82 protein-coding genes are annotated in these 82,463 nt (G+C 40.5%); 25 read left to right on the plus strand and 57 right to left on the minus strand.

Translation table 11 applies throughout. The annotated features are described in order from the left end of the window. The 3 genes from A8F95_RS06580 to nagB all read right to left on the minus strand — a co-directional run. Nucleotides 1–223 (minus strand): aldehyde dehydrogenase family protein (locus tag A8F95_RS06580; protein ID WP_141676236.1); only part of this gene is annotated, 223 nt, incomplete at its 3' end. A 30-nt stretch (nt 224–253) separates the two neighbouring features. Next, entirely contained in the window at nt 254–1,264 is a 1,011-nt protein-coding gene (gene adhP, locus A8F95_RS06585; RefSeq protein WP_065409891.1) for an alcohol dehydrogenase AdhP, read from the minus strand. Between the two features lie 353 nt (nt 1,265–1,617). After that, nucleotides 1,618–2,361 carry a glucosamine-6-phosphate deaminase gene (gene nagB / locus A8F95_RS06590; protein WP_065409829.1) on the minus strand — a complete coding sequence of 248 codons (744 nt, stop codon included), beginning with the start codon at nt 2,359–2,361 and terminating at the stop codon, nt 1,618–1,620. Between the two features lie 265 nt (nt 2,362–2,626). Here nagB and A8F95_RS06595 point away from each other — a divergent pair, with 265 nt between their 5' ends. After that, entirely contained in the window at nt 2,627–3,151 is a 525-nt protein-coding gene (locus A8F95_RS06595) for a methylated-DNA--[protein]-cysteine S-methyltransferase (RefSeq protein WP_065409830.1), read from the plus strand. 59 nt (nt 3,152–3,210) lie between these two features. On the opposite strand, the gene A8F95_RS06600 is transcribed toward A8F95_RS06595, so the two are convergent. From A8F95_RS06600 to A8F95_RS21630, 4 genes are all read right to left on the minus strand, one after another. Continuing rightward, entirely contained in the window at nt 3,211–4,188 is a 978-nt protein-coding gene (locus A8F95_RS06600; RefSeq protein WP_065409831.1) for a S66 peptidase family protein, read from the minus strand. 24 nt (nt 4,189–4,212) lie between these two features. After that, nucleotides 4,213–4,629: a GlcG/HbpS family heme-binding protein gene (locus A8F95_RS06605; RefSeq protein ID WP_425414977.1), complete on the minus strand. Its 417-nt coding sequence runs from the start codon at nt 4,627–4,629 to the stop codon at nt 4,213–4,215. Between the two features lie 68 nt (nt 4,630–4,697). Then, nucleotides 4,698–4,868 (minus strand): hypothetical protein, encoded by a 171-nt coding sequence (locus A8F95_RS22375; protein ID WP_156187066.1) that lies wholly within the window; start codon nt 4,866–4,868, stop codon nt 4,698–4,700. A 258-nt stretch (nt 4,869–5,126) separates the two neighbouring features. Beyond that, complete coding sequence (locus tag A8F95_RS21630; RefSeq protein ID WP_077247251.1) at nt 5,127–6,170, minus strand: S-layer homology domain-containing protein; 1,044 nt, start codon at nt 6,168–6,170, stop codon at nt 5,127–5,129. A gap of 249 nt (nt 6,171–6,419) precedes the next feature. On the opposite strand from A8F95_RS21630, the gene A8F95_RS06615 reads away from it, so the two are divergent. From A8F95_RS06615 to A8F95_RS06625, 3 genes are all read left to right on the plus strand, one after another. Then, nucleotides 6,420–6,782, plus strand: coding sequence for a hypothetical protein (locus tag A8F95_RS06615; protein ID WP_065409833.1), 363 nt, complete (start codon nt 6,420–6,422; stop codon nt 6,780–6,782). Between the two features lie 118 nt (nt 6,783–6,900). Continuing rightward, nucleotides 6,901–7,593: a response regulator transcription factor gene (locus tag A8F95_RS06620; RefSeq protein WP_065409834.1), complete on the plus strand. Its 693-nt coding sequence runs from the start codon at nt 6,901–6,903 to the stop codon at nt 7,591–7,593. Continuing rightward, nucleotides 7,580–9,016: a HAMP domain-containing sensor histidine kinase gene (locus A8F95_RS06625; RefSeq protein WP_065409893.1), complete on the plus strand. Its 1,437-nt coding sequence runs from the start codon at nt 7,580–7,582 to the stop codon at nt 9,014–9,016. Before A8F95_RS06620 ends, A8F95_RS06625 begins: the two co-directional genes overlap by 14 nt. Before the next feature lie 109 nt (nt 9,017–9,125). On the opposite strand, the gene A8F95_RS06630 is transcribed toward A8F95_RS06625, so the two are convergent. The 9 genes from A8F95_RS06630 to A8F95_RS06670 all read right to left on the minus strand — a co-directional run bounded on the left by A8F95_RS06630 (nt 9,126) and on the right by A8F95_RS06670 (nt 15,618). Next, on the minus strand, nt 9,126–9,284 hold the full coding sequence (locus A8F95_RS06630; RefSeq protein ID WP_065409835.1) for a DUF1540 domain-containing protein: 159 nt from the start codon (nt 9,282–9,284) through the stop codon (nt 9,126–9,128). A 141-nt stretch (nt 9,285–9,425) separates the two neighbouring features. Continuing rightward, entirely contained in the window at nt 9,426–9,590 is a 165-nt protein-coding gene (locus A8F95_RS06635; protein WP_065409836.1) for a DUF1540 domain-containing protein, read from the minus strand. 17 nt (nt 9,591–9,607) lie between these two features. Further along, a complete protein-coding gene (locus tag A8F95_RS06640) occupies nt 9,608–10,432 on the minus strand; it encodes a manganese catalase (protein ID WP_065409837.1) in 825 nt (274 codons plus the stop codon). 132 nt (nt 10,433–10,564) lie between these two features. Then, complete coding sequence (locus tag A8F95_RS06645; RefSeq protein WP_065409838.1) at nt 10,565–11,527, minus strand: siderophore ABC transporter substrate-binding protein; 963 nt, start codon at nt 11,525–11,527, stop codon at nt 10,565–10,567. Nucleotides 11,528–11,549: 22 nt separating this feature from the next. Further along, a complete protein-coding gene (locus tag A8F95_RS06650) occupies nt 11,550–12,308 on the minus strand; it encodes an iron ABC transporter ATP-binding protein (RefSeq protein WP_065409839.1) in 759 nt (252 codons plus the stop codon). After that, the gene (locus tag A8F95_RS06655; protein WP_065409840.1) at nt 12,302–13,252 is read right to left on the minus strand and encodes an iron chelate uptake ABC transporter family permease subunit; all 951 of its coding nucleotides are present in this window, start codon (nt 13,250–13,252) and stop codon (nt 12,302–12,304) included. Before A8F95_RS06655 ends, A8F95_RS06650 begins: the two co-directional genes overlap by 7 nt. Beyond that, on the minus strand, nt 13,245–14,195 hold the full coding sequence (locus A8F95_RS06660) for an ABC transporter permease (RefSeq protein WP_065409841.1): 951 nt from the start codon (nt 14,193–14,195) through the stop codon (nt 13,245–13,247). Before A8F95_RS06660 ends, A8F95_RS06655 begins: the two co-directional genes overlap by 8 nt. Nucleotides 14,196–14,374: 179 nt before the next feature. Then, on the minus strand, nt 14,375–14,812 hold the full coding sequence (locus A8F95_RS06665) for a MarR family winged helix-turn-helix transcriptional regulator (RefSeq protein WP_049664552.1): 438 nt from the start codon (nt 14,810–14,812) through the stop codon (nt 14,375–14,377). A gap of 290 nt (nt 14,813–15,102) precedes the next feature. After that, on the minus strand, nt 15,103–15,618 hold the full coding sequence (locus tag A8F95_RS06670) for a DUF3231 family protein (protein WP_065409842.1): 516 nt from the start codon (nt 15,616–15,618) through the stop codon (nt 15,103–15,105). A 142-nt stretch (nt 15,619–15,760) separates the two neighbouring features. On the opposite strand from A8F95_RS06670, the gene A8F95_RS06675 reads away from it, so the two are divergent. Further along, entirely contained in the window at nt 15,761–17,917 is a 2,157-nt protein-coding gene (locus A8F95_RS06675) for an MMPL family transporter (RefSeq protein WP_065409843.1), read from the plus strand. 120 nt (nt 17,918–18,037) lie between these two features. Here the strand turns inward: A8F95_RS06675 and A8F95_RS06680 are convergent, their stop codons facing one another. Next, on the minus strand, nt 18,038–19,267 hold the full coding sequence (locus A8F95_RS06680; protein WP_095407454.1) for a DEAD/DEAH box helicase: 1,230 nt from the start codon (nt 19,265–19,267) through the stop codon (nt 18,038–18,040). Between the two features lie 60 nt (nt 19,268–19,327). After that, entirely contained in the window at nt 19,328–19,957 is a 630-nt protein-coding gene (locus A8F95_RS06685; RefSeq protein WP_077247252.1) for a spore coat protein, read from the minus strand. Nucleotides 19,958–20,088: 131 nt separating this feature from the next. Here A8F95_RS06685 and A8F95_RS06690 point away from each other — a divergent pair, with 131 nt between their 5' ends. From A8F95_RS06690 to A8F95_RS06710, 5 genes are all read left to right on the plus strand, one after another. Next, nucleotides 20,089–20,577: a spore coat protein gene (locus A8F95_RS06690; RefSeq protein ID WP_065409846.1), complete on the plus strand. Its 489-nt coding sequence runs from the start codon at nt 20,089–20,091 to the stop codon at nt 20,575–20,577. Nucleotides 20,578–20,705: 128 nt separating this feature from the next. Further along, nucleotides 20,706–21,161 (plus strand): YndM family protein, encoded by a 456-nt coding sequence (locus tag A8F95_RS06695; RefSeq protein ID WP_065409847.1) that lies wholly within the window; start codon nt 20,706–20,708, stop codon nt 21,159–21,161. Between the two features lie 252 nt (nt 21,162–21,413). Further along, nucleotides 21,414–22,163, plus strand: a complete 750-nt coding sequence (locus A8F95_RS06700; RefSeq protein ID WP_065409848.1) for an SDR family NAD(P)-dependent oxidoreductase — start codon at nt 21,414–21,416, stop codon at nt 22,161–22,163. Between the two features lie 14 nt (nt 22,164–22,177). Beyond that, the gene (locus A8F95_RS06705) at nt 22,178–22,912 is read left to right on the plus strand and encodes an SDR family NAD(P)-dependent oxidoreductase (RefSeq protein ID WP_065409849.1); all 735 of its coding nucleotides are present in this window, start codon (nt 22,178–22,180) and stop codon (nt 22,910–22,912) included. An 81-nt stretch (nt 22,913–22,993) separates the two neighbouring features. After that, nucleotides 22,994–23,407, plus strand: coding sequence for a MarR family winged helix-turn-helix transcriptional regulator (locus A8F95_RS06710; RefSeq protein ID WP_065409850.1), 414 nt, complete (start codon nt 22,994–22,996; stop codon nt 23,405–23,407). Between the two features lie 71 nt (nt 23,408–23,478). On the opposite strand, the gene A8F95_RS06715 is transcribed toward A8F95_RS06710, so the two are convergent. From A8F95_RS06715 to A8F95_RS06735, 5 genes are all read right to left on the minus strand, one after another. Then, nucleotides 23,479–24,186: an ABC transporter ATP-binding protein gene (locus tag A8F95_RS06715; RefSeq protein ID WP_049664574.1), complete on the minus strand. Its 708-nt coding sequence runs from the start codon at nt 24,184–24,186 to the stop codon at nt 23,479–23,481. Next, entirely contained in the window at nt 24,179–24,967 is a 789-nt protein-coding gene (locus A8F95_RS06720) for an ABC transporter ATP-binding protein (RefSeq protein WP_049664577.1), read from the minus strand. The genes A8F95_RS06715 and A8F95_RS06720 overlap by 8 nt, the downstream gene beginning before the upstream one ends. Next, the gene (locus A8F95_RS06725) at nt 24,957–25,907 is read right to left on the minus strand and encodes a branched-chain amino acid ABC transporter permease (protein ID WP_049664580.1); all 951 of its coding nucleotides are present in this window, start codon (nt 25,905–25,907) and stop codon (nt 24,957–24,959) included. Before A8F95_RS06725 ends, A8F95_RS06720 begins: the two co-directional genes overlap by 11 nt. 13 nt (nt 25,908–25,920) lie before the next feature. After that, nucleotides 25,921–26,796 (minus strand): branched-chain amino acid ABC transporter permease, encoded by an 876-nt coding sequence (locus tag A8F95_RS06730; protein ID WP_049664583.1) that lies wholly within the window; start codon nt 26,794–26,796, stop codon nt 25,921–25,923. A gap of 116 nt (nt 26,797–26,912) precedes the next feature. Then, complete coding sequence (locus A8F95_RS06735) at nt 26,913–28,112, minus strand: ABC transporter substrate-binding protein (RefSeq protein WP_425414976.1); 1,200 nt, start codon at nt 28,110–28,112, stop codon at nt 26,913–26,915. 502 nt (nt 28,113–28,614) lie between these two features. Between A8F95_RS06735 and A8F95_RS06740 the strand changes: the two genes are divergently transcribed. Continuing rightward, nucleotides 28,615–29,220, plus strand: a complete 606-nt coding sequence (locus A8F95_RS06740; RefSeq protein ID WP_065409851.1) for a DedA family protein — start codon at nt 28,615–28,617, stop codon at nt 29,218–29,220. Nucleotides 29,221–29,338: 118 nt separating this feature from the next. Here A8F95_RS06740 and A8F95_RS06745 read toward each other — a convergent pair whose 3' ends face one another. The 9 genes from A8F95_RS06745 to A8F95_RS06785 form a co-directional block, all read right to left on the minus strand. Beyond that, complete coding sequence (locus A8F95_RS06745; RefSeq protein ID WP_065409852.1) at nt 29,339–31,222, minus strand: XylR N-terminal domain-containing protein; 1,884 nt, start codon at nt 31,220–31,222, stop codon at nt 29,339–29,341. Between the two features lie 20 nt (nt 31,223–31,242). Next, a complete protein-coding gene (locus A8F95_RS06750) occupies nt 31,243–32,754 on the minus strand; it encodes a 4-hydroxyphenylacetate 3-hydroxylase family protein (protein ID WP_065409853.1) in 1,512 nt (503 codons plus the stop codon). A 242-nt stretch (nt 32,755–32,996) separates the two neighbouring features. Continuing rightward, entirely contained in the window at nt 32,997–33,689 is a 693-nt protein-coding gene (locus A8F95_RS06755; protein ID WP_065409854.1) for an ABC transporter ATP-binding protein, read from the minus strand. Beyond that, nucleotides 33,683–34,453 carry an ABC transporter ATP-binding protein gene (locus tag A8F95_RS06760; protein ID WP_065409855.1) on the minus strand — a complete coding sequence of 257 codons (771 nt, stop codon included), beginning with the start codon at nt 34,451–34,453 and terminating at the stop codon, nt 33,683–33,685. The genes A8F95_RS06755 and A8F95_RS06760 overlap by 7 nt, the downstream gene beginning before the upstream one ends. A gap of 19 nt (nt 34,454–34,472) precedes the next feature. Then, a complete protein-coding gene (locus A8F95_RS06765; protein WP_065409856.1) occupies nt 34,473–35,444 on the minus strand; it encodes a branched-chain amino acid ABC transporter permease in 972 nt (323 codons plus the stop codon). Next, entirely contained in the window at nt 35,441–36,313 is an 873-nt protein-coding gene (locus tag A8F95_RS06770) for a branched-chain amino acid ABC transporter permease (protein WP_065409857.1), read from the minus strand. The genes A8F95_RS06765 and A8F95_RS06770 overlap by 4 nt, the downstream gene beginning before the upstream one ends. 23 nt (nt 36,314–36,336) lie before the next feature. Beyond that, nucleotides 36,337–37,566, minus strand: coding sequence for an ABC transporter substrate-binding protein (locus A8F95_RS06775; protein ID WP_049664605.1), 1,230 nt, complete (start codon nt 37,564–37,566; stop codon nt 36,337–36,339). A 473-nt stretch (nt 37,567–38,039) separates the two neighbouring features. Continuing rightward, entirely contained in the window at nt 38,040–38,396 is a 357-nt protein-coding gene (locus A8F95_RS06780) for a GIY-YIG nuclease family protein (RefSeq protein ID WP_049664608.1), read from the minus strand. A 21-nt stretch (nt 38,397–38,417) separates the two neighbouring features. Beyond that, nucleotides 38,418–39,164 carry a DUF2087 domain-containing protein gene (locus A8F95_RS06785; protein WP_065409858.1) on the minus strand — a complete coding sequence of 249 codons (747 nt, stop codon included), beginning with the start codon at nt 39,162–39,164 and terminating at the stop codon, nt 38,418–38,420. A gap of 461 nt (nt 39,165–39,625) precedes the next feature. On the opposite strand from A8F95_RS06785, the gene mprF reads away from it, so the two are divergent. Further along, the gene (gene mprF / locus A8F95_RS06790) at nt 39,626–42,163 is read left to right on the plus strand and encodes a bifunctional lysylphosphatidylglycerol flippase/synthetase MprF (protein WP_065409859.1); all 2,538 of its coding nucleotides are present in this window, start codon (nt 39,626–39,628) and stop codon (nt 42,161–42,163) included. A gap of 209 nt (nt 42,164–42,372) precedes the next feature. Here mprF and A8F95_RS06795 read toward each other — a convergent pair whose 3' ends face one another. The 3 genes from A8F95_RS06795 to A8F95_RS06805 are packed head-to-tail and all read right to left on the minus strand — an operon-like array spanning nt 42,373 to nt 44,741. Next, nucleotides 42,373–43,035 (minus strand): TetR/AcrR family transcriptional regulator, encoded by a 663-nt coding sequence (locus A8F95_RS06795; protein WP_245671167.1) that lies wholly within the window; start codon nt 43,033–43,035, stop codon nt 42,373–42,375. An 18-nt stretch (nt 43,036–43,053) separates the two neighbouring features. Beyond that, nucleotides 43,054–43,851, minus strand: coding sequence for an ABC transporter permease subunit (locus A8F95_RS06800; protein ID WP_065409861.1), 798 nt, complete (start codon nt 43,849–43,851; stop codon nt 43,054–43,056). A 14-nt stretch (nt 43,852–43,865) separates the two neighbouring features. After that, nucleotides 43,866–44,741, minus strand: a complete 876-nt coding sequence (locus A8F95_RS06805) for an ABC transporter ATP-binding protein (protein WP_065409862.1) — start codon at nt 44,739–44,741, stop codon at nt 43,866–43,868. 207 nt (nt 44,742–44,948) lie between these two features. Between A8F95_RS06805 and A8F95_RS06810 the strand changes: the two genes are divergently transcribed. The 4 genes from A8F95_RS06810 to A8F95_RS06825 all read left to right on the plus strand — a co-directional run bounded on the left by A8F95_RS06810 (nt 44,949) and on the right by A8F95_RS06825 (nt 48,545). After that, the gene (locus tag A8F95_RS06810) at nt 44,949–45,626 is read left to right on the plus strand and encodes a response regulator transcription factor (RefSeq protein WP_065409863.1); all 678 of its coding nucleotides are present in this window, start codon (nt 44,949–44,951) and stop codon (nt 45,624–45,626) included. Beyond that, complete coding sequence (locus tag A8F95_RS06815) at nt 45,626–47,035, plus strand: sensor histidine kinase (protein WP_065409864.1); 1,410 nt, start codon at nt 45,626–45,628, stop codon at nt 47,033–47,035. The genes A8F95_RS06810 and A8F95_RS06815 overlap by 1 nt, the downstream gene beginning before the upstream one ends. Nucleotides 47,036–47,142: 107 nt before the next feature. Further along, nucleotides 47,143–47,712: an SCO family protein gene (locus tag A8F95_RS06820; RefSeq protein WP_065409865.1), complete on the plus strand. Its 570-nt coding sequence runs from the start codon at nt 47,143–47,145 to the stop codon at nt 47,710–47,712. A gap of 44 nt (nt 47,713–47,756) precedes the next feature. Beyond that, complete coding sequence (locus A8F95_RS06825; RefSeq protein WP_065409866.1) at nt 47,757–48,545, plus strand: FixH family protein; 789 nt, start codon at nt 47,757–47,759, stop codon at nt 48,543–48,545. Between the two features lie 58 nt (nt 48,546–48,603). On the opposite strand, the gene A8F95_RS06830 is transcribed toward A8F95_RS06825, so the two are convergent. The 4 genes from A8F95_RS06830 to A8F95_RS06845 form a co-directional block, all read right to left on the minus strand. Further along, a complete protein-coding gene (locus A8F95_RS06830; RefSeq protein WP_065409867.1) occupies nt 48,604–49,260 on the minus strand; it encodes an ABC transporter ATP-binding protein in 657 nt (218 codons plus the stop codon). Further along, nucleotides 49,257–50,903 carry an ABC transporter permease gene (locus A8F95_RS06835; protein WP_245671169.1) on the minus strand — a complete coding sequence of 549 codons (1,647 nt, stop codon included), beginning with the start codon at nt 50,901–50,903 and terminating at the stop codon, nt 49,257–49,259. Before A8F95_RS06835 ends, A8F95_RS06830 begins: the two co-directional genes overlap by 4 nt. Before the next feature lie 2 nt (nt 50,904–50,905). Next, the gene (locus A8F95_RS06840) at nt 50,906–51,988 is read right to left on the minus strand and encodes a Fe(3+) ABC transporter substrate-binding protein (RefSeq protein WP_065409869.1); all 1,083 of its coding nucleotides are present in this window, start codon (nt 51,986–51,988) and stop codon (nt 50,906–50,908) included. Nucleotides 51,989–52,214: 226 nt separating this feature from the next. Further along, nucleotides 52,215–52,829: a PH domain-containing protein gene (locus A8F95_RS06845; RefSeq protein ID WP_049664639.1), complete on the minus strand. Its 615-nt coding sequence runs from the start codon at nt 52,827–52,829 to the stop codon at nt 52,215–52,217. A 143-nt stretch (nt 52,830–52,972) separates the two neighbouring features. Between A8F95_RS06845 and A8F95_RS21635 the strand changes: the two genes are divergently transcribed. Beyond that, nucleotides 52,973–53,161: a monooxygenase family protein gene (locus A8F95_RS21635; RefSeq protein ID WP_281181745.1), complete on the plus strand. Its 189-nt coding sequence runs from the start codon at nt 52,973–52,975 to the stop codon at nt 53,159–53,161. Nucleotides 53,162–53,315: 154 nt separating this feature from the next. Here the strand turns inward: A8F95_RS21635 and A8F95_RS06850 are convergent, their stop codons facing one another. Then, on the minus strand, nt 53,316–53,537 hold the full coding sequence (locus tag A8F95_RS06850) for a DUF4407 domain-containing protein (RefSeq protein WP_245671171.1): 222 nt from the start codon (nt 53,535–53,537) through the stop codon (nt 53,316–53,318). Nucleotides 53,538–53,802: 265 nt separating this feature from the next. Between A8F95_RS06850 and A8F95_RS06855 the strand changes: the two genes are divergently transcribed. Then, on the plus strand, nt 53,803–54,465 hold the full coding sequence (locus tag A8F95_RS06855; protein WP_065409871.1) for a GntR family transcriptional regulator: 663 nt from the start codon (nt 53,803–53,805) through the stop codon (nt 54,463–54,465). Nucleotides 54,466–54,621: 156 nt separating this feature from the next. Here A8F95_RS06855 and brnQ read toward each other — a convergent pair whose 3' ends face one another. From brnQ to A8F95_RS06910, 12 genes are all read right to left on the minus strand, one after another. Next, nucleotides 54,622–55,977 (minus strand): branched-chain amino acid transport system II carrier protein, encoded by a 1,356-nt coding sequence (brnQ, locus tag A8F95_RS06860; protein WP_065409872.1) that lies wholly within the window; start codon nt 55,975–55,977, stop codon nt 54,622–54,624. A gap of 382 nt (nt 55,978–56,359) precedes the next feature. Beyond that, nucleotides 56,360–56,848 carry a CarD family transcriptional regulator gene (locus tag A8F95_RS06865; protein WP_095407455.1) on the minus strand — a complete coding sequence of 163 codons (489 nt, stop codon included), beginning with the start codon at nt 56,846–56,848 and terminating at the stop codon, nt 56,360–56,362. A gap of 338 nt (nt 56,849–57,186) precedes the next feature. Beyond that, the gene (sda, locus tag A8F95_RS21640; protein WP_077247254.1) at nt 57,187–57,330 is read right to left on the minus strand and encodes a sporulation histidine kinase inhibitor Sda; all 144 of its coding nucleotides are present in this window, start codon (nt 57,328–57,330) and stop codon (nt 57,187–57,189) included. Nucleotides 57,331–57,372: 42 nt separating this feature from the next. After that, a complete protein-coding gene (gene adh / locus A8F95_RS06870; protein ID WP_065409874.1) occupies nt 57,373–58,893 on the minus strand; it encodes an aldehyde dehydrogenase in 1,521 nt (506 codons plus the stop codon). 288 nt (nt 58,894–59,181) lie between these two features. Next, nucleotides 59,182–59,451, minus strand: coding sequence for a EutN/CcmL family microcompartment protein (locus tag A8F95_RS06875; RefSeq protein WP_065409875.1), 270 nt, complete (start codon nt 59,449–59,451; stop codon nt 59,182–59,184). A gap of 2 nt (nt 59,452–59,453) precedes the next feature. After that, complete coding sequence (locus A8F95_RS06880; protein ID WP_342669942.1) at nt 59,454–60,293, minus strand: hypothetical protein; 840 nt, start codon at nt 60,291–60,293, stop codon at nt 59,454–59,456. Next, entirely contained in the window at nt 60,290–61,075 is a 786-nt protein-coding gene (pduL, locus tag A8F95_RS06885; RefSeq protein ID WP_065409876.1) for a phosphate propanoyltransferase, read from the minus strand. The genes A8F95_RS06880 and pduL overlap by 4 nt, the downstream gene beginning before the upstream one ends. 11 nt (nt 61,076–61,086) lie before the next feature. Continuing rightward, complete coding sequence (locus A8F95_RS06890) at nt 61,087–61,374, minus strand: BMC domain-containing protein (RefSeq protein WP_065409877.1); 288 nt, start codon at nt 61,372–61,374, stop codon at nt 61,087–61,089. 19 nt (nt 61,375–61,393) lie between these two features. Then, a complete protein-coding gene (locus A8F95_RS06895) occupies nt 61,394–62,866 on the minus strand; it encodes an acetaldehyde dehydrogenase (acetylating) (RefSeq protein ID WP_065409878.1) in 1,473 nt (490 codons plus the stop codon). After that, nucleotides 62,863–63,411 (minus strand): BMC domain-containing protein, encoded by a 549-nt coding sequence (locus tag A8F95_RS06900; RefSeq protein WP_065409879.1) that lies wholly within the window; start codon nt 63,409–63,411, stop codon nt 62,863–62,865. The genes A8F95_RS06895 and A8F95_RS06900 overlap by 4 nt, the downstream gene beginning before the upstream one ends. Before the next feature lie 81 nt (nt 63,412–63,492). Further along, entirely contained in the window at nt 63,493–64,302 is an 810-nt protein-coding gene (gene phnX / locus A8F95_RS06905) for a phosphonoacetaldehyde hydrolase (RefSeq protein ID WP_065409880.1), read from the minus strand. Nucleotides 64,303–64,464: 162 nt separating this feature from the next. Further along, nucleotides 64,465–65,661, minus strand: coding sequence for a saccharopine dehydrogenase family protein (locus A8F95_RS06910; protein ID WP_065409881.1), 1,197 nt, complete (start codon nt 65,659–65,661; stop codon nt 64,465–64,467). A gap of 1,006 nt (nt 65,662–66,667) precedes the next feature. On the opposite strand from A8F95_RS06910, the gene A8F95_RS06915 reads away from it, so the two are divergent. From A8F95_RS06915 to A8F95_RS06940, 6 genes are all read left to right on the plus strand, one after another. After that, entirely contained in the window at nt 66,668–67,951 is a 1,284-nt protein-coding gene (locus A8F95_RS06915) for an MFS transporter (RefSeq protein WP_245671173.1), read from the plus strand. Nucleotides 67,952–68,060: 109 nt separating this feature from the next. Beyond that, the gene (phnW, locus tag A8F95_RS06920; RefSeq protein ID WP_065409882.1) at nt 68,061–69,194 is read left to right on the plus strand and encodes a 2-aminoethylphosphonate--pyruvate transaminase; all 1,134 of its coding nucleotides are present in this window, start codon (nt 68,061–68,063) and stop codon (nt 69,192–69,194) included. A gap of 115 nt (nt 69,195–69,309) precedes the next feature. Continuing rightward, the gene (locus A8F95_RS06925) at nt 69,310–70,113 is read left to right on the plus strand and encodes a DeoR/GlpR family DNA-binding transcription regulator (protein WP_065409883.1); all 804 of its coding nucleotides are present in this window, start codon (nt 69,310–69,312) and stop codon (nt 70,111–70,113) included. Nucleotides 70,114–70,168: 55 nt separating this feature from the next. Continuing rightward, complete coding sequence (locus A8F95_RS06930) at nt 70,169–70,708, plus strand: MgtC/SapB family protein (RefSeq protein ID WP_065409884.1); 540 nt, start codon at nt 70,169–70,171, stop codon at nt 70,706–70,708. 188 nt (nt 70,709–70,896) lie between these two features. Then, entirely contained in the window at nt 70,897–71,508 is a 612-nt protein-coding gene (locus tag A8F95_RS06935; RefSeq protein ID WP_245671175.1) for a YitT family protein, read from the plus strand. 211 nt (nt 71,509–71,719) lie between these two features. Further along, nucleotides 71,720–72,277, plus strand: coding sequence for a cysteine hydrolase family protein (locus tag A8F95_RS06940; RefSeq protein ID WP_065409885.1), 558 nt, complete (start codon nt 71,720–71,722; stop codon nt 72,275–72,277). 273 nt (nt 72,278–72,550) lie between these two features. Here the strand turns inward: A8F95_RS06940 and A8F95_RS06945 are convergent, their stop codons facing one another. From A8F95_RS06945 to A8F95_RS06960, 5 genes are all read right to left on the minus strand, one after another. Continuing rightward, nucleotides 72,551–73,654 carry a GerAB/ArcD/ProY family transporter gene (locus A8F95_RS06945; protein WP_065409886.1) on the minus strand — a complete coding sequence of 368 codons (1,104 nt, stop codon included), beginning with the start codon at nt 73,652–73,654 and terminating at the stop codon, nt 72,551–72,553. A gap of 518 nt (nt 73,655–74,172) precedes the next feature. After that, a complete protein-coding gene (locus tag A8F95_RS23185; RefSeq protein WP_342669943.1) occupies nt 74,173–74,379 on the minus strand; it encodes an aspartyl-phosphate phosphatase Spo0E family protein in 207 nt (68 codons plus the stop codon). Nucleotides 74,380–74,943: 564 nt separating this feature from the next. Continuing rightward, the gene (locus A8F95_RS06950) at nt 74,944–76,530 is read right to left on the minus strand and encodes a zinc-binding metallopeptidase family protein (RefSeq protein WP_218060665.1); all 1,587 of its coding nucleotides are present in this window, start codon (nt 76,528–76,530) and stop codon (nt 74,944–74,946) included. Between the two features lie 45 nt (nt 76,531–76,575). Then, nucleotides 76,576–78,156 carry a BCCT family transporter gene (locus A8F95_RS06955; protein ID WP_065409888.1) on the minus strand — a complete coding sequence of 527 codons (1,581 nt, stop codon included), beginning with the start codon at nt 78,154–78,156 and terminating at the stop codon, nt 76,576–76,578. Nucleotides 78,157–78,339: 183 nt separating this feature from the next. Beyond that, complete coding sequence (locus A8F95_RS06960) at nt 78,340–79,977, minus strand: amidohydrolase (protein WP_065409889.1); 1,638 nt, start codon at nt 79,975–79,977, stop codon at nt 78,340–78,342. A 291-nt stretch (nt 79,978–80,268) separates the two neighbouring features. Between A8F95_RS06960 and A8F95_RS06965 the strand changes: the two genes are divergently transcribed. Continuing rightward, nucleotides 80,269–81,648 (plus strand): sigma-54 interaction domain-containing protein, encoded by a 1,380-nt coding sequence (locus tag A8F95_RS06965; protein ID WP_065409890.1) that lies wholly within the window; start codon nt 80,269–80,271, stop codon nt 81,646–81,648. Nucleotides 81,649–82,463 lie beyond the last annotated feature (815 nt).

An 82,463-nucleotide genomic window follows, 5' to 3' on the forward strand; every position in this document is an offset into this window, starting at 1 on the left:
CCGATGTCCGTCCCCAGGCATCTTTAGCCGCGTGAGCGGCATCTAACGCCAGTTCAATGTCCTCTGCCTGTGAACGGGCCACCTCGCAAAAGACTTCTCCTGTCACCGGCGAAATATTTTCGAAATATTGTCCACCGACCGGTGCCTGCCATTCTCCATTAATAAAATTTTCATATCGTTTCTTAAAGGTTACTTTTGACCCTTCCNTTTCACTGTTCACCATTCCCTATTTGGCTATCACTTTTTTCTGCTTTTACATTGTTAAGACGATCCGGCCATTAATTTTTCCTTGTACCATTTTCTCGAAAACTTCATTAATTTCATCAAGCGGGGCTGTTTCAATTTGAGCTCTTACTTTTCCTCTTGCAGCAAAGTCAAGGGCTTCTTTCATATCCATGCGAGTACCAACGATGGAGCCTTTCACGGTTACACCATTTAATACCGTGTCAAAAATCGGGATTGGCAGTTCATCATTTGGAAGACCCACTACAACAAGTGTACCGCCGCGTTTAACCGATTGATAAGCTTGTTCAAACGCTTTTTTTGTTACGGCTACGCTCACCGCTGCTTGTACGCCGCCTACACGATTTTGAATAGCTTCCACTGGATTTTCTTTAAGGCCATTGACCGTGTCATCTGCGCCTAGATTTTTGGCAAGCTCCAGCTTTTCATCTGCGATATCTACGGCCACAACGTTAAAGCCCATCGCTTTCGCATATTGAAGAGCAATATGCCCCAGCCCGCCAATGCCGTAAATCGCTACCCAATCTCCTGGCTTGGCTCCTGAAACTTTAAGTGCTTTGTATGTGGTCACTCCTGCACACAAAATGGGAGCAGCTGCAACTGAATCTAACTCATCTGGAATTTTTGCTGCATAATCCGCTGCTGCAATGCAATATTCTGCATAGCCCCCATCAACAGAATAACCGCCATTTTCCTGGTTTGGACAAAGCGTCTCTTGCCCTTTCAAGCAATATTCACATTCCCCACAAGCAGAATAAAGCCAAGGAATCCCTACACGATCCCCTACTTTTAAAGCTGTAACTCCTGCACCGATCTCCTCGACTACCCCGACTCCTTCATGACCAGGGATCAGCGGCAATTTTGGTTGTACTGGCCAGTCGCCATGGGCAGCGTGTAAATCTGTATGACATACGCCGCATGCCTCGATTCTTACAAGCGCTTCTCCCGGACCTGGTTTTGGCTTTGACACATTTTTCACTTCTAAGTCTTGTTTAAATTCATTAACAACGGCTGCTTTCATAACCTCTGTCTCTTTGCTCGCTTTTTGGACGTCCTTTACAATTGCCTCTTTCATGATAAATCCTCCTTTTTCGGATTATTCAGTTTATTATTTGCAAGGAACATGCCAAGTTAAAAATCCTCTTTTGGTCGCTTATTTTAAGAAAAGAAGCCGCCTTTTCGGCTGATTGAGCCGTTTTTACGGCTGGTCTCTGACAAAAAAACGGCTATTTCTCCTATCCCGACTATGCAAAAAAACAGTTCTACCCGGTGGCAGAACTGTTTAGTCTTTTATGGTCTAATTAATCAAAATAATTATCGGAGCTTGAGTTTGTAGTATCGATCGGCGTCTCCGAGTGTCTTCTTTGATTATCTCTAGTTTGTTTTTATTTGGTCTACTTTTTTCAACGCCTCTTCATCTACAATCAAGGTTACATTCGGATGTGTAAGTAAAGCTGAAGCCGGAAAGCTCTCGTTCGCTTCTTCTGTCAATAGCCGAACGATGGCATCTGCTTTTGATTCTCCTGAAACGAGCAGCACAATTTCTTTAGCGCGCATGATGGTTTGAATGCCCATTGTAACCGCGTGTGTCGGCACTTCATCTAGGCTAGAAAAATAACGGGCATTTGCTTCTCTTGTTGATTCATCAAGCGTCACCACATGAGTAACTGAATCAAAAGAAGTTCCTGGCTCATTAAAGCCAATGTGACCATTTCCTCCGATACCGAGTATCTGAAGATCAACATCCCCTGCTTCTTTAATTAGCTGTTCATAGTGACGGCATTCTGCTTGTAAATCCTCCGTTTCTCCATTCGGTAAATGAACATTTTCTTCTGGGATATCAATATGGTCAAACAACTGCTGTCTCATGTATGTATAATAACTATTCCGATCTTCCCGCGGCAGGCCGGCGTATTCATCGAGGTTGAATGTCGTTATCTGTTGATAACTTGTACCTGCTGTTCGATGATCCGTTACTAACTGTTCATACATTCCTTCAGGTGTTCCCCCTGTAGCAAGCCCTAGCACAAGCTGAGGGTTTGCCCTTACTTTTTCTAAGATGAGCCTCGCAGCGGTTTCACTTAATTCTTTGTAATCTTTTACTTTTATTATCTTCATGCTTTTATACTCCTTTGAACATATGAAAATAACGATGACTGGATAAATCGTTTTATTTATTTTTACCATACACTTGGCAAATAAGCTATGAGAGACCCCTATTTTATCGCCATATATTTCGTCTTTTTCCGTTGATTATCTTACTTTTTTATCGGGAAAGCATATGCTTTTTGATAGAATCATGTAGAATAAAGACAAAGAAGAACGTTTAAATTTACTCCAACGACTGACCGAAAAAACTTAATATAAGAAAAGAGGGATTCCGATGAATCAGAAAGAGACAGTGATTGACTGGATGATCTTCACACACGATGAATGGCAGTTTTATATAGCGAAAACCCGAAGCGGGCTTTGTTACGTAAGTTCTCCTAATCAACCGCACGAAGAGTTTGAGAGCTGGATACGAAAGCATTTTCCTGCGGCAGTGCTCGTGGAAAACACGGAAGCTTTGAAGCCCTATGCCATTGAGCTGCAAGAATATTTTGAAGGAACACGGCACTCCTTCTCACTGCCTGTCGATGTGAAAGGAACCGCTTTTCAGGAAGAGATTTGGGAAGCATTAAAAACCATACCGTATGGTAAGACTCTTTCCTATTCTGATATTGCCCAGCTTATTGAAAAACCGAAAGCTGTTCGTGCCGTTGGGTCAGCCATTGGTGCGAACCCAGTGCTGATTACGGTACCGTGCCACCGTGTCATTGGCAAAAATGGAGCAATTACTGGTTATCGCGGAGGGACAGATATGAAGCAATATTTGCTTCAATTAGAAGTACAGAAAGACATAAAATGATAGAATCATTTTAACTTTTAAAAAAGCCTGATTTATAGTTCTAAATCAGGCTCGCTTATTCAATTTCCATAAATAAGGATTTCCGTCTTTTCGTTTTCCGCCGTTATTTCTGCTTGTCCACCAATTGGCAAAGTCGCAATTGGATCGGTATGCCCAAAGCTCACATTAGCCATCACCGGAATGTCACGAAGCTCTAGCTTATTTTTGAGCAATGAGACGAGTGCCGACTCGGTAATATCGGACTCTTTTTGGAAACGGCCGATTAAAACCGCTTTTAATTCTTTGGCATCCGGTAAATGAAGAACGGACTGTATATCACGATCAAACTTCATTAAATGCGTTTCATTGTCATCTTCAATAAACAATACCGCTCCTTTTAAAGAAGGCATGTATTCTGTTCCCTGCAGCAAATTTAACGTACTGAGATTGCCGCCGACAAGCCTTCCTTCTGCTCGTCCTTCCGTTATAATGATAGGCCCTTCATTTGGATAGTACGTACGATCTTCCTGATCTAAATACCATTTATCATCGCTCCACGTCTCAGGAGCTTCTAATTCAAACGGAGCGTCATTTGTCAAAGCAGCGAGCATTCCTTGTATCGTATAATCGGCCATCTGTTTCATTCCAAATGTAGAAAAATGGGGACCCGAGTACGTAATCAATCCCGTCTTTCGATAAATAGCTAATTGAAGTGCGGTAATATCGCTGTAGCCAATAAGAATTTTTGGGTTATTTTGAATCAAATCATAATCGATATGAGCGAGCAGCTGATTCACATTGTATCCGCCAATCGCTGTAAAAATAGCTTTTACATTAGGATCACGAAACGCCTCGTGTAAATCCTCTAGTCTATTTTCGACAGAGGTAGAAAACACAAGATCATGCTCCTCGACATGACGTCCGAACGTCACACGAAATCCTAGCCCTTCTAACCGCTCCTGTGCGATCTCTACCTGTTTTCCTTTTACAATAGCCATGCTCATGGATGGGGCAATGACTCGAATTTCATCCCCTGGCTGCAAACGTGGTGGCTGCATTTTCCCTTCCTCCAAAATTCTGTTTTATTCGTTTATTAAGCTGAGTGCCGCTTCACAGCAGGCTTGGTCCTGATCGGTCGAACCGCCGCTTACTCCGATTCCGCCCGCTAGGTCATTTCCGCAGCGTATCGGATAACCGCCGCCAAATACCGTCAGCCGTTTCGTATGCACGATGCCGGTTTTTAATGCCGGCTTATCTTTAATTACATCATACCATTCATGGGTAGGCCGTCCAAATGCAGCTGCCGTATAAGCTTTATCCTGAGCAATATCGATGCTTAACAATGGAGCTTGATCCATTCTTGAAAAAGCAAGCAGGTTACCGCCTGCATCCATAATCGCTACGTTAATCGCAATCCCCAGCTCTGCTGCTCTCTCCTTAGCCGCCTGGATCATCCGCTCAGCTAAATCACTAGAAACCGTCTTTTTTTCAATAAACATGGTCATGTTTATTCTCTCCTTTCTATAATTAAAGGGAAATTAAGAAAAGACGGCACACCGGCCGCCTTTTACCTGCTATGTACGTTCTCTTTGTACATTTCCTGCATTCTTTCTTTAATTATGTGCATAACTTTTTCAACCTTACTGTCATCCCGATAAGCTTCTTCATAAGCTTCTTGCATCAGCAACAATAACTGTTTCTGTTCTTGCACTTTCATTCCTTTACCTCGATTATCCACTAGATTTCTTTCTCAATGAAACAAGTTTATCATACTATAAAATTGCGAATCTTCCAAGATAAAAGCAAATTATTCCCTTTTATGTCACCTTCCTATAAAGAAAGCCGAATAGTGACGGCATCCGGCTTTCTTTGTCTAATCTTTGCATGATTATCCGTTATCGTACGTTTTTGTTCATGCTTACCGGATGTTGTCCATCATTCTATAAGCTTTATCGATGCTCACTGGATGTGGTTCACCCTTCAAAGCTAGCGGCCTTTATCGTTTTACGAACATCTGTGTATAATAAATACCGTAATCGCCGCCCTCGGCAATCCCAATTCCCATTTCTGCATAGTTTGCACTTAAAATGTTAGCACGATGGCCTGGACTGTTCATCCATCCTCTCATAACAGCCTCTGCTGTACTGTAACCAGCAGCGATATTTTCACCGGCATATGTAAAGCCAATGCCATACCGATCCATCATATCAAATGGACTGCCATACGTTGGAGAAGTATGATCAAAGTAATTCTTCTTCGCCATATCTTCCGATTTCAGCTGTGCCACCTTCGCTACATCATCAGCATACTTTAGCGGCTTCACTCCGGCTTTTGACCGCTCTTGGTTAACAAGGCTCAGAATTTGCTGCGCTACCTCTGCATGGGCATCGGACAGCGTATCTTTAGCAGGTGGCTGAGGCGTTGTTACTTCCTGATCATGCTTAAGAATATTGCTAATAAAGACAGCAAGCTGTCCTCTCGTTACCTTTCCATTTGGTGAAAAGGTCGTTGCCGTTGTACCCGATGTGATACCGGCGCCAGCCAGTGTTCCAATATATTCAGCTGCCCAATGATTTTCCGGTACATCCGTAAAGCTTGGTCCTTTCGCTCTCGGCAAGTTAAAGGCCGTTACCATGATTTTAGCTAATTCTGCTCTCGTAAGCGGGCGGTTCGGATGAAAATAATCCGCCTTTGAGAATATTCCCTGCTCTGTGAGCGCCACAATGTACGAATAGCCAGCTGTGCCAGAAGCTGAAACATCCTGAAACTTCATTGTACTTGTCTGTTTAGGATTGATCTTTAATGCCCGTCCAATAAAAATGGCGCTCTGTGCCCTAGTCACAGGTTCCTGCGCTCGAAATGTCCCGTCTTTAAAGCCTGTGATAATTCCTTGACTTGCCATTTTCTCAATTTGCGGATATGCCCAGTATTTATCAGAAATATCATGGAACGAAGTGGCTGCATCCGCTGGAGAAGCCCAGATACCGCCTGAAAGAATGAATGCTGCGGCTGCTGTTCCCATTTTTTTTGATAGTTTCATAGATTTCCACCTCTGCTAAATAAATGATTACTTGTAACCTGCCTCATTATATCAATTACCCAAACCAATCTCATCGCCTGATTGACCTATATGAATAGAGAAAAATGCCTTTATAAAACTACTTTTCTCTTATTTAAATAAAATAAACCTAGAAATTTCCCATTTGACATGTTGTTGACACATTCCTCCTTTATATTAGAACTATCAAATCGTTATTGAAGTCTTTCTGTACATAGGAGGAATAGATAGATGAAGAAAAAAACGATGTCGTATGTGATGAGCGGTGCGCTCTCCATCAGCATTTTAGGATCAACTCCTTCACTAACAGCAGCGGGCCCAGCTACAACGAAGGCTGAAACCGCTTCTTATAAATACCGGGACGGACAACAAATAAAGGGAATCAGAGATTTTTCTGATGTCATCCGTGAACAAGCTGCATCCTTTGGAATTGATCCTGCCAACAAAGATATTGAAACACTTGCCAGAGAAGTGCGGGAAGCAAAAGTACAACAGCAGGCAGCATCCTTTGGGATCAACACATCGAATAAAGATTTCCAAACTCTGAAACAAGAAATCCGTAACGCCCAGCAATCATTGAATGCTAAGCGTTAATTCGGTTTCTTCTCTTTTAAGCTGTCAATTGGCAGCTTATTTGTTTTTTTCTTATAATGAAGAAAAAATAGATCGAACTGTATGAAAACGGGATGATTAGAAAATGAGGTGAAGTAGGGTGACAGCTGCTATACTGCTCGCAGAGGATGAACTAGCCATTAGCCAGGTGTTAAAAGCTTATTTAACGAAAGCTGGCTTTCACGTTATGCAAGCCTTTGATGGACAACAAGCAATCAATTTATTCCATTCTGAACCGACTGACCTTGTACTGCTCGACGTTATGATGCCTAAAGCAGATGGTTGGACTGTTTTAAAAGAAATTCGGCAAACAAGCTCATGCCCGGTCATTATGCTCACAGCACTGGGGGACGTGAACTATCGGTTGGAAGGGTTAAATAATGGAGCAGATGATTATATTACGAAGCCATTTAACGGCGAAGAAGTCGTAGCGCGAGTACGGGCTGTCCTTAGACGTTCAGGCAATGAAGCTCCGTCTTCAGCCATTAAACAATATGGAAGCTTAGCCATTGATAGCTCCGCGCATCGAGTGACATTAAAAGGAATTAACCTGGCTTTAACACCACGCGATTTATCGGTGTTATTATTTCTCGCTTCCCAGCCAAATAGAACATTCACACGTGAACAGCTGATCGAACATGTCTGGGGCCATGATTACGATGGCAGCGACCGTGCCGTTGATTTATCCATTAAACGGCTGCGTAAATCGTTAAAAAATTGGCCAGAAACAGAAGGTGAAATCAAAACATTACGGGGATTGGGGTATCAATTTTGTGTTTATGAAAACAACTAGAAGAATCTCTTTGCTGCGCTATTGGACAACGCGTTACGTTGCGGCTCTTTGCCTTGGTCTCTTCATCGCTGCCATTCTGACTGTTATTTGGCTGCAGCATACGATGCTGAACAATCGACTGGAAGTATCAGAATTTATCGCAGAAGAACTAGCTAATCGGATTGCTGGCAGCCAAGAAGAAAAAAATGTCTCTCCAACGATTGATGAAGATATGCTGAAAAGCCGTGAGCTCTTTTTACAGTCAGAACATCCTCCTGCTATCTTTATTACAGATCCAAAAGGGCGAGTTCTTTCAGCTAATCAGTCGACTTCTGGTATCGAAACGAGTTCCTTCGCTCCTTCTCTTTTACAGAAAAAAGGAGATGTATTAAAGCTTTCTCCTGAAATGGCGAACGGATCACGCACATGGATGATTAAAAAGCCTATTAAGGTGGATGATATTATATTTGGCTGGGTCGTTATGCTGCAGCCAGAAAACGAACTGGAAAATGTAACAGAGGAATATCGCCTGCTGACTGGGCTCATTATTAGTCTGGGCTTATTTGGCTGGGCAGCGATTTATATTTTATCACGCCGGCTTGCTACTCCGATTAGCCAAGTAGCAAAAGCTGCAAAACAAATTCAAGAAGGCAATTATCAAGTTCGCCTGCCGGAACAGATTAAAGAACAAGAAGTGTATGATCTCGTTCATTCCTTTAAAGAAATGGCTCAGAAGCTGCAACAGCTAGAATCTTTACGAGCTGAGCTATTGGCCGGGGTTACTCATGAATTAAAAACACCGGTCACTTCTATTAGCGGTCTTTTACAAGCGGTAAGAGACGGTGTGGTAACAGGAGAAGAAGCCCATAACTTTATTGATATCTCTTTGAAAGAGACAACAAAGATGCAAAAAATGGTGAACGATTTACTGGAATTTAATTCTTTTTCGGCGAACGCTTTGCCTGTAGCCGTGGAAAAACATTCAGTGAATGAACTCCTTTCTGAAATTGTCCATCAGTGGCATTTGGGACAAGAGACAGAAGAGATTACGATTTCCTTCTCTCCTTTACCAACTAATCGCTCTATAACGACCGATGCTGTGCGTCTGCAGCAAATCATTGTCAATTTATTAAATAATGCCCGCCATGCCGTTGATTCAGACGGTAAAATTGAGATTTCTCTATCAGAACAAGAATCCGGGTTTCTGTCTATCGAAGTAAAAGACAACGGCAGTGGCATTCCACCGGCTGAGCAGGCACTCATTTTTGAACGTTTTTACCGCGGAGAACAGAAAAAATACAAAGTCCGCGGCCTGGGACTCGGCTTGCCTTATAGTAAGCTGCTCGCTCAGGCATTAAATGGAGAGCTTCTATTGAAAGACAGTTCCTCATTCGGCACAATTTTTCAAATTTTGCTGCCGCTGGCAGAAGAGCGAATAAAATAAGGAGTTCGGATCATATAAAGGGGAATTCGGCTAATATACTGCCAATTCCGCTAGTAAAGCAGCGAATTCAGAGAATAAGGCTGACTCTTTCGAGAGTCAGCCTTATTATTTAGTATCCTTCCGGCTCAAATGTCTTACAGTCCGTCTCTTTCGTGTTAGCGGCCTGATTTCCTTTGTGGCTGACCACGTAAATCTGGTCGGCTGAACACTTGTTTCCTTGCGCCCAATAAGTACAGTTGTTTACTTCACACAATACGTCTTTCGCCAAGATCCACACCCCCTCCTTTTTATAGTTCACAAAAAAGGAGGAGCCATGCACTCCTTATTTTGGACGGAAGGCTGACGTTTCCACGGTAGTTAACAGCACGCACAACTAAAAAGGCTTGCCGCGATCGACAAGCCTTCTTTTTTATTCCCGCTTGAATGTCTGACAGTCGGTTTCTTCTACGCTGGATGCCTTATGACCTTGTTGGCTGACGACGAGGATTTCATTAGCAGAGCATCTGTTGCCTTTTTCCCAATAGACACAGTTGTTCACTTCACATAATACACCATCTAAAATGTGTTTTCCCATGATAATTCCTCCTTTTATTATTGTGGGTCATGTGGCGGTGTGCTGTGCATGTATGGAGGGGCAGGTTCTAGCACCGGCTTTTCGCCATAGATAACCGGCATTTCCTCATATTCAAACTTTTTGCCATCCGGTGCTGTTCCTTCTGCCCACATTCCTTTAGCACTGTCTTCACCTTCCGAGAAATTGTAGAGCTTATGAGAGAACTCAGTTGCCTCATATTCGGCAGGTACGGTAGAAGGAACGATGACACCTTCTTTTTCCTCCAATTCTTTAATCGCAGCGATCCATTGATTTTGATGCATCGTGTCGCGTGCTAACAAGAAAGATAACATGTCTTTGACACCGCGGTCGTCTGTCATCTCATAAAGACGCGCCACTTGCAGTCTTCCTTGTGATTCAGCATTTAAATTGGCGCGAAAATCAGCTAAAAGGTTGCCGCTCGCTACGATATAACCAGCATTCCAAGGTACGCCTGTACTGCTTTCTGGCATAGCGCCAAGACCAGATACGATAGCGTGATGTGGGTTCATGCCTCCCATAATGGCGCCGATGACTGGATCCTTTGCTGCATTTTCCTGCTCATTCACTGGTGCTTTATCAAGCAGACGCGCAATCATCGTCGCAATCATTTCAACATGTCCAATCTCTTCTGTTCCAGTATCTAAAATTAAATCTTTATATTTCTCATTGCCTCTTGTGTTCCAGCCTTGAAATAAATACTGCATAGCAACTGAAATTTCACCAAACTGCCCGCCAAGAATTTCTTGCAGCTGCTTCGCGTAAACAGGATCTGGCTTGTCTGGTTTTGCGTGGAATTGAAGTTCTTTCTTATGGAAAAACATACATTACCACCTTTGCTGTTTTAGTTAATGAACCGGGTTAATCCAGTTTTAGTGAAGATAGTATGTTATTCCACGTTTGCCTTTTTTTAAACAAAAAGACCCCTGACAGTTTCATGCCAGGGGGAAATAAGTTTACTTCAATGCTGCTTGTACTTCTTTTACCATGGCAGAAACAGATTCTAATCCGCCGCCTGATAAGTACCAGTAGCCAGGATCAAGATAAACGATTTGGCCGTCTTTATAAGCCTTTGTATTTTTCACTAAATCATTTTCAATCACTTGCTTAGCAGATGAACCGCCGCCCTCTGCTACAACAGCACCGCGGTCAATGACAAATAAGTAGTCAGGGTCTTTTTCCACGATGTATTCAAAAGAAATGCTTTGACCGTGAGTAGAGACTTCAATGTCCTTATCAACCGGCGTAATACCAAATACGTCATGAATGATACCAAAACGAGAACCTGGGCCATAAGCGCTGACTTTTCCATCGTTCGCTAATACGACTAGGGCTGTTTTGTTTTCTTTCGAAGCTTGCTTTTTTAGCTTGCCGATTTCATCTTCTACGTTTGCTAATTCTGTTTGCACTTCATCTTCTTTGCCGAAGATTTCACCTAACATCTTCGTATTCTTTTCAAATGAATTCATAAAGTCAGCTGGATCAACACCTAAATAAATAGTTGGAGCAATTTCAGCAAATTGGTCATACAACTCAGCTTGGCGGCCAGAAATAATGATTAAGTCAGGAGACAGTTCATTTACTTTTTCGAAATCAGGCTCTTTTAAGCTGCCAACGTTCTCGTACTTGTCCTCTTCATACTTAGACAAATATTTAGGAATGTTTTGCTTTGGAAGACCCGTTACTTCAACTCCCAGCTTATCAAGTGTGTCTAGTGAACCAAAATCAAATACAACGACTTTCTCTGGATTTTTCTTTACTTTCGTTTCCCCTAAATCATGTTTAACCGTCACTTCTTCTGCTTCTTTTTTCGGCTCACTGCTTGTTTTACTCTCTTCTTTTTCAACGTTTGAACCGCAAGCCGCCATAACGATAGCCAGCAGCGCTGTAATCATTAACAACGATAATTTTTTCCACATCTTTTCTCTTCTCCTCTTTCCTTCACTTAAAATAGACACAAATTTTTTCATTATTGACTGTTTCAATCTTCATATCAATTTCATAAATATCCCGTAAAACACTTCGCTCCATCATCTCATCCACGGTACCTTCTTTGGCTACTTTGCCATCTTTTAAAGCTACGATATAATCCGAATAGCACGATGCAAAGTTAATGTCATGAATGACGATGACAACTGTTTTGCCAAGCTCATTTGTCAGCCGGCGCAACACCTTCATAATCTGGACGGAATGCTTCATGTCCAGATTATTAAGCGGCTCATCCAATAACACATATTCCGTGTCCTGAGCAATGACCATTGCAATAAATGCCCGCTGGCGCTGTCCCCCACTCAGCTGGTCGATGTATTTGTTTTGAATTTCTTCCAGCTCCATATAGCGAATCGCTTCGTCTACATGCTTCCAGTCTTCTCTTGTCAATTTCCCCTGTGAATAAGGAAACCGCCCAAACGAAACGAGTTCACGAATGGTCAATCGGAGATTTAAATGATTCGTTTGTTTTAAAATGGCCACTTTTTTTGCCAGTTCTTTGCTTTTAGCCTGGTTTACATTTTGCCCGTCAATTAGAATCTCGCCCTCATCCTTCGTAATGAGGCGGCTGATCATCGACAACAGTGTACTCTTTCCTGCACCGTTTGGTCCGATAAAAGAAGTAATTTTCCCTTTTGGAATCGAGACGGAGACATGATCAATGACAGCTTTGCTTCCATATCGTTTTGATACATTGTTCACTTCTACCATTTTTTATTCTCCTTTAACAGTAAGTAAATAAAGTACACACCGCCGACAAAATTAATAATCACGCTTAATGTCGTGCTAAAGGTGAATACCCGTTCTACGATCAACTGACCGCCAACAAGCGCGATAATACTCATGAGGATGGAACCTGCCAGCAAGTATGAATGCCGGAACGTCCGAAACATCTGATAGGTGACATTCACAACGAGCAGTCCAAGAAATGTAATCGGACCAACAAGCGCTGTCGATACTGAAATCAAGATGGCCACCACAATTAGCAATCGCTTTACCGTATAGTCATAATCCACGCCGAGATTAATGGCGTGTTCTTTTCCAAGTGACAAAACGTCCAAATACTTCATAAATCGGATAAAGTATAGCGATGTTAAAACGAGCACAATAACCGCAAGCGTCAGGACATCTGTCTGAACGTTATTAAAGCTTGCGAACATCCGGTCTTGAACTACTTGGAATTCGTTCGGATCAATCAGCACCTGCATAAAGGAAGTGAAGCTTTGAAAGAACGTCCCAAAAATTAAGCCCACTAGCAAAAGAAAATAAATGTTTTCGCCTTCACGTTTAAATAGGATTTTGTATAGAATGCCAGCGAAAACCACCATTAAGGCAACCGAAACGACAAAATTCAATTGCTTGTTCATCCACGTTAAATTCGTGGAGCCGAAAGCGAAGATTAACACTGTCTGTATGAGCATGTAAAGTGAATCCAGCCCTAAAATACTTGGTGTTAAAATCCGGTTATTCGTGATCGTCTGGAAAACCAATGTAGAAAACGCAATAGCCGCTCCTGTTAACACAATCGCAAAGATTTTCATCCCTCTTCTTGGCAAAGCGTAATCCCAATTGTTTCCGAGACCAATGAATAGAAACGCCACGATTAATAAAACAGCAGCCGCCGATAGGATCAGTAACTTTTTCTTATCACTCATAAGCTCTTCTCCTCATCAGCAAGTATAGAAAAATGCCGCTCCCAATGACACCAACAGTCAGTCCAATCGGGATTTCATACGGATAAATAATCACTCGCCCAAGAATATCGCAAAATAGGACGAACACAGCTCCAAGAAGCGCCGTATGTGACAAACTCTTTTTTAAATGGTCTCCCTGGTAAATCGAAACGATATTAGGAATAATCAAGCCTAAAAAAGGAATCATCCCTACCGTTAATACAACTAACGTTGCCGATAGAGCAACAATCACAAGACCAATGTTGACGACCCGCTTATAATTCAAGCCGAGGTTTACAGCAAAATCTTCTCCCATACCGGCCAGTGTAAAGCGTTCCGCATATATGTAAGCAACAACTAAGAGCGGGAGACTAATGTAAAGCAGTTCATATCTTCCCGAGATGATCATGGAAAAATCACCTTGCAGCCAGGCAGCCATATTTTGAATCAAATCATACTTATAAGCGAAAAAAGTAGAAATAGATGTCAAAATATTTCCGAACATCAAACCGACAAGCGGGATAAAGATCGTATCTTTAAATTTGATTTTGTCCAAAATCTTCATAAACAGAAATGTGCCTGCCAATGCAAATACAAAGGCAACGACCATTTTTTCAATTGGGCTGGCGGCTGTAAACAAAATAAGTGAAACTAATATTCCAAGCCGTGCAGAGTCCAATGTACCTGCCGTAGTCGGTGAAACAAATTTATTTCTGCTCAGCTGCTGCATGATTAACCCACTAATACTTAAGCTGACTCCAGCAATGATAATACTGACGAGCCGCGGAATCCGGCTTTTCCAAACAATTTGTGTTTGATCATCTGTCAAATTAAACAATTCCAGCGGAGAAATATGCGTGACTCCAATGAATAAAGACAGGATAGATAAGATGATCAATGCGATGACTAAGTATCTTTTTTTCATGACCATGTCCCTTACTTTACTGTCGCAACAGTAATTTTTAAACTGTTCATCAGAAAAATTCCGATAATGAAATTCATTATCAATAAAGGTTAAAAAAATAATCTTCATTGGTTGAAGAAACTTGTTTAAACAAGTATATAATTGGAAACATCATTTTATCATTTCGCCTATTTAAAAAATTATTTTAGATTGACTCGGATTCGATCCAGCACTTGTAGGCAAATCTCTAATTCTTTTTCATCTATCTCGAACGCAGCTTCCTGAATCGTTTGTATAGCTAAGGCCGTATACTCCTCTTCCATTTGCTTGCTGCATTCGGTTAGATAAATCAAATTGATTCGTTTGTCGCTCGGATGGGCTTTACGAACAATCAAGCCGCGCTTAATCATATTATCAATTAGACGTGACACACTAGGCTGGTCTTTCTCATTTATCCGGGCTAATTCATGCTGCGTTTGTCCATCTTTTTCATATAAACGGCTCAGGATTTGCCATTGTTCATGGGTCAATAGAAAACCCTGCTCTTTAAAATGACGGTTGAGCGTGTTTGTCATCAAACGCGAAGCTTGGAACAACTTATAGCCTAATGATTCCTCTAGAAGATATTTATTCTTCATCCGACAGACTCCTTTGACAGCTTTTCGTCTCATAATTTTACAAGTATCTACTTGTTTACACAAGAAGTCCTTGAAAACGAAAGGCTGCTTTCAGGAAAATTAGTCATTTTACGAACACTCGATTGATCTCCCAATAAAAATGATGGTTTCCCTTTCCAATGATATTGATTATCATTAACAATGATAAGTGATAATGCTTCTCATTGTCAATAGCGAATTGCCTATTTTCCAAAAAAGGAAAAGGCTATCCTATAGTGAATAAACAATCACTTATAAGATAGCCTCTTTTTCTATTCTCCTGTAACAGGTGCACTTTGGTGAAGCGGCGGCGGCATCAGCCAGCCATTGTTTTTATTTAATTGAAGAAAACGTCCGCCAAGAGCCGCTTTCTGATTATGAAATTGCAAAAACATAGCGCCAATGTCTTCACGAATGCACTGGCTAGCCATTTGACTGCAAGCAGCTAGACTAGCAGCGATGCTGCCAGACATGATCATAGAAATTTCCTGGTCTTGAAAGCGAGCGCCTGGAGGAATGCTGTTTACGTCAGCTTGCGGGCGCTCCATCGGTCCTGGAGGCAGACCAACACCATTCTCTTTCAGCAATGGCTCAAGTTGTGCCGCTTCTGACTGAGCTTGCCGAATAGCCTCTTCTATCAGATCTCTCAGCTGCTTATCACCCGCATGGTTTAATAACGTTTGATGAGTGCCGATTGCCCCATTCGCTGCAAGCAGCGCTGTCCATACACCGTATACTTCTCCGTAATGCATTGGTTCATTTTTTGGATTTCCGCTTAAAATTCCCATAATAACCTCCCTGGCTATATCTTTGATTCGTGTAACTCCTGCACACATTTATAGTGTTGTCCCTGTTTCTCTTTTTCATTCCAAAACAAAGCACGGTGTCGTATGATTATAGATGTGAAAGACAAAAAGGAGGACATTCGTTATGAGGAACATCCCTTCCTTCCTCGTCCGTTTTCATAAACCCCTTTTAATTTTGTGGCTTGCTGCTGCGGTTATTATGGGGGCCTTCGCTCTGAAGCTTCCTTCCATGCTTGAAGGCGATGGATTTCGGATGGATGGGGAATATGAACAAGTTCAAAAAGAATTAACTGACACCTTCAACTTCCCTGAATCGACTATTATGGTGTTGTTTGAAAAAGGAAAAAACGAGTCACAAGCAGCCTTTAAAGACAAAATCGGCAAAACACTCAATGAAATAGAAGAATTAGACGTCTCATCAGCCATTGAATCACCATTGAATGATCCGTCACTTTTGAGAAAAAATGACGCTTATGCGATGGTACATATCGATAACAAAGTGGAAGAGATGTCCGGTGTTATTAACGATATTAAAAATCAAATTAAAGACAAAGAAGGTATTACGTTAACTGGTGCACCTATTATTTCCGAAGACATTAATAAAGCAAGCCAAGATGACTTGAAACGAGCAGAGCTTATTGGTCTTCCGGTCGCCCTGCTCGTTCTTTTATTTGCATTTGGTACTGTCACGGCTTCTTTGCTGCCGCTTATCGTTGGCGGCATTACGATTGTCATTGGTTTCGGATTGCTGACCTTTATCGGCAAAGAGATAGACTTGGCGATCTTTATTTTAAATATCGCCCCGATGGTTGGGCTGGCCCTTTCTATTGATTTTTCGCTTTTATTCATCAATCGGTATAAAGAAGAGTTTCAAAAACAGCCAAAAGCGGCTGCTCTTATTACGACGATTAACACAGCCGGGCATTCTATTCTCTTCTCAGCCGTTTGTGTCTTCATTGGTCTAGGCTCTATGATGCTCATTGATGTTGATATTTTCAAAAATGTCGCAATTGGCGGCATGGTCGTGATTGCCATTGCAGTACTCGGATCACTTACACTGCTCCCGGCTCTCTTATATGTGCTTGATGAGCGAATTTATAAATGGCGTATCCTGCGTACAGACAAAGACAACAGCAGCCGATGGCGGGCTTTTGCTTCTGCGGTCATGAAGCGTCCGATCTTCATTACCATTGTAGCAATGGCTATTTTAATCGCCGGGGTCATTCCAGTGCAAAATATGAAATTATCCATCCCGACCGCTAATTCTCTTCCTAAAGACTTTGATTCGCGTGTAGCTTATGAAAAGATTGAGAAGGAATTTATGGGAGAAAACAAAAGCACCATTTACGCGATTGCTGAACGGAAGGATGGCTGGCTCAACGAAGCAGGCTTGAAGCGAATGAGGGAATTAGAAGACTCTTTCCGCTCTGAAAAGCACGTGAACAAGGTCGATACCCTCTTTTCCGTTACCAATATAGCCGAGCCCCAACAACTAGCGGCGGCTCTTCAGCAGCCACAAATGAAAAAGCAATTAAAGCCGGCTGTTGATCCGTTTGTCCAAGGAAATAAGCTGATGATCCCCATTTACTTAAACGTAGATGCTAACTCAGATGCGGCCCAAACGTTAGCTCGCGATTGGAGCGAGAAACATTGGCCGGTTGAGATTCAATTTGGCGGCCACCCGAAGTTCAATCAGGAAATTTATGATGAGATCTTTGATAAAATCGGGATCATTCTTGCGATTATTTTACTATCAACCTTTTTTATTCTCATGCTGGCCTTCCGCTCCATTATTATTCCGTTAAAAGCCATTTTAATGAACGTACTCGGACTCACTTCTACGTTCGGGATTCTCGTATGGCTGTTCCAAGGAGGGCATCTCGGACTGCAAGAAATGGACATTTCCTTAATCCTGCCTGTACTCGTATTTAGTCTCGTATTTGGACTAAGCATGGATTATGAAGTATTCTTAATTTCTCGGATTCGGGAGTATTATTTGGTAACAGGAGATAATACAAATGCCACTGCTGAAGGACTGGCCAATACAAGCAAGGTGATTACAGCAGCGGCGTTAATTATGATTGCCATCACAGGCGCTTTTGCTTTTACCGGTGTTGTTCCCGTGAAACAAATCGGTATCGGCATTGCCCTCGCCATTGCCATTGACGCGACAATTATTCGCCTGCTGCTCGTACCAAGCTTAATGAAACTCCTCGGCGACTGGAACTGGTGGTACCCGTTTCGCTCTAAGGCGGCGAAGAAAGCACAAAATCATCAATAAAGCAGAGTTAAAATCCGTTTTTATACTATTAAGCTGGTGAAAGAGGTTTGCCTTCCCTAGCAAAGCGAGCATTCGTCAACAGACTAAAAGGGTGTCCAGCTTGTTGGACACCCTTACTTTTTATTTTCGTCTGCTTTTTCTCTTTTGCTGCTGTCTTGCTGATGGCCGGCCTGTTTTCGGACGTTCACTTGGCTTTCGTCTTTTGTTATGTTCAGTGTCTAGAGGAGCCTCTTCAACCACTTTTCGTTCAAGCGGACGGCCAAGTCCTTTTTCAATCATTTGCAGAAAATCTTTGTCTTTTAAGGCAGCAAATGTATAGGCTTCTCCCTCTTCTCCGGCTCTGCCTGTACGCCCAATCCGGTGGATATAGCTTTCCATATCATGAGGGATGTCATAGTTAAAGACATGAGTTACCCCTTCGACATCCAGTCCTCTGGCTGCCACATCCGTCGCTACAAGTAAATGCAATTCGGCTTCACGGAACCTTTTCATCACACGCTCTCTTTTAGCCTGCGATAAATCCCCGTGCAATTCATCGATATTATAGCCCTTTGCCTTCAGTTCATCACACAGCTTGCTGACACGGCGTTTTGTCCGGCAGAAAATAATGCCTAAAAAAGGCTGAACTTCATTTATCACTGTGCACAGCGCCTGTTGTTTGCGGCGATCAGTTGTTTCAATAACGAACTGTTTCGTCTGCTCCACTGTTACTTCCTCGCTCTTTATATGTACAGAGCGTGGATTTCTCATGTACCTTTTGGCAAGCTGGCGGACATCTTTTGGCATCGTTGCTGAAAATAAAGCGGTCTGTCTCGTGAAAGGCGTTTCCCTTATAATGGCTTCCACTTCATCTAAAAAGCCAATATGCAGCATTTGATCTGCTTCATCTAATACGAGCATAGAGACATCGGTCAAGTCCACTGTTCCGCGACGAATATGATCAAGCAGTCTTCCCGGAGTGGCAATCACTACATGCACTTGTTCGTGAAGCCGTCGGATTTGCTGTTCCACATCTTGGCCGCCATAAGCCGCTAATATATGTATGCTGCTCTCCTCCGTCAGCAATTCACGCAATTCTGCTGTTATTTGCAAAGCTAACTCTCTCGTTGGCGTGACGATTAGTCCTTGAATTTCATTTTTTTCAATGTCTATCTTTTCAAGCAGCGGCAATAGAAACGCAAATGTCTTACCTGTTCCTGTTTTAGCCTGAGCGATGACATCTTCCCCGTCTAATAAAAGTGGAATGGCTTCTTTTTGTACAGGAGTAGGAGACTCAATCCCCTTTTCCTTTAGTTTTTCTCCCCACGCGGCGCTAATTCCTAATTCTATAAATTGATTCAAACTGTTCACCTCTTTTTTCCATTATACATGAAAGAAGCGCCGTCCTCGTAAAAAGGACAGCGCTCTTTATTAATGAGTGGACATATTGCCCGGTGTACCCGTCGCTGGGGCATATGACTGCATCATTTGCATCATGTCCTGCTGCGCGAATTGCGGCACTTGATAGTAATGATTCTTATTTTGGTAAATAGAAAGCTCGTACGCCATCTCAATACAGTTCGGGATCGAATCAGCCAGCACGCGGCGTACAACCGGATTTGTTGATTCAAGAGCGGCCATTGTTTTCATGGAAGCTGCCGACTTCAATGATCCAAGCATAGCACCTGAAATAAATGCGTCATTAATTTCCGATGTAGACTGCATTGGTTTTTTTGGCGCAGTTGATGTCAAACCGTAAACGAAGTCGTTGTCTTGTGTCATATTATAGACTTGCGTCGGCACAGCCGGGTCTTTACCGGACTGGAAACAATCCAATGTTGTGTTATATTCCTGCTGCATGAACTGATATTGACGGTCAAGAATATTGAGCAGCTCCTGATCTTTCACGTGAGAACGAAGCATCATGTATTCATTCATCGTACCTACCGCACCGGATAAGACTTCATGAACATCAAGCACCTCGTGTGCTCCGTGATTCATTTTTGGCGAAACAGCACCTGTATGCATGTTCGTATGAGTCTGTTCATTTTGATTCATCAAAGTAAATCCCTCCTGTAGTTGAGTGGTACGCCGTTAGTATGCGGCTGCCGATTTTTATTTATACAGACAAATTCCAAAATCGATATAGGTGAATATACTAGCAGGACTGCACAAACAGGAGGAGATATTTTATGAATGAACAACGGCATCTAGCCTGGCATGAAACGATGGAGCTGCATGAATTAACAGCGTTTCAATCAATTGGACTCATGAAGTTAAAAAAAGCCTTTCCTAGAATTACTGAACCTGAATTAAGAGCCATTTATCAACAGAATATTAACAGCCTGACTGGCAATCTTCGCGAATTACTCCAGTTTTACCGAATGACACCGCACGTAGGTCGTGAGGAAGAAATGCGAGAGGATGAAACGCCTTTTTATGCTGGAGATCTTCTTGTTTTTCTAAAAACAGCGGTCCGCAATTTGGCGATCGCTATTACCGAAACGGCTACACCAGCTTTAAGAGACGTACTCGTCAAGCAACTGAACAGTGCGATCCAAGCTCACACTACTATTTTTAATTACATGTATAAAAAGGGCTATTATCCTGCCTACGACTTAAATAGGCTGCTGCAAAACGATGTAGCCCTGGCAAATAAAGCGATCTCTATGAGGATGTAGGTTAGCCTCACCTGGACTGCCCTTTAGAGGTAGTCTTTTTTATTTTCACCTTCATAATGAACGGTTTTTTTAGCGGAGAATAATTTTTCGCCTACGAATTAAACTACTTTTATAAGGAGGGTAAGTATATGGAACATGTGAAAGCATTGTTGATCAAATTTGTGATGGTAACAGCGGCCGTATGGGTCATTCTCGGTTTGTTTTACGGCGTTGATTTAGGTGAAATCTTAACGATCAGTACTCTTTTAACTATCGCCGCTTATATTATTGGCGATTTATTTGTCTTGCCGCGTTATGGCAACATGACCGCAGCCGTCGCTGATTTTGGTTTGGCTTATATCGGCATATGGATGATCGGAAGTGTCGTCATTAATGAAAACATTTCGCTTGGATGGGCAAGCTTTTCTACAGCATTGGTGATCGCCTCTGCAGAAGTGCTCTTCCACTTTTATATGATGCGTCGTGTGCTTACGCAAGACCAAAACAGAAGTCAAATTCAGCAGAACCCTGCTTTTTCCACTGAGATGGCAGAAGAAACAGATATCCATAGAGAAGATCATGACCAGCCGCCGCCAAGGCCTTAGCTTTCGTCTATGGGACTAATCCCTCGTGATTACTCTGTTCCTCGCTAGTCTTAGCATCTTGCCAGATCTATGTTTTCATTAGCTTGAGGGATGAAAAATAAAATTTATCTCCATTCTCAAACCAGGCCGCTGTAACGAGCCCTGGTTTTCTCTTGTTCATAAGCAATTATCTTGCTTCTATTTTCTTTTTGATATATTATTTAACCGTAAAATATTTAGTCATCTAAATAAATTTCGAAATGAGGGAAAACGATGAGACTCGAAGGAAAAGTGGCGATTGTAACCGGCGGTGCAGGTGGTATAGGCCGTGGAATTGCACTAGCAATGGCCAAAGAAGGCGCTCACGTGGCCATTGTCGATGTGAATGAAGAAAACGGCAAAAAGACTTTGGAAGAAGTCAATCAATTTACGGAGGGAATGCTCTTTATTAAAGATATTTCCGTAAAAGAGAACATTGAAACCATGGTAAGTGAAATTGTCAGCCGCTTCGGTAAAATCGATGTGTTGGTAAACAATGCACACGCTTCCAAAAATGTTCCGTTTACGGAAACAACAATGGAACATTTTGATCTTTCTTTCGGTACAGGGTTTTATCCAACCTTCCATTTTATGAAAGCCTGTTATCCTGAATTAAAGAAAACAAAAGGTAAAGTCATCAACTTCGCCTCAGGAGCAGGTCTTGAAGGACAAGTTACACAAGCTTCCTATGCAGCAGCGAAAGAAGCGATCCGCGCTATTTCACGTGTAGCAGCTAATGAGTGGGGACCGGATGGCATTAACGTCAACCTGATCTCGCCAATTGCCTTAACTCCAGGAGTGGAATATTGGCGTGACCACAATAAAGAAGCTTACGATGCGATGGTTCAAAAAATTCCGCTTCGCCGACTCGGTGATCCTGAGCAGGATATTGGCCGGACAGCCGTATTTTTGGCAAGCGATGACGCAAATTATATGACAGGACAAACGATTATGGTGGACGGCGGCAGCGTTAAATTACGTTAATGGAGGAATAAACAATGAAAAGATTAGAAAATAAAGTAGCTATTATTACAGGCGGCGCTTCCGGTATGGGAGAACGTATGGCGCATCTTTTTAGCCAAGAAGGCGCAACCGTAATTGCTGCCGATATTAATGAAGCGGCACTAGAGAAAATCAGCCAATTTGACAACATTCACGGCATGAAGCTGAACGTTGCTTCTGAAGAGGATTGGCAGCATTTACTAAAAGAAGTCAAAGAGCGCTTCGGTAAAATTGATATCCTTGTGAACAACGCCGGCATTTCTTCGGAAAAGCCTGTTGAAGAGGTAAACATTGATGATTGGCAAAAAATGCTGACCATTAATGGATTTGGTCCTTTCCTCGGTATTAAACATGTTGTGCCTTACATGAAGGAACAAAGGAAAGGGGCTATTGTGAACATTTCCTCTTTCACAGCACAAATTGGCATGGGCTTTAATCCGTATTCCGCCTCTAAAGGTTCTGTCCGGGCCATGTCAAGAGCGGCAGCTACTCAATATGGCAGAGCAGGCATTCGCGTGAACGCTGTATTCCCAGGAATTATTGAAACACCGATGACGAAGAACCTGGAAGCAACAAAAGGCTATGTTGAGCAAATGGTAGCGGCTACTCCGCTGCAGCGCTTAGGACAACCTGAAGACATTGCTAATGCTGTTCTATTCCTCGCTTCTGACGAATCTTCTTACATTACTGGAGCAGAACTCGTTATCGATGGCGGCTTTTCCGCTCAATAACCACCTTCGCCCCTTTTTTCAAAGGGGCTTTTTCTTTTAATGTGATATGATAGGAATAGTATGATAGAAAGCAGGGATTTTATGGAGCATGAGACAATTTTTGATCTGTTGCATACGATGGATCAAGTGACAAATAAACTGATTATTCACTGGAATAAAACCTTTAAAGAAAATCTTGGTATCTCTCATATTCTCGTGCTTAGCCACTTGAATGAGCATGGAAAAAGCCGTCCTTCTGACATCGCCAAAGCGCTCGGCTTAACACCTCCTTCTTTAACCCATTTATCTGAAAAGCTCATTCAAAAGAAACTAGCCGTCCGGCTCGCTGATGAAAACGACCGCCGTATCCTTTACCTTGATATTACGGATACGGGCCGCAGCGTTTTAAAGAAAGCCCATCTAGAAGGGCAATACCTGAGAAGAAAGCTATTTGAGAAATTAACAGCTGAAGAGCGAAAACAGCTCCTAGCTATTTATGAAAAGCTGAACAGTTGAATAAGGCAATGATAAGCTGCAAAGAGCCCCTAGCCAAAATAGCCGGGGGCTTAAACGATTCTGATTCTATTTTAATGGCCGCCAAGATAGGCCATTTTCACTTCTTCACTTGCCTGTAATTCTTCCGCTGTTCCAGAAATAACGATTTTTCCTGTTTCTACTACATATGCCCGGTTAGCAATAGATAACGCCATGTGGGCATTTTGCTCAACAAGTAAAATGGTCGTTCCGTCACGATTAATTTCTTCAATAATTCGGAAGATCGTTTGGACGAGCAGTGGAGCAAGCCCCATGGAAGGCTCATCTAATAAGAGAAGCTTCGGACGAGCCATCAGTGCCCGCCCCATGGCGAGCATTTGCTGTTCTCCACCGGAAAGTGTGCCAGATAACTGCTTTTTCCGTTCTTCTAGGCGAGGAAAAAGTTCATATACCTTAGCGAAGTCCTGACGAATCCCAGCGGAATCATTTCTTAAATAAGCACCGAGCTCTAAGTTTTCTTCTACTGTCATATTCGCAAATACACGGCGTCCTTCAGGAACATGAGAAATGCCAGCTTTCACGATAGTTTGTGCAGGCTTTCCGGCAATCGACTTGCCAAGGTACTCAATCGTACCTTCCTTTGGTTTTAGCAAACCGGACAACGTTTTAAGCAGTGTACTCTTTCCTGCTCCGTTGGCTCCGATTAGCGTCACAATTTCTCCTTCGTTTACATCAAGAGAAACTCCTTTTAGCGCTCGGATATTTCCATAATTCACGTTAATTTCATTAACTTTAAGCATTGGCACTTTCCACCTCCTCACCTAAATAGGCTTCGATTACCTTCGGATGGTTTTGAATGAAATCTGGTTCTCCGTCAGCAATTAACTGACCATGGTCCAATACGTAAATCCGTTCACATATCCCCATTACTAGCTTCATATCATGTTCAATCAACAGAATCGTTAAATTAAACTCTTTACGGATAAAGGCAATCAAGTCCATCAGCTCTGCCGTCTCTTGCGGATTCATACCAGCGGCCGGCTCGTCAAGCAATAACAGCTTCGGTCCGGCTGCGAGCGCTCTCGCAATTTCTAATCTTCTTTGTTGACCATAAGGAAGATTCTTAGCTACTTCGTCTCTTAAATGGTCTAGTTTAAAAATTTTGAGAAACTGAATGGCTTTCTCTTCCATTTCCTCTTCCCCTTTAAAATAAGAAGGAAGGCGCAAAATAGAGCTTAAGATCGAATGCTTAGCCAGTGAATGATAGGCTACTTTAACGTTATCAAGCACGGAAAGTTCATTAAACAGCCGGATATTTTGGAAGGTCCGGCTGATTCCCCCACGCGTAATTTGATAAGGAAGCAACCCATTAAGGCGTTTTCCATCAAACCATATATCTCCCTCTGTCGGAACGTATACGCCTGTCAGCAAGTTGAAAGTAGTTGTTTTCCCAGCGCCATTTGGTCCAATTAGCCCAATCAATTCCCCTTGATGAATTTCAATATTAATGCCTGATACGGCCTTCAAGCCGCCAAATTGAATACCGGCGCCTTGAACATGAAGCAATGGCTTACTTGCCATATGAGTTTCCTCCTTTCGCATTCGTCCATTTGCCGAAATAATCCGTGATTTCTTTTGTTCCCATTAATCCTTGTGGACGGTACAGCATAACAATTACAAGCACAAGGCTATAAATAATCATACGCGTTTCTGGATAATCCTGAAGGAATGTTGATACAATCGTCAGCAAGATCGCCGAGATTACAGCTCCAGATAAGCTTCCGAGACCACCTAAAACGACAAAGATCAAGATATCAAAAGACTTCAAAAAACCGAAGTTTGTCGGTTGAATGATGTAGAAGTTATGAGCATACAATCCACCGGCAATTCCAGCAAAAAAGGAACCGAGTGCAAAAGCAGCAACCTTATAATAAGTTGTATTGATTCCCATTGCATCCGCCGCGATTTCATTTTCCCTGATCGCAATACAGGCACGTCCATGACGAGAGTTTGTAAAGTTCACAATTACGAGAATCGTAATCAATAGGCAAATAAAAGCATAGGTCCAATCTGTCAAATGCGAAACTTGCATACCTGCAGCGCCGCCAACGTAATCAATATTTAGAAAGACAATCCGGATAATTTCGGCAAATCCCAATGTAGCAATCGCTAAATAATCACCTTTTAAACGCAAGCTCGGAATGCCAACCATTAAGCCAGCCACAGCAGCGACAACTCCCCCTACAATTAAGGCAGCTATAAAAGGAAATTCCAGCTTCATCGTGCAAATAGCTGAAATGTAAGCGCCTACAGCTAAGAAGCCAGCATGACCGATGGAGAACTGACCGGTAATCCCAATAACTAAATGCAGACTAACAGCTAAAATAATATTAATGGCAATGAATATTAACGTATTCGCATAGAACGGATTCAATGATCCGGAATTAATCAGAAATTGAACGACTCCATAAACAACTAACGAGAGAATAATAGATAACCAAAACCCTTTAGCTTTTTTCATCTGTCTGTCCCACCTACACTTTCTCTCTAGTATTTTTGCCAAAGAGGCCAGACGGTTTGAAAATAAGAATTAATATCAAAATGATAAAGGCTGCAGCGTCTCTCCATAAAGAATAACCGAAAGCACTAACCACCGTTTCGACTACTCCCAGTACGAGACCACCAACCATCGCTCCTGGAATAATGCCAATCCCGCCTAATACGGCAGCAACGAAAGCTTTTAAGCCGGGAATAACTCCCATCAATGGGTCAATCTTTGTGTAGTAAGTTCCAAAAATAACTCCTGCTGCCCCCGCTAATGCAGATCCAATTGCAAATGTAAAAGAAATCGTTCTATCTACATTGATCCCCATTAAACGAGCTGCTTCCGCATCGAAAGAAACCGCCCGCATTGCTTTACCCATTTTCGTACGATGAACGATGAATTGTAAGATAATCATAAGAATAATAGAAACAGAAAGAATTAATAAAGACTGGCTGCTGATATTGACGCCAAAAATCTCAAATGTTTTGCTTGGCAATACGTTTGGATAAGCTTCCGGCTGGGCTCCTCGAATATAAATGACCCCATATTGAATAAAAAGCGATACCCCGATCGCTGTAATTAAAGCAGCAATTCTCGTCGCATTACGGAGCCGCTTATAGGCCACCCGCTCAATGACGACTCCAATGATCGCACAAACTGCCATTGCCAATAAAAGTGCTGGAACAAAGCTTAATCCCCAGCCTCCAATGGCATAAAATCCGATAAATGCCCCAATCATGAAGACTTCTCCATGGGCAAAGTTGATCAACTTAATGATCCCGTAAACCATCGTATAGCCAAGGGCTATTAATGCATAGATACTGCCGAGTGATATGCCATTAACCAGCTGCTGTATCCATTCCATGATTTTCACTCCTCTTAAAACTTTTTTCACCCTATTATTTTTGCCGATGAAAAAACCGAAATGGGAGGATGCTCCTCCCATTTCTCACATACTAGCATGATGGACAATTGTTCATATTAAGGATTGATTTTTGTTTTAAAGACTTGCTTTCCGCCTTTGTATTCTAAAACAGTTGCGCTCTTAATAGGATTGTGGTTTTCATCAATCGTAAAGTTACCTGAAACAAGTGCTAGATTGTTTGTTTCTGCTAAAGCATCTTTAATTTTTGTAGAGTCAGTGCTTCCTGCACGCTTAATTGCATCAGCTAACAAGTAAACAGAGTCATAGCCAAGAGCATTAAAGGCATCTGGTGCTTGATCTTTATTTTTCGCTTTAAATGCTGCTACAAATTTTTGGATCTTTTCATCTGGATCTTCAGAAGAGTAATGGTTTGTGATAAACGTATTGTTTAAGGCATCCGCACCCGCTAATTCTACAAGTTTCGGTGAATCCCAGCCATCGCCGCCCATGAATGGTGCAGTGATTCCCATTTCACGTGCTTGCTTGATGATCAAGCCTACTTCTTCATAGTATCCAGGAATGAAAACAAACTCCGGATTTGCTGCTTTAATACGTGTTAAGGTAGAACGGAAATCTGTATCCTTCGCTACATATGCTTCTTGTGCAACAACTTTTCCGCCTGCTTTTTCAAATGTTTCTTTAAAGGAAGCTGCTAGTCCTTTTGCGTAATCACTGGCGCTATCTGCAAAAATGGCCGCATTTTTCACTTTTAATTCTTTAGCTGCAAAGTTGGCTGCCACTGTGCCTTGGAACGGGTCAATAAAGCATGTACGGAAAATAAACTCATTTACTTTATTATTCGTTCCCACAGTTACGTTCGGGCTTGTTCCAGAAGGAGTAAGAAGAACCGTTTTGTTATCATCAGCTATCTGAACCTGTGCCACGGAGTTACCGCTTGTAGCCGCTCCGATGATAGCTGTCACTTTTTCTTGGCTTGTCAACTTGATAGCCGCGTTCGTTGCCTCAGCTGCGTCGGATTTGTTATCTATTTTAACGACTTCGATCTTTTTACCGTCAATCCCGCCATCTTTATTGATTTCTTCAACTGCAAGGTCTACCCCCTTGCCGATGGATTGTCCATAAGAAGCTACTGGACCTGACAATTCCAGGTTAGCTCCGATTTTTATGACGTCTCCATCTCCGGAACCGCCATTACCTGATTCGCTGCCGCCTGCACATCCAGACAGTATGCCCGCTACCAAAGTCGCAGACAAAAGCATGTGTGGAAGCTTCTTTTTAAATATCTTTCGCATCATAATCCCCCTATTTTCTGATTTTTCTAACAAATGAGAGCCTAAGCATGTAAACCAGCTACACTATGATTATTAGAAAAAATCAAATATTTAGTATTACACAATAGTATTTTAATTCAAACTTATTATTTAGTCTATACCTAATTTTCTTTTAATTGATATATTTCTGAATGTTTACTAATATAAGATTTTTCTTTTTTCATGTAACGCTATTGTCCTAGTGAAATTCCTTAAAAACCCATAGGCATTCCTCCATAATCCAAAAGTAATCTTCTTACTTCCAGTAATCTATTTTATGAGCATTCACCACATAATAAAACTAGCTATTTTCCACTTGTTATTTTATTTTTTTATACTATCCTTTGCTTTACTAAAACATTATTCATTTTTAATGCTTTTCTGTCGTCCTAAGATGAAATTAATCTTCTAAAGCAGACTTTCCTAACCCGCTCTCTCATATCATAGTAAAACATTAGCAAAAAATTCTATTGGAGTGGGTGTTTATATGCAAAACTGGATGATCGAGATGATGGAGCAGTACGGTTATGTTGGGGTTTTTCTTTTAATTGCCTTTGAAAACATTTTTCCACCGATTCCTTCAGAGGTCATCTTGACTTTCGGAGGAACGATGACGACCTTCTCTTCTTTGACAGTAACAGGGGTTGTATTGGCCGCAACGGGAGGATCTCTGAGTGGAGCCATTATTTTATATAAAGTCGGCAACTTGCTTGACGTGGAAAGGCTTGAGAAGGTGATTGACCGCTGGGGGCATATTCTGCGGCTGAATAAGAAGGACATTTACAAGGCTGATCGTTGGTTTAATGATTATGGCTACTGGACGGTTCTCGTCTGTCGGGTTATCCCGCTTGTCCGCAGTCTTATTTCGATTCCAGCCGGCATGGCACGAATGAGGTTTTCGCTTTTTCTGCTTTTTACGGGGATTGGCACATTTATTTGGAACCTTCTTCTTGTCTCGGCTGGAGCGATGTTTGGAGAGTCTTGGGAGCAAATTGTTCTTTTTATGGACATGTACTCTACTATTATTTATTCATTGATCGGCTCCATGTTAACTTTTTCAATCTTTATGTTTCTATGGAAAAAAAGAAAATAAAAAAAGTGCCCTCTTTGAGACACTCCCAGGCTGTTGACAAACGTTCGCTTTCAATCAGCCTGATGGTATATAAAATAGAATTTCTCTACAACTTTAGAGTGTCCTCTTTGAAAGAATCCTAGATGGTAATTTCTCCAGCGACAATCAATGCCTTTAATGTTAACAGCAATTCATAGCTTACTTGCGGATCGCGTAAATCTTTACCAAGCAAGGACTCTATTTTTTCCACCCTGTATCGTAAGCCGCTCATGGAGAGAGCTAGATCTTGCATCGTTTTCTCAAGATTGCCGCCATTCATTAGAAAGATATACAGTGTTTTCATCAGCTCGTTCTTTTTAGCTCCCTCACTTTCAAAAAGTGGACCTAACAAGTAGCAGGCTTTTTGCTTGATAGCCTCTGTATCTTGTGAACTTAATAAGATTCCTGTTACGCCAAGCTCCTCAAAAAAGGTAATAGGCTCTTTATAAGCACCGATCTTTAAGGACATGGCAGCTTCCTTGTAAAAAGTAGCTGCCTGCTCGATTTGCCGGCCCTTTGTGCTGACGCCTATTCGGAATAAGCAAGCTGGATACGAACCGTTCAGATGATCAATGAGCCGGCTGCACAATTCTTGCAGCTTATCCTCTGCTGTTGAAGCGTCCATTTGAACGAGCAGAATAATATCCCCTCCGCGCTGACCGGTTATAAGCTGGAGCTTTTGGTGTTTAAAATAATGCAGGATGGTTTCCGTTAATTGTTCATAAAAAAATAATTCGTTGGCCATGTCGTTTTGCTTGCTCTGATGGGTTAATACTATTATTCGAAAAGGCAAGTTTAAATCCATGTTCATATAACGGCCCCGTTTTAGAATCTCTTGTTTCGACGAGAAATAACCGTTCAATACTTGCTCAAGAAAATAACCTTTCATTCTCTCCATCGCTTCAAAACTCGTCTTTTCATTTAATAGATAGAGAGAGCAGACGGCAGCTGCCCTCTCTAAAATCATGGAATCAACTTTAGGAAATTCACTGATGCTGCTTTCATAAATAAATGAACAATAACCAAATACCTTTTTTTGCAGTCTAATAGGTGTAACCAGGCGTTGATGCTGTCCAGCTGTCAGTTTCTTCGTCTTTTTAATCTTCCCTTCAGCCTCACTGTGCTGCAGAATCTCCTTAAAGTCCGCCTCAATTTTCTCGTATTCCTCATCTGTTAAACCGGCACAAGCAAGCTTCTCAAATTGAGGATTTTCAATAACGAGAGGGCATCCTGTTGTTTCATATACTGCTGCTGCGATCGATTGCAAATCTTTTCCGTTGATAATTTCTTCTGTCAGCCTTTCATGAATCATCGCCGTCTTTTCTAAGTTATTGCGTTCTTCAAGCAACAGATTATACGTAACTTCCAATTCTTTTACAATCGTTTTATTTTCGTAGTAATGTAATTCCTCATCCACTTCCCCCTGCCAGCGATGAAGGGATTTTCCGATATAACGGCATACCGGGTCCCCCATTCCTTGGCAGGCTACTTCTTTAAAAATAATAGTGTGGCCACAAACCGTTGAATAGTACCCGCTTGCATACCCGATCAGCGTATGGCAAACAGGCAGCTTTTCCCTCCCAAACTGACGGATATTCTCTTCAGCTTCATAGGAGCTGAACCACGTTCCTTCTACGTGGACATCCTTGACCTGTTCATTAGGTCGAAGGTGAATTTGAAACTTCGTTGTCTTTGCTTTTGTGTAGCCTTTTAATGCATGGAAGATGGAGCCTTGTTTTAAGACTTCTTGTATAGAAGAAAAATCTTTCTTCAGCGCCCGTTTTGCATCGTTTACCCCAAGATTCCAGCCGTAACGAATGAGGAAACCTTTCATTCGTTCAGTCCCGATATTTTCTGCAAGATCTTTACGAAGCGTGCCGAAAACAGCTGCAGATGTCAATACGATTCTTTCATCATCCAACTGTATAACACCCTCTCGTTCTGACAAATGGAGAGAAGTCTCCGAAAAGATCTGATTACTCATGCATCATCACCTGCTTACTATTATTCTGTAACAACCGGTCTCTTGTGCGCGTTAACCCACGTGTCAGTCGTCCAGCCAGAAAGATCGTATTCACTCATTGCTTGATCAACAAAGGCTTTATATTTTGCCGTTTGACCTGACAGCTCTGCATTTCTAAGTGTCTCTAACCGAATATTTTCATGGTTGCCAGCGTAATTGAGTTCGTACAATTCGTTGCGGCCGCCAAACTCTGTGCCGAGGGCATCCCAAATCAATTTCATCAGCTTTACCCGTTCTAACGCATCAATCCCTGATCCTTTATAATATTGGTCGAGATACTGGCGGAGCTCTGGATTCTCGAAGTCTTTCGCGCTAGAGGGAAGTTGTATTAATCCACCAGCTACTACTGTTTCAAAGATTTCTTTTACCCTTGGCCATACCATCGGGGCCAGCACCCGATAGGCTGCAGCCGACTGCCCATTCGGCAGGACTACGCCATTCTCTCCCTTTTCTGGATCTGTTGCCATCGCTGTCGAAAGCGCCCAAAACATATTTCTCCAGGCGAGCACTTGACCAATATTCGCTTGAACCCCTCTAAATCCCTTCGTGCCAGAGGCTTCGGTCGCTTTAATTAATAAACCTGCCATGAAGTCCAGCTTCACCGCAAAACGGGTACATCCGTGGAATGTATAGCGATTCATCCAACCAGTTTTTCCGCGAAAGCCGTTCGCAATTTCAATATTGCGGTAAGCTAATACGTTTTCCCATGGCACCAATACCCGATCCAGCACGATCACCGCATCATTTTCGTCAAAACGGCTCGAGAGCGGATAGTCAAAAGGAGTTCCTGACTTTGCTGCCATCAGCTCATACGATTGCCGGCTAATGATTTTCAATCCCGGTGCATTCATGTCGATAAAGAAAATTAAGGCGTGATCCAAATCATCCTCCGCCAGGTCAACAGGTGAATAATTCGCCACAAAGTTATAGTTCGTAATCGCCGCAGATGTCCCTACCATTTTGGCACCGCTTACAATAATCCCGTTATCTCGTTCTTCTATGACACGGACAAACACATCTTTATTTTCGTGAAGCGGCTTGGAACGATCCATTTGCGGATTAATAATCGTATGATTGCAAAACGGCACTTCTTTCGTTGTTTTCTCATACCATCGACGTGCATTATCTTCAAACCCTTGATAAAAATTGGCGTATGGTTTTAAGTGAGCAGAAAAAGCTGCTTTGTAATCAGGTGTTCTGCCCATGAAACCATAGCTTAACTTGGACCACTCAGCGATGGCATCCCGAGCCTCTAGGAGTTCCTGAGCACTTGTAGAAGGTTTAAAAAACTTTTGTGTGACATGCCCCTCTTCTGTTTTCGATGTTAAAATTGGTGCTGTCTCTGGTTGGTGAAGAGCATCATATAATCTTGCCATTGATCGCACAGAATTTTGATAGGCAGGATGTGTCGTGACATCCTCGATTTTTTCTCCATTTAAGTAAACAACACGCCCATCTCGCAAGCTCTCTATATACTCTTGGCCATTCATCATAATAAAACCTCCTCGTTATCAGAAAATTCTTTCTGTTTCTTTTATGATAATAAATAGCCGATCATTTTCCTACAACAAAAACTAACTAAAAAACATTGATTGTTAAACATTTTTTGCTTAATTTCTTAGAGCAATAAAAAGCTGATCAGCAGCCTAACATCCGTACCGATAAGAATGTCAAAGAAGCTGGCCTTGAAGGGTTCCTTCTTATCCCCTTTCAGTGCCAGCTTCCTTTTTATAAATCAAGAGCTTAACGATAAAAATTGATTTCTTACATTATGATCAAATTCCTCAGCGGGACCTTCAAATATTACGGTTCCCTTATTTAAAATGTAGACATAGTCAGCTAAGTCAGCAGCCATGGCTAAATTTTGTTCAACTAACAGCATAGACAGCCCCTCTTCTTTTAGCTGTTTGATAATCTTGATCACTTCTCTTACCATTAGGGGAGAAAGCCCTTCTGACGGCTCATCTAGCAACAGGATTTCTGGATTTGTCATTAATGCCCGGCCAATCGATAACATTTGCTGTTCTCCGCCGCTCAAATTCCCTCCCATTGAAGTCTGCCGCTCTTTCAATCTTGGAAACATTTCATAGACTTTCCCAATCGTCCAGCCGCCTTTAACTGGTCTATGTGTAGTCAATAAATTTTCTTTCACCGTTAGGTTAGGAAAAATCCGCCTTCCCTGTGGAACTAATCCGATTCCCGCCTTTGATATTTCATGGCTCGGCTTTCGTTGTATTTCCTTCCCGCTCAACGCGATCGTACCTTTTTTAGGTGGGACAAACCCAATAATGGAATGGAGAGTCGTTGTTTTTCCCATGCCATTTCGGCCAAGCAGGACGGATACAGATCCTTTTTTCACGTGTAAAGATACTCCGTGCAAAACATGACTTTCCCCATAATACGTATGGATGTTTTGAACATCTAACATACTAATTCATCCCCGCTTCCGATATAAATTTTATTCACCCTCTCATCCGCCCTCACCTTTTCCGGCTCTCCTTCAGCCAGCACTCCACCGTCATACAATACAACCATGCGGTCCGCTAAACCGAATACGATGTCAAGATCATGCTCGATGATCATTAATGTTAAGTCCCTTGGAAGCTTGTAGAGCAAATTCACAATATAGTCTGTTTCTGATTGAGACATTCCAGCCGTTGGTTCATCCAGCAACAAAATGGAAGGCTCCATCGCTACACCTAACAAAATTTCAATTTGACGCTGTTCCCCGTATGACAAATTTTTAATGACGGCATTCCGCTGATAAAACAATCCCCATTTTTTAAGCAATTCATCCGCTTCCTCATATAAGCGGGGATATTTCTTTATGTTGCGCAACTGATACCACACTTTGCCAAACCCTTGTTTTCTTTGTAAGACGAGCAATAAATTTTCTAGTACAGTAAGCTCGTTTAATAAATTATTTTTCTGGAATGTACGGACAATTCCATTTCGGGCCCGCTTATAATTTGGCTGTTTCGTTATATTATGGCCGTCATGATAGATTTCTCCGACGGACGGTTCCAGGTCACCCGTTAGCAAATTAAAGAACGTCGTTTTCCCAGCCCCATTGGGTCCGATAATACCGATACGCTCCCCCTTTTTTACTTCAAGAGAAATATCCTTTAAAATATGCAATCCTCCAAAGCTTTTACCTACTCTGCTAATGGTTAAAATATGATCTGTCCGCATCCTCTCACCTCAACTTTCACTAGGCTGCCCGCGATTTCTTCTCGTTCACAACAGATGGTTTATTCGTGAAACGCCTATATAGGCTTTGTCCGATTCCAACCATTCCTTTTGGAAAAAAGACAACAAAGGCAATTAATACTGCCCCTAGAATCAGCATCCATAGACTCGTGTAAGAGCTGACAATCGTTTCTAATATGACGATCAGAGCTGAACCGAGAACAGGGCCGAGCATGGTTCCCGATCCGCCAACTAATACCATGATCAGCACTGTACCAGACATCGTCCAATACACATCTGATGGCGCAATAAACCCATTAAAATACGTATATAGCGTACCGGCGACCCCGCCAAATACACCCGCAATAATGAAGGCCGAGTACTTATAAAGGCTTGTGTTGTAGCCCATTGACTTTACCCGGGTTTCATTTTCACGAATACCAATCAGTACTTGTCCGTAAGGTGACTTTACAGTTATCCTAAGCACTGCATATGAGATCATGAATATGACAAGTACAAGGTAAAAAACAAGAACAGGATTTGCAAAACTAAATGCGCCAATTTCCGGCTTTGGTATACCTGATAATCCATTCGACCCGCCCGTTAAGTTTGTAGACTGATGGATGAAGGAATAGATCATTTGCGAGAATGCCAATGTAAGCATCAAAAAATAAAAGCCATTTACTTTCATACAAAATGCGCCAATAATAGCCGCAAAGAGCAGTGACACGAAAGCGGCAATCCCTAACGTAGCAAGTAAATTAGCAGAGAAGTGTTGAGCGACGAGCGCTGCTGTATAGGCACCAACACCAAAAAAAGCAGCATGGCCTAAAGAAACAAGCCCTGTAAAACCAACTAGAACATTTAAACTTAAAGCAAAGATAGCTAAGATGAGAATTTCAGATAGTAAGTTTAAGTGAAAAAGCGATAAAATAAACGGAGTGGATGCTAAAGCAAGGAAGGAAATGAGAAATTTAACATATGTGTTTTTCATGAGTGCGCCACCTGCTTTCCTAACAGTCCATTCGGCTTAAAAACAAGGATGACCGCCATGAGGCCAAATACTAGGAACATGCTGAGCTCAGGAAGCAGAAACCGGCTGAACGTCTCAACCAATCCGACAAGCAGGCTCGCTGCGAGTGTGCCGCCAATCGTCCCTAACCCGCCAATGACTAGAACGACTAAAGCAAGAATCAATGTTTCAAACTCCATGCTTGGGTAAATCCCGAGTACAGGCGCCGCCACTACCCCCCCAAGTCCAGCTAAAATTCCGCCGATCACGAAAACCACTGTGAACACGAGCTTAATATTGATCCCCAATCCGCCGATCATTTCTTTGTCACTCAACCCTGCCCGAATAATCGCTCCCCATTTTGTTTTCTCTTGAATCGCCCATAATAAAACAGCAATGATAAGACCAATGAAGATAACTGCTAACCGATACACCGGAAAAGCCTGGCCGAAGATGGTTGCTGTGCCGGCAAGAGAGGAAGGAACAGCTACTGACAGGACATTTGACCCCCACACTGAGGAGGCTAGATCATGAAAAACATACGCCAATCCAAAAGTTAATAATACTTGTGACAAGTGTCCCAAATGATAGGTGGGGCGGAGCAAAATACGCTCCACCGCCAAAGCAATCAGGGCCACTATAATTGGGGCCACAACTAACGCAAGCCAAAAGCTTTGTGTGTATGTCGCCGTCAATGAGTAGGCAATATAGGCACCAAACATATAAAGTGAGCCGTGTGCAAGATTAAGCACACCTAAAATCCCAAAAATAAGAGAAAGCCCACACGTAATCATAAACAGCAGTAAACCGTACGATAGACCGTTTACTAACTGCGCTCCGAGAATATCCACGATAAGTCTCCCTCCTGTGTATGTTATTTACCTGGATCTTTAACCGTTTCAATCGTGTGGATCACTTCGTTTTCCGTTTTTCCATCGACGAGCTTCGTTTCGGTAATATACATATTTTGGATGACGTGATGTGTATCTTTATCGAATTCAATCGGGCCTCGCGGGCTTGTGAAAGATACGTTAGATATCGCTTCGATTACTTTTTCAGGATCAGAAACATCTCCACCCAGTTTTGTAACCGCTTCCGAAATAATTCTTGCCGCATCGTATCCCTCTAAAGATTCAATTGTTGGACGGCGGTTATAAGCTTTTTCGTACGCCTTTACAAATTCTTTATTCTCTTTCGTATTCAAATTATAATCCCAGAACGTAGACGCGAACGTTCCTGCTGCTGCCGGGTCGATAGTTTGTCGTAAATCTTCAGCCACTAACCAACCGGAACCAACAAGCGGAAATTTATCTTTTAACCCATATTGTTCATATTGCTGAACAAAGCGCACAGCATCACTTCCAGCAAAAAAGGCGTATACACCGTCTGCTTTTACTCCACGCATAGAGGTTAAATAAGAAGCATAGTCGTTATTTCCTAAAGGCGGGTACACTTCACCGACAATCTCTCCGCCGGCTGCTGTATACGCTTCTTTAAACGCTGCTGAAACTTCGCGTCCAAATGCATAATCAGCTGCCGCAACGTACATTTTTTTACCAACATTTTTATAAGCCCACTCACCCATAGAATGTCCAATTTGCCAAGATGAGAAAGAGGACCGCCATATATAGTCACTGCGCTTACTTCTCGTTAAATCATTGCCGCCCGCATGGGAAACGAGGTATGGCAATTTGTTTGAATCAACGTCATTGCGTATAGCATAAGCGACTGCAGTACTGACTGCTCCTGTTAAAATATCAATATTGTCTTGATCCATCAGCTTACGTACACGCCGGAGTGAAACTTGTGGATCCGCTTCTGTATCTTCCTCAATCAACTCAATCTTCTTTCCTTCTGCTTCCCAATTAACACTTTCGAAATACAATTTCATCCCATCTGATAAGTCTTTTCCAAGTGAAGCATACACACCAGAGAAAGGAAGGATGGCTCCAACTTTAATGGTTTCACCGCCGCCTCCTGATTTCTTTTTAGAATTGTTGTCAGCCTCTGCTTCACTGCTAGAATTAATTGCGCTCTCTCCACAAGCTGCCAGCATAGTAAATACGACAATGATACTAATAAGCATAGTCCATTTCTTCTTCATACCCACTCACCCCTTAGTGAATTTTTGGTAAAAATAGATTGCTATCCGACTATGATCCTCCTCCCTATTTATCTGAATATTATAATATATATGAAAACAGTTTTTTTCAACACTTTTTTAACACTCGTTAAAAAACGATAATGAAATTCCTCTTTTTTAATACAGGCTATCGATCTTATGATTAATAATCACTAAATCAGAAAAACATTCTTTTCATTAAGGTTATATAGCTTTTTCTTTTTAAAATTTATGTTGTGTTTAATAAAATAACAACACTATTTTCGATATGTTTTTTTTACGATTGTAATTTTTACACTTCCTTTACACAATAAAAAAATGATAGCCATGTAACTGGCTATCATCTCAAAGTGCAGACATCACCTATGGATAGAGTAATCACTATAAAACACGGCCGGCTACTTTGCCGACAGCCTAAAAATTTGAATAACGAACTTTCCCACTCAGCTTTGCTATCACTTTGCCTTTTCCCGATTATATCCCCGCTCGCCATAAGGCTTTACTTTCTCAAGCCACTTCTCTTCAAGCTTCTCGAGTTCTTTCTTTTCATCAAAGTAACCTGTTTCTTTCTTTTTTAAAATTTCCAGCACTTCGAACTCAAAGGCGGTGTCACCGAACTCTTTCCACTCCCTTTGCAGCTCTTTATTTGTATTGCTCCCCATATTCAGTTCGAACCGTTTCCCATTGAGTGTCTTTAAATTTCTTGTGCTTCCGATAAACACCTTTCCATTTTTCGTGTTCTTAATTTGATAAATGCCCGCTTCGATTTTTGTTTCTTTGTATTGCTGCTTCAGCTCTTTTTTTCGATCCATTCTATATGCTCCCTCTGTATTTTATTTTTTCAGCCAATATTCGCTGCCATCTGCCCGTCTGTCTAAAAAGCCATATTCAATTAAATAGCGTCTAAGTAACACATAATCCCCGTAAATAGCTTGGAGCCGTTCGTTTACTTCCTTCTCACTATAGTAGTTGCCAGGCTGAAATTGCTTAGCGATTTCTCTTAGGACGATCAGCTTTTGTTTTTCTTTGAGAGAAAAGGTTTGCAGCGAGCCGTCTCGAAAGTACTTATTTAATACGGCTTCCTTTTCTTCTTCTGTCACATTATAACGATCATCTAACATAGCTGCTGTCGGTGGTACTGCTACAAAAGCCGGGGCATGCTGGTCTTTGTCTTTTAATAATTCCATAAGCGTTAAAAAGACTTTTGCCTGTCTTTCTTTTTCCTTTAACGTAAAGCGATGATTGCGAATCGTCGATGCACTGCCAATCTCCATTTCTTTCTGAATGTCTGCATCACTCTTCCCTTGATAAAATAGCTGCAGCAATTTATTCTGGTGTTCCGTTAAACCGGTCATTTTTTTATCAAGGCTAATAAGGTAAGCGAATACAGATTGATGAACTTCTTCAATATGAAGCTGCATATAACGCTCTGCTTCATAAAATCTCCCTTCATGCGGATAGATCATGCCTTTTTCGAATCGCTCTCCACAGAGCAAGCACACACTATGCCCTTCTTCGTGAACATAGCCACGCTTTAATTCTTCTAATGAAGCCTGCCAAAACCGTTCCATTCCGCTCATCAATAAACAACCTTTCATTTTGTTTATTATTTAATAAACAAATTATTATAACATTTATTATTAATTAAATAATCGTTTCCGTCAACTATCGAAAAAGCCCCTTTTCTTTAATCGAGCCAAAAATAAATCCGCCCCCAGTTTGCCGTATACTCGAGACGGATTGATTGATTACTGATTTAAAAATAAGATTTACTCGCCAAATCTGCTAATTTAATGATCTATTAGCTGTATCATGTTCAATCTATGTGCGGGCCATTTGATTTAGATTAACATCCTTTGTTTCTAATTCTTTTTTCGACATGTCATTGTAGATTTCTATCTCTATATGTAAAATGTAACTGTTATGCCTTGAAGCTTGTCTTTTTAGGGAATCAGTTTGAAGGCACAGAGTTATGGCTAGAATAAGGAATGAAGTCTCTCTCTGAAGTTTTACTATAATCAGCAGAAAATAGGTGTAACTCATGCTGCATTTTAATAAAGAAAAATTCTTTCAATTTATAAAAGTTTTCTTTCCGATCGTTCTATTTATATTGGCTGCAATCGAAATTAAACAATTTGTGAATGGACTAAATATCAACTTGATTCGTTCTGAAATTAAACACTTAAACTACGTAGAAATGACCCTTATTTTGTTTATACCTTTTTGTGGCATTTTTCCGATGTTTTTCTACGACGCGATTTTAGTCAAAATACTGAATATTAAAATTGAAACAAAAAAGCTGATCAAGCAATCTTTCATCACAAACTCATTTTCAAATTTAATTGGTTTTGGCGGTCTTGTAGGCGTTATGCTCAGAACTTATTTTTATAATAAATACGGTACAGACAAACGGAGACTTTTGACGGCTATTACGTCTGTTTCTCTTTTTTACCTTACAGGGATTTCTTTATTCTCCTGGGTTATACCGGCTGCCTACCGGGACTTCCCACTCATTGTTGAGACAAAGTGGTTGTTTTTAGCCGTGTTAGCCGTTGGGCTCTACTTGCCGCTTTTTACTTTTGCTTACTTTTATCAGAATAGAAAAGGGAAAGAGTCGCTCATCCATTTTCGGTCTGCCAGCGCTCTTTTGCTTGTCTCGTTACTAGAGTGGGCAGCTGCTTTTTCAGTGATTTGGCTGTTAAGTGCTATGCTTCATATCCCTTTGTCCTTCCATGAACTCGTTCCGGTCTTTATCGTGGCATCTTGTGCGGGAATAGCTAGTATGATTCCAGGAGGGCTCGGTTCGTTTGATTTGGTTTTTATTTGGGGAACCCAAAATTTAAACATACTAGATGAAAAAGTTCTCGTTATGCTGATCTTTTACCGGGCAGGCTATTTTTTACTGCCGTTTTTACTGGCAGCTGCTTTATTTGTTAAGGAGTACTGGAAGAAGTGGAATCAATCATGGGACAATTTGCCGAATGCTGTCATTCAAAATATTAGCCACGTGCTGCTAACTATTCTCGTCTTTATATCCGGACTTATCTTACTTTTATCAGCAGCCGTCCCGGGGATTTTAGAAAGGATTAAAATTGCTCATGAATTTTTATCTTTTCCAATTATGAATCTTTCCCACCAGCTTTCCGTTGCTGCGGGCTTTATGTTACTCGGTCTATCACGAGGGATTAACTATAACGTCAAGCGGACCTATCAGCTGACGATGATCGTATTGGGATTTGCCGCGCTATTTTCATTATTCAAGGGCATTGATTATGAGGAAGCTATTTTTATGTTAGCGGTTGCCCTTCTTCTCAAAGCTTCCCAGAACCGCTTTTACAGAGAAAGTTACGTATTGACTTGGGGAAAGGCGCTATTCGATCTGACTCTATTTTTTGTGATTACTTCCATGTATCTATTGATTGGCTACTGGAACCTGCCATCAGCAAAGCTTAACGTCCCAAAGGCATTGGCCCCTTATATTATTACCAATTACACCGATTTATTTTTTAGTGCGGCGATCGGTTTGCTTATTGCCTTTTTTATTTTGGCGATCGGTTATCTCATTCGTAAACCAAAACAGTGGATACCGGAAACATCCGCAGCCCAAGAGGAAGAAATTTTACATCATCTAGATCAACATAAAGGAAATGTACTAGCCCATTTAATTTTTTTACATGATAAATATGTATATTGGAATGAAGAAAAAACAGTCTTGTTCTCTTATCAGAAATACGCTGATAAGCTAGTGATTCTGGGGAATCCCATCGGAAAGAAAACCGAATTTCCACGGGCAATTGAGGAATTTATGAGCGCCGCAGATCTTTATGGCTACACGCTCGCCTTCTATGAAGTAACGGATGATATGCTCCCTTCCCTTCATGAATATGGCTACGACTTTTTTAAACTAGGCGAAGAAGCAGCTGTAGATTTAGAAAGCTTCACGTTGTCGGGGAAAAAAATGAAGGGAGAAAGAGCGATAAAAAACAAATTCGAACGGGAGCAGTACCGGTTCGAGATGATCGATCCCCCTTTTTCGAAAGAAGTAATCAATGAACTGAACAACATCTCGCATCAATGGCTGCAAGGAAGAGAAGAAAAAGGATTTTCTCTCGGCTTCTTTGATGAAGACTATCTCAATAAATCGAAAATAGCGGTTGTTAAAACGGCTGACAATCATATTATGGGCTTCGCAAGCATGATGCCGGTATACGACAAGGGAAAAACCATTTCGATAGACTTAATGAGGTTTAGGCCAGATGCTCCTGCCGGCACGATGGATTTTATCTTTCTTTCCTTGTTTGAATGGTCGAAAGAGCAAGGCTATCGCTTCTTCCATTTAGGAATGGCTCCGCTTTCGAACGTTGGTACTTCACGCTTCTCTTTTTTGAGTGAAAAAATCGCTGCCCAAATCTTTTTGCATGGCCAAATCTTTTATCAATTTCAAGGCTTGAAAAGATTTAAAGAAAAATACACCGATTTGTGGGAAGCTAAATATCTGGCCTATCGCAAAAAGTCTTCTTTGCCTTTTACGATGGCGCAAATTACTTTTTTAATTAGCAAGAAAAGAAAAGCACAATAAAGGGACTGGCGACTGCCAGTCCCTTAGGCTGTTGCCAAGCGCTCGCTTTCTTCGTTGCTCGCCTGTCTGCGGTGTTCATGACCCTAATGGTCACTCCGCTCCTCGCCAGGTTTCGCGCCTTGAAAGACAAACGCTTGCAATCAGCCTAATGGTATACAAAGTAGACTTTGTCTACAATCTTAAGGACTGGCGCTTGCCAGTCCCTTTCATTATTCCGACTTATATACACCATGCTTAATAATATCGAGATAAGCATCGAGCTCACTCATTAGCGGTTTCGGGTCCTCAAAAAAGTTATATTGCTTGTTTTTTTGGAGCGTCTGGTATTTTGCTGAAAGTTGTTCTACGATAAAGGCTGTCATTTGGATGACCCTTTCCTTAGTCACTCCTGATCGCAGCCTGCTCTCATCGATCAATTCTTTCGGGTACAAACGGCTTTGCATAAAAGCAATTCCGTATGCTTCGTGCTTTCTTCTCAATAAGTCCTCAACCTCTAGTTTAACCGTTTTCGGCGGGTGCAGCAGAACATCCGTAATAAACTGCATCTCTTGTTTGTAAGGGGCTGTCACTTCTTGCTTTAACCAGACAGCTTCTTTAATCCGTTCAAAGAAATCATCAGATCGGACATCATCAAGCGACTCTATCGTTTTTTTCGTTATCAACTCTATCACGTGGGATGCGAGATATACATATAGGTTTTTTTTGCTTTTAAAATAATGAAACAGAATCCCTTTAGAAATACCTGCCCGGCTAGTAATGATATCAGTGGATGTTTTTTCATAGCCATTCTTCACAAACTCTTCGATAGCCACTTGCAAAATCAAATCTTTTTTTGCCTGGGGCTGCTTTTCAAACGCTTCATACAATGCCAAACACCTCAAACTTTCTTTTTAAGCGGAAAGATCTTTCTTTTTATATACGATAAATGCTCCTAATAGACTTAGCAGAATGACAGCGGCCATAACCGTAATATGCCAAGGCGCTAACTGGTGATGCTGGATAATCGTCACTGCGTCCGCATAATAAAACGGGCTCACATATTTTAAGGCATCCAAGCTTTCTGACAGTCCTGATATCGTATTTAAGAGATACGCCACTACAACGATCCCGATAGAAACAGCAAGCGTATTTCTCGTTTTCTTCATACAGGCCGACAACAGGAAAGAAAGCGCAGCGAAGGTCAAATGCAGCAGCACAGCTCCAGCCACAAGAGACATAAAGGTTCCATAAGGCACCTTATGATCTTCTGCAAACTGAAAGCCAGCTATACTTGCGATGGCAGCCACTCCATTTAAGATGAGAACATTCAGAATAACAACCGCCATCTTTTGTCCGACGACCTCACTTCTTGTGACGGGCTTAGAGAGCAAAAACTCAACGGTTTTTTCATTTTCCTCTTTCGCCAGCATGTTGGAAGCAAAGATTGCCGCGTAAATGCTGCCGAGCAGCGTGATCATCATATATACTTCCAGCCCGTAAAACCCCATCAAGGTTCCAAGATTTAGTTCATTCATTTTGAACATTTCCTTCATGGAATCAGGATACGCCTGAAACAGCTTCTCTAATCCTTCCTGCTGCTTCGCAAACTGAGGAAATATGCTGAGCAGCCAAATAATTAAACCGGCTAAAATCAAACTCCATATGATTAAAGACTTAGAACCGCGTTTCCACTCTCTTTGAAAAATCATGCCTGCTCTCCCCTTTAGCTCTCATAGTAATGCATAAAGACTTCTTCCAACGATGGCTCCTCTATCAAAACGTCCTGCACTGGCAGAGCGCTCAATTTTTCAAGAAGCGCCTGAATGTCTCCGCTATACAGCAGCTTTATTTCTTGATTCTTAGCTTCCTGGCTCACAATGCCTTCTAGTTCGATAGAAAGCGGCGCTGTGCTTCCAAAGAGAAGCGTTACATTTTTCACTTTGTTTTTCGTTAAACTCTCAATAGACTCTACCTTTAGAAGCCTGCCTTCTTTTATGATCGCTACACGGTCACACATTCGCTGCACTTCACTTAAAACATGGGACGAAAAGAAAATCGTTGCTCCCCGCTTTTGTTCCTCATGAAGCAAATCAAAAAAGTGATGCTGCATAAGCGGATCAAGCCCACTCGTCGGTTCATCTAAAATGATAAGCCGGGGTTCATGTAACAGCGCCTGGACGATTCCCACCTTTTTGCGGTTGCCAAAAGACAAATCTTCAATCTTTCGGCTTAAATCCAGTTCAAGACTGGCAGCTAATCCTTTCATCCTTTCTTCCTTGAAATTTTTATGAAAACGGCCTGAGTACGTCAACAAATCGATTACTTTCATATCGTCATAGTAATGAACTTCAGAAGGCAAGTAGCCAATGTGTTGTCTGATTCCCTTTGACTGCCTCACAATGTCTTTGCCGAAAATCGCGGCACTGCCGCTCGTCGGATAGATAAAATTCAGCAGCGTACGGATGGTCGTGCTTTTCCCTGCACCATTTGGGCCAATGAAGCCGAAGATTTCTCCTTCCTCAATTGAAAAGGAAATATCCTCAATCCCCCGGTTAGTCTTATACGATTTTGTTAATTGATGAAGCTCCACAATCGCCACTTTCTCTCCCCCTTTTCATTCATGCCTCTTAATTGACTGATGAGTCAATCTGATCGTACAGCTTTTCGACTGGCGAGTCAATTTATTTTTTAGATTTTTACTACTTTGTTTGTGAAATGTAACTTTTTTATTCGATTGACACACCAAAAGTTCACAAATACTGGCTACAATAAAGAGAAGAGGATTTCAAGGAAGCGAGGAATATAAATGAACGAGTTAACAATCATGATCATAGATGACGAAGCAGCCATGCGACAACTCGTTAGAACCTTTTTAGAAAAAGAGGGCTATACAGTACTGGAGGCTGCAAATGGAATAGACGCTCTTTCCACTATCGAGAAGCAGCTGCCTGATTTATTAATTGTAGACGTCATGATGCCGTATATGGACGGTTTCGCCTTTACAAAAGAGGTAAAAAGAAATTATGATCTTCCGCTTATTTTTTTATCGGCCAAAGGAGAAGAATGGGATAAGATTCATGGTCTGAAGCTCGGAGGCGACGATTATATAGCAAAGCCTTTTCATCCAGGCGAGCTTCTAGCAAGGATCGAGTCTGTTTTAAGAAGAACCAAGCCTGCGCCTCCCAAAACAGACCGCTATACAATCGGCCCTCTCATCCTTGATGCGAATGCATATAAGGCGACGGTGGACGGACGCACCCTTTCGTTAACATTAAAAGAATTCGATCTCCTTTCCCGGCTCGCACAGCATCCCGAAAAGGTCTTTACACGAGAACAGCTTCTGCAAGCTGTTTGGGGAGAGGAGTATAACGGCAGTGAAAGAACAGTCGATACACATGTTAAAACACTGCGCCTAAAGTTAAAGGAGCATGCGGCTCTTATTCAAACCGTATGGGGAGTCGGCTACAAATTTGAGGTGTTGTAGTGAAAAAGAATGTTACATTAAGCCAAAAGGTGCTCGTTCTCATTCTGTCCTGCATCGTCTTTACGATTGTTTTTGCCTTTTTCTTTTTGCATTTTCTATATAAAGACTTGTACTTAAACAGCATAAGAGAATCGGTGATTTATCAGGGAGAAAGAACGGCTTCCCACTATCACTATGGAACATTAAGCAAAGAAATTATCGAAAAAATCCATTGGTATAATGTCGTCTCTGAGTACGAAATTATTGTGGTGGATAACCTCGAGGATTTATCCACCTATTTTCCTTACAAAGTCAACTACAAAGCGCTTGTAAATAAACAAGACCGAAAGCAGCTTGAACAAGGAAAGTACGTATTAAAAGAAGGCTATGTAAAAGAATTCAAGCGAGAAATTATGGGGGCTGTCTTTCCGATAATGGGCGAAACAGGCCTAATTGGGTTTGTTTATATTTATGTGCCATTAGCAGCCATTCAAGAAGTATTTCAGGGCAGTCTGCCGATTTTAACTTTTACAGGCACGTTATTTTTCCTTATTTTGTTCTTTGTCGTGAATCAAATCCGGCAATCGCTGTTTCAACCGCTGACAGAAATCCAGCAGTTTTCACGAGAAGTATCAAAAGGAAATTATTCTAACCGCCTGCCCATTCGAGCGAACGATGAGGTAGGACAATTAGCTAAAGCATTCAATAAAATGAGCTCTTCTCTAGAGGAACAAGACATCCGAAAAAAAGAGTTCCTATCCAATGTTGCACACGAGCTTAGAACTCCATTGACCTATATTAGCGGCTACACCCAAGCGTTAAAGCAGCAAATATACACCTCTCCTGAAGAAGCTCAACAATATTTAGAAACGATCGAAAAAGAAACAGAACGACTTAAAAAATTAATTCATGATTTAGTCGACCTTGACCGTCTTCAAGAGAGCATGTATGTGCTCGATAAAGAACCGATCGCTATCGCCCAGTTATTATGGGATACCCTTCACCTGTTCGATATTCATATTAGTGAAAAAAAGATCCGTACAGAGGTACACTTTGAGGAAGATTTAATCATTAATGGCGATCCAAAACGAATCCAGCAAGTGATGTACAACGTGCTGGATAACGCGGTGAAGTATTCTTTTGAAGGAAGCATGCTAACCATTAATTTAACAGGAGAAAACGACGAGATGGTACTGCGGGTGGAAAATCAAGGGATTGGCATTCATGAGGAAGATATTCCCCATATCGGCGAACGCTTTTTCCGCACGGATAAAGCAAGAAGCAGGGCGACCGGCGGCACGGGCCTTGGTCTCTCGATCGTGAAAGAAATTATCAGGCTGCACGAAGGTACCTTTTCAATTGAAAGCGGGACAGCACAAGATACAACTGTTACAATTCGGCTGCCGCTGCTTTCTGAGACTATTGTTTAAAATTTGCTAAAGATTACTCACATGAATTTCACAATCATCATTTATGCTTGTCTCAAGTATTCTTTTTCCCCCGATGATGAGTGACTTGACGGAAAGAGGTGTGCAGCATGAGGAAAAACCCGCTGCTTATACTAGGTATCATATTGGTGATTCTTTCAGCTTGCAGCTTGAATGAAACCAAGCCTTACCAAATGAAGCCCTTTACTTTTACGAATCAAAACGGAAAGCCATTCGGAAGCGAGAACCTGAAAGGAAAAGTGTGGATTGCCAACTTTATTTTTACAAACTGTGATACAGTCTGCCCGCCGATGACAGCCAATATGGCAGCATTGCAAAAACGACTAAAAGCAGAGCACCTTCCTGTAGACCTTGTTTCATTTAGCGTTGATCCAGCCGTAGATACACCAGAAAAATTAAAGAAGTATCTAGCTAATTTCACAGAAGACGAGTCGAATTGGCAAATGCTCACAGGCTATACTCAAGAGCAGATTGAAGCATTTGGCAGAGAGGCCTTTCAAACTCTTGTCCAGAAACCAGCATCATCGGATCAGGTTATTCACAACACTAATTTCTACTTAGTTAATCAAAATGGAGAAATTATCAACGAGTATAGCTTCACCGCAGGAACTCACAGTGATGACATCATGAAGGATGTTAAGAAAGTTCTTGGAAATTAGCGGATGAGCTTTACACCAGAGATAGATAAATTGGAGGAATAAACATGCGAAAACTATTGTGGACAATATTATTAGCCTTCGCTATCACAGCACTTGCAGCGTGCAATAGCGGGACAAATAAGGAAACAGAAAAACCGAAAGAGACACAAAAAGTGCCGCAGCCGCTTAAAGCCGTGTTAGAGGTTCCTGAAAAGGCGGCCGTGAAGGAAGAAATTAATATGAAGGTGACAGTGTCGCAAGGTGATGAAAAAGTAGCCGATGCCGACAAAGTGGCATTTGAAGTGTGGGAAGATGGAAAGAAAGAAGAAAGTAAAATGATTAAGGCGAAGAACAATGAAGACGGCACATACGAAGCTAAAACTGCCTTTGATCATGACGGCCTCTTTACTGTGCAAGTACACATAGATGCAAGAGCCCTTCATACGATGCCGTTAAAGCCAGTGACTGTCGGAGAAGGAGCAGCTGTCCCAGAAGGCGGGGAACATCATGAACATGGAGAACAAGCAGAACACCACCATCACGGAGATCATTCAGCCGATTTTTCCATGCATTTTATAAAACCTGAAAATGTGAAAGCTAATAACGCTACTCCATTAACTGTTCATTTGCAATTAAAAGAAGTTCCTTTAGAAAACGCTCAGGTTCGCTATGAGATTTGGAATAATAGCCATCCTGATAAACACGATTGGGTCGACGTAAAAGAAAACAAACCTGGCGAATACTCAGGTTCTTATACTTTTGCTGACGCCGGCACGTTCATCGTAAAGGTTCATGTCGAGAATAAAGCAGGACTGCATGAACACGAAGAGCATCAGCTAGAAGTAACAAAATAAATCAATTAAAAAGCGGGCTCTCAAACTGATCTGCCATCAGCTAAGAGACCGCTTTTTATTAGCCTATCTTTTCTCTTTGTCCCATTTCAATACTGCGATCGCAAATCGCTTCTACATCCGCACGATCATGAGTGACGATCATACAGGTAATGTTCGCTTTCTTTAAAATAACGCGCAAATCCTCTCGAATTTCCGCTTTCAAATCAGCATCCAAATTACTGAAGGGCTCGTCCATTAACAGGACGTTAGGTTTTGGGGCCAGTGCCCGCGCTAAAGCGATTCGCTGTTGCTGGCCACCACTTAATTCATGAGGATAGCGCTCAGCAAACTCGCCCATTTTTACTAATTCCAGCATCTCAGCTACCCGGGGTTTCCGTTCTTTACGCGGCAGCCGAGATAATCCGAATAGGATGTTCTCCCCTACTGTCATGTGCGGAAACAGAGCATAATCTTGAAACACCATGCCGACTCCCCTATTTTCCGGCTGGACAAACAATTTATCGGCAACGACTGGCTTTTCAGCAATGTAAATAGAACCTTGCCAAGGCATCTCCAACCCGGCAATTAAACGGAGCATCGTGCTTTTTCCGCTGCCGCTCGGGCCGAGAACTCCAACGATCTCATCCTTCATAATCGTTATAGAAACACCGTTAATCACTGGTTCTCCTTCAGAAGAAAAAGAAAAAACAAGATCCTGGACATCTACAATTTTCATTCTTTCACCTTCTTATTCACCATTTGCAAAACGACAATAGATAGTGCGCTGATCGCAATAATAATTAGCGATGACACCGATGCTTCATGAATTCGCTCATCTTTTGCAAATTGATATGTCTTTGTTGATAATGTTTCGAAGTTGAATGGCCTTAACAACAGAGCAAGCGGCAGTTCTTTGCAAATCTCGACAAATGTTAAGATAAAACCACTAAAGATCGCTCCTTTAATCATCGGCAAATCGACTTTGAAAAAGGTTTTAGTCACACCGCTTCCCAGCATCCGTGACGCTTCTGTATACTTTGTCCCTACCTTTTCAAACCCAACTTCAATGGCGTTATAGCCGGTTGCCATAAAGCGAATCACATAACCGGTTATTAACATCACAATAGATAAACTTAAAATCAATGGGGCATCCGCCATTCCCATCATTTCATAGATTGGCGCAAGCCACTGATCGAGACCAATAAAGATCGCTAGCACTCCGATAGCGATGATAGCCCCTGGGACTGAGTAGCCCGTTGTAATCCACTTCGCTAAAAAGTAGGAAACCGCCGTCTGCTTTCGGCAAACATTTGCTACAATCACAGCTACCACAATAATGATCAGCGTAGAAATCAAAGCTACGTAGAGTGTTTGGTACACCAATGTGAAAAAGGTATCGTTCCATACTTTATCAAACGTTAACACAGCCCACGCAATTAATTGTACGAAAGGAATGAAAAACCCAGCTAAAAACACTAGCGTACAATAAATAAAAGCAGCAGCAGCCCCCATTCCCTTTAACTTCATGGCAGCAAGAGGCCTGGATTTTGCCGGCAAATGATAGCGCTGCCGGCTTCTGAGCAGTCTTTCTATAATAAACATTCCGACAACAATCAGCATCAGCCAAGCCGCAAGCCGCATGGCCGTATTGACATCATACATGCCAAACCACGTTTGAAAAATAGCTGTAGTGATCGTATGAATACCAAAATAGCTTGTTACACCATAATCACTGAGCACTTCGTATATAACAAGAACTACGCCCCCGACAACAGCAGGCCGTGAAAGCGGAAGGACCACTTTTAAGAAAATGAAGAATGGCTTTCTTCCAAGCAGCCTGGCATTTTCAAAAAAGGAAGCACTTTGATGCTCTAAAAAAGATCTCGTAATTAAAAATACATACGGATACAAAAACAGCGTAAAAATGAAAACAGCGCCACGTAAAGACGAAATATTGAGCCATTCCGGGTTCATCTGGTAACCAAATTCATTTCGCAGCGTAGCCTGTATAACTCCCGTATAGCTAAGCATCGACCTGTACGTGTAAGCAGCAATATAAGGAGGAATGGCCAGCGGCAATATAAGCGCCCACCGAAAGAAACGCTTGAGCGGAAAATCGTACATCGTCACGAGCCAAGCAAGCGTTACTCCCAAAATCGCCGTTAGTGCCCCCGTTGAAATAACAAGAATCAACGTTTCTTTTACATATGTCCCTAACAAATACTCCCGGATATGAAACCAATTTTCATTCGGCTTAAAAAATAAAGAAGAGAAAACAAAGAGAATGGGCAACAGTATCACTGTCGCCCCAATTAGACTGATTGCCCACCAGCCGTTAAATTCTTTTCGAATTGAACGTCCTATCAGTTTTCGTTTCACTTTTATTTCCAGCCTACTTTATTAAAGATCGCGATTGCCTTCTGATTATGCTCGCCAAGCTTTTCAAAGTTCAAATCTTGCATTTTGAATTCGCCCCATGACTTAAGCAACTCAGGTTTCTCTGCTTCCTCATTTACCGGGAACTCATAGTTGTTTGCTGATAAAAACTCTTGTGCTTCTTTGCCTGTAACATATTCAATTAATTTTGTTGCATTTTTAGGATGTTTGCTGTATTTCGTTAAGCCAATACCGCTAATATTAACGTGTGTTCCATTTGTTTCTTGGTTCGGGAAGAAAACGCCGAGTCCTTCTGCTACTTTTCTTTCTTCCGCATCCTCTGAGTTCGCTAATAATCCAACATAATACGTATTCATAATCGCTACATCACCGACACCAGCTGCAATGGCCTTCGCTTGATCACGATCTCCGCCATCTGGTTGACGAGCGAAGTTTTTCACGATACCTGCTGCCCATTTTTCCGCTTCTTTTTCACCGTTTAATTCAATGAAAGAAGCGAGCAGGGACTGATTGTACATACTTGTAGAAGAACGTGCAAGCACTTTCCCTTTCCATTTGTCACTTGTTAAATCTTCATATGTTGAAAGATCTTCAGGCTTTACTCTGTCCTTAGAGTAAGCAATTACTCGTGCTCTTGTAGCCATACCTACCCAGTTATTGTCTGCGTCACGGAACTTCGCCGGTACATTTTTCTCTACAACTTCTGACTTTACTGGCTGTAAAATATCATTCTTCTTCGCATTAGCTAAAATGCCGCCGTCTACTGTTACAAATAGATCTGCTTCCGTGCTTTTTCCTTCACGCTTCAAACGTTCGATCAACTCTTCAGCTTCAGCTTTAACGACATTTACTTTAATGCCTGTTTCTTCTGTAAATTTTTTGAATACTTCATCGTCTGCTTCGTAATGTCTCGCTGTGTACACATTAACGACTTTCTCCTCTTGTTTCTCTGGCGCTGGAGTTGCTTTTTCTGGATTATCATCCTTCTCATTGGCTCCGCATCCGGCTAAGCCAAGTGCAAGTACAGCACTTGCCAACATTGGTTTGAAAAGTTTTTTCAGTTTCATTATGTATACCTGCCTCTTTCTTTTATTATGTGATAATGATAATTGTTATCATTCATTGCTTTCTATTCTATTGACTTTTCAACAAAAGGTCAATGGAAATCTCCGAATATTTATTAGTAATTATTGATAAAAAATTAATGACTAGTTAAAATTCCGTCTTCGCCTCCTAGTTTTTTCTATTTTTCTTAATAAAAAAGCCCATCTGATAGATGGACTTTTTGGTTGATTAATTATTAATGTATTTCTCAAACACTTCCCCAAAGTCTTTAAGATGATATTGCTCACGAACAGACGTCATCCATGTAAAGCCGAAGTCTGTCAGCTCACGATACGTATCACCTAACTGTTTCTCGTCGGTGCGGGAATTTTGCAAGATATTCACTGCTTTATCAAGACTCTGCGAAGCCATATCTATGTATATACTATTTTCATGTGTAATTTCCGCAATACGCAGCAAAGCTTTATATAAATCTTTTAATTGTTCAATTTGATCTTTTCGTACATCTATATCGAACATTTGGCTGCCTAATTGAAATTTGATTTCCACGTCCATATCAATTTTGCCTGCTGTTTCGAGAACAACATTAGCAATCTTGTGCTGGGCATACGGATAGCGCTTTAGCGTTCGCTTAGATGATATGGCACTTTCTCCATCTACATGAATGACAGCGAGATTTGTGAAGCAGTATTCATCCGCTTTTGTTTTAATTAAAAAATAAATTTTTTCATCATCTTCATGCATCACATAATCATCAGCATCAGTCTTATCATAATCAGCCGGTGAAATAATCGTCCCAATATCGGATAATCCAAGCGCATCAGCTGCTATTTTTTTAAACATCTACTCATCCTCCTGTAAAAGGTTTAATTGGAATTGCATTCTCCCTAATTTTAACAAGAGCCTAGTATGAAGCAAACTACTTTTTTAATAAACAACGAATGGATAAGAGCATTGAATACAGAACCACTGTTTAAACCATTCGAATCTTTAATCAAAAAATAAGCAGCGACGGAGCTGCCGGGATTTATCACGAGACTCATATTGTCCCTAAAGGACAATACGAAGGTGTCCATGGAAATATGCCGGTCTATGGTTTAGCACATGCAACAGGACATAAAGCAATCACATCTGGCTTACATTCCGCCCTGCAGCGGCTGGAGAACAAGGCGTAAGACAGATCTTAGAGCACACAAAAAAGAGCGTCTCTTCATGACGCTCCCAGCGTGTAAACAAAGTTTAATTTAACACTCTCATTTCTTGATAACGCTTTCTTTTAAGTGAGCACTGAAGAAAGTAAGTATTTGTCTACAGCCAAGGCAACGTTTCTTACTTTGTTCGATATGGCTCTACCCCTCTATAAGCCTTCTCTAGCATCTCTTCTGCTGCTACAAAGAAGATTCCAATTAAAAAGACGAAAACTGCCCCTACAACCGCTCCAATGCCCATTGGTGTTAAAACACTAGAATCAGTTGCAAAGAAACCGATTAAGAAAGTAATAATCCCAAACGCCAGAATAGTTCCGCCAATATACTTTGTTGCATTTAACATTTTTTCCTTATAGTCCATTTTTAACCATCTCCCTTTTCTTAATTATTTCACATTTTCACATTTTCGTCAATTTATTTTTGAAATTTTGACATATTTTATTTATATATTCTATTGACATTTTTATTCGTTTCCAAACATCAATTTTTTATTTCTAAAAGTTTCTAAAAAAAGCAGTCAGAAATATATTGCATATTTCTCTCTAGATTATTTTCCTGTATACTATATATAGAGATAATATAGAATTTTTGCAGGATGGTGAATTTCAGTGCCAATACCTACTGATCATTCAAAGCCGGTACGAAAAACAGCAAAAGAAAGCGCATTCAATCAACTGCAGCAATGGATTATTGACGGTACCTTGCGGCCGGGTGAAAAATTGAATGATAAAGAGCTTGCCGAAGCGTTGGGAGTCAGCAGAACTCCGATTCGTGAATCTTTACAGCTTCTCGAGGCGCAAGGATTTGTAAAAATGTATCCAGGCAAGTCCACGCAGGTAACGGAAGTCGAAGAAGAATCGATGGCCGATCTTCTCCCTCCTTTAGCAGCATTACAGGCATTAGCGGCCGAACTGGCGATCCCTCATTTAACAGATCAAGTGATTTTACTGCTTGAGCATACAAATGAACGATTTGCCCAAGCAGTTCGTTCGAAAAATTACTTTGTTGCTTTAAAGATTGATGAAGAGTTCCATCAAATTATCGTTGACACGGCTAATAATCCCTATCTTCTTAAAATGATTCCGTCCCTACAGTCACATGTCAGAAGATTATTTTTCCATAATTCGATTGTTTTAACAGAAGAGTCGATCGAAGAGCATACAGCACTCATTGAATATTTGAAAGAGCGTGATGCAGCAAAGGCTTCTGAAAGCATGAGAAGAAATTGGCTTCGTATCATCAAAGAATTTCATTCACTCGTATGTGAATGAAGATGAGAGCCTGTTCTCCTAGCACGGGAGAACAGGCTCTGAAGATTCATTGTTATTTGCAGAATGTTTTTGATCTTAATGACGAACTCTGCAGATGAGAAAGTGTTTGTTGTTAACATAAAAGCAGGTTTCCTTGAATAAGGAAACCTGCTTTTATTATGCTTCAACTGTATTTAATTTTTGAAAACGAGCAATGATTCCTGTGATAAGAATCACGATTAAAACTGGCAGTAACCAACCGAGTCCCTGGCTGTATAACGGTAATACTTGTTCATAAAAGGCCACTACGGCTTTCACCCAGTTAAAGTACGCAATCCCAAATGAGTCACAGAATGTTTTGATTCCATCGATTGTGCTAATCATCAATGCTACGATTGTTGCGGCGACATACACAACGCGCGAATGGTTAAACAACGGTGACAAGAATGTTAAAAGCATCAACGTAACCGCTAGCGGGTAGAGGAACATTAAAACTGGAATTGAATACATAATAATGTTAGATAAACCGAAGTTTGCGATGACGAACGAAAATACTGAGAAGAAAACAACAAACTTTTTATAGCTTATTTTTGGCATTAAAGTGTTGAAATACTCACCGCAGGCTGTAATCAATCCAATGCTTGTTGTTAAGCATGCCAATATGATGATCACGGCTAACATGACTGATCCGAAACTTCCGAAATAATAAGAAGCTGCGCTGTTCAAAACAGGGCCACCTGTTTCAAAGACACCAAATTTCTCCGTGCTTGTAGCACCTAAATAAGCAATTCCGACATAAATGACAGCAAGGAAAGTAATCGCTACAGTACCTGATTTTATAGTTGCAGACAACACTTCACCTTTAGAGGTTACACCCATCGCACGAATAGCGTTAATTACAATAATTCCAAACACAAGTGAAGCAAGTGCATCCATCGTGTTGTACCCTTCTAAAAAGCCTTTTACAAATGCACCGCTTGTATACATTTCCTGTGGAGCTTCAATAGATCCCATTGGTTTCACAATCACTGTAATAAGCAATACAAAAAGCAATATAATCAGCGCAGGCGAAAGAATTTTCCCAACCCGATCGACGATCTTTGAAGGGTTTAGTGAAAGCCACATCGTAACCCCAAAAAACACTAATGTGAAAATGAACAGACCCATTTGAGCAGAACCTTCACCTACAAACGGCGAAATTCCAATATCATAAGCAACCGTTCCTGTACGCGGAGTAGCAAAGAACGGACCAATTGTTAAATAAAGAAGAGACGTAAAAATAACGGCATAAATCGGATGAATCCGGCTTGCAAGCTCTTGTAAGTTAGAGCTTCCTGAGAAGCCCATTGCCAAAATACCGAGGAATGGCAATCCGACTCCTGTAGTTAAAAAGCCAATGACTGCTGGCCATACGTTCGTACCCGCATTTTGGCCAAGCTGCGCGGGGAAGATAAGATTGCCCGCTCCGAAGAATAAAGCAAACAGCATAACTCCTATTGCAAGGTAAGCTGAAAATGGTAATTTCGTCTTCATATAATTATTCCTTTCCAAAATACAAAATCTATTTTCGCTCAATAAAGATCTTCGTTTGAAGTATGCAATATATCGCTAGAACTATCTTACTTCTATTGCTCTATAATTTCAATATATTATTGTAAAATATTTTGAAGATTTAAAAATGATCAAACCTCTTGTTGTAAAAAGAGAAATAACTTACCATTTCTTCATAACGCTTTATTCTATTTTATTTTTTCAATATTAAGATAATTTTTCCCTCTCATTAGTTGTCCACTTTGCCTTTACCCAAACTAATAGCAATATATACATTTTCGCGTTGATTAATAAATGAATGAAATAAACATCCTAAAAAATTTAGGATGTCCAAATTTAGCCGCTGTTTTCACTGCCAGCTTCATTAGCTAGTGAGCTTTAGCAAATTAGCTGCTTCACTTTCACTAATATCTTTAATCATGGTTAGTTCGCTAATTAAAATTCTTCTAGCACGATCTAACATTTGTTTCTCACTTGAATTAAGCGGTTTTTCTTTTTCATAATTCAATAAGTCCCGAACTACCTCAGCGGTGTCTTGCATTTCACCTGTTTTCATTTTTTCTGTATTTCTTTTTAGCCGCTCTTTCCACGAGAGCGAGCAGTCTGATACCTCATGGTGAAAGTCAAACAATATATCTTTTGCCACTGTTTTGCTAGTAATGGAACGTATTCGTGATTTCTCGATCACTTTTACAGGAATCATTACGTTCATTTTACTAAGAGGAATGGTAATGACACAATATTCTTGTGTCTTCCCTTGGATCTCCTTTTCTTCTATGGCTTCGACGATGCCCGCCCCATACATTGGATAGAAAACCTTGTCGCCAGTCTGAAACAAATCATCCACCTCCATATTACTTACATCTTCTATGTTATCACACCTCCGTTTTTTTCACAAATAAACAAATATATCATATATCTTTTTTGTCAGTCAACACTTTTAAACTGTTTTTATGTACAAAATCTTTAAATTTTTAAAGTGAAAAATTGCTTTTATCTTAATAGTAAAACGGCAATCATCCTAACCCTCATGGAATAATCCCCCTTTTCTTCCTTATTATAATAAATCGTCTAATAAAGCCAAAAAGACGTGTAGTGTTTCTACACGTCAAATGAAATAATATTCATCATCATAACATTGTGGTTCGGCTGTTTTTCTCTCTTTTTACCGATAACATTTAGAGTCTTTTGTTAGGATACAACAACAAGTAACTTTCTTCTATTCATCTCAGCTTGCAACAGTGAAATGAAATCGATAGAAAGATTTAGCTCCTTTGCTTGGCAATAAACCTTTATTAACTGCTTATCACTCAGTAATATTAAGGTAGAGTTCATCACTAATCCCCTTACGAGATAAAAAGTCACAGTTTACTTCACTTAGAAAAGCCCCAATGCGTTTGGTGTATAACTCACAAGCAAGTTCTTCGTTTGTTGATAATGCTGAAGCATCATTCTATGAGTTTCTCTCCCAATACCTGACTGCTTATAACCGCCAAATGCAGCATGTGCCGGATATAGATGATAGCAGTTAGTCCAAACGCGCCCTGCTTTAATGGCACGCCCCATACGATAAGCAGTGTTGGCGTCACGCGTCCAAACTCCCGCTCCTAAACCGTACAGTGTATCGTTGGCTATTCTTAACGCTTCTTCTTCATTCTTAAAGGTTGTAACAGATACAACTGGTCCAAAAATCTCTTCTTGAAAAATGCGCATATCGTTATTGCCCTTGAAAACAGTAGGTTTAATATAATAGCCTTCCTTAAGATCTCCTTCGAGAATATTTCGTTCACCACCAATTAAACATTCAGCTTTCTCTTCTCGAGCAATGTCCATGTATGACAAAATTTTCTCAACTTGCTCCATAGAAGATTGTGCGCCAATCATTGTATCTGTATCTAATGGGTTTCCTTGTTTTATTTTTCCAATCCTCGCAAGAGCACGTTCCATGAATTCGTCGTATATTGCCTCGTGAATAAGTGCCCGGGATGGACAAGTACATACCTCTCCCTGATTAAGTGCAAAAAGCAGAAATCCTTCAATGGCTTTATCAAAAAACTCATCATCTTGCGCCATGACGTCAGAAAAAAAGATATTTGGTGACTTCCCACCGAGTTCAAGTGTAACAGGGATAATATTTTGAGAAGCATATTGCATAATTAAGCGTCCAGTTGATGTTTCACCAGTAAACGCAATTTTTGCAATTCGCGGACTTGTTGCAAGCGCTTTTCCAGCCTCTACCCCAAAACCATTTACAATATTTAAAACTCCTGAAGGGAGGATGTCTTCAATTAGTTCTGCTAGAACCATAATTGAGGCGGGAGTTTGTTCAGCAGGTTTTAATACAACACAATTTCCTGCAGCTAAAGCAGGAGCCAATTTCCAGCAAGCCATTAAAATAGGAAAGTTCCAAGGAATAATTTGTCCCACTACTCCTAATGGTTCATGAAAGTGATAAGCTACCGTATTTTCATCAATTTCACTAATGCTTCCTTCTTCTCCTCGCAACACGCCAGCAAAATAGCGAAAGTGATCGATAGCTAAGGGGATATCAGCGGCCATCGTTTCACGTATAGGCTTTCCGTTATCCCACGTTTCTGCTATGGCCAGCTGTTCTTGATTTTCTTCCATCCGATCGGCAATTTTGTTAAGAAGGCGGGAACGTTCCGCTGCCGAAGTACGTTCCCATGCATCCTTTGCCTTATAGGCTGCATCGAGAGCAAGCTCAATGTCTTCCTTTGTAGAGCGCGCTACTTTACAAAAGGCTTTTCCGTTTATCGGCGAAATATTATCAAAATAATTACCTTGTACCGGAGAAACCCAATTGCCTCCAATGTAGTTATCATATTTTTCTTTAAAACGCACCTTGGATTGCTCTTGTTTAGGTTGTAGATAGATCACATTAACTCCTCCATTTTTAAAAATATTCAGTTAATTCGCTTTATTGATGCCTCTATACTGAATAATGATGGGTTAAAAGGCATCTCGAAGTCCTCTTAGAAAAGATAGAAAAATGTACATACCTTCTCAATATGTACATTTTTTCTCTTTAGCAAATCGAAAAAAGCACTTCATACCATTCTGGGCTACAAGTTGAATATCTTTATTTCCACCAGAGGAAGAAGCACTTTTTTCAATCTTCTAAGACTAATAAGACAGCCTATTAGCATGAAGTTCTTAATCACTTGTTTATTCGTTAACCTCAAAGGAATCCACGATGCCAACAATGGCAGCGTCAATTGGAGGTCTTTTCTCTTCAGCTACTTTTTGTGCCGCCAGGCCCTGAGTGATCAACACTAATTCACCAACACCAGCCCCTAGTCTGTCCATGGCAATCACATGATTTCCCTGATGCTCTCTCTTTGCATTTAAAGGCTGAGTGATGAGGAGCTTAATGTTTTCCATTCCTTTTTCCTTTTGGGTTGTCCAAACACTTCCTATTACTCTTGCTAGGAGCATATTTACTCATCCCTTTTGGCAATTTTAATAGTTAACTTTTTTTCTTTTAATAGATCTTTTGCCAATGGAGAAACGATTGTACCCTTAGCAACATAAATGACATTGTTCGGTATATGTGATTGCGCTTGAATCCATTCAGCAGTAAGAAGTCTCTTTCTGAACAGTAAAGAATCTTCATAAAATTGCAAGCCTTCATTGGCGCTCTCTAGACTTTCAGGTGCATTTGCTTCTATCTTCTGACTAAACTGTTCAATTACCTTATCGGCCAAATCCTTTTGCAGCTCAAACTGAACACCAAGTTCATTCATTTGTTCCGCATAGTTTTTAAACCGTTTTTGATAAGGGGCTGGTAAGGAAAGCGTCTTTAAGCAGCGACGGTCTGCACGTTTTATTCCCGGAACATCGGCCCCAATCAAAATAAATTTCTGAAGCATGAGTGCGGAAAAGATGATTTCCGCCTTAATGGTTCCTTTTAAGCCCATTGCGACACGGGCAGCATTATCCAGGTCAATTTCAGGAATAATAATTCCATCATATTCTTTTGGCAGCTCAATCGCTGCTGGGGAATATTCGTCAGCTGCAATAATTCGTCCAGAACCGCTTGATTCTACTCTTTGCATGCCAAGCCATGATGATGTTTCGCCATCTAGAAACAAAATATCATATGCAATATTTGCATTTTTCAGTTTAATAAACTGATCTGTGAACGGTTCATGTGCCGAGCTATCACAAAAGACAAATAATACATTTCCATTTTTCCTTGTTTCTTTCTCGGTTTTAATGGACTGTACAACTTCTCGTACAACCGACTCAACCATCTCACGAATATCTATCCTCCTCACCCCCTCGGTCGGGATAGGAATTCACCATTTTTCCCGATTATTTGTACATAGTCCCCCGTTTTTAAACCTGCCGCATTCCCCTCGTCCAAATCAATATGAAAATCTAAACGGTAACTTGATGATACGCGAACGATTACATCTGAAAAAATAATGGAACGCTCCCCCGTTGTTTGGATGAGTAATGTATCTCCATGCTCAACTCCCAATTTTTGAGCGTCTTCAGGAGACATATGCACATGACGCTTTGCTACAATGACTCCCCGTTGAAGAGAGATACACCCTTTTGGTCCAATCAGTGTCAAACCTGGAGTATCTTCAATTATGCCTGACAACCGTACAGGCGGATGGACTCCTAATTGAAATCCATCCGTTATGGATATTTCTACTTGGGTCTCTCCCCTTGCCGGCCCAAGAATTCTTACATCTTTGATAATCCCTTTTGGCCCTAGCAAAGTTAATTGCTCTTTAGCAGCAAATTGGCCCGGCTGTGACAAATCCCGATAAGGAGTTAGATGATAATCATCACCAAACAGTGAATGAATATCCTGTGTCGATAAATGAATATGTCGATTGGAAACTCCAACTGGAACCATAAAGTCTGTTATGCTTTCTTTTAAATTTGGAAGAGACTTATCAGAGTGCCGGTTCGTAATTGCGATCTTTCTATCTCTTAAGAAATCCATTGCAGCCGGTGTAATTTTCTCGTCCCCATTAATAGTATAAGGATTAGGAATCCCCTTTTTTAACATCGCCCTTAATTTGGATTCCGTAATAACCGTCATCGACTAAAAGATTACCCTTCCAATTTTGGAAGAATAAGCTCAATATCTGAATGAGGACGTGGGATTACATGCACAGAAACTAATTCTCCAATACTTTCAGCAGCCACAGCTCCCGCGTCTACAGATGCTTTAACGGCTCCTACATCTCCACGTACCATCACTGTTACTAATCCGCCACCTGCATGAACCTTACCAATCAATTTTACATTTGCCGCTTTCGACATGGCATCGGCAGCTTCTACCGCCCCTACCAATCCTTTTGTTTCAATCATTCCTAATGCTCCCATTTCTACGCTCATTCTTTATGCCCCCTTCAGGTTATAATTTTAGTTCTTGTAATACACTTTTTACGATATCCATAACTTCCGCTCTTGAGATACTTCTCTCATTCGCTGGAGGAGTGCTTTGGTTGCTTGTCTCACCTAATGAATGTTCATTTTTCATTTCCCGCACTCCAAAAGCAATGCGTTTAGTATTCAGTAAATGTTCAGGCCCGATGTTATCCGATGAAACATTATTGCCGTATGTTCCGCAGCCTAACGTCATAGATGGTGCAATGCCCGTTGTAGCACCAATCCCGCCAAATGTTGTCCCTGAATTCACAATCACTCGGGAAACCTTTTGCTCTAAGCCGAATCTTTCAATGATATCCTGATTTTCAGCATGAATCCCAATTGTGTGTCCCAGGCCGCCTAGTTCAAGCAATTCATTACATACATTACTGGCTTCCTGCGAATCCTGCACAGTGTAAAGAGCCAAAATCGGAGAGAGTTTTTCCAGTGAAAAAGGATGAGATTTCCCTACGTTTGTTTCTTCTGCAATTAATAATTTAGCTTTTTCCGGAATGATTATTTTTGCCATTTCAGCTAATCGCTGAGGAGATTTCCCCACAATACTTGGATTCAATCTTCCATTGACGAGAATGATATCTTCTATTCTTTTCTTTTCGTACTCATCTAGAAAATAAGCTCCTTCACTTTCTAGCTCTCTCTTCACTTTTCGTTTGATAGACTGTTCTACCACAATGGCTTGCTCAGAGGCACAAATCGTTCCATAGTCAAAAGTTTTGCTTTGTATGATTTGTTTTACAGCTTTTCCTAGGTTAGCACTTGAATGAATATAAACTGGCACATTGCCCGGACCGACACCAAAAGCAGGCTTTCCTGAACTATACGCAGCTTTTACCATGTCTGTTCCGCCAGTAGCCAAAATAAGATCTGTCAGCTTATGATTCATTAACTCACGAGCTGAAGCGAGAGTTGGATTGGTAACACATGAAATCAACCCATCGGGTGCACCAGCTCTTTGTGCTGCTTCTTGCAGCACCTTGACCGCTTCATTTGTACACTTAGCGGCAGAAGGATGCGGACTAAAGACAATTGCGTTTCTTGACTTTGCCGCAATCAGCGCTTTAAAGATTGCTGTCGAAGTCGGATTTGTTGAAGGAACAATTCCTGCTACTATGCCGACAGGTTCAGCTACTTCCCATACTTGCTCCTGCTCATTTCGAGAGATGATTCCTACTGTTTTCTTTGCTTTTATGGATTCATAGACATCGCGCGAGGCAAATAAGTTTTTAGTCAATTTATCTTCCACTTTTCCGTAACCTGTCTCATCGACAGCCATGGATGCCAGTCTCCCCGCTTCCTGCGAAGCAACTTGAGCCATGCTATGAACAATTCGATCTACTTCATCCTGAGTCATGTTTCTCATTTTTGCCTGCGCTAATTTTGCCTGTTGTAAAAGTTGTCTTCCTTCTTGAACGGATTCAAGATCAGTATCCAGCATCATAACTTATCCCCACCTTTCCCATCCTGAAACTCATTTAAATGTTTAATTAAATCCTCTTTTTTAGCGGTTGAAATTTCTTGGGGTGATAGAGGAAACTCTGTTAAAGAATTAGCTAATTTTCTTAACTCTTGGATATTCTTTTTGTTTAAATCTTTGAACTTTACATCACTGTTTTCCTTATTGGGTACAACAATTGGCTGTTCAACTCTTTCAAATATCTTTTCACCAGGAGGATCATTTGGCTGATCTTGTTTTTGTTCAGCCAGCTCCGGAAAAATCATGGTCATTACATGATCATCTGGCCTCGCTAGAACATGTGAATGTCGAAATTGCCCCACTCTCTTGGCTACTTCTGTACCTACAGCGACAGCTGATTGCACTGAAGCTACATCACCCACTATATAAATGGTAACAATCCCCGAATCCGCCCCTTGATATGTAGCAATTTTTACATCTGCTGCTTTGGATGCGGCATCTGCAGCTGCAAACATGGCGGGGAATCCAATAGTTTCGACCATACCCAATGCGTAGGTATTTTTTTTCAATCACTCTCACCTCTTCACCTCATAGCTATTTCAAAAATTGAAATAAGCTTCTTATAGGCTGACAGAACCAATTCTTATTGTTTACTCTCCATTGGCTAAGCGCATATTAATCTTAGGAATTAATTGGTCTAATTCTCCAATACTATCAATGACATAATGAGCCCCTGCTTTTTTAAACCGTTCTGCTACTGCTTCCATCTTTTCTGCTAAGGTATCTGGATCAAGCGCCCTTACTTCCTCTTCCTTTAATCCTAATTCACTGCCGCCTTTTATCACTCCCACAGTCCAGGCTCCCGCATTTCTTCCCTCTTTAATGTCGCTAATCGTATCGCCTACTTTAATAAAATGCTTCATTGGATAGACACCCAAATTTATAGCATTTTGATAACACATCCAAGGAAGAGGCCGTCCTGCCGGCATCTCACTTGGTGTTACTAACGAATCCGGTGCATAGCCTTTTTTCTTTGCTTCTCTAGTGACAATTTCCATCATTTCGGCCGTATATCCAGTTGTTGAACCAATCTTGATTCCTTGTCTTCTTAACCGATCAACCAATTCGAGAGCTCCTGGAACTGGAGTACAGTAATTAGGCAAAATAGAAAATAGCATTGGCTCAAAATCTTCATATAGTTCGTCTATGTCTCTCTTTTCAGGTAATGCACCAAACTTCTCTTTCCATAACTGTGCAATACGATCCATGCTACACATTTCCTGTATATGATCCCACTTCAGTAACCCCATCGGTGCGCGCGCTTCTTCATCCGTCACTTCTATTCCCCTTTTTCTAAATATTTCCTTAAAAACATCCAAGGGTGCAAAGCAACCATAGTCAACAACAGTTCCTGCCCAGTCAAAAATAATGGCTTCAACCTGGGGAGATTGATTATTCAAAGCACTAACCTCCTTTATACACAACTAAAACTTCACTTTTTATTTCACTATAAAAATGAGTGATCATTTGAATTTAGGTCGTACAGCTTGTGAGTTTAATAATAGAAGAAACACATTTTCCGCATTTTCTTCCTACTTGATTAGATTAATAGATTCATTTATTTAGCTCCGGATGGCTTCTTCTTTTTCTAACGCTTCATTCACTGTTTTGATTTCTTCATGGACATGAATGTCTCTTTTCTTTAGTTCATTAAAAATCATGGCAGGTTCAAAAGCTTCTTCAGGAATTAACACACCTGTTTTTTTGACCATTCCTTTGGCCAAAATTTCTGTTGCAATAGCCATTGGAATTCCAACATTTCTAGTGTAGGCTCTGAGCTGTTCCCATCCTTTTACGGAGCCATCGCTTGCAGGGTGTGTATGATACAATATATGCCGCTTTCTAGTACCGTTCTTTGTCCCGATAACTTCTACATGTAGAGAATAACCGTACAGCTCTGTTTCTTGGCCCTCTTTCGACTGAAGCAAATAATCGCCGATAATATCCATCAGACCAGTCTCTGTGCCATTAACATTGACTGTAGGATTGCGCATGATCCCATAATCATAGAGGCTTCGAACTAACCGCATATTCTTTTCTGGCCAAGTGCCCCTTACTTCAATTAACTGCACTCCCTTATTTGCAAGTGCCTTCGCAAGAGTACGCGTTTCGGAGTGTGGAATGATGTATTGCATTGTCTCGCCATAAGGTTCAGGCAGGTGTATCTTCCTAGGTCTAGCAAAAGGAGGAACTTGCACAAACTCTCCTTTTTCAAAAATAATCCGGCCTGGAAGGTCTGGGTCATATTCATAAGTAGTTGTTTCCGTTATAGACTTTGAAAAGGCAATAGGCCTAAAAGAACCGTGGCTGACTCTAACAGATTCGACTTCATCAAGTTGGTTGGCAGCATGCATCGCCATCATTTGTGTTACGCCAGGAGTCATTCCAAAGCCTGGAACCGCTGTTTTGTTATTCTTTTTGAATACCTCTGAAAACTCATCCTCGGCTCCGAATCCATTTAAATTAATGCCATGACAGCCGGCTTCTGCAATACACGCTGTAGAAATACCGTTTAATGTAATAGCCGTACCATCCATTACAACGTCATAGCCTTTCATTTGCTCAACGGTTTCGTCATGATTCATTACATTTACTTTTACAAAATTGACACGTGGATCATGCAATTGTTTAACTAATTCAAGTCCTAATTCTTCGTTGAAGTCGCCAATCGTAATTTCATCGAACTCCGAATACTCGACAAGATCAAGAACAGCCTCTCTACAAATCCGTCCAGCTCCCCCTAGACAAAAAACCTTCACTCCATCACCCCTTGAAGTTTTTAAATATTCACTCAATTTATGAGTTAATTGGATTATAGCATGGCGAAATTGTTTTGTCTTGTTTTTTATTGTTTTTTCTTTGCACTTTTTTTCGAAATAGCTAATTTATTTGATTTCTTCATAGAAATTATCTTTTACAACCAATTAAAGCCATGCTTTTCTCTTTATTTAAAACAACTGGGCGGATTATTGTCATATGTCATATGTAAAATAAAGAGCTCCCAGGTGACGATTGTTTCCAATTCCTTCGCAAGAGCACTTTTTGAAATCTCTTTTATAGCCAACCATTCCTTTCTCAAACCTCTACAGAACGGCATCTGGTTTATCATGGAGTAAATTGCCAGCCTTTATCTGATCCCTTTTTCATGTTTTGTCTATAATGTTTTTCACTTAGTCTTCTATCTTTCTTTCCTTCTATTAATCTTCTAGCTTCTTATTTTGATCGAATGAAGTCTCCAAAAAAGGGTTCAGTTTGTTTTTTAAAGCCTATTAAACGTCCTAAAAAGATTCTTTATTTATCTTCTATTAAACGAAAATGAGATATAATTTTGTTTTTAGTTGGCTTTAGTTGGGCTTTCTAATCAAATCAAACGTATTATCCCTTTTCACCTCACCTTTAGAGCAAGCATTGTCTAAACGCCAGAAGCATGAAAAGTTTGAATATAAGAACCCAAAAAAGAATGGTTAGAAAGATTTTGCAAACTAAAATCTAAGAAGCATCTATGACAAAAGAAAGTAAAAAAAGAATTTTTGAATGATATAAAAGCTCTAAGAAACAATGCAAACAAAGATAAAAAAGGATAAATACAAAATAAAAACAAGAAAAAATAGAAAAAACTATTCACAATTGTCTGAAAACGTGTTATCTTTTTCTCAAGAATTACTCGGAAGCGTTTTCAGACATCAAAAAAACAAACAAGGGGGAATTTTTCTGGCTACTGTAGTCCATTCCGAAAAAACTCGGAGGAAAGCGTTATTCGCTAGTTTGATTGGTAGTTCTATTGAGTATTACGATTATCTTTTGTATGGTGCTGTTGCCTCACTAGTTTTCAACAAAGTTTTTTTCTCTAACTTTGATCCAACTGTAGGACTACTTATGGCCCTTGCCTCCTTTGGTATCCCTTATTTTTTCCGGCCGCTTGGAGGAATTATATTCAGTCACATAGGCGACAAGGTAGGGAGAAAAAAATCATTAGTCCTTACACTAGGAATTATGGGTGTAAGTACAGCCTCAATTGGTTTGTTGCCTAGTTATGACAGCATCGGGCTCATGGCCCCTGCCCTGCTAGTTATACTGAGATTAATTCAAGGGATTGCTGTTGGAGGGGAATGGGGAGGAGCCGTACTCCTTGCAGTAGAGTATTCTGAGAAAGAAAAACGAGGATTTGGAGGCAGCATTCCAATGATGGGAGCGGCTGTTGGAATGATTCTCGCCACTGGCACCATGTCCTTAATGACATCAGTATTGTCAGACGCTCAGTTCCTCTCATGGGGATGGCGCATACCATTCATAGCAAGCTTAGCATTAGTATTTATTGGCGTATGGATACGGGGTGGATTAGAGGAAACACCGGACTTTCAAAAAGCAAAAGACGAAGGAAGAGTATCAAAACTACCGATTGCTGATACATTCCGATACCACTGGAAAGAAGTCATCTTAACAACAGGTGCCAAGGCAATTGAATCCGCTCCATTCTACATGTTTGCAACATTTGGAATCTCTTACGCCACCAACACCTTAAAGATGCCTGAGAATTCAGTCCTGAATGCAGTTACCATAGGAACTTTCGTTTCTCTCTTTGCTATCCCCCTTGTAGGGAGACTTTCAGACCGTATTGGAAGAAAGAAAATTTTTATAACCGGAACATTGGGAGTCATTGTCTTCGCCATACCATATTTTCTCTTGCTTTCTCAAAAGACTATGCTTTTATTGACAGTGGCCGTCATGATTGGCTATGCTATCTGGTCCGTTATCACTGCTGTTCTCGGCACAATGTTTTCTGAAATGTTCAGCGCGGAAGTTCGTTATACCGGAATTTCAGTCGGTTATCAATTAGGAGCGGCCATCTTTGGCGGTACTTGTCCGTTAATTGCCACTTGGCTCATTGATAAGTATAATTCATGGCTTCCTGCTGCTATCTACCTCATGCTATTAGGCGTTCTATCACTCGTCTGTGTGCTTTTAGCTAGAACGATCGGCGATTCTGAAAACGGTGCCATAACGAATAATGTTCCTCCACCTATTTCGAACCGCACAGTTAATAAGTAGTATCGGTTCTTCTCGTAATTGTTTTAGTGGATGATTGACGCTTCCAACTTCATATTTGTTACTTTCATATAAATAAATTCAAATAAAAACACGAAAGCGAGTGTATCAAATGAATCTTAATGACGTTACGAACAATCCTTATTTGCTTCTAACCCCAGGCCCTCTTACTACAACGGAAACAGTAAAATTAGCTATGATGAAAGATTGGTGTACTTGGGACGATGACTATAATAATATCGTCCAAGACATTAGACAAAAACTTGTTCGTTTAGCTACAAATTCAGTCGATAAGTACTCAGCGGTTTTAATGCAAGGAAGCGGCAGTTTTAGTGTAGAGTCTCTTATTGGAACAACCATTCCGAAAACAGGAAAATTATTAGTACTAACCAATGGCGTATACGGAAATAGAATTGTAAAAACGGCCAATATACTTGGCATTGATACGGTAGTATTAGATAGCGGCGAAGTAGCGCAGCCAGATCTCGATAAGTTAAGTATGATTTTAGATCTTGATAAAGAGATTACACATGTAGCTGTTGTTCATTGTGAAACAACGACAGGTATGTTGAACCCTATCGAAAAAGTAGGAGAGATTGTAAAAAAGCATAATCGTATTTATATTGTAGATGCAATGAGCAGTTTTGGCGGTATTGAAATGGACATTGATACACTTGGCATTGATTATCTCATTAGCAGCGCCAATAAGTGTATCGAAGGAGTACCGGGCTTTGGCTTTGCCCTCGTAAACGTTGAGGAGTTTGAGAAATGCAGCGCTAATGCCAGATCCCTATCCCTTGACCTTTATGACCAATGGAAAACGATGGAGGAGCATAATGGAAAGTGGAGATTCACCTCCCCTACTCACGTTGTTCGGGCTTTTTCTCAAGCTTTAAAAGAATTAGAGGAAGAAGGCGGAGTATCTAAGAGAGCAGCACGATACAGAAATAATCAAAAAACTCTCGTCGAAGGAATGAAAAAGCTTAACTTTAAGCCTCTGCTTCCAGAAGAATTACAATCGCCGATTATTACTTCTTTCTATTATCCTGAAGATCCTAGCTTTAGCTTCGTTGAATTTTATAACAAGTTAAAAGCAAAAGGATTTGTTATTTATCCAGGAAAAGTAACAAATTTAAATACATTCCGAATTGGAAACATAGGAGATGTGCACCAAAAGGATATCGAGTCTCTATTAGCAGCTATTGAAGAAAGCAGATACTGGCTCAAACCCGCTTTTAAAAATTAACGACTCCTTATGAAACTTGTATCTTCCATCATTGTTTCTTATACTTTTTTAAATGGCTTTATTAATAGCCTATAAAAGAAACAATGATGGAAATACTATATTTGGGGTGAGAATCGTGTCATTGGCGGGAGAAGAAAGGAAAAAGAAGATACTTGAATTATTAGAGATTAGCGGAAAAGTCAAAGTTAAAGACCTTTCCAAAATGCTGAAGGTTTCTACTGAAACGATCCGCAAGTATTTAGACGAATTGCATCAGGAAGAAAAGTTAAAGAAAGTCTACGGTGGAGCTATTAATGTTTCATTTTTTAATGAAGAACCTTCTACACAAGAAAGAGAGGTTTTACATTCTGATGAAAAAAGAAGAATCGGAGAGATGGCAGCCAGCCTTATCCATGATAACGATGTCATCGTGATCGACGATGGCAGCACACCTCTACAGTTGGCTAAAAGTCTGCGCAAAAAACGCAACCTTACTATTTATACCACTTCTGTTACAGCTCTTTCAGTACTAATTGATCTGCACCAGCAAAATCTTTTTTCGGGAAAAATTATTATGCTAGGTGGAGAAATTAACGCTACTCACCATCGAGTATCTGGAATATTCACCTTACAAATGTTAGAAAACCTTTATGTTGATAAGTTCTTTATTTCAGCTGATGGTTTATCCCGAGATACGGGAATAACAAGTTATGATTTTGCAAAAGGAATGGTCGCTAAAAAAATAATCGAACATTCTAACAAATGTATATTATTAATTGACCATTCAAAAATAGACAAACGCACCCACTATAAAATGGCTGATTTAAAGGATATAGATGTCATCATAACTAGCGAACCTCATTCAAGTGAATGGGACGTTCCTTTAAGAGAAAATGGGATCAAATGGTTGGTGGCTGACAAAAGAGAAGAAAAACATTAACATAAAGACTCTTCGAAATATAGGCAGCGCTTTGCCTGTAAAGGAGGATACAAAAATGGAGCATTTAGGGATCTTCTACGAAGAGCATATCTTGAAAAACTTAGAAATATACATTCGACTAATCATCAGCGCCTTGCTCGGGATGTTAATAGGTTGGGATCGAAGTGCCAAAAATAAGCCTGCTGGATTAAAAACATTTACGTATGTTTCCGTATCCTGTACGTTAATCACCCTCGTTTCAATTTACAGTGCAGAAGTATTTGGAAGCTCTAATATTAATAACCGGATGGATCCAATGCGTCTTACTGCACAAATTGTTTCGGGTCTAGGATTTCTAGGAGCCGGCCTTATCTTGAAGGATGGGTTGCGTGTAAAAGGATTAACATCAGCAGCTATGATATTTTTTGCCGGAGGAGTAGGCATTGGAATCGGAGCTGGCTTTTATGGTCTTGTATTTGCAGCCGTATTCATTACTTTTATATCAGCTAAAATCAGTAAAGTGATCGAGTATCGGTACACTCAATCAGAAAGAGAGAAAGAAAGAAAGAAAAAAAGAAAATTTGTTTTACAAAGAAGTACTGATGTGCAAGGATAGAGAAAAAATTTTCCGCCGGGTTCTGGGATATGATAGAACCTGGCTTTTATTTTTTACTTTAGAGAGGAACTTGATCATGTCGAGATACCCTTCCTCCCCTTCAAAACTTGCTGCCGCTTCTTTATATTACGTTGTTTACAAAAACACCTACCCTATGAAACTAGTAGAGAAATGCAGGAGGGATCCGTGTGGTTATTTCATTTATTGGTTGTATGTTAATGTCTTTAGGAGTGAACACTGCGTTTATCCCTGTTGAGCTATTTAGCGTAGCTTTCACTGGCCTTGGCGTACTCGCCCACTACACTCTCCATATAAGTGTTGGTCTCGTAGTGCTTTTACTCAACATTCCGTTATTTCTTCTTGCCTGGAAATATATCGGCAAAAGCTTTGTTATGAAAAACCTTATTGTCACAGGCTTTTTTTCTTTATCCCTTGATCTTCTTTCTCCACTCCGTTCCTTCTTTCATCCCCCACTGTGGGAAGGAATTTTAATCGGAGGCATTCTCTTCGGTGTTGGATCAGGGCTCGTTTTCCGTCAAGGTTTAACTAGCGGAGGCGTCGGATTATTAGCTTGGCTGATTCAGCTTCGATATCCAAATATCAAGATCGGCTCTGTCCATATTGCATTTGACTTTTGTGTTCTTTTTCTTGGAGCCTTCCTAATGGACTTAATGACGGCCTTCTATACATTCATTGCTTCTATTATTATGGGAAAAGCGATGGATCTTACAAAAACGATTTCTCTGCCTTTTAAAAGGCACTCGGTTAGAAAGAAAGATAACCAGATTCATGTTTCTTAGGTATTTGCCGCTGACTCTGTTTCATACAAATCAGTGGTGATTCTTTTTTTACTGTCCGATCGTTTTCCCCTGTTTAAGACAGAAAATCATGAAAGAGGCCTCTTATTAAATTGAAAGGAAGAAAGAAAAGAAGATAGAGGGTATTTTTTGTTAACGGCGAATTTATACTTACGTAACGATTAATCGTGTTTATAAGGGAGGAGCAAGTAAGATGGATAAAACAGCATTAATATTGGTTGACATTCAAAATGATTACTTTCCGGGTGGCAAAATGACGCTCCATGAAACAGAAAAAGCTGCACAAAATGCACGGGCTGTCCTAGACCATTTTCGTGAAAATAATCTCCCGCTTTTCCATATTCAACATGTTTTTAACGATAAACAAGCACCATTTTTCGCTCCTGATACAGAAGGAGTGAACATTCATCAACTTGTGGCACCCTTAGAAAAAGAAACGGTCATTCAAAAGCATTTTCCAAACAGTTTTCTGCATACTCCCCTAGAAGCCGAATTAAAAAGAAAAGGCATTGAGCATGTCGTCATCGTTGGCATGATGAGTCATATGTGTATAGATGCCACCAGCCGTGCAGCAGTTGATCTCGACTTTAGCTGTACAGTCATTGAGGATGCATGTACGTGCCCTGATCTTACTTTTAATGATAAAACGATTAAGGCTGAAGATGTACATTGTGCCTTTATGGCAGCTCTCGGAAGTCTATACGCCACTATCAAGACGACCAACGATTTCCTTGCTAAAGTAACCAATTAAACAACTATTCAAGACACCGTTCATGTAAATGGACGGTGTTTCTATGTTCAACCATTTTTAGCTTCTTCACAAAAAAAACACGCTTGAGCTTTCAAGCGTGCAAAACAGGGGGAATTTCATCATTATTGACATCTATTATTCTTCCCTATTTTCTAAAATTTATACCGATAAATTAATTTATCATGACTTGATCCATTTATACATATGTATACAGATGTGGTCAGGTTAACGTTGTGTTTGTAAACAAAGCAATCAAATGTATTCCAACTTTCTCTAAAATTGATTTCCACTATTCTTGTTTGATCTTTTTTTCATTAATTGACACAAGAAAATAAATGGAATGTAGGCATATAAGATAAAAAAGCTGGCAGAGCCTGTTAGCGTATTTAACTGATCAATTTGTAAACGGTCTTTAAAGAAAAGAGCGGCTGTACTGCCGATAAAAAGCAGGAGGGTTAAACTGTGTTTCTGTTTAATGGAAAACAACTGTTTCAGTCCCCTTGTTGCAGCCCAAAGATACAAGCACAAATTTGGAAGAATAGTAAAAAACCAAAGGGAAATTCCGAAATACTCAAACCTCTCTAAAAACGGAAAATCAACAATCTTCCATAATGTTAACGTAGCCCAAACCGTTTTTTCCAGCTGACCATGACTAAAATACATAAAGGAAATAAGAGCTGTTATTACATAAACAAAGGTAGTGAAAAAGACTCCATACTGGGCCCATTTTTGAGAGCGCGGAGCATTTTTTATAAAAGGGTAACAAAAGAAAATCACTTCAAATCCTGTGTAATTAATCGACATGATTTTAGAAGCAGCAAGCAGTTCTTTTGCGGAACTGTCCAAAATAGGAAATAAATAAGAAAGCTGAAGTGACTTGAAAGCAAAACCTTTTAGCAGCAATAAAGGAAGTGTAATAAAAAAACTCAGAACGCATAGCCCTACGAGGACTCTAAACCCTCCAACTACATACAGCCAAACAGTAATAGCCATTATTAGCGCCATATACCATGTCTGCAGTTGAGGAAACATCCAAATTTGTATAATTTCAATATAGGTGCGCAGGACAGTAATAAACATAAGAACCATATATGCCGCAAACAGTAAACTAAGAATCCCTCCAATCCACTTGCCGAACAAATCTTTGTGGATCACAGTAATGTCGTTATTTCCTTTATTAAGAATATAATAAGTCATCCATATAATAAGGTTTACAGAAAGACCCGAAATAAGGATAGAAATCCACGCATCATACCCAGCTGGCTTCGCAATGTATCGTTCAAACCCAAGAATCCCTACTCCGATTTGTGTAGTGATAATCAGAAAAAAAACCAAGTAAGGAGAGACCTTTCGAGCTTCTGGCGGCAATGGCAACATATAATGACCTTCCTTTTTAAGTTGCTCCTCAACTTGTCAAGATAATTCAATTACTGTTTAGCATAGTCAAACCGCAGTAGAATTAAAACGCTTTTTGTAAAAATTATAACTATACAGCCCTATTGAATTATTTAAGCATTAAATTGAAGAACGAACTGACAAAGGGTATGTATGATATTAGCAGTATTTAAAAAATATAAAAAGAAGTACCAGCATAAGCTTGGTACTTCTTTGGGACCGTAGACAAGGCCTGCTTTAAATATTACAGACTGTTTGATCACTAACTAAAAAATCATGTTTATGTTAATGAGAAAGAAGCTATCCAGATAAACAGAGAGTTACCTGTAGGATTAGCCAGTCGTTATAATGATTATTACTGTTTTTCTTGCAGAGGCATCATCAAGAAAATGCTAATTTGCAGCACTGAGGAAGTTTTAATACATAAAAAGTTGATTTCCAGTCTCAAACAATTGGCTTCTTATCAATAACAACTTGTCCCACCACAGTTTAATTTAGCCTTAACATTCCATTTGATATCTAAGAATTAGTTTATCAAGTTCTTGGCTGTGTTTTAAAGTTTCCCTATCATTAAGGCCCTTGGACATGCCAGTTGCTATCATTGCTTTACGTAAATTGTTAATTTCAGTTACTACATCACAACAAGATTTTTGTGTTTCCAACTGTACTTCTCTCCCATTTAATTTATTTATAAATAAAACAGACAACAGGAAAAAATATACTGGATTTTCAAATATTTTGGAATGGGTTCGACAAATTTTCTAAAAATATGACTGTTTATTTGCTTGAAGAGATAAAAGCTATAAACTGTCGAAGCCCGTTGAGAATACGCAGTATCTTTGGCGCTATTCTGTTAAAGCATAGTGCTTTTGTTGTTTGGGAAACATAATGTTTATTTACAATATAGTACCCTTAAAACGATGAAAAGGGCCGGAATTGGCCCTAAAATTACAGTTTTTCCGGATGAAGTACATGTATAACATTCAGTGCGCCTCTAAAATTCTCTACCCTTCATCACCTCAACGAAATTAGGATTATCTATACTTTTAATCTCCCAATAACCTGAATTATATTTATGCATTACCGAATAAGTTCTCCCCTGAGCCGTTGATAATCCTCGCTCTTCTATCGTTCCCACTTGGATAGATTTTGCTTTTCCATACTGATCACACTTCTTTTTTAGAGTAATAGTATCAGTATGTCCAAGATTTAGAGAATACTTGCAGATATTTTGAAGTTTTGCACCAGAGCCAATAGCTCTTCAAATAAATTTACTCTTCATTAGCGGGTATAACCCACTCATTTTTACCTCTCTCTGTTGAAATGTATTCAGGCCAACGAAACTTGATTGGGGGGGCATAGTCACATAACGGACCAATCCACTTTGCGCCATCTGTACCGCCTGCTGTTCTTTCGCGAAATTCCTCTTTGGCAGCTTCCAGTACTTCCGGTTTTACCAATAAATCAAGAATCGTCATGCCAATCGTTTTAGAAGCGCTCATAATCATTGGATCAATGCATTCTCGAATTCCCCCTAGTGCGTTCATCACCCAGTTTGGATATTTGTATATCCCGTCGGGAGATTTAAGCGTTGGCCTGCCAATATAGAGACGAACTGTCGGAGCGTGCCAACAGTATTCTGTATAATCATCCGAAGTAAAGTGTTGTTGCCAAGACGGAAGAATAGTGCGCATTTTTCGTTCTGCTTCTTTGGGATCCATTAACTCTTCAATTTCATCCATATAAGGTCGATCCATAGGCTCGATTCCAAGGTTTCTCTGAATTTCTTGAGCAATTTCAATTGCTTTCCCTTCAAATTTAGGTGCACCAGCAAGTTTTAAGTTCTGATATGTCACGTCTGCCATTACATGATTGGCTAATCCCGCTCGCGATTTGGTCACCCAATCTTTTTTCCAAGTACAATGTGCACCTTTTGCTGCACTTTCCGCGTTTTGATCGAGAATCTTTACAACAGCTTCTGCCATTTCAATATCAGGCACACGGATAAAATAGTAAATTTGTGCCATTTGAGCCGGAATATTATCTGCGGTCGCCTGACCGGTATTCAAAATAGCTTCATTCATGGACCATCCCATATTGTTAGATAACATGTGTTCTCGATACATTTTGGAGAGTGTATACATATTAACTACTGCGTCTGTTGCGCCGGGACAACGTGCTGTGGCATGAGCGACTGGGATTGGCGTATTGCCTGCAGCTGAAAGCCATGTTTCTGGATTGTCACAAGTAAATGTGTACATGACTGAATAAGCAACAGCACAATGAGTATCCCAACGTGTTGTATTGCAAAGAGGAAGCATGTAAAACGGATGAAAACTTATTGCAGCATCTAAATTATCATAGTATCCCTTAGCAGCATGAATAGGCTTTGAACCCCTCACCTTTTCCGCCGGCTCTCCAAAAAACTTCAGAGTACCTTTTATATTAAACTTTTCCATTGCCTCTTTGGCTGCGAGAAATCCACCGAGTGAGCCAATTCCAAGAGCAGAATGGGGATCAGTATGGCCTCCAGCATATTTACTTAGCCCATCTCTTGGTTTTTCTATTGTATCTGCTGCCTGACAGTTCCCCGGTATCGCGTCATATTCTGCATAGCCACCTATAACAGGACCTCCTTCTCCCTTGCTCCAAGTGGCGCAAAACGCTGTCGGCATCCCACCGCTTCCTTCTTCCACTTCAAATCCTTCTTCTTTTAACTTGTCTACATACCATTTAGCTGAACGATATTCTCTCCAAGCGGTCTCCCCATAATTCCATATAACCTGATTCCAATCCGAAAGACTTTTTTCATTCTTTTCAACCCAATCCAAAATATGTTCTTTTTCTTTTCTGTTCACGCCTTTACCCCTTTCTCTTTTCATTCACCTTTTAAAGAATCTCATTTAATTGACTCGCTTAGCTCCCCCACTTGCTGAAACCCCATCCTGCGTAGCCATGCTATCTTTATTAAAGTGGTTAGACATAGTGTTTTCTTTATTACTTTCCACTCCTATTTCTCTTCTTAAAGATTTAAAGAAAGAAACACACATGAATAATATAATAAGAGTAAATGGCAGCCCTGCAGCAACTGACACGGACTGTAAAGGACTCAAGCCTCCGCTCAAGAGCAAGGCAATTGCCAAACCTGCGATCACAAGCCCCCATAAGATTTTGCTTTTATTTGAAGGGTCACTAGTTTCCTCACTTAGCATTCCTAAAACAAAAACTGTAGAATCAGCTGAAGTGACAAAAAAGATTACCAATGAAATAAGAGTCAATACAATTAAAATCGAACTGTAAGGAAAATACTGCAAAAAGTAGAAAAAGGCAGTTGTTACATCATTCATCACTTTATTTGCTAAATCTATATCCCCTAAATTCTGAATAAAATGAAGGGCACTTCCTCCAAAAACGGAATACCAAATCATTGTTGCCAAAGAAGGTACAATGACTGATCCAATAATAAATTCTTTGATTGTTCTGCCTTTTGAGATCCTGGCCACAAAGAGGCCTACAAATGTAGCAAAACTAACCGCCCAGCCCCAGTAGAAGATCGTCCAGTTTGAAAGCCACGTGTTATCTGGCAGGAAAGGCTCCATACGTAAACTCATGCCCACGATATTTTGCAGATACTCTCCTGTACCTGCTACAAATATTTGAAGAATTTGTTTGGTAGGCCCTAAAATAAAAATGACAGTCATAATAACGACGGCTAATACTATATTGAAATTTGATAGGTTTTTAATCCCTTTATCTAAGCCATAATAAGCGGATGTTATAAATAGAACGGTTAAAAAGCTAATTAACAAAATTTGATTGAGGGAAGTATTTTGGATACCCCATACATAATTCAACCCAGCCCCCAATTGCTTTGCGCCTAAACCGAGTGACGTGACAAGTCCCGATAATATAGCAAAAATCGTTAAAACATTTATTAACTTCCCTATAGGTCCGTGGACTTTATTTCCTAACAAAGGATAAAAGGCATAGTTTACAAGAGGGGGATACCCTTTACGGTGATGAAAATACGCGATAATGAGACCGACAATAGCATAAGTGCCCCAACTGTGTAATCCCCAGTGAAAGAACGCTGTTTTCATTGCTGCTTTAGCTGCTTCCGGCGTTTGCCCCTCACCCACTGGCGGCGACATATAATGCATTACAGGCTCTGCTACTCCCCAAAAAAACAAACTAATAGCCAGTCCAGCACTAAATAACATGGCAATCCAAGACCCTGTACTAAACTCAGGTCGATCTGTATCTTTTCCTAAACGAATTTTTCCATACTTGGAAAAGGCAACATATAAACAAATGACAACAAAAGAGGTGGCAGAAAGAATGTAGAACCAACCAAAATAATCATTCGCAAAAAGCAAGAAGTATGAAGAAAACTCACCTAGTTTCTCAGGCTTTAATATTCCAAACAATACAAAAGCTAAACTAAATAACAAAGAAGTTATCAAAACCGTTTGATTTTTTTTCACTAATGCTCCCCCACTCTTATTAGTTAGAATTTTCTGAAATAGGTGATGATCAATTTGCATACTGACATTTTTAATATTAAAAATGCGGAATAATTTTTAAGAAGCACTCTTAGATAGCTGTAATTGTTTATAAAAGAGTGCTTCGAAGTGTAGATACAAAAATGTTCGTTGCAAATACTTTTTCTAATTCAAACTTTTTTCTTTAGCAAAAACTTGCTTTCCAGAAATCCAGGTTTCGACAACTGATATACTTGCCAGTTCTTCTTCTTGCACATCAAACGGATTTCGATCAAGAATGGCAAAGTCAGCCAATTTACCTTGCTCAATAGAACCTATTAAGTTCTCTTTATGAACAGCTTTTGCGGCTTCAATTGTGTAACCCTTTAATGCTTCTTCCAGCGTAATTTTATGGTCGGCTCCTACTATATTTCCTTGCGCAGTTTTTCGGGTTACAGCTGCAAAAATAGCTTCAAATGCATTAGGAAAAGCTACTGGTGTATCAGAAGATAAAACAACAGGAACATTATACTCTTTAAACCAGCCGTACGGGGAATAATTTTCTCCTTCTTCACCAACAGCTTGCACGACACCGTTACCATAAAGGTATACATGCTGTGGCTGTGGTACCGGCCAAATTTTTAATTCTGCTATCCTCTTAACCTGTTCTTTCACAGGCAAACCACAGTGTTCGATTCTATGACGCATATCTGGTCTTGGACATTCTTTTTGAGCAGTTTCCACAGCCTGTAAAACTAACTCAATAGCTCCATCTCCCTGAGCGTGCGTAAGGGTTTGCAATCCATATTTATGGGCATCTATCAGCAATTGCTTGAACTCATCTGGTTCATGGAACAAATATCCCTTTGTTCTTTCATGATCCTTATACTCCTTGCTTATATAAGCAGTCCCAGAAATTAAAGATCCATCGGCATATAACTTTAATGACCCCATCGTTAACTGCTCATCACCAAATGTAGAGCAGATCCCCATTTTTTTAATGTCATCCAGATACTTAGATAAGAAAGAAAGTTCAATACGAATTTTTAGCAATCCACTGTCACGTGCAATTAAATAAGACTCCATTTCTTGCTTCGTTACCTGAACATCATTTACAGTTGTAAAGCCAGCGGATAATAATAATTCCTGACCTACTTTAATATTTGTCTGCAAATTATCCTGCGTATCAGGCATATGGATATTCGGACCATGATTACCAGGCTTCACTCCAAATTTCTGTGCCAGGTAATCGTTGGCACTATCAAACAATGGTCCGTTTGGATAACCGTTTGAATCTCTTCCAAACGAACCTCCGGGTGGATCCAAAGTATCTTTATTCACTCCAATTAAATTGAGCAAGTAGTGATTCACCACATTACAATGACCGCTGCTGTTCATGATTTGAACAGGACGATCCGTTGCCACCCTATCTAAGTCCTGGGCAGTAGGATAACGCTGTTCCACTAATTTACGTTTATCGAACCCAAAACCGCGGATAGGTGCACCTTCAGGAAGGTTTTCGGCATACTCCCTTAAAGTGTTAACTAGATCATCTATATTCTTCACTTTCGGATAACTGATATCGGCCCATGTATGGCACATGCCAAGCATCATTACATGAACATGGGGATCAATAAATCCAGGAACCAAACACTGACCTTGAAGATCAATTTCTTTATAAGAAGAACCAGCTCTTTTCCTGCACTCATCAAGCGATCCTACAAATTCTATTTTGTTCTCTCTAACAACGATCCCTTCTGCATACATATCCTTTGCCATCGTTAAAATAGATCCACCTGTAAAAATTACCGTTTTATTCTCCATTTTTCATAACTCCATTCTGTAATTGAATTAATTAGGCACTGATTAAGGTAGAAAAAATACCTTTCTATATAACGTCTGCCTTTATGCTCATATACATTGCAATAAGCATGCCAATTTAACTACCCGAGTATTATCACGGTTTAATAGGAAAAATGCTTTTTACCTTATTCACTTTGGTATATAATTTATTAAATATTCTAAACTCAATAGTATGTAAGCGTTTTATACACCTATACACTTTAGAATAGGAATCTATACACTTTAGTATAAGAACTATGGGGTGAGTAAAAAATGAGCTCAATTGTTTCAGAGTTTTGGGAAGAAATTTTAGACGGGGTATATAATGATGTCCTTATTACCGATCCCAAAGGTAGAATTGTTTATGCTAACAGCTCCAGTGAATATTGGTTTGGCTTAAGGGAAGAAGAATTATTGGGTAAATCTATTTATGAACTAGAGCAAAAGCGAGTTTTTTATCCCTCTGTAGTACGGCTGGTTCTTGAAAAAAACAAGAGACAAACCATTATACAAAGCACCACTGCTGGAAAAAAACTTCTCGTAAATGGAGATATCATCTTTAACCAAAAAGGGGACATCCAATATGTTGTGACTTATTCTCAAGACATAACGGATTTTGAAAAGCTAAAAACTTATGTAGCAGAAGTAGAATTAGAATTGAAAAAAGTTAAAGATGAACTAGCCTCTTTAAAAAATTCAAAAAAGTGGACAAACCAAATGGTTGCAGCTAGCAGACAAATGAAACAAATTTTAAATACCGCCCTGATGGTAGCCGATTCGGATGCCACTATCCTTATTACTGGGGAAACCGGTGTCGGAAAAAATGTACTTGCCAAGTTTATCCACGACAACAGTGAAAGAAAGGGATCATTCGTTGAAGTTAATTGCGGCTCATTACCTGAAAATCTGCTGGAATCAGAGCTATTCGGTTACGCTCCCGGATCCTTTACAGGTGCCAATTCAAAAGGCAAAAAAGGAGTAGTGGAAGAAGCTGAAAACGGCACCTTATTTTTAGATGAGATAGGAGAACTTCCATTAAATCTACAAGTAAAACTTCTAACTCTTATACAGGAAAAGAAATTTTTTAAAATTGGAGAAAGTAAACCTAGACATGTGAACTTCAGATTAATTGCTGCTACCCATGTCAACCTAGAAAAAAAAGTTAAAGAAAAAGCATTTCGTGAAGATTTGTTCTACCGTCTATCTGTCATTCCCTTGTTTATTCCTCCATTGAGAGAAAGGGAAGAGGATCTCTCAGAAATGATTTTGTTATTCAAAAATCAATTTAATCATCTGCATAAAAAAAAGAAGGAGTTTGATCCCCAAACAATTGACCTTTTATTGCGCTATGCCTGGCCCGGTAATATAAGAGAATTGTCAAATATTATGGAAAGGCTGATTTTAACTGTTAACTCTACTGTAATCTTTCCCGACCACTTGCCGGAAAAAGTCTTGTTAGTGGACAATTCAAATCCGTTGCACAATATTGGAAAGAAAACAATGTATGAGTTGCTTGATGATCTCGAGTTAAATATATTAAAGAAAGCAAAACAAAAGTGCAGCAGCACAACAGAAATGGCTAAATATTTAGGAGTAAGTCAGCCTACAGTTGTTAGAAAAATGCAGAAGTATAAAGCTCATTTTTATTCTTAAGGTTCTGATGTAGAGATTGCATTTATTTGAAAGAGGTAGATAGACTCCTAATAGAGTCTCAGTTTGTCTACAAAAGGGTGAATACGAAAAAGGTATTCACCCTTTTTCGTATTTTAAAATAGAGAAAGAGCATAAAGGATTTCTGCCTCTACGGGGTCAGATAAAGCATGATAAAACCGTGGGGACATTAACTCTAAATAAGGGGATATGAAAGGGATATTCAACAACTTTTTCTAATATCACTGTTTGTTAGACTTTTCCTAGGTTTTTATATAATCCACACAAGAGACCAAAAGGTAACAAAACAGCTTTTTGAGAACTCTTTGCGGTCTTTTTTATGTTTCAATGCTTCCAATTAAAGAATCTCACCTATCACAAAGCAATTAAGTAGTAGAAGAACGAAAAGAGACGCCCGTAGTCATACAATTAAAGTAGAGCATTGATTCTTAAAATATTTGTATAGATGAGCTCAGGAGAATTGAACCTAGCTCTTTTATGTAGGTCTCCTACTTATAGTATAAGTGCAATCTTTGCGCTACAACCTTTCATTTTATGTTTATATCAAGAGATAACTGTTAAGGTATTTCCTCAAAAAGGCACGCTTTTTATCGAGCGTGCCTTTTTGAGGAATATTTTATAACTTTCATCTTGGCCTGAAAGCTAATAGATCTCATAGACTGACTAACATTATCTATATTGATGAGTTGTCTCTCATACTGTACTGATCGCCTTGCTAGCGGCTCCCTGTTTTGATGACTTTTGCTTTTGGTCTTCTAATTTCAATTCAACAAGCAGATCTCCTGTCGAGATGGCTT

Origin of the sequence: Pseudobacillus wudalianchiensis, from assembly GCF_001685015.1 — a bacterium.
Taxonomy (GTDB): Bacteria; Bacillota; Bacilli; order Bacillales; family Domibacillaceae; genus Pseudobacillus; species Pseudobacillus wudalianchiensis.

What these genes read in the sequence shown, in the direction of transcription:
- adhP (WP_065409891.1), bottom strand. Translation starts at nt 1,264, where the DNA reads ATGAAAGCAGCCGTTGTTAATGAATTTAAACAAGACTTAGAAGTGAAA.
- nagB (WP_065409829.1), bottom strand. Translation starts at nt 2,361, where the DNA reads ATGAAGATAATAAAAGTAAAAGATTACAAAGAATTAAGTGAAACCGCT.
- A8F95_RS06595 (WP_065409830.1), top strand. Translation starts at nt 2,627, where the DNA reads ATGAATCAGAAAGAGACAGTGATTGACTGGATGATCTTCACACACGAT.
- A8F95_RS06600 (WP_065409831.1), bottom strand. Translation starts at nt 4,188, where the DNA reads ATGCAGCCACCACGTTTGCAGCCAGGGGATGAAATTCGAGTCATTGCC.
- A8F95_RS06605 (WP_425414977.1), bottom strand. Translation starts at nt 4,629, where the DNA reads ATGTTTATTGAAAAAAAGACGGTTTCTAGTGATTTAGCTGAGCGGATG.
- A8F95_RS21630 (WP_077247251.1), bottom strand. Translation starts at nt 6,170, where the DNA reads ATGAAACTATCAAAAAAAATGGGAACAGCAGCCGCAGCATTCATTCTT.
- A8F95_RS06615 (WP_065409833.1), top strand. Translation starts at nt 6,420, where the DNA reads ATGAAGAAAAAAACGATGTCGTATGTGATGAGCGGTGCGCTCTCCATC.
- A8F95_RS06625 (WP_065409893.1), top strand. Translation starts at nt 7,580, where the DNA reads ATGAAAACAACTAGAAGAATCTCTTTGCTGCGCTATTGGACAACGCGT.
- A8F95_RS06635 (WP_065409836.1), bottom strand. Translation starts at nt 9,590, where the DNA reads ATGGGAAAACACATTTTAGATGGTGTATTATGTGAAGTGAACAACTGT.
- A8F95_RS06640 (WP_065409837.1), bottom strand. Translation starts at nt 10,432, where the DNA reads ATGTTTTTCCATAAGAAAGAACTTCAATTCCACGCAAAACCAGACAAG.
- A8F95_RS06645 (WP_065409838.1), bottom strand. Translation starts at nt 11,527, where the DNA reads ATGTGGAAAAAATTATCGTTGTTAATGATTACAGCGCTGCTGGCTATC.
- A8F95_RS06650 (WP_065409839.1), bottom strand. Translation starts at nt 12,308, where the DNA reads ATGGTAGAAGTGAACAATGTATCAAAACGATATGGAAGCAAAGCTGTC.
- A8F95_RS06655 (WP_065409840.1), bottom strand. Translation starts at nt 13,252, where the DNA reads ATGAGTGATAAGAAAAAGTTACTGATCCTATCGGCGGCTGCTGTTTTA.
- A8F95_RS06660 (WP_065409841.1), bottom strand. Translation starts at nt 14,195, where the DNA reads ATGAAAAAAAGATACTTAGTCATCGCATTGATCATCTTATCTATCCTG.
- A8F95_RS06665 (WP_049664552.1), bottom strand. Translation starts at nt 14,812, where the DNA reads ATGAAGAATAAATATCTTCTAGAGGAATCATTAGGCTATAAGTTGTTC.
- A8F95_RS06670 (WP_065409842.1), bottom strand. Translation starts at nt 15,618, where the DNA reads ATGGGAATTTTAAGCGGAAATCCAAAAAATGAACCAATGCATTACGGA.
- A8F95_RS06675 (WP_065409843.1), top strand. Translation starts at nt 15,761, where the DNA reads ATGAGGAACATCCCTTCCTTCCTCGTCCGTTTTCATAAACCCCTTTTA.
- A8F95_RS06690 (WP_065409846.1), top strand. Translation starts at nt 20,089, where the DNA reads ATGAATGAACAACGGCATCTAGCCTGGCATGAAACGATGGAGCTGCAT.
- A8F95_RS06695 (WP_065409847.1), top strand. Translation starts at nt 20,706, where the DNA reads ATGGAACATGTGAAAGCATTGTTGATCAAATTTGTGATGGTAACAGCG.
- A8F95_RS06700 (WP_065409848.1), top strand. Translation starts at nt 21,414, where the DNA reads ATGAGACTCGAAGGAAAAGTGGCGATTGTAACCGGCGGTGCAGGTGGT.
- A8F95_RS06705 (WP_065409849.1), top strand. Translation starts at nt 22,178, where the DNA reads ATGAAAAGATTAGAAAATAAAGTAGCTATTATTACAGGCGGCGCTTCC.
- A8F95_RS06710 (WP_065409850.1), top strand. Translation starts at nt 22,994, where the DNA reads ATGGAGCATGAGACAATTTTTGATCTGTTGCATACGATGGATCAAGTG.
- A8F95_RS06715 (WP_049664574.1), bottom strand. Translation starts at nt 24,186, where the DNA reads ATGCTTAAAGTTAATGAAATTAACGTGAATTATGGAAATATCCGAGCG.
- A8F95_RS06720 (WP_049664577.1), bottom strand. Translation starts at nt 24,967, where the DNA reads ATGGCAAGTAAGCCATTGCTTCATGTTCAAGGCGCCGGTATTCAATTT.
- A8F95_RS06725 (WP_049664580.1), bottom strand. Translation starts at nt 25,907, where the DNA reads ATGAAAAAAGCTAAAGGGTTTTGGTTATCTATTATTCTCTCGTTAGTT.
- A8F95_RS06730 (WP_049664583.1), bottom strand. Translation starts at nt 26,796, where the DNA reads ATGGAATGGATACAGCAGCTGGTTAATGGCATATCACTCGGCAGTATC.
- A8F95_RS06735 (WP_425414976.1), bottom strand. Translation starts at nt 28,112, where the DNA reads ATGATGCGAAAGATATTTAAAAAGAAGCTTCCACACATGCTTTTGTCT.
- A8F95_RS06740 (WP_065409851.1), top strand. Translation starts at nt 28,615, where the DNA reads ATGCAAAACTGGATGATCGAGATGATGGAGCAGTACGGTTATGTTGGG.
- A8F95_RS06745 (WP_065409852.1), bottom strand. Translation starts at nt 31,222, where the DNA reads ATGAGTAATCAGATCTTTTCGGAGACTTCTCTCCATTTGTCAGAACGA.
- A8F95_RS06750 (WP_065409853.1), bottom strand. Translation starts at nt 32,754, where the DNA reads ATGATGAATGGCCAAGAGTATATAGAGAGCTTGCGAGATGGGCGTGTT.
- A8F95_RS06755 (WP_065409854.1), bottom strand. Translation starts at nt 33,689, where the DNA reads ATGTTAGATGTTCAAAACATCCATACGTATTATGGGGAAAGTCATGTT.
- A8F95_RS06760 (WP_065409855.1), bottom strand. Translation starts at nt 34,453, where the DNA reads ATGCGGACAGATCATATTTTAACCATTAGCAGAGTAGGTAAAAGCTTT.
- A8F95_RS06765 (WP_065409856.1), bottom strand. Translation starts at nt 35,444, where the DNA reads ATGAAAAACACATATGTTAAATTTCTCATTTCCTTCCTTGCTTTAGCA.
- A8F95_RS06775 (WP_049664605.1), bottom strand. Translation starts at nt 37,566, where the DNA reads ATGAAGAAGAAATGGACTATGCTTATTAGTATCATTGTCGTATTTACT.
- A8F95_RS06780 (WP_049664608.1), bottom strand. Translation starts at nt 38,396, where the DNA reads ATGGATCGAAAAAAAGAGCTGAAGCAGCAATACAAAGAAACAAAAATC.
- A8F95_RS06785 (WP_065409858.1), bottom strand. Translation starts at nt 39,164, where the DNA reads ATGAGCGGAATGGAACGGTTTTGGCAGGCTTCATTAGAAGAATTAAAG.
- mprF (WP_065409859.1), top strand. Translation starts at nt 39,626, where the DNA reads ATGCTGCATTTTAATAAAGAAAAATTCTTTCAATTTATAAAAGTTTTC.
- A8F95_RS06800 (WP_065409861.1), bottom strand. Translation starts at nt 43,851, where the DNA reads ATGATTTTTCAAAGAGAGTGGAAACGCGGTTCTAAGTCTTTAATCATA.
- A8F95_RS06810 (WP_065409863.1), top strand. Translation starts at nt 44,949, where the DNA reads ATGAACGAGTTAACAATCATGATCATAGATGACGAAGCAGCCATGCGA.
- A8F95_RS06820 (WP_065409865.1), top strand. Translation starts at nt 47,143, where the DNA reads ATGAGGAAAAACCCGCTGCTTATACTAGGTATCATATTGGTGATTCTT.
- A8F95_RS06825 (WP_065409866.1), top strand. Translation starts at nt 47,757, where the DNA reads ATGCGAAAACTATTGTGGACAATATTATTAGCCTTCGCTATCACAGCA.
- A8F95_RS06830 (WP_065409867.1), bottom strand. Translation starts at nt 49,260, where the DNA reads ATGAAAATTGTAGATGTCCAGGATCTTGTTTTTTCTTTTTCTTCTGAA.
- A8F95_RS06840 (WP_065409869.1), bottom strand. Translation starts at nt 51,988, where the DNA reads ATGAAACTGAAAAAACTTTTCAAACCAATGTTGGCAAGTGCTGTACTT.
- A8F95_RS06845 (WP_049664639.1), bottom strand. Translation starts at nt 52,829, where the DNA reads ATGTTTAAAAAAATAGCAGCTGATGCGCTTGGATTATCCGATATTGGG.
- A8F95_RS06850 (WP_245671171.1), bottom strand. Translation starts at nt 53,537, where the DNA reads ATGTTAAATGCAACAAAGTATATTGGCGGAACTATTCTGGCGTTTGGG.
- brnQ (WP_065409872.1), bottom strand. Translation starts at nt 55,977, where the DNA reads ATGAAGACGAAATTACCATTTTCAGCTTACCTTGCAATAGGAGTTATG.
- A8F95_RS06865 (WP_095407455.1), bottom strand. Translation starts at nt 56,848, where the DNA reads ATGGAGGTGGATGATTTGTTTCAGACTGGCGACAAGGTTTTCTATCCA.
- sda (WP_077247254.1), bottom strand. Translation starts at nt 57,330, where the DNA reads ATGAACTCTACCTTAATATTACTGAGTGATAAGCAGTTAATAAAGGTT.
- A8F95_RS06875 (WP_065409875.1), bottom strand. Translation starts at nt 59,451, where the DNA reads ATGCTCCTAGCAAGAGTAATAGGAAGTGTTTGGACAACCCAAAAGGAA.
- pduL (WP_065409876.1), bottom strand. Translation starts at nt 61,075, where the DNA reads ATGACGGTTATTACGGAATCCAAATTAAGGGCGATGTTAAAAAAGGGG.
- A8F95_RS06890 (WP_065409877.1), bottom strand. Translation starts at nt 61,374, where the DNA reads ATGAGCGTAGAAATGGGAGCATTAGGAATGATTGAAACAAAAGGATTG.
- A8F95_RS06895 (WP_065409878.1), bottom strand. Translation starts at nt 62,866, where the DNA reads ATGATGCTGGATACTGATCTTGAATCCGTTCAAGAAGGAAGACAACTT.
- phnW (WP_065409882.1), top strand. Translation starts at nt 68,061, where the DNA reads ATGAATCTTAATGACGTTACGAACAATCCTTATTTGCTTCTAACCCCA.
- A8F95_RS06930 (WP_065409884.1), top strand. Translation starts at nt 70,169, where the DNA reads ATGGAGCATTTAGGGATCTTCTACGAAGAGCATATCTTGAAAAACTTA.
- A8F95_RS06940 (WP_065409885.1), top strand. Translation starts at nt 71,720, where the DNA reads ATGGATAAAACAGCATTAATATTGGTTGACATTCAAAATGATTACTTT.
- A8F95_RS06945 (WP_065409886.1), bottom strand. Translation starts at nt 73,654, where the DNA reads ATGTTGCCATTGCCGCCAGAAGCTCGAAAGGTCTCTCCTTACTTGGTT.
- A8F95_RS06960 (WP_065409889.1), bottom strand. Translation starts at nt 79,977, where the DNA reads ATGGAGAATAAAACGGTAATTTTTACAGGTGGATCTATTTTAACGATG.
- A8F95_RS06965 (WP_065409890.1), top strand. Translation starts at nt 80,269, where the DNA reads ATGAGCTCAATTGTTTCAGAGTTTTGGGAAGAAATTTTAGACGGGGTA.